The sequence below is a fragment of the Coraliomargarita sinensis genome, from assembly GCF_003185655.1.
In the GTDB taxonomy this organism is placed as follows: Bacteria; Verrucomicrobiota; Verrucomicrobiia; order Opitutales; family Coraliomargaritaceae; genus Coraliomargarita_B; species Coraliomargarita_B sinensis.
This window is the reverse complement of sequence record NZ_QHJQ01000001.1, coordinates 169,065-284,407: the sequence shown is the minus strand read 5'-3', so window position 1 is coordinate 284,407 and position 115,343 is coordinate 169,065. Positions and strand designations below refer to the sequence as shown.

Below are 115,343 nucleotides of genomic sequence, written 5' to 3'. Positions count from 1 at the left end.
CGCCAGATCCGACAAACGTCGACTGTGGTGGCTGAAGCACACCACTACGAGGGAAAAGCTCAACCAAGTGCCGTTCCCCCTATCCCAACAGTCCGAAGTGGCGGCAGCCTTCCAGCACGCCACTGCTGGCCGAAGTCCTGGCCGCATAAAGGCGCTCTTTCGGGATACCCCGCTCCTTCTGAAGGGTGGACACTTTTCCGACGAGACCCTCACTGGCATTGGCCACAACAATAGCGCGGAAGCCGGCAGCAAGGGCAGCGAGGTCATTGCCGGAGTCACCGGCATAGATGACATCGTCGGGCATAAAGTCAGCGTGTGTCGTGAGCCAGATCAACGCGTAGGCTTTGCTTACCCGCCCAGGCATGACATCGATCAAGCCGCAATTCCGGAAAGGATCGACACTTCCCATGCTGGTATAGGGCAGGTCGCGAACCCGGGCCGCGACTTCTTCCAGCGTCACTTCCAGCTGAGCACCTTCACATTCGTAGCTGATCTTGACTTCGGTCTGGTGCTCGGGGATCTGGAGGGAAAGCCCTTCGATACCATCGAGTGCTGCTTCCACATCTTTGCGCGAGACCCCCGCGGTGATCTCATTCAGGTGTTTATCATAGGCGGCCATCTCCTTCCATTCCCCGTTCTTATGGTGCATGATGCGGCTGCCGACATCACAGACGATCCAATCTGGTTCGGGAAGCGGGATCTCACGGATCGCTTCCATCACCGAGTCGAAGGGCCGTCCCGTGGCAAAGACCAAGGTCCGATCAGGACGCTCAAAGACTTTGGACAATTCTTCGAGCGCCTCACGATTGTCCTGCTCCCACTCAAGGGGAATGAGGGTGCCATCCAAATCGCTGGCCAGCACACTAGGCCCGATTCCTGCTTGAGGGTTGAAATATTCCATGACCCTGCCTTAATCGTTCATCGCGGTAGGTCAAACACAGCTTCACGCCTGCAATTGAAGTCTTTTTCTCCCAGAAACAACCTAACCAAAAAATACAATGGCTAAAGATAACGGAATCCGTATCGCCCTCATCAGTCTTCATGGATTGATCCGTGGCAAAAATCTCGAACTCGGCCGCGACGAGGATACTGGAGGACAGACCCGTTATGTTCTGGAACTGGCCAAGGCACTTGGCGAGCGCGACGACATCCATCAGGTTGATTTAATTACACGGCAGGTCGTCGACGAGCGCGTGTCCGAAGACTACGCCGTGCTGGAAGAAGCACTTTCTGACAAAGTCTCCATTATACGGATCCCGTTCGGTCCCAAGCGTTATCTGAGCAAGACAAAACTCTGGCCCTACATGGAGGTTTTTGTCGACCAGTGCCTGAATCATTTTCGCCGAACCGACACGGTGCCGGATGTGATTCACGGGCATTACGCGGATGCCGGCTACGGGGGCGGCCAGCTTGCCAGACTCCTGGGGGTGCCGTTTGTCTTTACGGGGCATTCGCTGGGCCGGATCAAACGGGAGCGGCTGATCGAGTCCGGCGTCAGCGAAGATAAGATTGAGTCCAACTATAACATCTCGGCGCGAATCGAGGGCGAGGAGTTTGCTCTCGAAAGCTGCTCCTTAATCTGCACCAGCACCCACCAGGAAGTACGTGAGCAATACGAACACTACGAACACTACGTCCCGGAGCGCATGGAAGTGATTCCGCCGGGGGTCGACCTCAGTTCGTTCCACACACCGAGAAAGGGCGATAAAGAGACCGACCTGGAAGTCTCGATCAAGAGCTTTTTGCACGAACCCGAGAAGCCGATGATCGCAGCCATGGCGCGACCGGACGAACGCAAGAATTTGGAGATGCTGGTACGCGCCTACGGCGAGTCGCCACGCCTGCAGCGTGAGGCCAACCTCGTCCTGATCATGGGGAGCCGGGACGACTTGCGGGACATGCCTCCGGGGCAGCGCAACGTCCTGCAGAACGTACTGACCCTGATCGACGTCTACGACCTCTACGGCAAGGTCGCTTATCCCAAGCGGCACAAATCCGAGGATGTGCCAGCGCTCTACCGGGCCGTGACCCGCTCGCGCGGGGTCTTTATCAACGCGGCCATGACCGAGCCATTCGGCCTGACCCTGCTGGAAGCGGCCGCCAGCGGCGCCCCCATCGTCGCGACCAACGACGGCGGCCCCAGCGATATCATTGCCAACTGTAAGAACGGCATGCTGGTCGATCCCTTCGATCCGAAAGCCATCGAAAAGGCGCTCCTCCATACCCTGATCGAACCGGGTCAGTGGGAAGAGTGGTCGGAGGCCGGTGTGGAAAACGTGCACAAGCACTACTCCTGGGAACGGCACTGTGATCGCTACATGCGGGATGTTGAGGAGATTCTCAAACAATCCGAGCCTCCAGTAGGCTTGCCCTCCAAGCGGACGCCGCGCCGACTGAAGAATATCGACCGCCTCATCATCGCCGATATCGACAACACCCTGACGGGTAACGACGACGCCATGCACGAGTTCTTCCAACTCATCACCGATGCGGAAGACAATATCGGCTTCGGCATCGCGACCGGCCGCCGCTTCGACGATGTCATGCAGTTGATGAAGGACTACGGCATGCCTCAACCGGAGGTGCTCATCTGCGCGGTTGGCACGGAAATTTATTACGGTAAGAACTTCACCCTGGACCGCCGCTGGCAGAAGCACATCGACTTCCGCTGGGAACCGGATCGTGTGCATGAGGTGCTCGATTTGATCGAGGGGCTTTACCCGCAGGAGGAGCACGAACAATCGGAGTACAAGATCAGCTACCGGGCCGACTTCAGTGTCGCGCCGAAGCTGCCCGCCATCAAGCGCCACCTCCGCGAGGCGGGACTGCGCGTCAAAGTGATCGTCTCGCTCGGGATGTTTCTTGATATCATCCCTTCCCGTGCAGGAAGTGGCTTGAGCATCCGTCAGATGGCCTACAAGTGGGGCTTCCCGCTGGAGAACATTCTCGTCGCGGGCGACTCCGGCAACGACGAGGGCATGCTCGCGGGCAACACGCTGGGGGTCGTTGTCGGCAACTACAGTGAAGAACTGGAAAAGTTGCGTCGCTACCCACGTGTTTACTTTGCCGAAGCCGGCCATGCGGCGGGCATCATCGAGGGAGTTCGCTACTACAACTTTCTCGACAAGATCACCATCCCGAACGACAAGCCGCCCGCCACCGATGCCTGAGATCGATTTCGCCTACGAGGCGGAACGGTCACTCAGGCGCATCCGCCCGAAAATACTCGACCGGATTGAGCGCTCCGAGAGCAGCCGTTTCAGCTTTGAAGAACGCGTCGAAGTCATCGACGCGCGGCTGGCCGAACACTGGGAGCGGCTCTTCATGCTCCTGCACCAGCTCTATGGCAATCATTACGATTTCTTTTTCTATCTGGAGAACATTCTCCTAACCGCCATCGACTGTTGGTTGAATCGCCCGGACGATCTATACGACCTCGATATCCGTCGTGAAAACGACCCCGGCTGGTATCTCTCCAACAACATGGCAGGCGGTTCGCTTTACGTCGACCTGTTCAGTGGTGACCTACCCAGGCTCCGGGAGAAGATCCCCTACTTTCAGGAATTGGGGCTCAGCTATGTGCATCTGATGCCACTGTATGCTTCCCGGGCCGGTAACAGCGATGGTGGTTACGCCATCAGTGACTATCGTGCGGTCGATCCGAAGCTGGGCACGCTGGAGGATTTACAACTCCTCGCTGCCGATTTTCGGGCGGCGGGTATTTCCCTGGTCCTCGACTTCGTATTCAACCATACGTCCGATGATCACGAGTGGGCCATACAAGCACGTGAAGGGGACCGGGAACACCTCGATTACTATCACACCTACCCGGACCGAACGATCCCCGATCAATACGAGCAGCATCTGCGTGAGATCTTTCCCACCGTGCGACGGGGCAACTTCACCTGGCACGAAGAATTGCAGCGCTGGGTCTGGACCACCTTCAACAGCTTCCAGTGGGACCTGAAATATGCCAATCCCGAGGTGTTCCGAGCCATGTCCGCCGAAATGCTCTTCCTGGCCAACACCGGCGTCGAAATTCTCCGGCTCGATGCGGTCGCTTTCATCTGGAAGCAAATGGGCACCAACTGCGAAAACCTCCCGCAGGCCCACACCCTGATCCAGGCCTTCAACAGCGTCTGCCGGATCGCGGCGCCGGGGCTTGCCTTCAAGTCAGAAGCGATCGTCCACCCCGACGAGGTGGCCAAATACATCCACCGCCAGGAATGCCAGATCTCCTACAACCCGACACTCATGGCCCTCCTCTGGGAAAGTATCGCCACTCGCCAGACCAAGCTTTTGAAGCAGTCACTCAGCCACCGCCACCAATTACCGCGCGGCACCTCATGGGTCAACTACCTGCGCGGGCACGACGACATCGGCTGGTCCTTTGACAATGGCGATGCTTGGGCCGTCGGGATCAATCCGGACGGCCACCGGAAATTCCTGAACGACTTTTACACCGGCGCATTTGAAGGCTCCTTTGCCCGGGGCGTGCCCTTCCAGCACAATACCGATACCGGGGACATGCGCGTCTCCGGGACCATGGCCTCTCTGGCCGGACTGGAGGAAGCCGCCGAGCAAGACGACAAAGAGCTGCGCGAAATGGCGCTGCGCAGAATTCGGATGCTGCAGGGCGTACTCGCCAGCATCGGCGGAATCCCTCTGATTTTCCTCGGCGAGGAATGGGGCCTGCTGAATGACTACGATTATTTGGAGGACCCGGAGAAGGCCGAAGATAGCCGCTGGGTGCACCGCCCGGCCATGGACTGGAACATCCCCAAAAAGCATCGCGGTAAAAAATCGACTCCCGGACGCCTTTTTCGTTCGCTTAAAGAGATTCTGGAAATGCGTAAAGCCCTCCCGGCATTGGTCGGCAACCAGTTTCAACTCCTGCCCGTCGATGATGAGCATGTGCTCGCTTACCTGCGCTGGCACGATGCGAGTAATCTGATTGTCATTGCCAACTTTTCGGAAAAGCCGAGATCAGTTGACCTGAGTTTTCTCAGGCAGGAAGGGATCGCCCACTTCCTGAAAGACGTCTTCTCCCAGCAGACGGTCTCGACGAAGAACGAATGTTCATTGGGCCCCTACGAACTGCTTTGGCTCGAGGAAGACTAAGACCGCTTTGGCTTGTCTTCTTCCGTGGACCCAGTAGCTCCACTGCATTGCTTAATTGTTTTGCAAAATCCCTCCTGTTTGCCGTCTGCCTCTGGCTGGCGGTCGGCCCGCTTGCGCTTCTGCAGCTCGGGGCTTGGACATGGATGGTGGCCAGTTATGCCCAGGACGGGTCTTTGGAGAAAGCCATCGAGGAGACTTTCAGCGACCAACGGCCTTGTCATATGTGCCGCCTGATCGATGCCGTCGAAGAAGAAAAAGATAGCGGTTCAACGCCCATACGCAGCAAAACCGACCAGAGCCTGAAACTGATGCTCGGACTTTCACGGGAGATTTGCGTACCCGAACCTCGTAGTGGTATATTGGATACAATTATCGAGTCCGGGCGATACGACTCCTTCAACGAACCCGTGCCGACACCCCCGCCACGAAGCCGGGCCTAGTCGGCCCCAGTCCGCCTCCGTGAGGCGGTGTCTTTAAACTTCCCATTTATCGCGCCGCCCGCGGTCGGTTGCTGCGCGTGTACACACGACAACTATGAAATTTAAAATCGCCTTATTATCTTTTATCACTGCCGCCTGCATGGCGGAAACACCGGCGCCACTCTTCCCGTGCTGCGCCGCCGACCTCAACAGTATCAGCCGTCCCGACGGGCACGCCCCCATTTCCGTAATGGGTGACCATACTCACGCCAAAGGAGGTTGGATGCTCTCCTACCGCTACATGCATATGGATATGGACGGCATGCGCAACGGCTCCACTCGGGCCTCGTCCACAGACGTCTTCGCTGCTGACGATGGCTACACCGTAACGCCCACGGAAATGTCGATGGACATGCATATGTTTGGACTGATGTACGCGCCCACGGAACAGTTAACCGTTATGCTGATGGCGAACTACCTCGAAACCGTGATGCACCATCGTATCAACCCGGCGGCCCCCGGGATGCTGTTAAACGTCGTCGGCGGTGATGACTTCACCACCGAGAGCTCTGGCTGGGGCGACATCAAGCTGAGCGCGCTTTATCGCTTTTACCTGGAAGGCAACCGCAAGGCTCATTTCGGCCTTGGCGTAAGCCTGCCCACGGGATCTATCGACGAAAAAGACAACACCCCTAGGCCCGGCATGCCGCCGACATTCAATTCGAACCAACTCCCCGCCTCGATGCAGCTCGGCTCCGGCACTTACGACCTGCTGCCTTCGCTCACTTACGTCCAGCAGTTTGAGGACTGGTCCTGGGGCGCGCAGGCCAACGGCACGCTTCGTCTTGAGAGTGAAAACGACAACGACTACCGCTCGGGCCATGTCTTCGAACTCCTCGGCTGGACCGGTTACAACCTCACGGACTGGCTGGCCGTAAACTCAGGGCTTAGCTACAAATACACCGGTAAGCTGAACGGAAGCCAGGACGACATCGGGCTCGTGGGGCCGAACGGTCGATCCGTGACCACCGCCTTTAAGGACAACTACGGCGGCGAACGTGTCGATGTGACCTTCGGCTTTAACCTACTGGGCCCCTCGGGCCGGATCAAAGGGCACCGGGTCTCGGCCGACTTGCGCCTTCCCTTATGGCAGGAGTTGAACGGTCACCAGCTCGAGACCGACTCGATCATCACCATAGGTTGGCAGAAGTCTTTTTAGGAGTACTTGATAAACTGGCCGTTGGCTTGGGGCGTTCGATACACCCGGGTCAACGGCTCCATCACTCATCCTCGTCCCAGAGCTTCTTGAGGTAACGCTCATAGGCGTACCAGGTCTCAATATAATCTTCCAGATGGAAGTAGCTCTCGGCATGCCAATAAAGCACATATAATGGTACCTCTCTTTGGGCGGAAATCATTGTCTGGGCCACCTCTCTAACCTTCTGAAAATTACCTTCAGCGATATACACGTGAAGCAAGGCCGTCCCCTTCATCACATCACCCGGAACGACGGAAAACTCCCGTTTCAGGCGCTCAAGGGGAACGCCTTTTACTTTAACTTCAGGTAACTCGGGCGGATTGAGTGCTCCGCGGATGTACTGCACGGCAGATTCGAATTTTGCCTGCTCTTTGTGCAGCAATGACCAAAGCCACCACGATTGGTTCAAGCCCGATGCATTTTCCTGGAGGAATTCCTTCGCCGCTTCACGATCACCCCGTCGTATCCAGTTTTTAAGAATCGAGGTGCGTTGTTCCCTCGTATACAGTGATAGACGTGGATCATTTTTCAAATCACGCGCCAGTTCTTGCATCAGGAAGTCCCCGGACTGGAAGTTGAGAAAATAAACCCGAAACTCAGGATACAGGTCCGACAATCGGGCCAACCCGTCCAGAAGCTTCTGATTCCGTTCGGCTGTATTTAAAATACGCCGGAAGACGGAATCCCTGTTTTCAAATTCCCGGGAAAAGAGTTCACGCCAGGCCGCAATCGTTCGCTCTGGGTCGTAGTCAAGCCAGGCATAGCCTTCCTCCAGCGCGACCACTCCAATATTTGGTTCGACAAATCGGGCGCGCCGAAAATCAGCAGCGGCACGCGCACGCGCACCGGATTCGGAGAGAGTCAGTGTGGCACGCTGAAAATATGCACGCCAATCGAGTGGGCGTTGCCCGATCCACTTATCGACATGGTCCAACCCGTTTGTGTAGTCGCCCAGTTCGATGCTTTCCTCTATTCTGGATTCCTTGCGCTCCACCGCGATTGAAGAATGCAATGGAAGCCCGGTGACGCCTCCCAGTCCCCACATCAACCCGACGAGGACGAGGAAAGCACCGCAGGCACGCCAGAACAGGGGGCGATAAGCCCGCAGCTGGGCTTTGTCATGCGGCAATGCCAGGGCGGCGATTAGAATCGCAAAATAAACGGTGCCGGGGCGGTGCCCGGAAACATCGACAAAAGAGTGGAGCAAGAAAACGAATAGTGCAGCCATCGCAACAATTCGGTAGCCACCACTCGGCCCGTGGCTCAGCCCTCGGCATCGAATCAGGTAAGCGACAAGGAAACCGAGAAAAAGAGCCGAACCAAGAAGCCCCGTTTCCGCGGTCAGCCAAAGCACATCACTCTCCGGATGCACCGCACGCTGATGGTTCGCGGAGAGCTCCCGGTACTGGGGGAATACTGCCGGGAAGCTCCCGAGCCCATGCCCGGCTAGCGGGGCACTCTTAATCATGGCCCAGGTATCTTTAGCCATCAGTACCCGGAACTCTTCAGACCAGCCTTCCGCAGATGCAGCGAAATCGACAATCCGCTCCGTGGTCCGGGAGTTGCTCACAATAAACACACTGAACGCCAACAGGAAAAGAGGGAAGCCGAGCTTGATTCCCCTGGGGATGCGCCCACAGGCCAGTTGCAGCACGTACCCAAGTACTATCCCGGTAAAAAAGAGCAGGACACCCGCACGTGAGATGCCCCATACAAGCGCAAGGAAACAAAGTCCCGAAACAATAACACCCAGAATCGGCGTTAACCTCCGGGAGCGTAAGGCGCACATGGCATAACCGAACGCCACCACACCGCCGACCGCTAGAAAATTGGCTGTCTGGTTACGGTTCGGGAAAAAGCTGAAAACGGTGGAGTCCTCTGCACTGGGATATTTTGCCCCGGACATGTTGCCCCATAGCACGACGAGTGACAGCAAGCCCAACACCAGAGAGAGCACGAGATAAAAGGACCGCCTGCCCTGATGATTGATCTTCCATGAACTCGCTGCATAAAACCAGGCAAACCCTGCCAGAGCAGAGACCCATGCTTCAAAGCTACCCCACGGTTGAACGGATAGACTTGCGGGAAGTTCGATCTGGAAAATATCCCGGGCAGCACTTCGCCACTCAGCCTCCGGCCAGTAGAACGAAGGGACAAAAGCCAACAGCAGAAAGGCGAGAAATGCAATCGCCGCACGGTCCAGCCATAGCCCCGGGCTCTGCTGGGGCGGATGAGCTAACAGCGCTACCCCCGGCAAAAGAAGCGAAAGCGCCAGGGCATAAACGTTGTGCCCGCCTCCAAGCAAAATCAGTAACGTCACACCGGCCAGACCCAACAGGTACCCAAGCCAAACCGGAGGTGGTTCTTTCTTTACCTCGACCGTTATTGGTGCGCTCGACGGTTGAATCGATGCGAATGAGGAAGTGGGCGCGACATCTTTGCGGCTGTGCCTTTTGGCGTATTCACCGGATATGTTTGCCTGGCCCTTCCGGCCACCGGGCGAATGTGAGCGGTGACGCTTTTGTTTACTGCGGCGCCTTTTCTTTTTCCAGGGATCTCCTTCCATGGTCAGTCTTAAGTCCAAGTCCGGGTTAGACCCCTCCCACAGATTTTACGCTGTCTTCCGGCTTCTGAGTACTCGTGTAATATTCCGAGTAACGATAGTAGTAATAACCGGGCTGCGCGGTATCGACATAATTCAGAATGATGCCGTCCACATTCGTGCTGCGCTCCTTCAGGCGCGCAATAGCCGGCTTGATTTGTCGCAGATGCGTGTACGAACAGCGAACGGTAAACAGGACCGCATCCACGAAGGGCGCAAAGCTAGTCGTGTCGTCTGTCGCGAGAATCGGGGCCGTATCAAATACAATGAAATCGTAGTGCTCCCTCGCATGTTTGATAAACTGCTCCATTGAGTCGCTCATTAACAATTCGGCCGGGTGGTCAGGGTGCCCGCCAATCGAGACAAAATCCAGATTGTCATAGGTGCTGCGCTGAATCACCTCTTCCATCTCTTTGCGGCCTTCGAGAACGTCCGTCAGCCCACCATCAAAATCCAAATTCATGAGCTTGTGCAGGCGGCCTCTCCGCAAATCCGCATCGACCAAAAGCACTTTGGAGTGGGAGAACGAAAGGGCCACCGCGAGATTTGCCGAAACCGTGGATTTTCCTTCAGAAGGCACCGCACTGGTCACGGCAAAAACTGACGGCTTCCATGACTCGTCCCCCATAAAGAAAACAGAGGTGCGCAAATTCCGGCATGCCTCCGCAAAGATATAGCGCTCATCGCTTTTCCGAAGAAGAACCATGGTATGATCCCCATCATGGTTTTTTTCGAAAGGAATCGCACCCAGGAGGGGCTCATCAAAATGATTCGTAATATCTGCGGCGGAAAAAATCCGGTTGTCCAGAAAAGAGATCAGGGCGAGTACGCCGATCGCCAGGACGATGCCATATGCCGCCCCCTCGGCGAGGCGGATGACGGTCCCCTGCCCGGCCGGATAGGCCGGGCTGGCGTCTTCCAGGACACTCACGGTCTCCTGGCTCAGGCTCTGGCCTGTGTCGATGGCACGAAGCGCTTCCTGGTTGCGTTCGTAGGCGGCCTTGGAACGTTCGAGGCGGGACTGCAGACGCTCAAATTCGGCAATCAGTCGTCCGTTCTCCAGTGCACTCTGCTCCCAAATCGCGATTTCATCATTCAGGTTGTCGATGCGGCGCTCGATCACGAGCTTGCGCTCTCCGATTCGCTCAAAGGCTTGTCTCCGCAGGATTTCCAGTTGGTTGGAAGTGCGCTCGATTTGATCCTTGAGGCCGATAATTTTCGGATGCTTGGGCTTAAGGTAAATTTCAAACTCCTCCAAATCAGCCTTCAGTTGATCGAGTTGATTTTTCGCTTCGGTGTATTTTTCGTTATCTTCCTTGGAGCCGATTGCGGAAACAATGGTCCCGTCCGAGGAGCCGTCGTCCGGCGTGGGAACATCCTTCAAGATAAGTTCCTCAACTTCACTACTGTCCGAGATCGATGATAGCGTCCGTGACTCCGTCTTCAATTCGGCGAGTCGCCGTTTAAGATCAGCAAGATAGGTGCCGGCTGCAGACCCCTGCTCCTGTATGAACACTATATTATTTTTGCGTTGGAAATCGACGATGGCATCTTCGTTTTGATTAATCTCGTCCTCGAGTGACTTGATTTTTGCAGCGATCGCGTCGTAGGTCTTTTCAGAGGTCTTGGCCCGCATTTCACTCCGCCGGTTGATGTATTCCGCCATGACCGCATCGAGGAATTCCTGCGAAAACTTTCGGTCCGGGGTGATGGCAGAGAGTGCGAAAATTGAGGTGTCATCCTTCACCTCGGCTGCAATTTTGAGACTACGCAGCCCCTCATTGAGAAACTCTTCTTTTTGCTCCAGACTCTCGTAGACTTCGGGTTCTGTCAGTTTCACCCGCTCGATCGCCCGGGATTTCACCTGGCTGCTTTCCATCAGCTCAATTTGTGTGCCGAAGAAATTGGCACGCTCCTCCGCATAAAGCTCATTCTCCGGGAGTGAGATCCGTCCGCTCAACATCATCTGGGCATTCGAGCGATAATTCGGCGCTTCTAAAAAGCTCTCGATGGCCTTGTAGGCGACACCCAACGACACCGCGACCGGCAAGACCCACCAGAAGCGCTTGAGCACGATCTTCGTCCGGTAAATGCTTTTATGCAGTATTTCCGCATAATCCACCTTCCCTGCCTGGTTGTCGTCATTGAATAGGTCACTCATTTATTCTACATAGATTAGGGGCCGATCCAAAAACTAACCAGTAAAACTAATCATCTTCTCATCAACAATTACCATATCGCCCGGCTTGATGACAGGATCTTTGGCACGGTCGCCGCCTTCAAGTATCTTTCCCACATCAATCTCACGCTCCACTTTTTCACCACTCTCGTCTTTGGAAACCAGGCGCACCTTGTTCTTGCGGGCAAAACGGGTAAAGCCTTTCGCCATCAATATCACCTGGCTCAAGGTAAAATTACTCCCGCGAATGGAATAAAGCCCGGGGGCATTGACCGCACCAAGGACATAGACCTGGTTCTTTGACTGATCGGTACGGGGCACGATGACTGAATCCCCGGGTTTGAGGATCGGATCCTGCGAGAGGTCGCCGCTTTCCAGCATGGCACCTAGATCTATTTCCAGGCGCGCCTGCTGCTCCCCTTGGCCGACCACGCTGACCTTCGAACGGTCTGCCTCGGCAGAAAAGCCGCCACTTTGCATGATCGCTTGGCTGAGAGTCAGCGGCGAATCCACGGGGATGATTTGTTCTCCCTGACGCCTTACTTCACCGATGACAGAAATACGCCCCCGGTTGCGGTCTTCCTCCCGCTGACTGATCACCACGGTGGCGCGGTGAAAAAATTCCTTCTCCAATTCTTTTTTTATTTCAAACGCCAGTTGTTTGCTCGTTTTGCCCTGCGCCTCCACACGACCAATGAGCGGGACACGGAGATCGCCGTTACCATTGACCACCAAAAGCATTGGCTCGTCCTCCCGTTCTTCCAGGACTTCGTAAACAACGCGATCGCCGGATTTCAACTCCCAGTCATCATCCAGCAGCGACATGTAATCCGGGTCTGTGTCGGCAGGTACAGTTTGAGTCCCGTTATCCGCCATCAGGGCAGTGCACATCCCCAAAGCCAGGAGAACGGGCACACAAACTTTCCGTAGGTAGACAAACATCGTTTCAGAGCATTTAATTAAAAGTCGTATTTTAAGAAAATGCGAAACTGATTTTGTTCATAACTTTGAAATGCGGCATCGGACTCTTTATCGATGTAACGATAGCCTATATCTGCAGTTAATTGCGGCCCCAATAAGACCTCGGTCGACAAACCCCATATCCAGCGGTCAAAGTCGTCATTGATCAGGCCACCTGAACTTTCGCTCTCTTCATACCCAACTGCCCCATCCAGGCGGATTCTGGGCATGATGTTATAGGCGAAGGAGTAGCGGATGCCGTCGAGTACGTTACTGTTGGCTGTGTTACTGACAGAGATGGCGCGATACCATTCGACTTGGTGGTTAAACACTTCGTTGGCGACGTGGCTCAGGCGCACCATCCAAGTGTAATCCTCGAGTTCGGAGTCGTCGCCAAAAACAGTGCCGTCTGTTAGGGCACCCGTTTCAAAATCATAGTCGTTGTACGCGACACCAGCGTAGAGACCGATGAATTCCGTAATTTTCCAATCGATCCACGGGCCGAAGGTAAACGTATCCGCGTCGTTGTTGACCGCCAGGTCAAAGTCGATCGTGGAGTAAGAAATACCCAGGCCGGTAGTGAAGTTAGCGGCCAGCGCGCGCTCGACGTTCAATGCCGCCTTGTGTTCGTAGCGGTTCACGTATTCGAAAATATCCTCCGGACTGTAAATATCCTCCCGGCTGAGCTGGGCGCTGAAGATCGTTTCGCCGATAAACCATTCGGTTTGAATCCCTAAAACGTTCCGGAAACGGGTAAACGCTTCGGGATCGCTATCGATAACGTTACCGGTGACCGGATCCACCACGACAGAGTCGGCTGAATCGAAGGAATATTGGATGCGGTCGTAAATCCGAAAGGTGATATCTTTAATCAACACCCGGAAGGAAAGCTCCGTATTGGGAGTGAGCCCGATCTGGTTGCTGAAGTCATTCAGCTCACTCTCGCTGAGGTAATGCCAGTATTCCAAGCCAAGATTCGCATCCAGTTCATTGTATTCGTTGATCTGCCACTTCAGGCCAAAGGAAATGCCCGGCTGAAGGATCACATCCTCGATCGGCGCGACTTCGGACGTGTTGATATTATCGTTATACTCAATTCCAAAGGAGCCGACCATATCGACCAGCATGGGACCCAGCCGAAAGTTGTAATCCTCGCGCTCGACACGTTTATCCAGAAGGAAAGGCGCGAAATCGGGTGTTTTATCAACTTGTGCGGAGACTGAGAGCGTCGAGGCACACGCAGCCAAAACGGCGACTCTTATATACTGCATGGGCAGTTTCATAGAGATTTTGCGGATTGTTGTTCGTAGGTAGGATAGGTGAAGGCGAACCAAGTAGCCTAACGATTGCAATACTACTCCGAATAAGCCTATCGTAAAGCTTAATTTAACACCTCCCTACGTAAAATTACAGGATTGCAATCGCGTAGACAGATCGCTACCTTTAGGGTAAATAATCCGCATCCGCTGTGTAATTTAACCTCAAATTATTATGAGCACACTCACCCTCCTACCGCGAGGCTCGCTTCGGGCACTCGCAATCACCTGTGCCGCCATCTACTCACAAGGGGTGCTCCCGGCACAGTCGTCTGCCACCGTTGATCTTTATCGTATTCCCGAGCCCACCACCGAGGAGCTTGAACGAATCCCGAAGAACCTGGCCCGCTGGCACATGGGCGCCACGCTCATCCTGGTCAAAGACGATCAGTTTCAGCGGATACAGGTGCCCGATGTCGGTTACTTTGAAGAGTCCATCTTTCTCAGCGACAACTCCGCCCTAACCTATACGATCGAGAATGGTCGACACGACTACATCATTGATCTGGGCCAGTTCATGCGGGTTTCTCGTTTCTTCCTGAACAATCAAAGTGCCTCCGGTGATTTCCAGCTTTTCAAATCGGACACTCTGGAGGATGTCGAGAGTGATGCCTGGATCGCGCTGACCAAAGAGATCGACTTTAAATCGGGCGAACTCCCCTCCGTGACATTCCCGGAAGTCGAGACCCGGTTTATTATGGTGCGCTTTGATATCAGCAAATCCGGTACGATTGGTAATTTCGGCGCGACCGGACCTCTGAAGATTACCCAAGCCGAGTTCACCCTTGGAAAGGGTGAAAGCGAAGAGGAGCTCATACAGGCGCAATCCCCGATCATTGATTATGATTTTGCGTCGGCCTACACGGGTACCCGCATCGCTTACGTGAGCGGAGGCCCGATCGACAAGATCCTGAACCTTCTGGATGAGGACCCCACGACAACCTATGAATTCCCGTCCAACGAGGAGTGCATCATCATTGTGGATATGAAGAAGGAAACTCAGGTTCGCACCTTTGCGGCCCAGTACAGTACGCAGACCAGCGGTCTGGTTCAAGTTTACTTCCTGGATCAACTCCCGAGCTACTTCGAGGACAGCCAGGGTGCCACCGGGGTCGCCACCTACGAGGATGATCAGGGTATGCTACAGCGCGCCGAACTCGCGGCCACCGGCGGGGCTTACACACCTTACCTCGCGGCTCAAAGCAGCCATGAAGTTGTCAGTGTCCCACTCGATTACTTCAAGGAAATCGAGGACTCCTACTCCGTCCGGGTGAGTGCGAATGAGGACCGTGCCCTGCAAATCTTCGATGACTTGGAGCGCCGGTATGCGATCTTCCGCTTCGTTCCTGAAGGTGCCGGCACCGAGTCTGTCATTCAGACCGCGCTGTACCGACCCGGCCAGCAGGACTTCCAAGTGCAGTCCGCCCAAGGGCGTCCGGGCATTACGTTCGGCCAAGTCGAAGTCGTAGGTAATGTCGAATTCGATGACATCATCTTCACGATGGAAACCGAGGACGGCGATCCCGGCGGTCCGCCTGAAGATCCTCCCGATGACCCACCGGTCATTTCCGAGTAATATTCGGTCTCTTTCCAAGCCCCTGCACTTTGCGGGGGCTTTTTCGTATCGACCTACGCACGGGCATATCTTGATTGGAGTAAAGCATGTCCGCTCCCCATCAGACAGACCAGAGCATCACCGGAGTCCTTGAAAGAATTATCTACTTCAACGAGGATTCGGCCTATTGCATTGCCGAGCTCCGCACGCCCGAGGGGAAAACGCCGGTCACGATCCTGGGGCAGCTACCCGGGGTGCAGTGTGGGGAAACCCTTCGGCTGAACGGTGAATGGACGCGACATCCACAACACGGAGACCAGTTCAAATTTGCCCGCTTTAAATCCCAGCTCCCGGCATCCGTGCACGGGATCCGCAAATACCTCGGCAGCGGTCTGATTCATGGCATCGGCAAGTCCTATGCGAAGAAGATCGTCGACTACTTCGGAGCGGATACCCTGCGCGTGATCAGCGAAGATTCGGGGCGCCTGCACGAAGTCCCGGGCATCGGCAAGCAGCGGGCCAAATCAATCAAACTGGCCTGGGATGAGCAGCGCGCGGTCCGGGACGTGATGATGTTCTTGCAGACCTATGGCGTCACGCCGGCCCAATGCGTCCGCCTCGTGAAAAAATACGGCAACGGCGCCAAACGCATTCTCCAGGACGAGCCCTACCGGCTGGCCGAGGACATCGAACGCATCGGCTTCAAAACCGCGGATAAAATCGCACTCAACCTGGGCTTCCCCACCAATTCGAAAGAACGCATCGAGGCGGGCATTCTCCACACCATGCGGCAACTTGAAGACGATGGTCACACACTGGGCACCGCTGAAATGATTTTGGAGCAAGCCACACGCTTACTCAATCTTGAGCCGGGCCTTGTCCAGCAGTACATCACCGCGCTGAACCGGGCAGAAAGGCTCTTCAAGGTCAATGCCGTCGATAGTGCCGGACAAAGTCTTGGCCCCGGCTACCAGCTCCCCAAGACAGCTGGCGCAGAAAAACGAATCGCCGAAGCACTGGCACAGATCAGTCAGACCAAGTCGATCCTCCCTTCGATCAAGGTCGATGCCGCGATCGATTGGGCCGAGCAACGCACCGGTTTTGAGATGGCTAGCCTACAACGCACGGCCCTACAGAATACGCTTCGGTCAAAAGTGTCCGCCATCACCGGCGGCCCGGGGACAGGAAAGACCACGATCCTCCGTGCTGTCGTCGACATCCTGCGGGCCAAGAAAGTGCGCATTGCCCTCGCCTCTCCGACCGGGCGTGCCGCCCAGCGATTGGCCGAAGCATCCGGGGCGCCGGCCAGTACCATTCACCGGCTGCTCAAGTTTGACGCCGCCAGCCGAAGCTTTCTACACAATGCAGACGAGCCACTGCCCTGCGACTTTCTGATACTTGACGAAACGAGTATGCTCGATACCCGACTGGCAGCACACCTCTTCGATGCCGTTCCGAGCGGAGCGCACCTGCTTCTGGTGGGCGATGCCGATCAGCTCCCCTCCGTCGGGGCCGGCAACATACTGGGCGATCTGCTGACCGCACCTCCCGCAAAAGTGACGCGCCTGGATACCATCTATCGACAGGGCAAAGAAAGCGGTATCGTGACCACCGCCCACGCGATTCTCCACGGCGAGACGCATCCGGGCATGACCTTTCGCAGTCTTCGGGAGCTCGACCCGGAAAAGGACTTTACCTTCATCGAGGCGGAAGATCCGGAGCAATGCGTCCTTGCGATAAAATATCTCGCCCGTGAGTACATCCCCAAAACGCATGGCATCGATCCGATCAAGGACTTGCAAATCATGTCGCCCATGCACCGGGGCAAGGGCGGGATCACGCTCTTAAACGCCGAACTGCAAGAAGTACTCAACTCGAAAGACCAGGCCGAGTCACGCATGCGCTCCGATCCGGATTATGCCGCCGCCAGGCAAACCCACTTTCGGGAAAAGACCCGCAAGCCGCTGCCGGCGGAGCTCGAATACGGTAGCACCACCTTCCGAATCGGCGACAAGGTCATCCAAAACCGCAACAACTACGACAAGAATGTCTTCAACGGTGATACCGGCATCATCCGGGCCATCGCTCCGGATCGCTCCGGACTGACCGTTGATTTTGGCGAGACCCAAGTCGAATACACCAAAGGCGAAATGGCCAATGTCCACCTCGCCTATGCCATCTCCATCCACAAGAGCCAGGGCAGCGAGTATCCGGTCGTCGTCATCCCCCTGCTCAAACAACACTTTTTGCTCCTGCAACGAAATCTGGTTTACACCGGCATCACCCGGGCAAAGTCGAAGGTCTACCTCGTCGGCTCGCTCGACGCCTATGCCATGGCGATCAAGAACAACGAGCAACAAGTGCGCCGCACTCACTTGCAAGCGCGACTGAGGAAGGCCTGCGGCGATCAGGCCGATGCGGCCAGCTCCTGAATCCCCCGCAAGTCGAGCTTTCCGGTGGCCAGCGTCGGGACCGACTCCACCCGTTTCATCTCTTTTGGAATCCAGAGATTGCTGAAACCGGCGGAGGCGAGCTTCTCCCGCACGTCGCTCAGTTCGAGATCGATGGCGGCAATCAGCACCAGCGCCTCGCCTTTTGCCTCGTCCGGGCGGGCGCCCACCGCCAGCATCGGCGCTTCCGCGTCGAGCAAATCAAAGGCCTCGATCAAGGCCTGCTCGACCGTGCCGTGGGGCACCATCTCGCCACCAATCTTGGAAAACCGGGAAAGGCGCCCCTCAATGTAGAGAAAGCCGTCCGCATCAAAACGCGCGAGATCTCCGGTAATGAACCACTCGCCCTCTTTCACTTCAGCAGTGCGCTCGGGATCCTCCAAATAACCTTCAAATATGTTGGGCCCCTTCAAAGCAAGCAACCCGGTGACATCGCAAGAAGCAGCCACACGCGTATCCGGATTCAGGATACGCGCGGCCAGGCCGGGAAACAACCGCCCCACAGACCCGCGCCGGCTCCCCTCATCCGACTCTCCGGGATAGTCGACCCCTTGCGGCTTGTCCGGTAGATTGACCGAGACGACCGGCGAGGTTTCGGTCAGCCCGTAGCCTTCAAAGTAAATGCTGCCGAAGCGCTGCTCCCAGGCATCGGCAAATCCGTCCGGCGTCTTCTCGGCGCCCGCAATCACGTATTTGAGCGAAGCCAACTGCTCCGGCTCCACCCGTTTCAGGTAGGGCTTAAAAAATGTGGGCGTGCCGATCAAAATCGTCGCCGACTCCGCATGGATCGCCTCCGCAATTTTTTTCACTTCCAGCGGGGACGGCAAGGTCACGACCGGGCAGCCCCGGAGCAGCGGATACCAGAGCGTCACCGTAAAGCCGAAGCTGTGAAAAATCGGGAGGTTCGCGAGCACTTTCTCCGAGGTCGGCAGCAAGCCGGCCGTGTCAATCTGGGCGCAGTTACTCAGAATATTCCGATGCGTCAGCGCCACTCCCTTCGGCTCGCCGGAGCTGCCACTGGTGAAGAGCAAGCCAGCCTCGTCCCGGTCGCCCGTCGAAGGCACCTTCAAACATTTTGCCAGAAATTTGCCCGGCAGCACATAGATCGCCGCAAGGAGCGCCAAGGTCTTCGGCTTCGAAAGGGTTTTCATCTCCTCGACCAGATCGACGATCCCTTCGTCCGGCCAGGGGAAGCCGGTCATCTTCTTTTGTACACGCTGGGTGGTGAGCAGGCAGTCAATATCTGCCCTGCGAATGCAGGACTCGACACTGGCCGGGCCTAGTGTGAAGTTTAGGTTGACCGGAACCTTCCCCGCCAGAGTGACCGCCAGATTGGCAATGTAGCCACCCAGACCGGGGGGAAAGACGATCCCCACCCGTTTCTTGTCCGTCCATGTTTTGATACGCCTGGACAGGCCCCAGGCAAGCGCGAGCAGGAAGCCGCTTTTCATCGCACGCCGCTGCATGGTGCAATCGACAATCAGTTCCCGGCCGGGCTTACGGGCCAGCGCGACAAAACTCTCCCATGCCAGGTGACTTTTCAGTTCAGCACGCTGCTGGAACGATGCTTCGTCGATATCGATTTGCTGTGTGCGGCTCACAATAGAAAGACTGAGAAGGACTTCTTCCTTCGTAAAGCAAAACAGAACACCCCTAAGTCCTCTGAGTTTCCGCCCTAGGTAAAGGTACCGGCGGAGGACAAGCGTCAACCGGAAGGCTTCAGATGCGCCTCACCCGTAGCCGAAGCCCTTAGGCTTTGGGGACAAGCTGAGAGCTTTCGAAACGCTGCGGCCAAAGGCGAAGGCCTTCGGCTACAGGCGGGTCCCTGAAGAAAAACCTTTCGGACTTCGTTCCTATTTTCTGAAACTGATGAGTTCGTAACGGGGAGCGTTTTCAATCTCCCGTTTCAACTCCGGCAGTTGTTCCGCGAGCTTATTGCCGCGGCCCTCCAAGACCGGCCACTGCTCGATCACTTCGATCACCGGCAAGGCATCCTGGCTGGCCCCCTGCTTCATTTTCCGTGGTTTTGGGAAAAGAGACTTCCAATCAGATTTTATTTTCCGTGTTTGCGCTTTTATTCCCCAATACCGATGTTGCCCGCTATGATTCGCTTTTCCATTTTAGGCATCCCCGTCTGCGTGCAACCCTGGTTCTGGCTGACAATGGTCTTTATCGGGGGTGGCTTGCACGCTTCCAACTCGCTCGAGATCATGCTGGTGGCGGTCTTCGCCTTCGCCGGCTTTCTTTCCATCATGATTCATGAGCTGGGCCATGCGCTGATGATCCGCAAATACGGTCTGCCGACATCGATCACCTTGCAGGCCTTTGGCGGATTTGCCTCTTACCCCTCGGGTCAACTCGACCGCAAACAGTCCTTTCTCGTCACGGCAGCGGGTCCAGGCCTCCAATTCGCATTTGGCATCCTTCTAATTGGTCTAGCCGGTCTTATTCAAATTCCTGAAGGCTCACTCTTCCGCCCTTTTCTGCGTGATTTGATTTTGGTCAGTATATTCTGGTCGATTCTGAATTGCCTCCCGGTCTACCCAATGGACGGGGGCCAAATGCTGGCCGCGATACTGGGACCCCGGAAGCAACGTTACGTGCATTTGATCAGCGCGATTGTCGCAGTGGCCATCGGCGTGGCCGGATACTTCTATCTCGGTACCATTTTGCTCCCTATTTTCATGGCCCTTTTTGCCTGGCACAATTGGCAATCTTTCCAGGCGACACCACGCTGAGGAAAGTTTGATCCCACAAAAAAGCCCGGGCATATGCCCGGGCTTTCGATAAAAAATTCAGTCGTCAGTCTGCTTGATTACTTCGCCGGAGCGACTCCCGCTCCCGGTTGTGGCTGTTGCTGCTGCTGTTGCAACTGCTGCTGGATTTGGCGCTGCATCTGTTGCTGACGCATTTGTTGCTGCATTTGCTGTTGCTGGCGCTGCATTTCTTCCAGCTGCTGACGCTGTTCCTCTGTAAATACAGCATCAACCTTGGACTGCAGAATGATTGACGACGCAGTCATCTCGCCCTCAAGGGTCCCCAGTTCGGAGGCCTTTTCGCGAATGGCGGCCTCGTCAAAGTCGGGTCCGGATAGTTCGACGAGCTCCGCTTGAACTGCTTGAGCCTCGGTCTGCAGGCGTTCGATCTTGGGCTCGATTTCGGCGACGATATCGCGAATCTCCTGCTCCTGGGTGTCACTTAAGCCCACAAGCTCGGCGAGCTGGGAAATTTGGTCCGGTTGCTGTGCGGGGGCCGCAGGAGCCTGTGCGAACGTTTGCAAGGACACGCCCATGCTGAGCGCTAGGATAGATAGAATTTGTCGGGTGAATTTCATACTTTAATAAGTTTATGGTTTTTTCCGGATGTTCCGGTGGGTGTAGGCTTTTTTTGCGACAAGCCTGTGAACCGTGCACGCTCACACGTGCACCCGAGCAGGGTCAAAGAGAAAAATCGCTGGGAGGGAGGCCTCGTTACCGGGTCAACAAGCTCAGAGACAAATTTATTAGTTGGCGTAGGAAGAACTGCTACCGCTGGATTTCAGCCTGCGCTTGAAGTCCTCGTCAAAGATCTGGCCTTTTTTGCAGCTGTATAAGTGCTTTGATTTGAGGAACTTATCTTTCGTAGCGTCTTCGTAGATGACTTCCCCTTTCGAGTTTTTCAGTGTCATCGCATAACCGCTGTATTTGTAACCGTACTCGTAATCGTAGTTAAAATAATTACTGTCATACTCGTAATGCCTGAGCCGAAAAGCGTCGGGTTCCAAAACGATTTCCTCGCGCTCTTTCAGATCCGTCTTAATGCTGCTGGCAGAAACCACTTTCATTTGCCCCTTGTAGCGCATGTCGTCTGCAAAAATCACCAGACGCAGTTCATTCCCCTTAAAAGTCTGGGATTCATTGTTTTCGATCGTCACTTCCGGATAAAAGATTTTTGTTTTATCGTCGGATTCCGAGTACCAACTGGAGTGCCCGCTGGAGCGTGTTTTGGTATCAATCTTAATCTCCACATCAATGCGCGCTTGCTTGTGCAGGATCTGTCTTTCAGCGACAACCTCACCCCACCACTTACGAATGTATTTTTGATCGGACTGGCTGAAGGCGGAAAGCTTCGCGTCGATTTTGCGCCCGTTCCTGAGCTGCATCCGGATAATGCTGTCTTCCTTTTTCAACTCGATCAGCTTGGCTTCAACCGAGTCCCCGAAATCGTTCGTAAACGTGCGAAATTCAGCATGCACAAAAGATATGCTGATGCTGAAAAGAAGCAAAAATGGAACGACACGGGACATAGTGTGTACGCGAACGTTACTAACGGCTTACCCCGGGGTCAATCCTCTTCACGTTCCGCACGGCGTATTTCCAGCACTTCCGCCAGAAGGGCCTGCTTCAATTCCTCGAACCCCTCGTCGGATACACAGGAAATTGGATAGACGGTCTCTTTCACCTTTTTTCGGAAGCTTGCCAGGTTATCCGGAGCGTCCGGTTCGTCCATTTTGTTCGCACAAACCAGCACCGGCTTACGAACCAGCCCCGGCATGTACAACTTGAGCTCCTTTTGCAGCACGCGGTAATCCGAAATCGGCTCACGCCCGTCGGTGCCCTGCATATCAATCATGACCAGAAGCACCTTGCAGCGTTCGACATGCTTGAGGAAGCGGTGCCCGAGCCCCTTGTTTTTACTGGCTCCTTCGATGAGGCCGGGAATATCGGCCAGCGTGATCCGCTCAAACTGATCGGGGTACTCCAGCACGCCCACCGTCGGAAACATGGTGGTGAAGGGGTATGCGCCCGTTTTCGGGTGCGCATTGGTCATCATGTTCAGCAAAGTGGACTTACCCGCATTGGGAAAGCCGATCAGACCGACATCGGCGATGGTCTTGATGATGAGACGAAACTCCCCTTCCTCGCCCGGTTTGCCGAGGGTAAATTGCCGTGGCGCCTGATTGGTGGAGGACTTGAACTGGGCGTTGCCTTTACCGCCATCGCCACCTTCGAGCAGGAGCACTTCTTCGCCATGTTCGGTCACCTCGGCGATCGGATCGCCCGTCTCCCGGTCCACCACGATGGTCCCGACGGGCAGCTTAAGCGTCAGGTGGCTGCCTTTGGCGCCGTGTTGATCACTGCCCCGGCCGGGCTCGCCGTTCTTGGCGCGCCACCCGGGCTTGAAGTGGAAATCCGTCAGATCCGCGACATTGGTATCGCCCACAATGTACACATTGCCACCGCGGCCACCATCGCCGCCATCGGGTCCGCCCTTGGGCTCATACTTGGCACGGCGGAAGCTGAAGCAGCCGTCGCCGCCCTTGCCCGCCTTTAAAGTCACGTTGACCTCGTCATAAAACATGCCCCGTTTTTGCCGCTGCGAGCAGACATAGCAAATCTAATTCGGCTAATCCTCAAAGAGGCCTTCGACCGCCTCCCGGATAATCCCGTTGGTCAAATTCTGCGGTAGCACCGAAACCTCGCCCTCCGGGCTATAGAGCAAATAGAGGGGCACGCCGGACCGCCCGAACTTTTCCAGTTCGGCCGTAATCGCGGCATCCCGGCGGGTCCAGTCGGCCGAAAGACTGACGACGTCGTACTCTTCAAACAACGCGTGGGTTTCATCCGTGCGCAGCGCCGTCTTTTTATTCACCTGGCAGATCAGGCACCAGGTGGCCGTAAAATCGACAAAGACCGGCTTCCCCTCGGCGATCGCCTGCTCGACAGCCTCCTTGCTCCAGGGGGCCCAGTGCCCGTCTTCAGTAGCCGCTCCGGCAACACCGCGGGTAAAGTTGTCGTAGGCCGCATCGATCGCACGCAAGCCCCAGAAAGCACCGGCTACAAGCAGTAGAATCGTTATGCTCCGGGCAATGATCCGCGACTTGAATGATTTCCCCGGTGCCGCCCAGCGCCCGTAGACCCAGGCCGCGATTGCAGAGACCAGCAGGACAACGAGCATCACCGTGATGGCGGCGCCCCCCCCCAGCTGTCCGAGTAGATAAAGTAGAAAGACCAGCGCAGCCAGGAGGAGGAAGCCCATCGATTGTTTGAAGGTTTCCATCCAGGGGCCCGGCTTGGGCAGGTACGCCACCAGCTTGGGAAAGATGGCCAGGAAAAGAAATGGCGAGGCCATACCGAAGCCGAGCATGGCAAAGATGAATAGCCCGGTGAAGGTATTGGTCTGAAGCGCGACCCCGCTGACGCCACCGACAAAGGGCCCTACACAGGGCGCCCCTACAACCGCAGCCAGGACTCCGACTCCGAAAGAGCCGAATAGGTCCTTACGCCCGGCAACTTTGGCATCGGCCCCGACCAGTCCGGAACCAATCTCAAAGACCCCCAGCAAGTTGAGCCCGAAGAGGAAAAAAACGAGTCCGAGTACCAGCACAAATCCCGGATTTTGCAGTTGAAAGCCCCAGCCGATACTTTCGCCCAGTGCCCGAAGGCTGAACAGCACCGCCGCCAGGAGAATGAAGCTGGCCACCACACCGAGCGTATAAGCGATCCCGTGCGCCAAAGCGTGGCTGCGGGACTGCCCGCTGTGATTCAGCAGCGAAAACACCTTGAGCGAGAGCACCGGCAGGACACAGGGCATGACATTGAGAATCAAGCCGCCGACGAAAGCGAGGAGGAGCCAGCCCAGGAGGCCGAAGTCCAACAGCTTTTGCTCCAGCCCCCCGGGGGAGGCGGCCACTGACACCTCTGCGGACTCGGCGGACGAGGCGGCCCGGCTGGACTGGGACTTGACCGGGACCACCGCATGCCAGCTTTGGTCCGGCGACCGCAGCACACCTTTGATTTTGCCGGGCTCTTGATCAAAAAAGGCAAAGTCAAGGGGAAGGCTCAGACGGCCGGTGCCGTCGGCGATGGTGTAAGGCTGGTCGGCGTTGGGATCGAGCATGCTCGCTTCCGCTGCGTAGAAATAAAGCGATTCCGGCAGGTCGGCACCGGAAATCTCCACCGTCAGTGTTTTCTCATCCATGGCGATGGGCGTCACCTCGAAGGGGACCTCCTCTCCGGGCTGAGCCTCACGTGCGCGTTCAAAGACCGCGGAATCGGCACTCGGTTTTTGAGTCGTACCACTGCGTAGCGTTAGCTCCAGGCTGGCATCACCCGGCAGGCAAATTTCTTTACAGATGAGAAAGCTGAGGTCGAGCCGGACCGGAATCTCGGCTCCGGGCTCAAGATCCGACGGGGCCACCACCGGCACGACCAGCGTGGCGGTATCCTTAAAACCGTAGCTGACCAGGCCTTCGAGGGAAATACGCTCGGGGGCGGGCCAGACGATTTCGCCGGCTTCAAAGCCGTCGGGCAGTTTCCAGTCCAACTCGGGCGGCAGGCCACTGGCCCCCGGGTTCTCCCAGTAGATGTGCCACTCCGGTTCCATGTCGAAGGTCACGGCCAGCTGGAAGGTCTGCCCCGGCACGATCTCGCTGCTGTCCGAAACCAGGTCGATCGTGGTATGGACCGATTGCACCGGCTCGGCCTGCAGCGACAAGGCCGCGAGACAAAAAAAGCTGACGGCGCGTGTGAATTCTTTGAAACGCATGCAGTCAAGATGCACCGCCGAAAGAATTATTCCAACCCTCAAGCGCATTCACCGCCTGTAAGGCAGAGACGCCGAAACATGATTCTTCCTCGTGAAATACTACTATCTGCTTATATTGATCAGTATGAGCCTACAAAGCACAACGCATGCGGATCAGCAGGCCTTCCCCCAAACGGAGGTGGGTGCGACGGAGTTGAAGACCATTCCCGCCAGCCGCATGATTGTCTCTGAGTGCAAGGATCATTATTTTTCCGAGAATAACGGACTCTTTCGCCCGCTCTTTCGCTACATCAGCCGGAATGATATCGCCATGACGACTCCGGTCGAAGCGGAAATGATGCCGGGCCGGATGTATTTTTATATCGGCGCGGATGCCAGTCACCGCGAGCTTTCCTCCACCGACGAGGTGAAAGTGGTCGATTTGCCCGAACGCTTGGTTGCCAGCATCGGCGTGCGCGGAGGCTACACCAGGGAGAATTTCAATGCAGCACGCAAACAACTGCAGGCTTGGCTGAACTCCCATCCCACCCATAAAGCCGACGGGGAGGCCCGGGGCGTATTCTGGAACGGGCCCTATGTCCCCTGGTTTTTGAAGCGTTTTGAAGTGCACCTGCCAGTGATCGAACGGAGTCAGAATGCCGACTGATTCGAAAATCAACACCGAGCCGAGCTACTCGGTCATCATTCCCGCGTTCAACGAAGCGCAGGAACTCCCAGCCACCCTGGCGGCGGTCCGCACGGCGATGTCCGCGCAGGCGGTTCCCGGAGAGATCGTCGTCGTGGACAACAATTCCACCGACGATACGGCGGATGTGGCCCGTGCCCATGGTGCCGACCACGTTGTCTTTGAACCGGTCAACCAGATCGCCCGCGCCCGGAACAGCGGGGCGAATCAAAGCCGGGGCCGCCATTTGATCTTTGTCGATGCCGACACCCGCATCTCCCCCGGCCTGTTGGCGGAGAGTCTGGACATGCTTGCTTCCGGGCGCTTTGTCGGCGGCGGCTCGATCATTCAGTTCGAGGGGCCGATCAGCGCGGTCGGTCGCTTCGGGATCGGCCTGTGGGAACGCATCTCCAAACTCACGCAAATCGCGGCCGGGAGCTACCTCTTCTGCCGGGCCGATGCGTTTCGCGAGGTCGATGGATTTGACGAACGACTCTACGCCAGCGAAGAAGTGCGACTCTCCCGCCTCCTCAAGAAATGGGGCCGGCGGAAAGGGCTCCGCTTCGAAATCATCCGTTCCTCCCCCGCCCGGACCTCGGCCCGCAAGCTGAACTGGTATTCCGGCCCGCAAATTCTGGGCTGGGTTTTCTTTATGATGCTTTTTCCCCTCGCCGTGCGCTGGCGAAAGCTCTGCGGCTTCTGGTATCGACGCCCGGAAGTGCATTCTTGATCTCTGCTAAATAATCCCCACACTTCCGCGCTCACTTTGAAACCGGCAGTGACCGTAACTGTCGTACACGACACACTATGAAAGACAAAGAGACCAAGGAAACCGAAGAATTTGAGGAGACCTCCGCCGCAGCCGAAGTGGAAGTTGAGCCGGAGGCTGCCGCCGAGGAAGCAAGCGCCGCCGAGCCTGAGCTCAGCGAGCTGGAAAAAGCGCAGGCGGAAGCCGCCGAGATGAAGGCACGCTACCTTCGCTCCGTGGCCGATCTGGAGAATTACCGCAAACGCATGGGCCGCGAGAAGCAGGACATCATTCGCAGTGCCGCCGCCGGCGTCATCGAGGAGCTGCTGCCTGTGCTCGACACCATGAAGCTCGGCCTCCAGGCCGCCGAGAACCATCCGGAGGCAAAGGATGTGACGATCGGCTTCAAAATGGTCGACGACCAACTCAAGAAAACGCTGGCCGAACAGGGCCTCGAAGAATTGATCCCCGACGGCGAGCGCTTCGATCCGAACCTGCACGAATGTGTGGCCCATCAGCCCTCCGACGAGGTGGAGGAAGACCATGTCATCGAGACCGCGCGCGCCGGCTATCGCCTGAACGATCGCCTGATCCGGGCGGCCAACGTGATCGTCTCCAGCGGTCCAGCGAAAGAAGAAAGCTAAAACATTATGGCATCCGGAGATTACTACGAACTCCTGGGCGTTTCACGCGACGCTTCGGCGGATGAACTGAAAAAGGCCTATCGCAAACTGGCGGTCAAATACCACCCGGACAAAAATCCCGGCGACGCCAAAGCGGAAGCTAAATTCAAAGAGATTTCCGAAGCCTACGACGTGCTGAAGGACGAGGATAAGCGTGCCGCCTACGACCGTTACGGCCACGCGGCCTTCACCCAGGGCGGTATGGGCCGCGCCGGCGGAGGTGGCGGCGGCGGATTCGCCGGGCACGATCCGTTCGATATCTTCCGCGAAGCCTTCGGTGGCGGCGGCGGTGGCGGCATCTTCGAAGAATTCTTCGGCGGTGGCGGCGGGCATGCCGGTGGCGGTGGAGCGGCCCACGGCGCGGACCTACGCTACGATCTGGAAATTACTTTGGAAGAGGCGGCCAAGGGCACCGAGAAGGAAATTCGTTACCGTCGTCCGGTGGCCTGCAAAAAGTGCAGCGGCAGTGGTGCGGAGCCCGGCTCGAAAAAGGTCACCTGCCAGACCTGTGGCGGGGCCGGACAGGTCACGTCCAACCGTGGTTTTATCAGTTTCCGTCAAGTCTGCCCCAGCTGTCAGGGCGCGGGCCAGACCATCGAAAAGCCCTGCACGGATTGCCGGGGTGAAGGCCGCGTCATGGACAGCAGCACGGTCAATGTGCGCATTCCTGCCGGTGTGGCCACGGGTTCCAAACTGCGCTCCAGCGGCAAAGGTGAGGCCGGACAAATGGGCGGCCAGGCAGGCGATCTTTACATCATCATCCACGTCAAAGAGCACGAGCTCTTCGAGCGCCGCGATAATGACCTTTTCTGTGAAGTGCCGATCAAATTCACACTCGCCGCACTGGGCGGCTCGATTGATGTGCCCACCCTCTTCGGGAAAGGAAACTTGAAAATCCCCCCCGGCACACAAAGCGGCACGACTTTCCGGCTGCGCGATCAGGGCATCCCCGCACTGCGCGGTGGCCGCAAGGGAGATCTGCTCATCCGTGTGCAGGTGGAAGTGCCCACCAAACTAAACAGCGAGCAAAAGGCGAAACTCGAGGAGTATGCCGAAGCTTGCGGGGATCCGGCCAATCCGGTCAGCGAATCGTTCGTCGAAAAAGCTAAAAACTTCTTCCAGTAAGGCCGCACGCGCCGTTCAACAGTTATCCGATTGCCGGTTTTCGTTCAAAGTCAGGGGAACCCGAAAATCCGATGCGCCCACTTTCACATTAACTTTCACTTCTCACTCAAATGGCCTATCCTATTGTCATTCTCGGATCCGGCAGGGGCTCCAATGCGGAAGCATTGCTCAAGGCCGAAGCTTCAAAAAAACTGGGAGCGGCCAAGATCGCTGCGGTCATCAGTGATGTGGAGGATGCCCGCATCCTTTCGCTCGGACAGAAGTTCAAAGTGCCCGCGATCTACCTGGATCCGGGCAAGTCCGGCCCGCGCCTGAGCCAGGACGCCGAGGACGCCTACATCGAGCGGATCGAGAGCTTCTCGCCCAAGCTCATCGTGCTGGCGGGCTTCATGCGCATCCTCCGGGCGAAATTCATCGAGGCCTTCGAGGGCCGTGTGATCAACCTGCACCCCAGCCTGCTCCCCAGCTTTAAGGGTTCCGACGGGATTCGGGATGCTCACGATTTCGGCGTTAAAATTACTGGTTGCACCGTCCACTGGGTGACCCCGGCGCTCGATGCCGGACCGATCATCGACCAAAAAGAAGTGCGGGTCGAGGATGCGGATACGGTCGATCTGCTGGCGAAAAAGATCCACATCGCCGAGCACCGCCTCCTCCCCGATGTGGTGGCGCGCTTGAGCAAAGGAAAGATCAAGCCGCCGAAGGGTTGATGCTTCAACACCGGCAGGACTCCCGCTCTTGTCCGGCGTGGCTCATTCGACGACAAAGACCCATTTTCATAATCCCTTCCTCCCTGCTCTAGCGCAGCGGTTGTGAATTAAATTAATTTCCTATGTCAGACTCTGCTGGGGAAGTCAGATTACAGAGCGCCGTCACCGTGGTTTCGCCCTGTGACCCCGCGGGGACTAGCGCAACCGTTTGCACGGACGGGCAGCCGGCTAAAGCGGGCTGCCTACGTTGACCGACCGTACATCCCGGTAAAGCAACTTTAGTTAGTGGCTCATCACCACGCGGTAGCGGGCCTGGCCATTTTCGAGATGCGCCAGGGCTTCGTTCACCTGATCGAATTTAAAGTGTTCCACCACCGGTTTGATTTCATGGGCCGCGGCAAACTCCAGCATTCGGGCAATGGTGGCGGGGCTGCCCACCGGTGAACCGGAGACCGAACGCTGGGCCATGATCAGGGAGAAAACACCCAATTTGATCGGCTCCAGAGTCGCCCCCACAAAGTGCAGGCGCCCTTTCGGTTTCAGCGTGTTGACATAAGCCTCCCAATCGAGTTTCACATTCACAGTCGACAGGACCAAGTCGAAGCTCCCGGCCGCCGCTTCGAGCTCGCCCGCATCACGGGAGTTAAGCGTCTTGTGCGCACCGAGCTCGAGCGCTTCCGTGCGCTTGGCCTCGCTGGAGGTGAAAGCCGTCACTTCGCAGCCCCAGGCATTGAGAAAGGCGAGCGCTAGATGGCCCAGCCCCCCGATCCCGATGACCGCGACCTTGGATGTCGGGCTGATCTCGTATTGCACCAGTGGATTGAAGACCGTGATCCCGCCACAAAAAAGCGGGCCTGCCGTCGCGGGGTCCACGCCGTCAGGCAGTGGAATAACACTGGTCGCCTCTGCGCGCACCTTGTCAGCAAAGCCACCGTGACGCCCCACGATCGTCTGGTCCGCCTGTGAACAGAGGTTATGATCCCCGGACAAACAGCTGGGGCAGGTTTCACAGTAGCCGGCATGCCAGCCCAGGCCAACCACCTGGCCGACCGAAAGATGCGTCACATCACTGCCGACTGCTGCGATCGTCCCCGCGACTTCGTGCCCCGGGACAAAAGGATAGGAGGTCAGGCCCCAGTCATTGTTCAACATGCTGAGATCGCTGTGGCAGAGCCCGCAATAATCGACTTTGATTTCCACCTCTTTCGCCCCGAGCGGGCCCGGGTCGTATTCAAAAGGTTCAAGTTTGGCTCCGGGTTCCTGTGCGGCGTAGGCATGAATCATTTTGAGTGGTCCTTTCGATGGTTGATTTCTGTTGGCAAGCACAACTGTGCCATCAACAGTACGAGACGCAACTTCGTGATTAAATAACGTGAGCACACAAACCGAACTCCGCGCCATTGTCCCGGCCGAACTGGCCGACCGACTGGAAGCCTATTTCTTTGAAACCGAAACCATCTATTGGGGTGTGATGCAACGCGAGCGCGACGACCCCTACGAAGTCTTCGGCTTCTTTCCGGACGAGCCTACCGCCGATGCCGAACTGGCGACGCTTCGGGAGGAATTTCCCGAACTGCCGGAGGACTTTGCCCTCAGCACCATCAACGATGCCGACTGGCAGAACGCCTACAAGGAGTTCGTCAAACCGTGGAGCGACCGCCAACTCCATTGGATTCCACTTTGGGAACGAGACAATATATCGCCGCCCGAGGGAGACGGCGTGGTCTACCTCGATGCCGGGATGGCCTTCGGTACGGGCGCTCACGAGACCACCCGCCTGTGCGCCCGCCGCCTGCTGGACTACAGGGAGGCTCATCCGGATCAAGTCGACACGATCGACCTGATCGATGCCGGCTGCGGCTCCGGGGTGCTTGCTCTCTCGGCCGCAGCACTCGGGTTTAAAAATATTTATGCCTTTGATTTCGACCCGGAAGCGATCCGCGTCTGTGAAGAAAACGTGGTGGAGAACAACCACATCACCACTCCGATCACGTTTGTGGTGGCGGATTTGGAAGCGGGCCTGAAGGCACGCCAGGCCGACCTGATTCTCGCCAATATTCAGACCGATGTCTTGATCCCCTATTCCGACCACCTCGTGCATGCCGTTGCCGCAGGCGGCACCCTCGCCCTGAGCGGGATCCTGGCCAAGGAGCTGGAACAGGTGTCGGCGCATTACCAATCGCGCTTCGAAGAGCTGGAGCTCGGCCCGGTCCAACTCGACTCACGTATCGATGGCGAATGGGCGGATTTGTTGATTCAGCGTGGCTAGAGAAGATTCATGCTTGCGGTTGCTGCTTACCAAGCTCAAATAGGTGACATTCATGCAAACTATCGGGGAACGACTGGAAGAAGCACGCAAGCGCAAGGGCATCTCTCTACGCGAGGCAGCCGAAGCGACCAAGATCCGCAGTGATTTCCTTTCGAGTATCGAACAAAACAAATTCGATTTCGATCTTCCGGATATTTACAAGCGCGGCTTTCTGAAAAACTACGCGCGCTACCTGAAGCTGGATGTCGAAAAGACCCTGACCGACTACAACGCGCAACAGCTAAGCAACACCCGATTGGGTAAAAAGTCCGGAGCCGAATGGTTCGGGCAAATGGAAGTCAAGAAGCCGGAACGGGCTGACGCACCAGAGGCCGAAGAAGAAAGCTCGCCTTCACTCGGACGTATCTCTCCAAGACCGGGCCCGGCCGTCGAGGAATCTGACGACGAGGATGAAGCACCCGAACGTGAGGACGAGAGCGATAAAACGTTTTACCTTAAAATCGGGCTGATTTTTGTGGGGACACTGGCCCTGGTCTTTGTCGTATTTGGTCTCATTTGGGCCATCCTCGGCAGTGGCGGCAGCGAGAGCTCGGAGCCGGTTGAACCCGAACTCCGCGAAACCTCCAGCGCCAGTGACATGTTGACCGGTGGCGGGGAGAATTCCGAGACCCCGGCCAGCAGTAACTCCGTCACCCTGCGTGCCAGCGGTAATGTTTATGTGCTCGTGCGCCAGAAAGAAGATGATACCGAGCTTTATCGGAAGACCATGAGCGAAGGCGAAAGCGTGACTTTGGAAAAAAGCGGCCCGGTGGATATTCTCTTTACCGCCGGTGAGTTTCTCACCATTGAACACGGCGGCGAGCGCATGCGCCCGAGTTCCTCGGGCACGGCGAAGATTACGATCCCGTAAGCGGCACTTCCGGCAGTAGAGGCTGCGCTTGCGCATGCCTGTATTCTACGTCCGTGCTCACCATACATAACTGAATGGTTTTAATCCCGACCTTTGCCTTCTGACCTCTGACGACTCTTTCTAGAGTAATAATTTATGGCATACTGGCATCTGCAAGCGGAGCCACTACCGGATCAGGCTCTTGAAGTCGTCGAACTGACCGGTAAAGCCACCCGGTACGCCTTTGTTGATCACGGCGACCGCATCGTGCGAGTGCAGGGATTCGAGGTGGGCGCAGGCCACTTGGAAATCCACGATCTTGGGCTCGGCGTCCAGTTGCTCGTAGAGCAGGCGTGCGGCATCCTCCACAAATTTGGTAAAGGCGCCGTTCATTTCGGCAAAGGCCTGCTCGTCTTCGCGCTTAACCATGACCTGTGTCTCCGTCTGCAGCGCCTCCAGGCAGATGGCCTGCAGCTCTTCGATGGAAAGGTGCTGCCCGTCGGCGATCTCCACGCTCACCCGTGCAGTGCTACGCTGCGAATGCGGGATTCCATAAACGTCGCGGCTTTCGCGGGCATGCTCGGAAAGCTCGGAGGAGCAGGGGCAGGCGGAAGAGTAAATAAAATCGAAGTGGATGTATTTACGGAAGCGGTTCAACTCGTCGATTTTACCTTCAAAACCGGAGCGGTAGTATTGCCAGCCCTGTAAGCCGCTGCGCAGGCTGGACTTCATGATGGGATATTCGAAGTCGAGCCGCAGCTGGGCCCGGTGGGCGTGAATCTGCTTTTTGTATTCCGTCAAGACCTCGCGCAGGAGGTCCGGCGTGAAAATACGGTCCTCAAAATCGTAGAAAACCCGCATGATCCGCGACATATTGATCCCCTTCTGATTGGCCTCCAATGAGACGGTACCCGTCACCGAGGTTTCCAGGGTATGGGTGTCCGAACTTGATGTGATGTAGCGCAGCGGTAGCCGGAAGTTGGAAATCCCGACCTTCAGAATGGGCACGTTGGCGCCGTAAATTTCCAGGGCGTCGGCATTCTGCATGTCAGGCAGCCCCGCGCGGTAGGCATCCGAAAGCACGAAGTTCTTGTCATAGAACTTGCTCGGCTGTGCACGCGGCTGATCCAACTGGTCCCGCGAAGACTGACTGTTATCGCTGCTCATGTCTAAAAATCGCTGTGGGCGGGCTGCCCTTACATCATAATACTCTGTCGGAAGAAGGCATCATGCGCAAGCCTCCGGCGCGAGATTCGGACCTGGGAGGAAAAAGACTCCCCCGCCCGCTGGCAAGCGCATAAGAGAGGTATCAGAAGACAGAGGCCGGAGGGCAGAAGCAGACGTGCAAAATCAATGACTCAAAATATCTTTGAACGCCCCGATTTAGTTGAAGCAGGCAATGTCGAAATAATTTGGCGTCATTCCCGGCCTACCTCTGCCCTCTCTCTTCTGATATTATTTTACAACCGCTGCGCTAGAGAGCCCTTCGGGCGAGGAAGGGAGGGAAGCTTTCAGTTACCATCAGCAACGATTGTTAAAAGTTCATTTCATGGACGAATACACTGAACTCACTGGGATCATTGTTGGCGCGGCCATGGAGGTGCATAGCCACTGGGGGCCTGGGCTTATTGAGAGTATTTACGAGAAAAGCCTCGCACATGAGCTTAAGCTGCGCGGTATCGAAGTGAGGCGGCAGGTGAAGCTTCAACTTAAATACAAAGACCTTGAATTGGATGAGGATTTCACTCTCGACCTGATCGCGGATGGGAAAGTCATTGTCGAACTGAAAGTCGTCAAAGAACTTGCGGCGATACACCAAGCGCAACTTATAACCTACATGAAGCGGACAGACTGCAAAGTCGGACTTTTGATCAACTTCAATGTCGTCATCTTAAAGAGGGTATTCGGCGTCTCTCGCTTCCCAAGTAAACAACTCCCTTCCTCCCCTCTCTAACGAAGCGGTTGTAAAAATCATTCTTTTCCCCGAGCGATATGGATGGGATGTTGCATCGACACTCCGGTCCGGAAACTGCCAATCTTATGAGTCGAACGCATTAATGCTTTACCGGCCGGGCCCGTCGCTTACAAATTCAGAGTTCATGTCGGTCAGCTTCAGGATACTCGGTTCAAGTAGCAGTGGCAACTGCGCGCTTCTCCAAACCGCGCATACCAAGGTCCTGCTCGACGCCGGTTTTTCGGCCAAACGGATCGAGCAAATGCTGGAAAGCATCGGCGAATCCATTGATTCGATCGATGCCGTCTTTCTCACTCACGAGCACGGCGACCATGCCCAGGGCCTGCGCGGGCTCGCCAAGCGCAGCGATTTGCCGGTCTATGCCAACCGCGATACCGCCGACGCCGTGCAGGCGAAATACTGCCGCAAGCGGGTGAACTGGCAGCATTTTCAAACCGGCACGGCCTTTCCGTTCCGCGATCTGCGTGTCCGTTCTTTTCGGCTGCCGCACGACGCCTTCGACCCGGTCGGGTTTACCTTTTCCTGGGGCGAGGAGGGCGACCTGTTTGCCCGCCCGGGCAGCCTGGCCTGGATTACCGACCTCGGCTACGTACCGGCCCATGTGCGGGAGCATATCCGGGAGGTGGACACTCTGGTGATCGAGGCGAACTACGACGAGGAACTCCTCGAACGCGACGAAAGACGCCCCTGGTCGATCAAACAGCGCATTCGTGGGCGGCACGGTCATCTTTCGAATTCGGCCACCTACGAGGCGCTGGAAGCCATCCTCCCACAAAGCCGCCTGCAAAAAGTCTATTTGGGGCACCTGAGTAAGGATTGTAATAACGTCGCCCTCGTACAGGAAAAGTTTGCCGGGCTCGGAGACAAATTGTCTGTTGAGGTCGTCGATCCCGAGATCGGCACCTCCCCTGCTATGCTCAAGCAAGCTATTTGAGGCAGAAACCACATGCAACGCGCACACCAGAAAACCAAAATCATTTTCACCATCGGTCCGGCCACGCAGGACGAGGCGACCCTTGAGAAACTCATTCTTGCGGGTGTCGACATCTGCCGGATCAATATGGCGCATGCCGACCATGACTGGTCGCGCGAGATTATCCGCCGCGTGCGCAAGGTGTGCGATCGCGTGGGCCGTCATATTGCCATCCTTATGGATGTAAAGGGGCCGGAAATCCGCACCGGCGATGTCCCGGAATCCTACCAACTGAAGGAAGGCGAGATCTTCGACTTCACCTTTGGCAAGGGGGTCGGCAGCACGGGCGAGGACGGTGTCCGCCGCGTGGATGTCAACTACCCGAGTTTTGCCAACGACATGAATGTGGGTGATACCGTGCTGGTCGACAGCGGCCTGATTCGTCTGGAAGTGCTGGAAATCGACGGGCAGCGGGTCCGCTGCAAAGTCCTCATCCCCGGCCCCATGGGGAACCGTCGCCACATCAACCTTCCCGGGATCCGGGTCAACCTGCCCGCATTGACGAAAAAAGATCAGGGCGATGTCGATGTCGGGATCGAGGAAGCCATCGACTTTTTCGCCCTCTCCTTCGTCCGGGAGGCCAAAGACCTCGAGGAGTTCCACGCCTATCTGGAAAAGCACGGTTCCAGTGCCAAGATTATCGCCAAAATCGAGGATCAACAGGCGATCAGTAATCTGGTCGATATCATTAAAGCTTCCGACGGTCTGATGGTGGCACGTGGCGACCTGGGGATCGAATGCCCCTTTGAAGACCTGCCCATTATCCAGACCGAGGCCATCAATTGCTGCATCCGCAATACCAAACCGGTCATCGTCGCCACCCACATGCTCGAGTCGATGATCGAGTCGCCCCTCCCCACCCGCGCGGAAGTCACCGATATCGCCAACGCCATTCGCGAACAGGCGGACTGTGTCATGCTCTCCGGGGAAACCACGGTCGGGAAATATCCGGTTGAATGCGTGGAAACCATTAAGCGTATCGCCCAGCGCATCGAGTCGGAAGAAGGAACGGACGTGATCCGCAAGGACATTCCGCTGCACCTGCCCCGCTCCATGATGCTGCGCTCCGCCGCCTACCTGGCCGCCGACCTGAACGGAGCCCTCATGGTGTTCACCCGCCGCGGGATCTTTGCCCAAAAGCTCTCTTCGCTCCGTTGCAGTGTGCCGATTTACGCGTTTACCGATAATCCGGTCCTTTTTAAGCAGCTTCTGATTATGCGCGGCGTCGAGCCCACCTTCATGGAGTTCGACCACGACCACGAAACCACCATCCAACGCGGCTTCGAGCGCCTCACCCATTCCGGCTGGTGCAAGCCCGGCGACCCCATGGTCGTGATCACCAAAATGTACGCCGGCGAGAAACTCATCGACAGCACCCAGATACGCGAAATCGAGTAAGCGGTCGAGACGTGATTCACATCACGTCACTACGATGGGAGGAACTCGTGCCGAAAATTGATTCACGTAGCGAACTGACGCCAGTCAGGTCGAAAAACCGAAATGTGCGGGATTGCGTCACCTTGGGGACGTGATCGGCATCACATCGCTGCGATGATTTCTCTTCCATGTAATATCTGATCCGCGCAACAAACCCGCCTTCCGACCCGAGCTTGTTGAGGTGGTGCCAGCGAGGTCGAGAAACAACATCGACAGCTGCGATGCGAGGTGCATTTAATGTCCCCAGTACCGGTTGCCAAAAATCAACCCACTCAGTTATGGATAAACTCAAGGCACTCCTTCTACCCCTGGCCATGGTCTTCGCAGCCATCGCCATATTTGAGTTCGGGGCCCGCTACGGGGCTTCCAACACACGGGCCATCGCCTTAACTGGTCAGCTGAACAACTTCGTCAATCTGTATGAACAGGTGGGGGCCAATGCCGACCCACAATCAAAAGCCAATCTGGAAGCGGTCATCGATAATCATCTCGTGACGGCTGCGTTGGAACGCAACGCCTGGTATCTCCGCTTTAAGCATGAGCCCAAAGCCAGTTTGGAAAAGGCACTTTCCCATGCCCTCGAAATTCGCGGGGATTCGGTTCTCGAACGCTTTGAGACCATGCATGCTTCAGCCGATAAAGAGGGCGCCAAATTAAGTGGGGCCCGTATGGATGAGATTCGTCAGGCCTTAAAAAAGGCACAAGCCGAACTCAGCGACCCGAAAACGGAACCCGCACAAGAGAGTGCGGAATAGTGTTCCTTCGACACAAAATTACGCCCGTACAAGTCAACGGCGTTCTGACGGATGTGAAAAAAGTAGTCGGCAGGATTCAGAATAGCCAAATCGGATCGAATCCGATAAGTATTTCTACTTTTCTTCGAAGTGTTTTTGTCCGACAGAGCCGGAGACCGCTAATATTCGCTAACTTTACGCTTATGTCGTAGATCCCGCCAGTGGAAACTCGCATGGTGAAGCGGGAGGGGCTGACTCTCTTTTTATTCACTTCCCAATAAGTTCATAAGCGGTGTCAAAATGCTACGCCATCTCCGGCAGGCCTCCATCTCTTCTACATCAAATTTCCTCTCGTCGTCCGCACGACCTAGTGGAAGTAATTCGCCATCACACAAGAGCCCTCCAGCACCCACGCGCATTGTATAGAGGGCTCAAACATCGCTCGGACGCTTGCTGTCTGCCATCGTTGATGGACAGATCTTGCCGATTGTTCCCCGGTGAAGATGCGGTCGATCCCGTTCTCCCTCTTGATCCGTATACTGCGGGCCATCAAAGAGGCTAATTTTACAAACGAACCAGGGTTAACTACAGGAGATACCACATGACTTCTTTTTGTTGGTTAACAAAAAAAGCCCCACACTAGGTGGGGCTTTGTAAAATCTATATGTCGTGCTTAGCTGCGACGGCGCACCATCACCCAAGCAAGACCGAAGCAGCCGGCAATTAAAGCAAATGCAGACGGTTCTGGAACTGCCTGTAGCGTCAATGAACCGAGTGAACCAAGATATTCAGTATCCCAGGAGTTACCGCCATTAAAATTAACTGTCAGAGTAGCAAGTTCAACTACTGTCGTCGTACTACCAACTAACCCAACTTGATCGCCACTGGTAAGGTTATCAAAACTACTTGAACTCGTAATCAATAGAAGAGGAGTGTCCCCGACAGTACCTTCTTTATCATTCAAACCATAATCATTGACCCCTGCAAGAATGCCGCTTGCTTGAGGAACCGCTGTCCATGCGATAGATCCGAGAGTTGTATTAAGGCCCTCTAGATCTGATGTACTGTTAAAATTAGATAGACCTGTTTCAAAATTCGTCAACGAAGCACCCTGAGCAAAGCCCGCCCAGACGGTAAAATTATCTCTAATATCAACGGAGTTGTCAGAGTTCCGAAATACATTACCTGAAGCCGTGAACAACTCACCCTTCTCGACGGTAAAGTTGATATTCTGGCCCAATAACGATGACGAAACTAAAAGTAATGCAAGAATTCCTGTTTTTATTTTCATAATGTTAAGTAGATATTTTATTAAAGACAGTGCTACATTTATTCTGCGCTGGTGTAAGCTGCTGGCAGCAGAACACCATCTGTGCCTGAAGGTGTAGCAATAACTAGTGCATCGTTGGCAGATACAAGATCGTCATCGCCATTATCTGTACCATCGCGAACAAATGTTTTACCAGTCCCCAATCCGAGCACTGCACTATCGAAAATTTCGTATCCTGCAGTTGTCGTGAGATTTCCATCGGATGATTTGACTGAAATCGTAGTACCAATCGGAAGATCACCAAATGCCTGCTTCATTGTAATTCCTTCTGATGGATTAAGCGTCCCTGCAATGGAAAACGTACCACCAAAAGGAACCTTAATAGAATCTGTGGACACAGCGCCAGTTACTACAAGCGATGTAGTAGGACCATTGTTTGATAATACAAATCCTTCGCCTGGAAGGATCGCGACCCCAGAAGCGTCTTCAGAGGCTGAATCTGCCCAAAGCCCATCAGGCAACCCCAACGTTGATGCCGAGAAGTAAGTAAATGATTCGCGATTACCTTCAGACGTAAAAACAACTAGTGAGGTGCCATCTGTGAATTCAGGTGAAGCTTTGACATCTGATAATGTTAAATGTGGTCGGACACACAAAATATCGCCAACAGCTAAGCCAGAAATTGCCGGAGAAACTTCTACAGTACCTTCTCCGACACTCGTAATGGTCGCAATTTCCCCCTCCGCGTTATCTGACTCAGTTACTTGTACGTACATAAAGTCTGTTCCTAAGTCAGGGAAAGCCGCGCTTATTGTGCCGCCATCCACTGCAGTTACAGCACCTTGAAAAATCTTAGATTTTTGCAGTGGCAATGAAATTAAGTTAGTACCTGATGGCGCATCTATAGTCACGTAACCGATCGGATCAGTTTCAGCTGCGCTCAGCGATGAAGTCGAAAAAAGAGCCGCCCCTGCGAGCAGCACGGAAAAAATGGTCGGGGTCTTCATAATTAAATAATTGTTGGGTTAATCTAGGAGCACAAGGTTAATGCGCAAGTTCAAATTCGTGTAAATGGTGTTCTAAGGTAAACAGTCTAATTAATATAAGATGTTTATGGCGTGATCGCAACACTCAGTTTTGCGAATTTCTTCGTATCCGGCGACTTGGGCACGGTGACCGTCACGGTGTCGAAGCCTACTTCGGGGTCATCCTTGCTCACCGAGACGCCCTCGTCGGATTCGGCAGTATCCGCTCCCACGGAGTAGGCATCCGGCCAGGTCGAAAGATCGGTCCCGACATCGACGGTCACGGCGGTGTTCGGGTGGATGGAGGCCTGGTCGCGCACAAAGGTAAAAATCAGGTTGGTTGCGTCCACGGTGCTGTTGGGGGCTTTCCCCGCATCGTCGGTGGCGTCGGTGGGGTCGCCGCCCAAAACATATTCCACCGCGGATTCCAGGCCGCCGTTATCGAAGTCGAGGTCCTCGGTGGTATCGGTGAAGCCCACGAAGTCGCCGGCCCAGGTGGCGTAGTCGGTACCACCCCCGAGAGAGGTAATGTTGATCACGAGGTCGTTGCCGACAATAGACGGGGCATCCGCACTCCAGCCACTGGGCAGGTTGACCGTGCCGGGGATGTTTGCATTGGCGAAACCACCGGCTGCGGTGAGCAGAGTGTAAGTCCCGGTAGTCGCGTCCTCGCTGCTGGCGGTGATGTTGAGCACACATCCGCTTGCGTTCTCGAAAGTCAATGTCCCCACGACATCCAGTTTATCGTGGCTCCCGGGAGCGGTGCTGATGTCAAAGCTGAGTCCACTGGTGTTTTCGACGGTCACATTGCCGCCGATGATGCCAGTGCCGCCGAGCAGCGAGCCGGACCGCACGTCAGTCAAGCCTGTCGCAGCAGTCTGATCACCATTAACGAGAAGGGTGCCTTCATAGATGTCGGTGTTCGTCGTATGTAGGTTGGTTGCGTCAAGAACCATGGTTCCGGCACCGTATTTGCGGAAGGGCTGGCCCATGTCGGCGGGCAGCACTTTATCCAAGGTGAAGGTATGATCGGCTTCGACGATGTTGAAACGGGCACCCTTATCCGGGGTGACGGCGAAGGGGCGTGCGCCAAAGTCGGTAAAGGTGTTCCCGGTGATGACGAGTGTGCCCTCGCCGTATTCCGTCGTGCCGCTGCCGAAGAGTAGCTCGCCGGTGATGTTCCCGAGTTGGGAATTGTCGCTTACCGTAAGATTGCCCCCCATGATACGCGTGCCACCGGTATGGGTTTGGGCGGCATCGATAATGAGTGCAGAGCTGCCGGAGCCGATGGCAAGGAAAGCCCCCGTGCCCAGTGCGAGGTCGGAGTCCACCGTGAATGCGAAGTTGCGGGGATCAAATCCGGCATTTTCGTCGGTGGTGAAGGTGAGGGGGTGAGCCGCATTGAACTCGCTCACGCTGGCATAGGGAAAGTCGGGCAGCAGTCGAAGCGATCCACCTGAGACAACCAGGGGCGTGCCGCTTCCGGAGCCATCATCGAAAGGCGTGCCAATTTCCGTGACGGTTTCACCATCGTTCGGTAAGCCATCGATCACTAGATTACCTTTGCCGGCGTGAATGTTCATCGCCGCGTGGTTCGTGACATCCTCGATAATAAGATTGTCGGCGTATTCATTCAGCCAGGTCATGCTGATAGTAGCGCCCGTCAGTTCAACAGTCGGAAGCCTGTGAGTGCCATTTGTCCCGTGGTAGTAGGAGCCTTCCGCCGAAAAATTGAGCACCGGATTTGTTCCGGCAACCCAGTTGGGTACGCTGCTAGCAAAGTAGATACTATTCGCACTGACTGTGCCATCGATCGTGATTACACCATCGAAGCCATCGACGAGAGGATCGGGGTCAGGATCGAGATCCACATTTGTGGAGGTACCGAAAAAGATATTGTCAGCCGTGGTGGTGGAGACGTCCGGGTTGCCGGAAATCGCGGTCGACCCAGTTGAATCCGTGCTGAAGCCACTGGTGGCGGTGCTGGGGGTCGGGGTCAGCCAGGTGCCATCGGCAGAACCGAACCCTGAGGTTCCATCGTTGCTGTCCCAGTAGTAATCGACAGCGGAGGCAGAGGTGAGGGCGAGCAGCGAGCCGCCCGCGATGATTGACAGGTAACGCACAGCGGTGCGGCAGGACTTCGTTCTGCGATTCATCATAGAGTTAGGGTTGTTAGGGTTATTTGTAGACTTCCAAGAATTTCAGGAAACTCAAAAAAATCTATGAAGCGTAAGGTGAACAAGTCCCTAATGATAAAAACTTACAATCCAACCATGCCCTTTTACGGCATAGCTGGGAGCTAGGAGAAGAACCGGCTGAACAAGCGCGCAAAAGGCATGCCCACAGCGCGTCATCACCTCATAGCGAGCGAATACCACAGGCGCACCGTCGGTGACTTCTCACACCCCTTGTATCAAGAATCCGCAGGTAACTCGCAGGTATACGGGAGCGTAAAGACGATCTGCGTCCCGCCGCTCTCGCTGCGCTGGGCCCGCACGGTGCCGCCGTGGAGCTGAATGATGTGCTTGACGATGCTCAGCCCCAGCCCGGTGCCACCCCGCTCGCGTGAGCGGCCTTTATCGACCCGGTAAAAGCGCTCAAACACGTGCGAGAGGTCTTTTTCGGGAATACCAGGGCCATCATCTTGGACCGAGCAAACCACCAGGTCCGCCGATTCGTCGAGTCTCACTTTCAGATCGATCCGGGTAAACTCCGGCGCGTAGCGAAAAACATTTTCGATTAGATTATCCAGCACCTGATTCACACGGAACCGGTCGAAGGCAAAGTCCCCCACCCGCTCATCGTAGTCCAGTTCGATGAGCTGAGTCCCGGACCCGATTCGGGCGCGGTAGTTCTCGATCGTGTCCTCCAGCAGGCTTTTGAGTGATTGCACGACCGGCTCGAGTTGATCCGGCTTCGACTCGAGCCGCGAGAGCGTGAGCAAATCCTCCACCAGAACGTTGAGGCGTTCGGCATTATCGACGATTTTTCCCAGAAAGCGTACCCGGGACTCGGGCGTGATGGATTTGTCATCCTCGACCAAAGTCTCGGCAAAGCCTTTGATGATCGTCAGCGGTGTACGCAACTCGTGGGAAACATTGGCCACGAAGTCGCGCCGCATCACCTCCAGCTTTTTGAGTTGGGTGATATCGTGCAGGACCAGGAGCGTGGAACTGCCCTTATGCCCTTCCACGCTGCGTACAGGGGCACAGGAGGCTTCAAACCACAGCGTCTCATTATCCTGTTCGAGATGGATCTGACGCGGCTTCCCGCCTTCGGATTCCTCCGGGTCATCCAGAAGTTCCAGCAAGGTGAGCGAGCGCATGACGCCGTCGAGCCGCAGCCCGTTGAGGGACTGCCCCCCACGAAAGAGAAACTCGGCCGCCCGGTTGGCAAACTCCACCTTGCGCTCCTCGTTGAAGACAATCACCACTTCCTGCACCGCCCGCAGCATGGCCTCCACTTGCTTCGAGTAGCCGGCATTCTGAGCCTCGTGGTGATTCGAACGATCAATCGCGGCATTGAGCTCACGCACCAGCGTGTCCACCCCCAGCGACTTCAGCTTGCGCTCGGACTCCTGCGGCAGCAGACGCCGCTTGGCCCGGGCCGCGTCCGCCAGCTCACGCACCAGCCGCCGCAAGTGCAGCATGCGCCGCAGAAGCAGCGCGAGCAAGACGAGGGCGGCGAATAGAAGAAACCAGGACATTATATAAGAGGCCGGAAGTCAGAAGACAGAAGACAGAGAAATTTTAAACCGTTAATTGACGTTAATTTGTGTGCGAGTGAAGGCATAGACGTCGACTAATCGAGCCTATGTCGTCGATCAGAAACACATGTAGGGGGTGCCGTTCGACCAGGTTAGACTGCCCATCGCTACAAAATTAGTGTGGAAGAGTGCAACTTTCAGCAAGCCGCTCGCTACATCTAGACCCAAGCCCCGCACTCTCTCCAATCCTTGCAACGGTTTCTCACTGAGTTCGTACTGCCCTCATCGAGTTGCCCTTGTTGTTCTTTCGATACAGACATCCCCATATCGACCTAACTGTAAGCCAGAACGCCACCCCTTGCATGACTAAACGATTCATATTCTCTGCATTCACGTCAATTAACGGTTAAAAAACCGCTTCGGACTCGTTACCACATGTGGGCGGATCACAGATCCACAGCCCGGTAGCCGACACCACGAACAGTTTCAATTAAATTGGCATAAGGGCCCAACTTTTCCCGCACGCGACGGACGTGGGTATCGACGGTTCTGGTTTCGATATCGGTATCGTAGTGCCAGACGTTCACCAGCAAGTGTTCCCGCGACTGCACCCTCCCCTTCCGCTCCATCAGGAGTTTGAGCAGGCGGAACTCGGTGGCAGTGAGCGGAACGTTCTCCCCGTCCACCGTCAGTTGGTGAATTTCCTCATCGATGACCACACCGGCAATCTCGATCCGGTTCACCTCGGCGACGGCACCGACCCGCTGCCCGCGATTGAGAATATTGCCTACTCTTAACAATAACTCTTTGGTATTGAATGGCTTAGAAATATAGTCGTCCGCGCCGGTTTCCAGCCCCTTGATCCGGTCTTCAGCTTCGCCCTTCGCGGTCAGGAAGATGATCGGGATATCCTTCATGGCCGGATCCGAACGGGCGATGCGGCAGAGCTGCAAGCCGTTCAGCTCAGGCATCATGATGTCGAGGATCATGAGGTCCGGCTCGAACTCACGCACCTTGGAAACAAAGGAAAGCGGATCATTCAGAACCGTCACTTTGTAATCCTCCTGCTCGAGTTTATACTCAAGCAGCTCGGTCACGTCCGGTTCATCATCCAGGACCAAAATACGCTTCAATTTAGAGGTGTTCATTTTCTCTCCAATAATTCTCGATATGTCATTTCAGACGTTCAGTGCCAGTCGAAAGCACGATTTTGTAACAATTCAGTTAGTAGCAAAGAGGGTTCAATCCGCGTCAATGCTATACAACTGCTTGAATGCTACATCGATACGGATTTTACCTGAATGACACACCCGTGTGACTTACCTGTAACATAGCCCCAAACAGCCACTCGGATAAGAAGGTTTTGGACAACCGCTGCACTAGAGGAGAGAGCTTTGAGGAGAGGACATTGGCTGCCTCCCTGTTCGATCAAAGCAACAGCCTATGGTCTGGCTTGACCTTTGGCTTCCAGATAGACCATGAGGATGCTGATATCCGCCGGATTCACCCCGCTGATGCGGCTGGCCTGCCCGAGGGTGCGCGGGGCGATCTCTTTGAGCTTCTGGGCGCTTTCATTGCGCAGGCCTTTCACCGCGGAGAAATCGAAGCCCTCCGGTAGCTTGATCTTGTCGATATGACGCATCTTCTCGATTTGCTTCTGCTCCCGCTCCAGATAGCCCTTGAAAACAATGCGGTAGTGCACCTCCTGCCGGACCTCAGGCGACTCTGCTTTCAGCGCTTCCGGGAAGTCGTCCTGCGAGCGGGAACGGCGCAATTTCAAAGCATAGGTCTCCCCCTCCGAACGCTCATTTTCCAATCGGTCGACCCAGGACGTCACTGCCTTCGCCTTGTCCGAAATGCGCTTAAGCCTTTCCTTATCAACTAGTTGCAAGCCCTCTGCGTGTCTTTGCAGGCGGAGTTCCGCACTCGGGTGATTGAACAACAGCCGGTGCTCCGCCCGACTGGAGAACATGCGGTATGGCTCCTGTGTGCCCTTGGTCACAAGGTCATCGATGAGGACGCCGAGGTAAGCTTCGTGACGCTGCAAAACCAGCGGCTCCTCTCCCCTCACCTTTTGCACCGCGTTGACGCCGGCGACCAATCCCTGGCCAGCGGCTTCTTCATACCCACTGGTACCATTGATCTGACCGGCGAAAAAGAGATTCTCCACCTTCTTCGATTCCAGGCTCGGATAAAGCTGCGTGGGCGGGGCAAAGTCATACTCCACCGCGTAAGCCGGCCGCAGCATGTGCACCCGCTCCAGACCATCGATACTGCGCAACATCTCCAGCTGCACCTCGAAGGGTAAACTGGTGGAGAGGCCATTGATGTACCATTCGTTGGTATTCCGCCCTTCCGGCTCCAAAAAGAGCATGTGCCGGTCCTTGTCGGCAAAACGGACAAACTTGTCCTCGATACTCGGACAATAGCGCGGGCCCGTGCCCTCAATCACCCCAGAATACATGGCCGAGAGATGCAAATTATCCTTCACCACCTTCTGTGTCGCCTCCCCCGTATAAGTCATCCAGCAGGACACTTGCTTCTCCCCCGGCAGCCAGCCGAGCTTCTCCTGGCCATAATGTTCCACGTGGAACATTTTCCGCAGGACCTTTTCGCGGGCTTCGGATTGTTCCACGTGGAACATTTCACTCAAACCGCGGGTATCGTAGAATGCAAAGAGCGTGGGCTCGGGGTCCCCCTTTTGCTCCTCGAGATGACTAAAATCGATACTGCTACCGAGAATGCGCGCCGGCGTGCCGGTCTTGAGACGCTCGAGCTCAATCCCGGCCTCCAAGAAGGACCCGGAAAGGCCCTTGGCGGAAAAATCGCCCATGCGCCCGCCTTCGTTCTTATTCTGCCCGACATGCATGAGCCCACGCAAAAAGGTGCCGGTCGTGACCACCACGGTCTTGGCGTAGAAATCCACATCGAGGTTGGTCCGGATACCCACAACACGATCCCCCTCAAAAATCAGCCCGTGTACCAGGGCCTGAAAGAGATCCAGATTATCCTGGAGCTCGATGACATGCTTCATGCGATATTGATAGGCCTTTTTATCGCACTGCGCCCGCGGCGCCTGCACCGCGGGCCCCTTGGACGCATTGAGCAAGCGAAACTGAATGGCGGTGGTATCCGTGTTGATGGCCATCTCCCCGCCCAAGGCATCGATCTCCCGCACCATGTGTCCCTTTGCCTGGCCACCGATTGCCGGATTGCAGCTCATCTGAGCAATGGTGTCGAGGTTGCCGGTGAGGAGTAGGGTATCGGCACCGAGCCGGGCGGACGCCAGCGCGGCCTCGACCCCGGCATGACCGGCGCCACAAACGATGACGTCGTAGGGTTGGTGCTTCCCGTGTTTTAATCCGCCACTCATTTCCCGATACAAAATTGTTTGAATAAACTGTCGAGCATGCGCTCGTTGTCCACCTTGCCGACAACCTTGCCGATCGAATCGACCGCATCCCGCAGGTCGGCGGCAATCAGCTCCGAAAGCTCGCCGTCGCGCAGCTTTTCTGATGCAAGCTCCAGACAGTCAACTGCTTCCGCAAGCGCCGCCGCATGACGGGCATTGACAATAACCCCGCCCATCTGGGGAAAGTTCAAGCTGGACTCGATCAGCTCCAGCCAGCTCTGACGCAGGGCAGTGACCCCATTATCTTGACGCAAAGATAAACGGATGTGACGGTAATCCGGGAGAAAGTTCGACATCTCCCTGGAATTTTCGAGATCGGTTTTATTTTCGACTACGAGTGTATTCTCCGGGCGCATTCGTTCCATCAGCGCAGGCGGCAGGGTAGGGGAGGGCGCCGCGCTGTCCAACACCAGAAGAAAGCTGTCGGCGGTCTCCGACTGTTCGATGGTGTGATTGATCCCGATCTGCTCGATCTTGTCGCCGGCCTCATGCAGTCCTGCTGTATCCAATATCTCGATACGCCATGCATCCAGCATGATAAAAGCCGAAACGTAATCACGCGTGGTGCCCGGCATCTCACTGACAATCGACCTCTCCGAGCCAACGAGTGCATTGATGAGACTGCTCTTTCCCACGTTGGGCTCCCCGACAATCAGCGCCTTGACACCATCGTGGAGCAACGTGTTGTAGTGCTGTGTTTCGATAAGGGCTTTGATCTCAAGGGTCAATGCACGCAGATCCGCCGCCGGGCCGGATTGGTCTTCCCCGGGCAAATCTTCCTCCGGGAAGTCGATGTACGCTTCCAGATGGGCCATCACCCCGAGCAGCTTTTCCGTTAACTCGCTCATTTTACGGCCTACGGAGCCGTGGAGCTGGCGTTGCGCGGCCTCGATGCCTCTTTCCGACCGGGCATGAATCAAATCCGCTACCGCCTCGGCCTGGCTGAGGTCCATCTTCCCGTTCAAAAATGCAGTCCGCGTGAATTCGCCCGGCTCGGCCGCACGGCAACCGCGCGCCAGCAGGTCCTCCAGAATATTTTGAATGATGAGCGGGTTACCGTGACAGGCAATCTCCAGGACATCCTCACCGGTGAAAGAGCGGCCGTCGCCAAAGTAGGTGAGCACCACCTCGTCAAGCAGCTTGTCTTTGGCTGATAGATACTTACAGAACTGCGCCTCCCGCGGACGCAGAGGGGACTTACGCCCGCTCATGGCCTGGCCGAGGGCCGAACAGTCCGGCCCGCTGAGCCGAATCAGTGCGATGGCTGATTCTCCCGGCGGCGTGGACAAGGCGACGATGGTCTCTCCATTCGGCATAAGGACCGGCTAAGTTCACATAAAGTGCGTCCGCGTCAAGTGAATGTGCGGGCAGGGATCTTAGTCGGATAGCTTCATCCGTAGAGGCTGGCTTGCGCATGCCGGGATACCGGTGCGGAACCAAGTGCAATAACATACGATTCCGTTGGTCCTCTATATCGGAAGTACACATAGCCAGTATGAGGCGTCCGGACTGGCATACGCATCCGTCTCTGTAAAGCTACGCCGGGACAAGAGCGTAGCCCCTACGGGTTGACTTTAAAAGCAGGGAGGCCGACGATCCGTCGAATGACAGCATTTCAAACAGGGCAGCGCTGGATCAGCGAGACCGAACCGGAACTCGGTTTGGGCATTCTCGAATCGGTCTCACGCCATCAGCTCGAAATTCATTTCCCGGCATCCAGCGAGAGACGGATCTATGCCACGGCCAGTGCCCCGATCAAACGGGTCGAATTCCGACAGGGGGACACCATCCACTCCCAGCGGGGTGAAACCATTATCATAGAAGAGGTCACGGAAGAGGAGGGGCGGTTGACTTACCACGGAGATGGCTGCGCTGTCGCGGAAATGGACCTGGCCGACACCATCAGCTTCAGCAAACCGGAGGACCGGCTGATCGGCGGCCAAATCGATCAGTCCGCTGCCTTCAGCCTGCGATACGAAGCCATCCGCCGCCAGAACCATGCCCTGCAATCGAGCGTGGCGGGCTTCATGGGCGGGCGGATCGACCTGATTCCGCACCAGCTCTACATCGCCTCGGAGGTGGCCAATCGCTACATGCCCCGGGTGCTTTTGGCCGACGAGGTTGGCCTGGGTAAGACCATCGAAGCCTGCCTCATCCTGCACCGCCTGAACCTGACCGGGCGCGCCGAGCGCATCCTGATCATCCTGCCGGAGTCCCTTGTTCATCAATGGTTTATCGAGCTGCTCCGGCGCTTTAACATGTGGTTCACCCTGATCGATGCCGATCATTGTGAATCCGCCACCGCGGTTGACGCGGACGTGAACCCTTTCAACGAAGACCAGCACGTCATCTGCAGCACCAAGACTTTGCTGGAGAACCCGCGCTGGGCAGAGGCTGCCCTGCAAACCAAGTGGGACATGCTGGTGGTCGACGAGGCCCATCACCTCGAATGGACCCCAGAGGCAGCCAGCCCCGAGTATAAGCTGGTGGAGGCGCTGAGTAAAAAGAGCCACGGCTTGCTCCTGCTGACGGCCACCCCCGAGCAGCTTGGCGCCGAGGGGCACTTTGCCCGGCTCCGCCTGCTCGACCCCGACCGCTATCCCGATCTGGAAAAATTCAGGGAAGAGCAGGCCGGCTATTCCCAGGTCGCTGGCGTGGCCAACAAGCTCGAGGCGGGCGAGGCACTGGATGCCGGGGAGATGGATTTCCTGCGGGAGGTCTTCAGCGAGTTCAGCGAGGCTGAATTAAGAAAAGAACTACAGGACACCACCGCCTTTCTCAACCAACTGGTGGACCGGCACGGGACGGGGCGGGTGATCTTCCGCAACACGCGGGATGCGCTGCAGGGCTTCCCCAAGCGCGAGGGCATCCCGGCCGAGCTCAAACCACGGGCGAAGCTTTCGAAGGCCGACCTGGAAGTGCGGCTCCTCCGTGAATTCGAAAAGGAAACCAATGGAGCGGGGGAGGGAGAAGACTACGACTTCCGCCACGGCCCACGCGTGCAATGGCTGGCCGAGCTGATTCAGAAGTTGGGCGAGCACGAAAAAGTCCTGCTCATTTGCAGCACCCGTGAAAAGGTCCAGGCCATCTACGATGCCCTGCAGGAAGAAATCAACGTCAAGGCCGCACTCTTTCATGAAGCGCTCACCCTGCTGCAGCGCGACCGGAACGCCGCCTGGTTCGCCGAACCGGACGGAGCCCGTATCCTGCTCTGTTCCGAAATCGGCAGTGAGGGCCGCAACTTCCAGTTTGCCCATCACCTCGTCCTGTTTGACCTCCCACTCAATCCCGAGCTGCTCGAGCAGCGCATCGGACGCCTCGACCGGATCGGGCAGTCGGAGACCATACGTATCCACATACCTTTCCTGCCCCACAGCTGGACGGAGCTCCTCATGCGTTGGCACCACGAAGGGCTGGACGGAATCGAACACTCGCTAAAGGGCGGGAATGCCTATCTCGAACGCTTTGGCGACAAACTGCGTAAGCTGGGCGGCGAGTTTCACCACGAATCCTCCAAGGTCGCAAAAGAAGCGGATGTACTGATCGAGGAAAGTCGCCGTTTCCGGGAAGACCTGGAGACCCGTCTGAGCCAGGGACAGGACCGCCTGATCGCCCTGAACTCGTTTCGCGAAGACGTCTCCAGCGAGTTGGTCAACCAGATCCAACAACAGGATGCCGACCGCACCTTGGACGGTTTTATGAACCGAATCTTCGACCACTTCGGGGTGACCGTGGACGATTTGGACAGCCGCAGCTTCCACCTGACACCCGGTCAGCTGTTTACCGACGCCTTTCCCGGGCTCCCGGAGGAGGGGACCACGGTCACTTGCGACCGGACCAAAGCACTCGGGCGCGAAGATATCGGCTTTCTCACCTGGGACCACCCGATGGTACGGGGCTCGATCGATTTGATGCTCAGCTCCGAGAAGGGCAACAGCAGCATCGTCGTCTGGAAAGATTCCCGAATGGAGGCCCCGCCCATCTTGATCGAGGCAATCTACGTACTGGAGAGCGTGGCCCCGGCCCGCCTGCATGTGGACCGCTTTCTCCCGCCCACGCCGGTACGTATTCTCGTGGACATGGAAGGCAAGGACCGCAGCGAGGAATTCCTGCATGATATCATCAACCGGAAAACCGCCGACGAAGAAGCCTTCCGCCTGAGACAAAATCCGGAACTTCTGCAATCACTTGTGCCGGAGATGCTGCGGGCCGCCCGCAGCTACGCCCGTGAGGAAAAGTCGACACGGCTCAAGGATGCCATGCGCGAAGCCCACACTCGACTGGACGGAGAAGCCAGCCGCCTGAAGGAGCTGCGAAAGGTCAATCCCAACGTCAGCGAAGAAGAAATCAAGATTGCCCAGAATGTCGTCGAAGACGTGACCCGCCACATTTCCAAGGCCCACTTGCGGCTGGATGCCGTGCGCCTCGTCCTGCGTCAGCCGGGCTGAGCTTGGAATAGCAGGGACATCGCCGAGCCGTCCGTTCGCCGGGTGGAGCCGATTGCCCGTGACTTTACCTATCTGGCACGCGCCACCACCTGCGGTTCGTATAAGCTCACCACCCTGAGCCAGACCGAAGAGCAAAACGGCGCGGCATTAGCGGTTCTCCCGCTCTGCCTGGATCGACTCCTTGGTTAGATAACTGTCGAGATCGGAAATGCCTGCCCCCTTCAGAGCATTCAATTTATCCCTAAGTTTGATTTCTCCCTGATGCATGAGGATGAACTGCTGAGCCATCGCTCTCATCGGGCTCAATTTCATTCCATTCTCTTGTGCGAAAATCAACGAATCAACCAGATCAGTGATGTCACCTTGTGCGAGATAGTGTGCTTCAAGCGCTGTACCATCCAATTCAAGATTATAGCGCTCCGCTTTCTTTAATTCACTTTTGATTTTTCCTACCGGAGAACCACGAAGCATCATGCACAATTGAGCCGGAATGGATAATCGGTACCTCATCACCTCGACTGGCATGGCGTTTAGAGAGCCAGGCTAGAAGCCTAGCGAGAGCAGACCCGCCAGAAGGCCAACCACAATGCCGAAGATAATGTGCCCCACGAGATGGAGCAGCCCTTCTTCCAGTGTGGCTTTCCGATATTCTTCGATCGGGTGCCGCATACTGGCGAAAATCATTAGGATGTAGCACATGATGAGACCGTGGAAAAAACCGAAGCCAATCCCGAGAAAGATCGGGTAGGGGAACGTCAGCGCGTCCATCTGATGCATGATCAGGAGATAGGTCGCACCAAAAATAAGTCCGGAAACCGCATGGATGATACGACCCAACCCGACCGCGCCTTCCAACCGGCCGGTAAAGTAACTCCCCAGCGCGCGCACCATATCCACGCGCTCGCTGAAAGCGCTACTGACTGCCGTCATAAAGGCAGTCATGGCAAAGGCACCCACCAAACCACAGAGGGCGCCGAGCAAGATGATCGACGGTATATCCATAAGCTTGCCTAAGTTTGCTTACAAGGCTTGCTAATGTCAACTGTCCCGCTCTGATCCAAACAGTTCCTTTTGCGGATCCGCTGCGTTCGATGCCGCCTCATTCGCTTCATCTTCATCGTGCAAATGCCGTGGAGCGCGGCTGATTTTCTTGGAGAGGTCGGTTTCACACTCCTCGACGATGGCATCGCAAATGCGCCGCACATGCATCCGGAGCCACTTGCTGGTCGTACTTTTTTCAGTGTAATCCGCCGGACCGTAGGAGTGAATCCGGCCGGCATGAAGGAGCGCGTCGTTCTGGGCGAACTCGGCCTCGCTATCGGGATTAAAGACGGCGTAGGTTTTCCCCCCGTTCCCTTTCACCACGGAAAACACCGGCACATCACTGGGGCCATCCGCGGTGTAGATCATGCGATCGATCGGGATACGGCGGTCCACCCGGTCCATCGATGCATTCACATCGATATTCGGGTTCTTGTTGCCACCCTTGTTGATCTCGAAGATGTAGCGTGTCTTGATCGTGTTATCGACAATCGTGCCGATCTGGCTGATTTCAAAATCCACCTGAAGAGGCAACTCGTTTTGTGAGGAGTAGTTTGGCGGGAGCGGGGCTTCGATAAACTCGCAACCGAAGATATCCTCCACGTAGGGCGCGATGGTACTGCCCCGAATCATTTCGGCCAATCCGGTGCTGATAATGTAGTGTTCCAGTGAAATGTTGTGTTTCACATATTCCGGCCGCGAACGAACCAGTTCCTGTAACTGCTCAAAGAGTGCCGGCAGTCCGGGATAAAACACAAGCTCCCGCCCGAGCTCGCGCAGGCGTTGATTGGTCAGTCCCTTCAAGCAACCGTTCTTCACGTAGCTCAGCAGGTGGTTGAGATAGATGGTATCGTGCGAGACCCGCGTGCCACGCTTGGCGTAAATATCGGGCAAGGCGTTGACCTCTTTCCAGAAATGCTCCTCGTCGATCCCGAATGCTTTGAAGATGGGGGCCTGCATGTACCCGGGAATCAGCGTCTTGTCGAAGTCCCAGACGCAGGCGACAATGTTTTGGCGATGGAGATTCTTTTTCGTCATGTCAGGCAGCACTCGACAGTTGTCGTCCAGCCCGTTTACTGCAACGCATATTTCAAACTCTATGTACAAGATACCCGATATCGCTCCATTTCGCGAAAAGCTGGCCGAGCTCGACGAGCAAATGGCGGAGCCCAATTTCTTTTCGGACCAACGACGGGCCGCCGATGTCTCGCGCGAGCACCAACGCCTGACCAGCCTGGTGGAAAAATTCGAAGCCTACCACAGCGCCGTTCAACAGATTGAAGAAAACCGCAGCATGGCGGAGGACGACTCCGTCGAAGAGGAACTTCGGGAAATGGCCGCCGAGGAAATCGAATCGCTGGAAGCGGAGCGCGACAAACTCTCCATGGATGTGCTGCGCGCCATGATCCCGCCCGATGCCACCGACAGCCGCAACTCGGTGATGGAAATCCGCGGCGGGGCCGGTGGTGACGAGGCCAACATTTTTGCCGGCGACCTCTTCCGCATGTACAGCAAGTACGCGGAGAGCCGGGGCTGGCGTGTCGAAGTGATCAGTTCCAGCCCGGCCGATGTCGGCGGGTTCAAGGAAATCATCTTCAGTCTGTCCGGCGAAGATGCCTACAAATATTTGAAGTTCGAAAGTGGCGTCCACCGGGTGCAACGCGTGCCGGCCACCGAAACCCAGGGGCGGATCCACACTTCCACCGCCACCGTGGCCGTACTGCCGGAAGCCGAGGAAGTGGATGTTGAGATCAATCCCAACGACCTCGAGATTTCCACCATGCGCGCCAGCGGGGCAGGGGGGCAACACGTCAACACGACCGACTCCGCCGTCATGATGGTGCACAAACCGACCGGCGTCACCGTCTACTGCGCCGACGAACGCTCCCAGATCAAGAACCGGGCCAAGGCCATGGCCGTCATGCGCTCGCGCTTGCTCCAGGCCAAAATCGACGAGGAAAATGCCAAGTATGCCGCGGAACGTAAGGGCCAGATCGGCACCGGCGACCGCTCCGAGCGTATTCGTACCTACAATTATCCCCAGGGGCGCCTGACCGACCACCGTATCGGGATGAACCTTTCATTGCCCCCCGTCATCGACGGCGACCTGAGCGAGCTGATTGATTCACTACAGAACTACGATTACGAAGCCCGCATCGATAACTTGCTGAGCAAGCAGAGCCAGAGCTAATGCTGAGCATCCGCGAAATTCAGGAAAAGACGGTCGGCTACTTCGCCGGTAAAGGCGTGCCCAACCCCAAGCTGGATGCCGACTTGCTCATTGCCCACGTGCTCAAGCTCAAGCGCCTGGAACTGTATCTGGATATCGACCGCCCACTCACCGAAGCAGAGCTCAATGCCCTGCGCCCACTCGTAAAGCGACGGGCGGAACGCGAGCCACTGCAATACATACTCGGATTCACCGAGTTTTACGGGATGAAGCTGAAGACCGATGCCCGCGCCCTCATCCCCCGCCCGGAAACGGAAGAACTGGTCGAACATGTAAGCGAACGGCTCAACAACCCGCCAAAACGCATTCTTGATCTGGGCACGGGCAGTGGCGCGATTGCCATCGCGTTGGCCACGCTATATCCGGAGGCCGAAGTCTGGGCGACCGATCAAAGCGAAGCCGCACTGGAGCTCGCACAGGAGAATGCCAATGCTTTTGTATCCAAAGGACGGATACATTTTCACCAAGGCAGCTGGTGGGAGCCGCTCCCCGAAAAGCTGGACTTCGATCTGATCGTCGCCAACCCGCCTTACTTAACCGAGACTGAAATGGGAACCGCCGAACCGGAGGTGGTGGCCCACGAACCGGCGGGGGCACTCGTTTCCGGCGAGGACGGGCTCGATGACCTGAAAAGAATTATCGCAGGCGCCAAACAACGGCTCGCCGCGGGCGGCATGCTCGCCCTGGAAACCGGCATCGCCCAGCACGACGCTCTCGACAAGCTGGTCAACGAAGCAGACCTGAAAGGGCAGGGCGAAAGCGACATGAGCGGGCGGCCGAGATTTTATTATATCGAGGCTTCGCCGGTTTCATCCCCCTCAGGGTTGGATGGAGAGACACGGACGGACCAATCCGCCCCCCAGACAGACTGGCATCCGCATCCGTCTCCGAAAAACTACCCCGTGACAAGAGCGGAGCCTCTGCGGGAAAAGCGCCGCACCGAGAAACCGGTCTCTCCCAACGAGGCCCGCTACTTCATCACCTGCTGCACCGGGGGCAAGGAAACCGGCCTGCAATCCGAACAATGCGCCTGCGCAATATTGACGATTTTAGGAGAACTCCACGCCGAAGCCTCCATCGACCTACTCGCCGCCACGGTCATGCCGGATCATGTCCACGTCCTGATGAAATTAGGCCACCGCCTGAACCTTTCTCAGGTCATCGGAAAATTCAAAGCGGCCACGCGATCCGCACTCGACGAGAACGGACTTGCCTGGCAGGAGAATTACCATGATCACCGCCTGCGGGCCGACGACGCCTTAGAGAAATTCAGCAAGTACCTTTTTCTCAATCCCTACCGGTCCCAATTGATCCAGATTGATGCGACATGGCCCTGGTGGGTGTTGAATGAAAATTACCATCCTGAATTTTTGGAGGTGCTGGAAGATCCGCCTTTACCGCCGGAAGAATGGCTGAAGGAATCGCCAAAATTACAGGAACTGCTGGAAGACGATGTTTAGAGGCTGCGCGCTTGGCATACCGTTTTACAAAAGGTTCGACCCTCATAAAGTTTCTTAATCGTAATCATACTCGTACTCTTAATCCTTTGATTCACTAAAGGTTCCGATTACGGGTAATGCCACTTTGCAAAAGTTTTGATCTTTTTGGAAACAGATTGTTCGTAGCGAACTTGCGCCAGCAAGGTCGAGGGTGGTCTCTAAGTGCGAATCGACGGCACTGGCGTGCCATCGCTACAACCATTAAGTATCAATTCTTTTTTAAATTGGTATAAGATTAAGATGATGCGTTGAAGCAATTCAGGCCCGACCTTTTTCGGCAAGCTATCAGATTGAAAGCAGCAGCCACAACCCGCGGCGGAACCTCCAAACAATATGAGTTCCCAAATGGGCCCGATCGGGAGAGAGACCTCTCGGCATGCGCATCCGTCTCCGAAAAACTACGCCATGACAAGAGCGCAGCCTCCACTGGGAAGAACTACTTCGCCCTCTGCGCCACCGGCCCGGGGCTGACCTCCATAATCCAGTCCGCCATGATCCGGGCGCTCTCACGCAGATAAATGTCATAGCTGGGCTCGTCATCCTCTTCAGAGTCTTCCGCCTCATTGTCGGATTCGTCCGCTTCTCCGTTAGAGCCGACAATAGGATCGGCACGGTTCTTCTCGGAAATCGCGTTCTGCTCTTTCGTCAATTCGAGGAGCACTTCTTGCATGGAATAATTATCCTCCTTCAACGCATCGTAGGTGTCATCAAGCTCTTCGATGTAGGCCTGCTCATTGATCTTACGTTCGATGCGTTTCTCCAGATTAACGGAAATCTCCTTTTGCTCGTACCGCTCGCGACGCCAATCGATTTGTCGATTCAGGAAGCGGAACTCCTCAAGATTTTCCTGCCGCTCCATGCTGGCTTCGGTCAGTTTTTTGATAAGCTCCGGGTCCTCCGGGCTCTCAACCTCAAGCTTGGCCCAGTCATTCATCCATTTGACTTTATCGATCTTGTCCCAGGGCAGGGCGTGCGGCAAGTCGTCCTCACCGATCGGGAGGAACTCGTTCACCGAGGGCAGGGAAATATCCGAGGGCACGCCTTTGACCTGCGTGGAGCTGCCTTCCGGCAGATAAAACTGCTTGATCGTGATCTTGGACGCCACCGGTCGAGCCTCCGGTTCGGCAGATTTAAACCAGGAGAACGGCATACGATTATTCATCTGATAGACTTCCTGCACTGTGCCCTTGCCGTGTGTCGAACTGTTCCCGACGATCAGAGCACGGTCGTGATCCTGTAATGCCCCCGCAACGATTTCCGAGGCCGAGGCGCTAAAGCGCGAGGTGAGAACAATCAACGGTCCCTCCCAGAGCATGCGGGGGTCGCGGTCGGCCAGGACCTCCGTCCGCCCATTGCTGTCGCGGACCTGCACGACGGGCCCGACCGGAATAAAGAGCCCGGTCAAACGAACCGCCTCGCTGAGGAGGCCGCCGCCGTTCATCCGCAAGTCGAGGATAATGCCCTGCGCGTTCAGCTTGCGCAACTTGTTGATCAGTTCGCTCACATCGTCGGTGGTCGTGGTCAAGGTGCCCCCGGCACCGATGTTTCCGTAGAAGGAAGGCAGTTCAATCACCCCGACCGGAATGGTCCGCCCCCCTTCTACAGGCACCGTGATCAAAGTCGCCTCTGCCAGATTGGCGGTGAGCTTGACCTCGTCACGGACGATGGAAACTTCCTTGCGCACGGAAGGATCGGCCGACTGTCCGGGTCGGATGAGCAACCTGACTGTGGTGCCTTTTTCGCCTTTGATCTTGCGCACGATGTAACGCAGCTCGAGATCCACCACATCCTCGAATTCGCCGTCCTTGCCCTGGGCAACACCGAGTATCTGGTCTTCCGGTTCGAGTTGACGCGATTCTTCGGCCGGACCGCCGGGGATCAGCTCTTTAATCACGCAGATGCCGTCATCGTTCTGGAGCAGGGCACCGATCCCGACAAAAGAGTTTTGTACCGAAGAATTAAAGCTCTCCAAAGTATCCGAGGACAAGAAGGTCGAATGCGGATCGAAGAGCTGGGTCATCGCATTAATGAAGGACTCCTGCACCTCTGCGGCCTGTCGCTCGACGGTATATTTCAGATTCCGGGCATAACGACGGCGGATTTTTTCGCGGGCCTCCTCCAGCTTCTCGGCATAGAAGTCCTCGTCGTTCAACAAACGCTGAATCTTGGAGGGGTCGAATGATTCGTCTTCCCCTTCCGGTTCCATGATGTCCGGGTTCTTCGGCTCCAGAGAAACGCTCTCGTCATTATCCGTCTCCGAGGCGAGGGAGAGGAGCTCGTTCAATAGCTCGTATTTGATCCGGCGCTCCCAGAGTGCGTCAGCTTCCTCCTTAGTGGCCGGCCAATCCATTTCGCGGCGGTCCGTCCGGAAAGTTTCGTCGACCGTAAAATCCCACGGCTTCTCGAGGCGCTCCAGGGCCCACTCTGTTCGTGCGGTCGCCACCTCTTTGAACGTTTCGTAGATTTCGAAGGCGGCATAGAGATTCCCTTTTTCCAGGAAGCCTTCCATCGAATCAGCGAAGCGGAAGTAAAACTCCTCCATTTCCGGCTTCAGGAAATACATGCGGCTGTAGTCGAACGATTCGATGTAGGCCTCCACCATTTCCTCACCATTGAGCTTGTCGATACTGTCGCGAAGGTAGTGCCGGGAGTTGATGGTATTGACGACCCAACGCGTCTGTGAGGCCATCTCCTTGGTGGGCTTGAGCTCATGATCACCACTGCTTGTGGCATTGAGTGAGAGCACGAGGAGCGCGGCCGCCATCAAGGGCAGGAGCAAGCGCGCGATGCGGCGTGTCGGGGCGGTGGTTTGACTAACGGAGGATATCTTTGGCATGGTCTAAAGTTTGTTTTTCAGAATCGCTCAACGAGCCGAAGCCGGTGGCGTTGATCTTATCGAGAATGCGGTCTACTTCTTTTTGTAACTCATCGCGGCTGCTGCTGCGGTTTACCGTGTAATTAATTTTGCGTACCGTGGGCTGGCCCTTCCGGCGCTTGAACCATTCGGGTAATTCGACCGACGGCTTGGCAGCACTGGGGCGGCTGAATGGCGATCCCCCACGAAGATAGATAACACGATAATAAAGAATTCCTGATAGCATCCCCCCTAGGTGAGCCGAGTGCGCGACCATCGCACCTTCGGCACCGGGCAGCTCGTAGAACAACAAGCACGCAATGGAGACAGCGAGGCTGACACGGAAGAGCCATTTGGGCTTAACCGTGATGGGCAGAATAAAAAACAGAAGCAGCGTAATCGGCTGCTCGGGGCGCAAAAAACAGAATACGGTCAGGATACCGAACACCGCTGCGGACGCACCCACGACCGGTTGATAGCCGCCGATGTGGAATGCCAGGTACGTCAGCCCCCCAATCAGCGTACTGCCCAGATAAAGAAGCAAGAATTGCTGACGCCCCAGGATCGGTTCCAGAATGCGGCCGATAAAGAAAAGCCCGAGCATATTGCCCAGGATATGGAAGAGGGTCTGCGTGCTGTGCAAAAACCCGTAGCTGAGGACGGTCCACACTTTCAGCTGGCGGAAATTCTCCCCGCTGAGCGCAAACCACTCGGAGAGTAATGATTTGCCGCGCCCGCCCAAACCGGGGAAGAAGACGTTCAGGATTTGCTGCAGGACAAACACCCCGACCGTGATGACCAATAGAGTGGTCACCATGCTGGCTTTGGCGCTCTCCGGCTCATTCCCGGGGGCCTGTCGCATGTAAGGTCGGTCGTATAACATTTTGTTTTCAGTCTGACGGGCAATACCCTGCCATAAAAAGACCCCGAATATGCTCTGCTGTTCCTAAGGAGCAAGTGCTGAGTGCAGTTCGCGACCCGGGAAAGCACTGGGCGACCACCGTCACGTACAGGAACTTATCTGCGTTCGAACCATTCGCTTGCTCTTGACTCACCCGCGAAAAAAAGGATTTTGCGACGTATGGCAGAAAAAGATGAAAAGTGGCCGGAAAACGTGAAGGGCAAATTCTACGTCGATGAACAATGCATCGACTGCGACCTTTGCCGCGAAACCGCTCCCGATTTCTTTACCCGCAACGAGGATGGAGGCTACTCCTTCGTATATAAGCAGCCGGAGACGCCGGAGGACGAAGAACTCTGCATGGAGGCGCTCGAAGGTTGCCCGGTCGAAGCGATCGGCGACGACGGCGAGGACTAGTCAGTCGTAGGGGCTGTGCTTGCACATGCCCGCATCGCCGTCCATGCGATGAGCCTACGTTTGTGAGTCTGGCAAGGCCCACGAAACATGCGAACCCGCCCCGCTTCTTCGCGAGCTTCCCTCGGCAAGTCCCTACCTGGAGCCCGCGCGGCGCGCCGCGACCGCCAGCCCCAACAGGGTGAGGTTTTCCACAAACTCACTCTTCTCCGCCCAGTCACGTGTCAAATTAGCGACGCTGCCCCCGGTGGACAGTACGATGGGATCACCCCCGCCACTTTTCCGCAACTGTTCCCGCACGCGTGTGAGCAGGGCATCGATCATTCCGGAAAAGCCGATCGCCACGCCTAGTTGCATGGCATGCACGGTGGATTTACCGATCGCGCCCTCCACCTTGACCAAATCCGCCTCGGAGAGCTCGGGCAGCAGCGCCGTCTGGTCATGTAGATACGTTCTCATGATCGCGAGGCCCGGTGCAATGATACCGCCCTCGTAGCCCTTATCGGAAATAATATCAAAGGTCACCGCCGTGCCCATGTCGATGACCACGGCAGGAGTGCCGTAATATTCCTGTGCCGCAATGGCGTTGGCAATCCGGTCCTGGCCGATTTCCTCCGGCTTGGGGTAGACGAGATCCAGCCCTTGGCAGCTCTCATGAGTCAGTTGAAAAATCGGCCGCCCGGCATCGGCCAAACTCGCCTTCAAATTCGCATTCACCGCCGGCACGACCGAGCAAAACGCGATGCTTGCGATATCTGCACTCAGCGGAGCCAGGATCTCGTAAAACTCCCGAGACGGGCCTTCCTGCAGACCCGCCGTCGGGAAATGGCCGACCTGGCTGACAGCGCGCCCGTTCACCACGCCGTAGTGGGTGCTGGTGTTCCCGACATCGATACAAAGCGTTTTCATTTCTTTAAAGTGACGTCGCCCGCCCGTATAGCTTTCTGACTTCCATCCGGCATGAGTAAAAGCAATGCTCCGCCCTCGTCGATGCCCGATGCGATCCCGGTAATTTCCACCCCTTGCTGAATGGCCGTCACCTGCTGGCCGGCGAGGGCATCCAGGGGCTCCCAGGCATCCGATAGCTTGTCAGTCGTATCCGTTTCTTGGATACACGTCTGATACGCCTCCTCAATCGCGCAAATCACGACAGCGGCCACATCATTCAAAGGCAGCGTTTCCCCGTGGATCGCATGCAGGCTTGTCGCGAGCGGGCGGACTTCGTCGGGAAAATCATTCGGGTTCCCGTTTACGTTCAGTCCCAAACCGAAAATGATACTGCGAATACGGTCCGCATCCAACTTCGCCTCGGTCAGCATCCCGGCAAACTTGCGGCCCATGCAGTGCAGGTCGTTGGGCCACTTGATTTTCAGCGGTGCCTTCGGCACAAACCCTTGCAGCTGCCGGCAGATGCAAATCCCCGCCCAGAGCGTGAAATGCTGCAGTTGCTGTGGCGGGATGTTGGGCTCGAAGCCCACGGAGAGGTAAAGGTTGTCCGCCGAATTGCTCTGCCAGACGCGGCCCAGCCGTCCGCGCCCGTTGGTCTGGCAACTCGAGACGATGGCAAATGGGCTGGATTCCCCGGAGGCAATGCGCCGCTCCGCTTCGCTGTTGGTGCTGTCGAGAACCGGGAAATAGCGGAGCCCGATCTTGCTCCCCCGGCCCTCAAGGGTGCAACGGAGCAGGGCAGGGTGGAGTACTTCCGGCAGTGTCTTAATCCGGTAGCCACGGTTCCGCACCGCATCCACTTCAAAACCTTCCTCGCGCAGCTTATCCAATTTACCATGGACGGCTGGGCGGGAGACCCCCAGCTGTTCCGCAAGTAAACTCCCGGAGACATAACGATCACCTGCCTCAAGTAAGGCCTTCAGGATGACCACACTATCCTCATCCACCTCACGGGGTGCGAATTGCAAATTTTCGTAGCTCATTCCCAGTCCAGCCCGATATCCTTCCAAGTGCTCTGATGCACCGGTGCCCCTGTTGAAATAAAATCCAGCCCCAGCTGTCCCAGCTCAGAGAGGGCCTCCAATTGGATGCCGCCACTGGCCTCGGTGCAGGCGGCACCATCGATCCGTTCGACAGCCGACTGAAGCTCCTCTGTGGTGAAATTATCCAGCAGGATGATGTCGGCGCCCGCTTCAAGGACAGGCTCGATTTGATCGATCCGGTCAACCTCCACTTCGATCGGCAAACCTTCACAAGTTTGACGAGCCAGGGCAACGGCTTCGACCAAACGCTTCCCGCCGGTTGCGCCCGCGACCGCCAGGTGGTTATCCTTCAGCATAACACGGTCGAACAGTCCAATGCGGTGATTGACGCCGCCGCCCGAAGCGAAGGCGAATTTTTGCAGGACGCGATAGCCGGGCAGCGTCTTGCGCGTGTCGAGCAAGACTGTCCCGCTCGTGCCAAGGGCGTCGACATATGCACGCGTCTCGGTGGCGATCCCGGAAAGGTGTTGCAGAAAATTTAACAGGACCCGTTCCGCCTGCAGCATCGCCGCCGCATCCCCCTGCATGGTGCCGATGACATCGCCCGACTCCAAGCAGTCGCCGTCACTGCAGGCGGCTTCGAACTGACAACCCTCCCCGTAGGCCTCCAGCGTCAGGCCAACCAAGCCGAGCCCGCAAATAACCAGGGGCCCGCGCGCCACCAGCCGGGCATGCCCCCGGACGTTTTCCGGCATAAGTGCCGTCGTCACATCGCCGAGCCGTTCCGGACGCTTGGCCAGACCTGCGCCGGCCAGATCCTCGATTTTGGCCAAACCGATGAGTTGACGGAGGTAGTCGGTATCCAAATCGGACCATTGCAAGCGGGTGCACAAGTCCTCCCGCGTATAGCGTGGCTGCGAGGTCATGGTTTTATTTATAAGACTCCACTTTGCTGACTTCGCCGGTCTGCCGGTCAAAGACAATACGCTTTAAAAGTTTAGTGCGGTTCGGGCTCACTCCCACGCCGGTCCCCACGCCCACGCCGCTCCCGCGCGTACCGATGCCACCACCGACAGACAGTCCCAGCGAGGGGCTCAACTCGCGGTATTCCCAGACGATGGCCTTGCCGGCCGCAGTATCCACGGTTGTCTCGCGGCTGGGGTCGCCCAGGGACATGCGCACCTGATCCTGGTCGAAGCCCACCGCAACCTCGCCCATCCGGATCAACTTACGCTCCGTTGGCGTGTAGGTGTTGAACAAGGCTTCATTTTGCGAAATGCGTTTGTTCTGTGTGGTGGCGCACCCGAGCAAGGCAAACAGGCACGCGACCAAAGTGACAGAGGACAGGATCTTCATGACACAAAGCTAGGATTAAAGCCGGCGATTATCCAGCACGGAAAATTGTCTTCATCTTCGTAGAAACTACGCTTGTGTCCCGGCGTAGTTTTCCGGCGACGGATACGGATGCCAGGATGTGAAGTCCAAATTGTGGCGTTCCTAGCACAGAAGAGCCGATAGTAGTATCTTCACCTTGATGCTCGAAGCTTTGGAAATAAGGCTACGGCTGAAAACGACGCCCACACATCAAGGATCCTGTCATGCGCAAGCGCAGCCTCTACGGAGTTATACCATCCACTGACTGTTACTGACAATATCATCGAATTTTAGCCAACAAACGGAGAATGGACATTCCTGTCCATTAGTAGCATCGCGAATAAAGATGCATTTCGAATTTAGAAAAGTTCTCCCTGAGCGATCAATCGGGACAAAAATGTTCCGACTCCGTATGCCACCCGATCCAACATCCCGGATACAACGCCGTAGTCTCGTAGAGGAAGGCGGGTATATACCGCCAGGTAAAGTCACACAGTGGAATTAAACCACCATTACTTTGGCAGATCGATCTCCGGGCCGTCCGTCATTTCCACATCGGTTTTCATGTTCTTCAGATTCACCTTCAACTCGAACAGGTCGGTGCGCCGGTCGAGGCGCGGTGTGACGGAACCGGCCGCCCGGGAGCGGTAGAGGTCCTCCGTATCAATATCGGTGACCAGAAGAGTTTCCACATTCGAGTCGGCGATGGCCTGTATCCCGTCGCGGGCGAATTCGAAATCGGACGGCGTAAATACCGCGGCCTGACCGTAGTGAATATCCATGGCCTGGACACTCGGCAGGTTGCCAATGATCCCTGCCGTCGCCACAAAGATCTGATTCTCGATGGCACGGGCTTCGGCGCACTTGCGCACACGGAACATGCCGTGCCGGTCATCGGTGCAATAGGGCACAAAGAGAATCTCCACCCCCTGGTCCGCCAGATACCGGCTGGCCTCGGGGAACTCCACATCGTAGCAGATCTGGACCGCAATACGCGCCTTGGGTGTCGGCAGCACAATCAATTCGTCGCCTCCGGAGATACCCCAGTAACGCTGCTCGGACGGGGTGATGTGCAACTTGGGCTGGCTGATGTAGCGTCCGGAGGGATCAAAGATCATGCACTCATTTTGCAGCTTCCCGTCGCGCTCAATCGGGTGGCTCCCGCCGATGATATAAAGGTTATACTTGTTCGCCATTCGGGACATCAGGTCCACGAAGGGCTTGGTAAACTCCTTCGAGAGATGCCGGATCCCATCGATCGCCGGGAGCGGCTCGATCACGGAGAGGAGCTGGACACTGAAAAATTCGGGAAACAGTACAAAGTCCGAACGATAGTCCGCCGCCGTCTCGACAAAATATTCCACCTGGCTGGCAAAGTCTTCAAAACTCTCGATCTTTCGCACCTGATATTGCACGCAGGCCACCCGCACCTTGGAGCTGGGCTCGTGCTCCACGTAGTCCGGATTGAGCCATTCGATCAGGCTGGCGTGGTTCAGACTCATTGGGTCGGTAATATAATTGCGCAAAATACCCCGGACCGAGAACCCTTCTTTCAACTGAAAGCTCAGCACCGGATCCTGCAGCTCACCCGACTTCACCTTTTCCACATATGCTTCGATCGTGAGGGAATCGGCATGCTCGGCATAATTCGCCAAGCGACCCCCGGCGAGAATACGCCGCAGATTCAGGTTCTGACAAAGCCGCCGCCGGGCCTCGTAGAGCGCGGCCCCCACGCCGCGGCCCTGCCAGTCCGGATCGACATAAACATCTGCCCCGTAGAGCGTGTCGCCGCTGGCATCGTGATTATGGAAATAACCACCATCCGTAATGCCCGCGTAAGTGTGGGCGCGATAAGGATCCCTGCCACTCGCTACGATCAGCGAGGCAACGGCCCCAACCAGTTCACCTCCGATCTCCGCCACGACCTGGCCTTCGGGAAAGAGTTTCAAATGGTTCGTCAACTGGCGCTCGCTCCAGACCACGTTCTCCTCTGCCATCAGGGGGAAGGCTCGTTTATTCAAATCGATCAGGCGCGGCAGGTCGGCGGGCTCCGCCCGGCGTAGATAAATCTCGGCGTTTTTGGTCGTAAAGGTAAACGGTAGCATGTTGACATAATGCCTGAATCCAAAGCACTTGCAAGGCTCCGCCTTACGGAAAGGGGGGTATAAGGGCACTTCGTAGATTCTTGTAGAATATCATTGCCGTCGTCGGGGTGATTCATCCCCCGACCGAGCGTGGCAGGGGCTAAGGATTGGCTGCGGAGTGGACCGTTCCTTCCGGCCGTGTCCTTTTTAAGCATGCCGAAAGCGAACCGGCCTTCGAGTCGGGGGATGAATCACCCCGACGACAGGTATCGGATAAGTTGCCTCTTCTTTGATATCAAGTCGCTTGTGCGCTCGCCCTTTCCACAAAATTTTACGAATAGCCCGAACGAAGCGCTATTCCCACTAGCGGACAGTTCCGAGCGACAAGACCACGCAATACCCGCGCTCCGCTTGCCCCGAATTAAACCGTGCACCCACTACCGCGCCGCTTCCCATTCTTTCCGGCGTTGGTCGGAGAAGCCGGGAATGCGCCCCTCATCAAAGTCGATCATATCGCAGACGCAGTCGATGGTGCCGATCATATCGGCACAGCCCATGTTGGTGAGCGACTCCGACAAAAACTCGCGGCCCGCCTCGGTCTGCCCCTTGTGAGTGACCTCGCGGTTCCATGCCGCCACGTTGAGCTCTTCCGGGAAAAATTCTCCCAGGAGGCGGTCCAACTCGATCTCGTCATCCCCGGCCTCGCGCACGGCCTCAACCACCTGCTGCGGGTCGATCCCGAGATGCATGCAAAGGAAGCGGTCAAAACCACGGCAGAAGTTTTTCTGGTAGGACTTCGGCAAGTCGTCGGCCAGGTGCTTGCGGATCTTGGCGATGAAACGCGGCAAATGCAGTAGCCCGCAGGGATGCGGCTCGTAGGGAGAGGGCAGGTCGAAGCAAATTTCGCCGGTCGGTCCGAGTTCGGTATCAGTCATGCCGCTAGACAATGTGGCGAAACGGAAAGGTCAAGCAGCCGGCACCCGTCTTCTGGAACTGAAGGCTCGCCCGGTAGAGGCTGCGCTCTTGTCTCAGCGTCGTTTTCCGGAGACGGATGCGCATTAAACCTAAAAGCATGAGTTGAACCGTTAATTAACGTCCATTAACGGTTCACAAAACTTCACTCACTCGAACCACCGATTTTAGGAGAAATTAAATCGTCGGCGTAAATGGGCATTCCTAATGCGGGCGAGTCCAACCAAAGGAAACACAGAGCAAGTGGTTGCGCGTAGCATAAAATAAAATGATGCTCCACGTCTTCCGGCATGCGCAAGCGCAGCCTCTACAACGAAACCACCGACAGAGTGAGCACTACTAACCGTCCTGCTTCGCTTCGATCACGGTGTAACGCGACTTGAAATTCACCGTGCGGTGCTCGGTGGTGATCGCCAGTTCGATCGCTTGGTCCTTTTCGGGCCGAATAACGCAAACGATGTCATTAATAGCACCTTCTTCCGTCTCGCTATGCGCCTTCCCTTTAAGCACTCCGCCTTTTGCACCAAGTACACTCACTTTGGACTTGAGTGGGAGCACGATCTTCCCCTTGTCGTTTTTCGAAGTCATCAGCGGCACGTTAATAGTATAGGTGCCGACGAGGTTGCCGTCCTTGGGCTTCAATTTACTGACGGAGAGGTAAACCGGAGCAAGTCCGACAAAACAGCGGCTGTCTTCGATACTGAAAGCCAGTCCGTCCCATGCCGGGTCGGTCGCCGCCTCCTTTTGCTTGGCCGACAAGGACACCTGCGATAAGAGCAGGCAGGCCAGGCAGGTATAAATTAATGAACGCATTATTGCGCAGAAGTGACGCGCTCCCATCATAATGTCAAACCCGCGCAATCACTAAGATAGAATCGGCTCCAGTCTGGGCGCCTTCGGATCTGGCGTGTCGGAGGCGGTCGCCACCAGCGGGTAGCTGTATTCCTCACCACTGAAGTTACGCATGATAATCGCCTCGTCCGTCACCTTCTTGACGTATTCCGGGTTGATCGGGACCTTGCCCCCGCCTCCGGGCGCATCGATGACAAACTGCGGGATGGAATACCCCGTCGTGTGGCCGCGCAGGGACTTGATAATTTCGATACCCTTGCGCGGATCCGCGCGGAGATGAGCGCTCCCGGTGATGAGATCGCACTGGTAGAGATAGTAAGGCCGCACCCGCATCATGAGGAGGCGGTGGATGAGCGACTTCATGGTGTCGCTGTCGTCATTGATCCCCTTCAGCAGGACCGACTGGTTGCCGATCGGTACCCCGGCAAAAGAAAGTCGTTCGCAGGCCTCGCGCAGCGCGTGGGTGCACTCACGCGGGTGATTGACATGAATGCTCATCCAGATGGGACCGTGTTTCTTGAAAATTTCGCATAGATCCTCGTCGATCCGCTGTGGCAGGAAGACCGGAATGCGCGAGCCGATCCGGACAAATTCAACGTGCGGGATTTTGCGCAGCTCCCCGAGCAGGTAATCCAGTTTGCGGTTGGAGAGCAGTAGAGGATCCCCACCACTGAGTAGCACGTCCCGGATCTGCGGGGTGTTACGAATATATTCGAGCCCGCTCTCGAACTCGGGATGAAAATTATAGTCCTGCGCATTGGAGACCAAGCGGCTGCGGGTGCAATAGCGGCAGTAGGCGGCACAACGGTCGGTGACCAGAAAGAGCACCCGGTCCGGATAGCGGTGGACGATACCGTCGACCGGCTTGGTATTTTCTTCACCCACGGGGTCGAGCAATTCCTCCGGCGAAGTCTTCATCTCGCCGCTGCGGGGAATCACCTGCCGGCGGATCGGGCAATCCGGGTCCTCGCGATCAATCAGGTTGAAAAAGTAGGGCGTGATCGCCAGCGCGAGCTTCTTGTTGGCAAAAAGACAACCGGCCCGCTCGTCCGGCGTCAGCTCCAAGTGTGCTTCAATCTCCTCGACGCTTTTAATCCGGTTTTTCAGCTGCCACTTCCAATTGTTCCAGTCTTCGGGCGCTACATCGGACCAGAGTCCCTGGCCTTTGTACCAATTTTCAAGAGAGTCGTTCGGATACATATAAAGAGAAGGTAGAATGTGAGAAAGTCGCCGAGCGGATCGTGTCGTCTCCCAAAAGTATGGAGTACTTTTGAAAATCTGTACGTCCGCGGTTGACGCATAGAACTATTCATATACTTAAATATGTCAATGGCTCCTGCGGAAACTAATTTGGACCTGGATACGCTCGCCCGTCAGCTTTGGGCGATCGGGGATCCGACGCGCCTGGAAATTCTCCGTATTCTGCCGACCGAGCCCACCTGTGAAAATGCCTGCAATGTCTCGAAAATCGCCGAGCAAATCGGCCTCTCGCAACCGACGACATCGCACCACCTCCGTATTCTCCGACAGGCTGGCATCGTCACCAACCGGAAAATGTGCCGCGACATGATCTACTGGATCGATCTGGAGGCCAGTTCCGCGGTCAGTGAAAGCCTGCGCAACGTTCTCGGCGGGAATGTCTGGGATTAGAAATGCTTTTCCCATTGCATGTCGTAAATTTCCCGCTTTTCTCCTCCGCTAATCATGGGACATAGCACGGCGGGAATCATTGCATTTGAAGACGGAACAGTGTTTCGCGGGCGCGCCTTTGGTGCGGCGGCGACAAACGTGGGCGAGGCCTGTTTCAACACCAGCCTGACGGGCTATCAGGAAATCCTGACCGATCCGTCGTATTTCTCACAGATCGTCACCATGACGGCCGTGCAGATTGGCAACTACGGGATCAACCCGGAGGACGTCGAATCGGACGGTCCCAAGGTAAAGGGGTTTGTCGTGCGGGAAATCAGCCCCGTCACCAGCAACTGGCGCAGCCGCCAGTCGGTGCAGGACTATCTCGCGGATGCCGGAATCCCCGGCATCGAGGGCGTGGACACACGTGCCATCACCAAAAAACTGCGTGTCACCGGTGCGATGAATGCCTGTATCAGCACCGAAAATATTTCAGAGTCGGAAGCGGTGGAGCGGGCCAAGAACTTCGGCGGGCTACTCGGCGTGGACTTTGTCAAAGAAGTCACGGCGAAGGAAGCTTACCACTGGGATCCCGAACAGACCCAGTCCAAGCCTTTCACGGTTGTCGGCACGGAGCTCAAAGGGCCGGTCGATCCGGAGAAGCGTTACAAGATCGCCGCAATGGACTTTGGGGCCAAGCAATCCATCTACCGCAAGCTGCAGCACCACGGCTTCGACGTGCATGTTTTCCCGGCAACCACCTCAGCCGAGGAGATCCGCGAGTTTAATCCCGAAGGCGTTTTTCTCTCCAACGGCCCCGGTGATCCCTCGGCCGTCAAGTACGCCCACAAGACGGTGAAGAACCTGATCGAACACTATCCGACTTTCGGCATTTGCCTGGGCCACCAGATCATCACCCATGCTTTGGGTGCGGAAACATTTAAGCTCAAGTTCGGCCACCGCGGCGGCAACCAGCCGGTGAAAAATCTCGAAACCGGAAAAGTCTCGATCACCGCCCAGAACCACGGCTTTGCCTCGACCCGGGAAGCACTGGAAAAAGTCGGCGCAGTCGTCACCGAGGTCAATCTAAACGACGATACCGTGGAAGGCCTGCGCCTGAAAGACCGCCCGGTCTTTTGCGTGCAGTATCACCCGGAAGCCGCTCCCGGCCCCAACGACGCCGACCCGCTCTTTATCGACTTCTACAAGATGGTCGCCGAGCACGCCTGAGGCAGTGTTCCCACGTAAAACAGGCGTCCTGCCTGTCGTTTATTTCGTAAAGGCTCCGGGTGCGGATGCCAGAATACGCTTCAGTGGTTCTCTATTCCTGGCAGTCTGGTGCCCGGCATTGACTGAACGGGGCATCAAAAAATTTCTTTGCAGGCTTTTCCCATGCGCAGACTGGCGTGTACAAGCGCAGCCTCTACCTTCGCCTGATTCCGGCGGAAATTTCGTCGACAGTCTTTGCAGTCACTCAAACCCCCTGACTTGGTGCCTCGCTTTCCGGCGCAGCCGGCAAATTCTCTTCGAACCAATTGAGAAAGATCTTCGTCGACGCGCGCACCGTCTGCACGGCATAACCGCCGGCCTCTTCCACGAAAGCGACTTCTTCCGGCTCAAAGGTCCGCACCAGAACCTTGGCTTGCGTGCCTTTGAGATAGAGCAGCGCCTCTTCCGCGTCCCGCAAACGACGCATGGAACACACCACCACGCGGGCATCGCGGCAATGGGCCTGCTTGAGCGTCCGGATATCCGAACCATCCCCCTGAATACAGGGAATGCCCCGGGCGATCAGCCTGCGGATGACCGCCGCGTCGTCGTCCACCACGATCATGGGAATTTTGTTGGCCTGAAAGTATTTGACCAGGCGCGCCCCGGCACGTCCGTAGCCGAGCAAGACCGCGTGTTGACTCAGCGCCTCACAATCCTGCTCCCCTCTACGGTATCTAGGGTGCAGTTTCATGAGGCTCCAAGCAACTTGGTCGCGGGAGATGAAGGGCGTCAGGGTCATCGTGCTGACCGTAATCAGCGCAATCATGGAGAAGAGCTCGGGGCCGATCTGCCCCGAAGCCACCCCAATCAGGGCCAGCAGCAGGGAAAACTCGCTGGTCTGGGAGAGCAGGACTCCGGTTTCGATGGCGGCGCGGGTGGAGTAGCCGACCGCCTCCGCGATAATGGATACCAGCACCACCGTGACCAGGATCAGTACCAGAATAAAAATCAGGCAGTGCCCGACCATCGTCCAGGTCGGCATGACCAGAAAAGCGCCGACACTGATAAAGAAAAGCGCGAGGAAAAAACCGGAGAGCGAGCCCAGCATACCCCGAACCAAGCCGTTCATGGGAAAAGCGGAGAGGGCAAAGCCCGCGAAGAGGGCCCCGACCAGAAAGGGCAGCTCCAGCAGGTAAGCCATGCCGGAAAAAGCAAAGAGCATACTGAGCGAGCCCAGCATCAGTTCTTCGTCGTCCAGTTTCACCCGCTTGGTCAACCAGGGCACACACCAACGGTGCAGGCCGAGCGCAAGAACACCCAGTCCCGCCGCTTTCATTACGCTTAGCGCACTGACCACCGGACCCTCGGGTGACTTGAGCAGCGCCACCATAATCAGAATGATAAACAGGTCCTGCAGCAGTAGGACGCCCAGCACGAGACGGCCGTAAGGCTCAAACATCTGCCGCCGCGTCTGTAGGTGTCGTACCACCACAAGTGTCGAACTCGCCGACAAGGCACAGCCCAGATAGAAGGCCACGGTCAAATCGTAGCCCAGCGCCAGTGCCGTCAACACGCCCGCACAACCCAGCAGGACAAACTGCGAAATGGCCACGATCATGATGGGGCGAGTACGGCCACGCATCCGGCGCGGGCTCAACTCCGCCCCGGCCGTGAAGACCAACACGGCCAGACCCAGCTCCACCATTTCGCTGAGCAGGTCCGGGGGCACCTCCACGCCACCCGCATCCGCCAGCATACGCAGGCCGACACCCGAAAGCATGAGCAGAGGAATCACCGGCAGACGTGCCCACTTGGACAGCCCAAAGGCAATCGCTGCCGCCAGCAGGAGTATGGCAAAGCTTGTCATGACCCGTATCTAAAACTCCCCCTCATTCAAAATTAACTGTTCCCCGCTCTCACGATGCCTTCGCGCTCCATAATTTCTCGTTGCTCGACCACGCCGTCCACATTCGGCATCAGCAGATAGGCTGTGTCCAAATCGAGCAGGTCTTCCACCACCGACACATCAAAGGCGTGTATCGCGCAAGGCACCCGCATGGTCCGGCAACGGTAGGCCAGCAGGTGATTGGTATCCTCGATCTGCAGGGCGGAGATAACGAGCTTGGCCCGGCGCAATCCGATTTCCTCGATCACGGTTTCGTATTCCACACTACCGATCACCGTGTCGGCCGCGCCGAGACCTTCGAGCTTCTTTGGGTCGGTGTCGATCGCCATGACCCGTTCGGCCCGCAGGGAAAGTTGTTTCACAAGCTCACGCCCCAGCGCATTCATGCCCACCACAATGATATGCCCCTCGTTCTTGCGAATCACTTCATGGTCCGGCTCCTGTTTGGCCCGGAAAAGCGCCAACAGCCTGAAGCGCCGGAAAAACGCGTAGAGCGCTTCGCTGTAAATGATCAGGTAGGAAGAAATACCAATCGTGATCAGGCCGGTCAGTCCGCCCAGCGAGGCCACCGTGCCTTCGACCAGGCCACTGGCCACCCCCAAAGCCAGGAGGATAAAGGCAAATTCACTGACCTGGCCCGTCGCCACCGCAGTCTGAAATGCGGTGTACTCACTGAAGCGCATTCGGGACAGAATGAAAAAGACAATCACAGGTTTGATGAGCAGTACAAAAGCACTCAGCGCCAGCGCATACGGCAGAATAGCCCCGAGGCCGGACAGGTCCATTTTGATACCGAGGGTGACAAGAAAGACCGCGATGAAGAGGGACATCAAGGGGTGCAGGCGGCGATGCAGATCTTCGTGAATGGGCAGCTGGGCAATCGCAATCCCGGCAAGGAAAGCGCCGATCTCCACCGAGAGGTGGAAAACATGCGCCAGCAACACCACAAGGAAACACCAGCAAAGCGCCCAGATGAAAACCGTATCGGGGGAACGCGCCGCCCAGGCAAAGGGCTTGGGCAGGGCATAACGTGCGGCCAGCAGGGAAACCAACAGGAGGACCAACATCCCGCCGAAAGCGAGCCCGAGGTTTTTCGCAACCGACATGAGCTCCAGATCGCCGCCTCCACCCAGCCCACTGAGGATGGTGAGCGCCACAATCACCACGATGTCCTGCGCCAGAAAGAGCGCGACCGAGATCCTGGCATAGAGGCGACTCATCGCTCCCTTCTGGTCAAGCAGCTTGATCACCACCACCGTACTGCTGAAGGTCACCGTCGCCGCCAGAAACACCGCTTCCACCGGAGCGAAGCCCAGGAGAGTGGCGACGGCAAACCCACCCAGAGCGGTGAAGGTGACTTGTAACCCGCCAAGGGCCAGACCAACTCCGCCCAGGTCCTTGATCTTTTGCAAGCTGAGCTCAAGCCCCACCAAAAAGAGGAGCAGGGCGATGCCTAACTCGGAAATCAGCTCCAGAGAGTGGTCGATTTCCACCAGTCCCAGTACCGGGCCCAGAAAAATACCCGCCAGAATGTAAGCCACAATGGAGGGCATCCGTACCAGCTTACCCAGAAAAGCAAAGGCCGCCGCCCCGACTACGATGAAACCTAGATCTAAGAGGAGCGTATATTCGGAGCCGTGCATCGTATTCCCAACGAATAGAGCAAGCTCAGCAAGCAAGGCAACGCCGAAGCGTTATGCCGCGCTATTCGATCAAACCTTATCTTGCAAGCCGCTGCCGTTTTGTGCCTTGCCCTCCAACCGCTCCAGCACTTCACCGATCAGGTAGATCGAACCGGTGACCACGATCGTGTCGCCGGGCTGGCCGATCGTAGAGGCTCCGCTCTTGTCACGGCGTAGTTTTCCGGAGACGGATGCGGATGCCGGTCTAAGCGCGGAGTGCTGCGGTTCAATCAAACCGGCATCCGCAAGCGGAGCCTCTACGGACGGTGCCGTAAATAGCTGGTCGAGTGTGCTATGAACCACTTTGTAATCCCGCACCTTGGGCAGGCAGTTTTCCAGGAATACGGTCGGCGTCGCCCGGTCCTGCTTGGGCACCACCAGATAAAGCTCGCGGGCATAGGGCGCGACCGACTTCATCAGGCTACGTCCGCGCTCTTCTCCCAGCGTGCCGGCCACGATGATCGGCTTCTGCCCGTTGGCTGCGGTCAATTCCTTTAAGTTCTCTGCCAGGGCCGCAGCACCTTCCGGATTATGCGTGGCATCGAGAATCAAGGTTTGGTCCGCGAGAACCAGTTTTTGCCAACGCCCGGCCCAGTCGACCTCCTGCAGGCCACGCGTCGACCTTGCGGGGAAACGCTCCGCGAGCAGCTCCGTCGCGTACACCGCCAAGCCGGCATTCCAGCGCTGGAATTGTCCGGCGAGATTCGTTTCCGGTAACTCGTCTTCACAAAAGCGGTCGCGCACCGAATACAACGGACAACCCCGTTCCTCGGCTACGCTGCGAATAGCGAGCTCGGCTTCCTCGGGCAGGCGTCCGATGAGCACCGGCTTGCCGGGCTTAATGATGCCGGCTTTCTCCGTCGCGATCTTGGTCAGAGTATCCCCCAGCATCTCCATGTGGTCGAAGCTGATCGAGGTGATAATGCTCAGCTCCGGATCGACCACATTGGTGGCGTCCAAGCGGCCGCCGAGACCGGTTTCTATCATGGCAATACCGACCTGCTCCGAGGCGAATCGAAGAAAGGCCATGGCGGCCACGAATTCAAAAAAGGTCGGATGCAGCTCGTCATCTTCTTCGCCGAGCTTGGCCGCCACCGGGCGCAGCTCTTCCACGTAGCGAACGATCCCGGGCTCATCCAATATCATCCGGTTGACCTGGGCACGTTCTCCCAAATGTACCAAATGGGGGGAGGTGAAGAGTCCTGTCTTGTATCCATTCGACCGATACAATGCTTCCAGCATGGCGCAGACGGAGCCTTTGCCGTTGGTCCCGGCGACGTGGATGACTGGGAACTGGTGTTCCGGATGCCCAAGCGCATCCACCAGTCGCACCATACGCTCGATCCCGTATTTCGAACCGCGGTTTCTGAGTGCGTAGAGGTAATCTGTCGTTTGATTGTAAGTCTGCACTGTAGAGGGATCGAAGTAAAATCTTTGAACGGTTTAACCTGACATTCCGATCATCCGTAGGGGGCTGCTTGCGGCCCCTGCGAACGCGGTCGATGCCCCGAGTCTTCCAAAACAATGCCCTTTCGCGGGCTTCGCAAGCGAGAGCCCTTAGGCCGTCTTGGCGGTATTTTTGCCAAAAGCCTTGAGCAGACTGATCAAACGGTCACGCATCTCGCCGCGCGAGACAATCATGTCGATCAAGCCGCGGTCGAGGAGGAACTCGGAAGTCTGGAAACCCGCGGGGAGATCCTGTTGCGTCGTTTCCTTGATCACTCGTGGGCCGGCAAAACCGATCAGGGCTTCCGGCTCCGCGATAATGACATCACCCAAGGAAGCGAAACTGGCCATCACCCCCGCCATGGTCGGGTTGGTCAAAATCGCGATGTAGGGGAGCCCCGCCTCACTTAAACGGGCCAGCGCCTGGCTGGTTTTGGCCATCTGCATCAGGCTGAGAATTCCTTCCTGCATACGGGCACCCCCGGACGCACACACGATAACCACCGGACACTTCTTCTCCAGCCCGCGCTCGATCGCTCGCGTCAGCTTCTCGCCGGCAGCGGACCCGAGGCTGGCTGCCATGAAGCGAAAATCCATGACCGCGATGCTGACCGGCATGCCGCCCATGGTGCCCATCCCCGAAATAACCGTGTCGGTCTCCTTGGTCTTGGCCTGACTGGCCTTGAGCTTTTCGGGATAGGATGCGGTGGCGTTGAACTCCAGCGGGTCCAGCGAGCTGACACCCTTATCCATCTCCTCGAAACTGCCTTCATCCAGCAACGAGGCAATGCGCGTACGCCCGTCGAGCGGGAAGTGGTAGCCGCTGCTGGGTACGACCATGAGGTTTTCCTTCAGGACGCGATTATAGATAATCTCCCCGGTCTTCGGACATTTCGTCCAAAGATCCTTCGGGATGTCTTTCTTTTTTACCGTGACGGTCGAATATTGAGGTTTTCCAAAAAGTGCCATGTTAGAGTGTCCGCCTTCGCCCGCTGGGACTACGGCGTGATGTAAAAGGTTAAAAGTTTGAAGGTGGGAACGTCCATCGCTCTTCGAGCTGTGAAGGTCAAGATGTTAGAGGTGAAACATAACTGGAGAACTGTTAACTGCAAACTGCGGCCCGGCGGGCCGCCTATCCGTGACCGAGGGTGGCCACTTTGATGTGCTCGGCACCTGCTTTGCGCAGAGCTTCGGCACAGGCGTTGAGCGTCGACCCCGTGGTGAACACGTCGTCGACGAGGATGTATTGTTGGTCGGGGATTACAACTGCATCCTCGACCAAGGCAAAGGCATTTTTTACGTTCCGGTGACGGTCCTCCCGGTTGAGCCGGGTCTGCGTCAGGGTATATTTTATGCGTTGGAGCAGCCTCTCACAAGGGCTGTGCCCTCCCGTCGCCCGGCTCAGGGCGTCTGCGATTCGCTCACTTTGGTTGTAACCGCGCTCACGCAGCTTATCCGGGTGCAGCGGCACCGGGACCAGCACCGCATCCGCCAGGTAGTCGAGATAGTTCTGCGCGTCTCGGGCCATGCGCTCGATATCACGCAGAATGTAGAATCCACTCTGATACTTCAACTCGTGCACCAGCGCACGGCCCGGCCCTTTGGCCAGAAACAAGGTTTTTCCCTCGTCGAATACAGGGTCCAGTTCGGCGCAATGCGGGCAGGCCTGCGGTCCGGCCAGAATACCGTGAAAGGGATAGCCGCAGACCCTGCAGTTGGGCGGGGCCACCAGAAAGAGCTCGCGGGAGCAGTTTCGGCAGAGGTGTTCGTGAGCGGAATCTTCCACCGCATCGCCACAGCCGACACAACTTCGTGGAAAAAAGACCTCAAGAAAGGGCGCTACCAATTGCCTGCCAAGCGTGCCGAACATACAGTTACCGTAGAGGCTGCGCTTGCGCAGGCCAGACTTGATTCGGATAATCGCCTATTCGTCGTCGCGGTGATTCATCGCCCGACCGTGCGTGGTTTTAGCTTCGATAGCCCACGCGCTCGCCCTATTCCTTGCGGCTCCGCCAGCGCCTACGAAATGTCATTCGCCCATCCAGTCGGAGGATGAATCACCCCGACGACTGGAGCTGAAACGCCGTAGGTTCTTGTTCGTTGACTGGCATGCGCATCCGTCTCCGGAAAACTACGCCGAGACAAGAGCGCAGCTTCTACGGGCACATATCCGTAACACAGCGAATTCTTTACATGCGCCTGCCAGCCGTTAGAAAAGAAAACATGAAACCTCTCACCGTCCTCGTTGCCACAGGCCTCAGCCTCTTTGCTCTTCTTTATTCCGGCTGCCAGACCGCACCCTCCGCGGTCACTTCAGCGGATACCGGCTACACCACGCCGGCCCAGCCACAGTCCACACCGACGCAATGGCGCCCGGCCAACGAAGTCACACGACCGGTTCAAGCCACGAAAGCGGACCGCTCCGGTAGCTCGGATGTCATTTTCAAGAGCAACCAGATTAAAGTCACCAAGACGGTTCTGCAGGAAGCTTCCGTCGGCGGCGACCTGATCTACCAGATCCGCATTGAGGCTCTGGACGATGTAAACAATGTCCGGGTGGTCGAAGCGATCCCCGCCGGCGTGCAATTCAGTTCGGCCAATCCCCCGGCCTCGCTGTCCGGCGGCAACGCCAGCTGGAATTTCCCCAGCATGAAAAAGGGCGACAGCCAGAATATCCGGGTCAGCGTAAAACCGACCCGGGAAGGCGACCACACGATCTGCTCCACCGTGACCGTGGATAATGCCTTCTGCCTGAATTTCTTCTCCGGCCAGCCCAAACTGGAAGTCGTCAAGAAAGGCCCGGCCTCTATCGAGCTGGGTGAGGAAGCCACCTGGACCGTCACCGTGACCAATAGCGGCTCGGCCGTGGCCAGTAATGTGGTCGTGACCGATACGCTTCCGGATGCGTTTACCCCGACCAGCAATCTTCGCCAGTCCATCGGCGACCTCGCCCCCGGACAGACAGAAACGGTTACCTACACCGCGAAGGCCGTCAAACAGGGGAGCTTCCAGAACCGTGCCGTGGCCAGCTATGATGGCAGTGGCCCGGACGGTGGCGGCAGTGCCGGGTCCAGCCCGGCGGCCAGCTCGCCGATCGCCGTGGTGCAGTCCGGCATCCGCGTGCGTAAGTCCGGTCCGGCCGAAGCCTACGTCTTCAAACCGGAAACCTTCCAGATCACGATCGAAAATACCGGCGACACCGATCTTCAGAATGTGCGTATTACCGATATTCTGCCCAAGGGAGCCACCGTTGCTGAAAAGGGCGGGGGACGTGTTTCCGGAAATGCCATCGGTTGGATGATTCCAAAACTGCCCGCCGGTTCGAGTCAGCTCATCACCACCAAGGTTGCGGCCACCCGCAAGGGCAAGTCCACCAATACGGTTAAACTTCTTACCGCCAGCGGGCTCGAAGCCAGCGATTCCGTCACCACCGATTGGTTGGCTGTGCCGGGTGTCACGGTCTCCATTACCGACAGCAAGGACCCCGTCCGTGAAAATGAAGCTGTCACCTACACCCTGCAGGTGAAGAACCAGGGCGACTTTGAGCCGGTCAGCGGAACCGTGACCGTCACCTTCAGCCAAGGGATCAAGCCCACTGCTGTGGCCGGCGATGCCCGTGGCAAGATTAACGGACAGACCGTCACCTTCCCGCGTACCACACTCGAGCCCGGCAAGGATACCAATCTGAGCATCACCGCCGAAGGTGCCGCCATTGGTGCCGGTCGTGCCGTCATGGAGTTCAGCGCCGACTTCCTGACCGATCCGGTGATCAGCCAGGAAGCGACCAACGTTTACTAAATTCAAAAGCCTCCCCGAAACGGGAGGCTTTTTTGAATCATGGGCTTCGCGAAGGGGTCTTTGTGGTCAACGCCGCAAACCCCGATTCACTTCGCGTTCATTCCCCTCTGGCGGGACTGTGAGCGGGCGTAGTCTAAACGAAACGCCTTCACCCGGCGGCCCGCCAGGGCGAACGATACCGGTAGCCTTTGCGCTGTCACGGGGCTAAAGCGCTGTGACTAAGTTAGATAAGCTTAAGTTACACGTCGGTCCCGACAGAACGGATATTAATCTCTCTCCCGAAATCAAGTGGACAGGCATGTCCACTCTACATGCGATCGCTTCCGGGCCTGTATTTTCATTTCAGAAAATAGAGATTCCCGTGGAGTCCGACCTTGCACTTATGTGACCTGATTATTTGATGCCCGTTTAATCTGTTAACTATTATGTCCGAAGCATCCTCAGAAATCGGCCTTATCGGCCTCGCAGTGATGGGCCAGAACCTGGCTCTGAATATCGCCGACCACGGCTTCAAGATCTCGGTTTACAACCGGACCACTTCCAAAATGGAAGAATTCGTGGCGGAAAATCCGGATACGCCCGGCGGCCTCGTCGGTTGCGAAACTCTGGAAGAGTTCGTCCAGTCGCTCAAGCGCCCGCGCAAGGTGATCATTCTCGTGCAAGCGGGCTGGGCCACCGACAAGGTGATTGAAGGCCTTGTCCCTCTGATGGAAGAGGGCGACATCATTATCGACGGGGGCAATGCCAAGTGGGACGACACCATCCGCCGCGAGAAGGAACTGACCGAAAAGGGTCTGCGCTTTATCGGCTCCGGTGTTTCCGGCGGTGAGGAAGGTGCCCGCTTCGGCCCCTCCCTGATGCCCGGAGGCACGCCGGAGGCTTGGAAGTATCTCGAGCCCGTCTGGAAGGCGATCGCGGCCAAGGTCGATCCGGAGACAGGCAAGCCTCTCGAAGGCGCCGCACCGGGCAAGCCGGTCGAAGGTGGCGTCCCCTGCACCACATATATCGGTCCCGACGGTGCCGGCCACTACGTCAAGATGGTGCACAACGGCATCGAATACGGCGACATGCAGATGATCTGCGAAGCCTACGACCTGATGCAAAATGTGCTGGGCCTGAGCCCCGCCGAAATGGGTGATATCTTCAGCGAGTGGAACACCGGCGATTTGGACTCCTTCCTCATCGAGATCACGGCCGACATCCTGAAGCAGGCCGATCCGGTGACCGGAAAACCCTTCGTCGACATCGTGCTCGACACCGCCGGCCAGAAAGGCACCGGCAAGTGGACCTCCGTGAACGCGCTCGATATGGGCACACCGGCACCGACAGTGGCGGAAGCTGTCTTTGCCCGCTGCCTCTCCGCGGTTAAGGAAGAGCGCGTCGCCGCCGAAAAGATCCTCAAGGGTCCGGAAGCTCCGGCCTTCGAAGGCGACAAAGCCGAGATGGTCGAAGCCATCCGCGAGGCCCTCTACGCCTCCAAAATTTGCTCCTACGCCCAGGGCTTCCAGCTCATGCGCTACGCGCAGGAGGAATACGGATGGAAGCTCAACTTCGGCGAGATCGCCCAGATCTTCCGCGGCGGTTGCATCATTCGTGCGAAGTTCCTGCAGAAGATCACCGAAGCCTTCGACCGCGATCCGGATCTGGCCAACCTGCTGCTCGATCCTTATTTCAGCGGTGCCATTCATAAGGCCCAGAAGAGCTGGCGCAAAGTCGTGGCCCTCGCCGCCGAGCACGGGGTATCCATCCCGACCTTCAGTTCCGCGCTGTCTTACTACGACGGTTACCGCACGTCACGCCTGCCGCAGAATCTCCTGCAGGCCCAGCGCGACTACTTCGGTGCCCACACCTACGAGCGCGTCGACCAGCCCCGTGGCCAGTTCTACCACATCGACTGGCCCGAGCCCGACCGGCCGCAGCTGGAGATGTAAGGTCTCACAGGTGATCATGACTCATTACGAGCGACTCGAATCGATGACGGAGACCGAGATCGCTCGTCTCGCGAGGCTTCTTCCCGCGGATGTGCGTCAGGCACTGCGTGAGGTGCCGGTGCATCTGCGGGCGAAGCCGGAGGCCGAAACAGCGAATGATCTCGGTGATGATCTGCTGGGCCTCTTCACCGGCGAGCCCCGGCACGCCCGCGGTGAATCGCTGCTGCCCGCGCCTCCGCAAATCCACCTCTATCTGGAAAATATCTGGGAGTTTGCCGACCGGCAAATCGATCGCTACATGGAAGAGGTGCGCGTCACACTGCTGCACGAACTTGGACACTACCTCGGTTGGGGCGAAGAAGAGATGGAGCAATACGGGATCGCCTGAACCCCCTTAGCCGTTTAGGGTGGATAGCTTCCACCTGTTGCGTTTCAAGCGTAACGAAAAGTTCGCTTGTCGGTTTCGTCAGCGGAAAGCAATCTAAGGACATGCTCCTCTTACGAAGCCGCATCGTCAGTTGCATCACCGGAATCTGCTTCCTGGCCCTCGCGGTAAGCAGCGTTTCGAGCGGCTTACACGGAGAAACGGCGCAGGACTCGGAAAAGATTGAGGAGCAGATCCAATCCCTGGAGGCCGAACTCGCCCGGCTTCCGAAGGAAAGTCTGAACCTGACTCCGTGGACGCTCGGCTATCGCTCTCAGGCCTATGAACAGCCGAAAACGGATATTCGTATCGAGATGCATTTCGGGAGCGCTTTTTCCGTCGATCTCATCGCGCTGATGCCAGCGGTTTACACGGAAGACGGAGAGCAGTTACGCCCCTTTTGCTTCCCGAAGCGATTCACGATTGAGCGTATCACTGCGGATCATGAATACGAGATCGTTGTCGACTACAGCGAGGAAGACTATCCGATCGAAGGAATCGAACCTCAGCTTTTCTCGATCAAAGATGTCAAAGCAGCCACGGGGCTGAGGCTGAGAATCTACGAGCTTCGCGGGAACAGGACCTGGTTGACCGGAAAATATCGAGCCGCATTGGCCGAGCTTATGGCCTTTGCCGGGCCGAACAACGTCGCGCTCAACCAGACAGTGGGCACCAATTCCGGAGCGCCGTATTCCTACATTTGGACCGCCCGCGCGCTTACCGATGGATTCTCCCTGCACTCAAATGTCGACCGCGATCCACAGGACCCCAACCGTGTGCCACTCCGCATCAGAAACATTGACCGGGCGGTCATGGAGTTCGACCTCGGGCGTGAACATACCATCGACGAGCTCAGGCTCTGGCCGCTCGCCCACACCATTCAGTTCAACTATACGTCCTCCAGCGGGATCGGATTTCCCAGAGGCTTGGAGATCACTGCTGCGAGGGAGCCCGGATTCGATGAGGCCATCACTTTGCTGGATAAGGCAGAGATTTATCCGAGAACCGGTTCCAATCCCTTAATGCTGCGGGTCCAGCCGACCCGGGCACGCTACCTTCGTATCGCCATGGATAATATCGTGCCCGACTACCGGATCGGCATCACCGAACTGGCGATTGATGAGATCGAGCTGTTCTCCGCAGGTCGATTGATCTCAGAAGGTATTATCCCCGAGCTTCAAGGCCTTCCCCCCGACAGTTATGCCATGGAAGCCCTGACCGACGGCGTCACGGCGGAGGGTAAGATACTTCCATTGCGACGGTGGGTGGAGGACTTCAGCCGGCGGGCACAGGTCGAGCGCAATCTATCCAGTTTGCGACAGGACCTCCTCGTCGCTCATGAAGTGGAAAGAGCACAGGCCATTTATCTAACCATCGCCGCTATCGGTTTGATCGTTTTGCTCCTGCTCGTGTTTTGGCTGATCTATCTGATGCTGCAGCGTCGCTGGACGAACATTCGAGAAAAGATCGCCTGCGACATCCACGATCACCTCGGGGCCAACATGATGAGTGTCGCCCATACCCTGGAACTTTTACAACACTCCCAGGAGGAAATGAGCCAAAAGCAGGCCCGGCTCTACAAGGGTGCGATTCGAACCGCTCGCCAAAGCGCTCAGGACGCCCGGCAAATCGTGCAGTTCCTGGAACAAGAGGAGAGCGGCCACAGCTGGGTCGAACAGCTCCGGGAGAGTGCGCTCCTGATCATGGGCGAAATCGATCTGGAATTCGATTTTCAAGAAACCAAACGTTTCAACCAAATGAACTTGTCCCGCCAGTGGGACCTCATGCTCTTTATCAAGGAAGCACTCAACAATTGCAGCAAATATTCCGAGGCTACTCATGCGCGCCTGTCGCTCTTATCCAAGTCCGGTCGACTGTGCGTGATCGTCGAGGATAATGGTCTCGGTATCCCCGATGATCGATTGCCCTTGAAGCATTTGGAAATGAGAGCCCGGCGCTTGAAATCGAACCTTGAATTGAAAACCGCTCCCGGCGAGGGCACCCGCATTCGCTTGCAGCTTTAGCCGAGATCATCAGTTTACCTTCTTGTGCAACAGGTTATCCGAGTCCTTACGATCGAAGACAATACCGCCTACCGGCAGTCGCTGCAGGATACGATTGAAGCCGCGCCCGATATGGTTCTGGCCGGTAGCTTCGGACGTGGCGAAGATGCCGTCGAAGCCCTCAAAGAAGACTGCAGTTCACTGCGCCCACGAGTCATTCTTCTCGACCTTCATCTACCGGGACGTGATGGCATCAGTTTTATCCCGGTCATCAAACAACTGGTGCCTCATGCCGAAATTATCGTGCTCACGCAGGATGACAACTACCTCAAGACTCTCGAAGCCATTCGACTCGGCGTGTCCGGCTACCTTCTGAAAACAGTTTCCATCAATGAAATTTGGAACGCGATCCGTGAAGTGGAGCAGGGCGGTAACGTGATTGATCCGAGACTGTCACGGCTCGTGCTGAATGTTTTGACATCCGGTGAAGCCCCCGACGATAACCCGCTTAGCGAACGGGAGCGACAGGTGCTGGAACAACTTGCCATGGGCTATGCCAAAAAAGAGATCGCTGACAATCTACAGCTGAGCTTCCACACAGTAAACCGCTACTCCGAAAATCTGTATAAGAAACTTCAGGTCAGTAACGTAGCCGCAGCCGTCGCGACAGCCATTCGCAAAGGTCTGATCTAGAGGATTCCATAACGTGTTGGGGCCAAACGCAAAGGCCTCCGGCTACCTTCAATGTTCAGTAATCACGCATTCCTGGCTAGTTATTGATCCAACGTGTCGCGTGGAAAAAGGTACGAGCTCGGAACGTAGGGACATTCGTCCGATACACCCGCAGATAAAGCGTAGGGATAAACGTCCCTATCGCTCTGTTAAACAAAGATAAGTAATAGGTCATTTCGTCCTATATCCTTATATTTTTATTTCTATAATACTCTCTGCATCATTATCTTGTGTATTGTCTATCGTTTATTTGATGATCTACATAAGGCGCTATTTTGGTTGATGGATAGGGGTGGATTGGAGATCTTTATATCGGTCTAAAAAACATCCAATACAAACCCCATTAATATGAACCAATCCACGACACACACAGTCCCCGTTCCACTGAAAACCGATCCCCTGGCCGCCACTTGTGCCATTCTCATGCTGCGCATCTGGCTGGGTCTGCGTTGCCTGCAAGCCGGTATCGAAAAATATGCCGGCACCGTTTACATCTCAGAACCGACCCAGGTCAATGGCGTCCCTGATCCCAACGGAACAGAAACAGTAATTGAATTGAAGGAATATGCCTTGCTGAACTACAGCGGCCTCCCCTCGTCTCTGGCCGACAAGTTCCAAAACGAACCTTTCATTAGTGAGTTTCTGCTTGGAATATACAGCCAATGGCTCGGGCCATTACTCATCGCGGTGGGGCTTTGCGTGCTGCTGGGGCTGGCTACCCGTATTTCGCTGTTAGCCATGGGACTGATCTACACGAGTCTGACCTATGGCCTCATCCTACTCAACCAAGCCTCGGGCATCGCCTGGCTCGGTACGCATATGGTCCTCATCGCGCTCGCTCTTCTTCTTGCCAGCTACAATCGACTGGAGCTCGGGAATCTTCTGGCAGATCGAGCCGGACTGAACTGGCTCCGCAATAAATAACGCCCAACCAAGGACTCGTAAAATGAACGACCCCATCCACATCAATCGCAGGAGCTTCCTGAAGAGCTCTGCCACGGCCGGGCTCACACTGGGTATGCCGACCATCCTCAAATCCAATCCCCTCAAAACAGCGTCCGACGAGATACGCATTGGTTTAATCGGCTGTGGCGCGCAGCAAGAGGTCCTCTACGATACCATGAAAAACATACCGGGCATCCGTTTTGTCGCCGCCTGTGATATCATGATGGAGGGACGGTTGAAAAAGATGGTTGGCCGTATCCGCAGTGCCTTCGGTTATCGTATTAATCACTACTCGGACGCCGAGACCATGCTGGAAAAGGAGGGCAAGCATATGGACGCTGTCTTTGTTGCCACACCCGACTTCTGGCATGCGCCTCACACTGTCATGGCGCTGGAGGCCGGCTGCCATGTCTATTGTGAAAAGATGATGTCCGATACCCTTGAGGGTGCCCGCAGCATGGTAGCCGCAATGGATCGGACCGGTCAACTCTGCCAGATTGGTCACCAACGGAGGAGCAATCCCCGCTATCTTTACGTGCTTAACGAACTCATCCGGAAGCAACAGATTTGCGGGCAGATCGTGAATGTCAACGGGCAGTGGAATCGTTCTCTGGGATCGTCCAGCGAGAAGACCTATCCTGAGAAGAACATCCACCACTTACCCGATGCGGCCACCCTGCGCCAATACGGCTTCAACCGGAACATCAGTCGCCTACTGGATGAGACTGAGCTCCGTAAACGCTTCTTGAATTGGCGTTTCTACAAGGCTCTTTCCGGAGGACCCATTTCCGACCTCGGGGCACACCAGATCGACATCTTCAACTGGTTTCTGGATGCCAGACCCAAGTCGGTCCAGGCATCGGGAGGCCGCAGCTACTTCGATGATCGCGAGCATTTTGATAACGTGATGTGTCTGTTCGACTACGACACCCCGCAAGGCAACGCCCGAGCCTTCTACCAGGTGCTAACCACGACGAGTGCCGGTGGGGGGTACTACGAGTCGTTTATGGGCACTCAAGGAACGATTAACATCTCCGAGCGTGAGGCTTATACGAAGATCTACAAAGAATCCTGGGTGCCTTCGGCAGAGTGGAGGCGACTGGTGGACAAGGGCTTTTTGAAAAAAGTATCCGCAGGTCGACCTTCGGGCAGTCCGGATGCGATAGCTTCCTACGAGTCTGCTCCACCCGACGAATACGCCATTCCCGGCGGGATCGGGCTGAATTCCCCGTACCATCACCATATCCAAAACTTCTTCCAGGCGATCCGGGGCCAAGCGAAACTGAACTGCGACGCATGCCATGCCCTGGAGTCCGAGGCCCCGATTTACTGGGTCAATCAAGCCGCGGAAACGAACGAGACAATCACCTTCACCGATGAACACCTACGCACCTGAATCGACCATGAATCCACTCCGACTTATTATACTCGCCATGAGCACACATCTCTTTGCCGCTTGTGGTCAAAAAGATGATTCTGCTGTTGAGCCTTCCCCCCAAAGCGCAGCTTCTGATCGATCAGAGCAAGAAATTGCCCTGACCACAGAAATTCCGAGAGAACATAGAGAAGGCACGCCCCAACCGATCAAGATGCACAATCTGGAAAAAGTGGCCACCGACGCGCCTGTTCTCATCGTTCCAAAAGAAACCGCGCTCTTGTCAGCTGGGAAGAACGTGACCGGATCGGACGACTTCCCGATCATCGGCGAACTCTCCTACATTACAGACGGAGATAAAGAGGCAGGTGAAGGTTATTTCGTCGAGTTATTGGATGGCCTTCAATGGGTGCAGATCGATCTGGATAAAGCGGCACGTATCGGCGCCGTCTGGATCTGGCACTACCATTTGGAAGCGCGTGCCTACCACGATGTCATTGTGCAGCTGTCCAACGATCCTGAATTCAAGGAAGGAGTGACCACCATCTTTAACAACGATTATGACAATTCCGCCCGGACGGGTAAAGGTTCCGATAGGCCTTATGTGGAAACCCGGTTCGGCAAACTAATCGACGCAAAAAACACTGAAGCACGTTATGTTCGCCTCTACAGCAATGGGAATACTTCAGGCGACATGAACCATTACATCGAAGTCGAGGTGTTTGGGATAGTAAGATAGTAAGAACGATTACCTTTCAAAAGCCTCCCGGAAACGGGGGGCTTTTTTCTGCTTTTCATCAGAAGGAAAAATCCTAAAACAAATTTTTTACAACCTACTACGATACAACCAATGCAAAACCAAACACGACTCCCCGCTCTTGCGGTTCTCCTCGTTTCACTCATTGCCTTTACCGGCTGTAACACCACCGGGGGTTCCGCGGGGGCTCCGATCCAAGTCAACAAGATCGGAGACGGTCAAATGACCTGCGAACAGATCGTCGCCGAAATCAACGAGATGAATGAAATCCTCGGCATCGCTGAAGGTGAAATGCGAAATGCTCAGGTGATCGGCCTGACACAGGATGTCGCCATCAACGCGGCGCTTTACTCCGGTGCTGCCGGTGCTGCCGGCTCTTCGCTCCCTTATGTTGGCAGTGCGATCAACGTGGCCGGTTCCCTGAACCATATGAACAAGCAAAAAGCCGAAGAGCGCGCTGAAGCCGCCTTCAACCGTCGCTCGGTGCTGACCGGCATGTACGCCGCCAAAGGTTGCGGCCAGTAAGGCAAGCTGCTTTCTTTATCCAAAGGGCGACTCAATCCGGGTCGCCCTTTTTTTAATCCTTCGGGCCGGATGTTTGAACCGCAGTCAACTTGCCCTCTTTCTCCAGCCAGGCTTCAAAACAGCGCAAGGCATAGATGAGCACGAAGCTGAGCTGCATGAGCAAAAACCATGCGGTCCATTTTTCGACTCCGATCCACTGCCAACCATTCGCTTGATGCGGATAGATCCAGGCTTTCGCGTATGTCCCCAGATTTTCCGCAATCCAGATAAAAAGCGAAACCAGAGCGAAACCAAACAGCAGGGGCATGCGCCGGTGCATCTTATCCGGCCGGAAAAGCACCTGCGTCCGTGCGAAAGCCAAAAGAATCCCCGCAATCAGGAACCAGCGGATATCGGGGACAAAGTGGTGGGTAAAGAAATTAATATAAGAAAGACCGGCCAGCAGGCCGGCCACCCACAAGGACGGGAAATTCTCAAATTTGAACTCGAAACCCCGCCAAACCCGCGCCAGATAGCTGCCCACTGCCGAATACATAAACCCGGCAAAAAGGGGTACATTGCCGATTCGGACAAAAGCTTCGCCGGGGTAGGACCAACTGCCGATGGCATCGTGCGTTTTAAAAAGCTCCATGGCCGTAGCCATGAGATGAAATAAAAAGATCACGCCGACCTCTCTCAAACTCTCCAAACGAAAGATGAGCAGCAGCAGCTGAATCGATACCGCATAACAAAAGAGAAAATCATAGCGGTGTAGGCCGATGTCCGGGTACCAAAACTTTGTGCCGATGATACCGACCAGAAGTGCCGCACCGAAGACACAGGCCCAAGCCTGCTTCAACCCGAAGAGCAGCAGCTCTTCAGCCCAGGGGATTCCCAATCGATGGACGACCCTTCGGAAAAAGATCCTTAGCTGGTCGACCGGGCTCACGAGATATTAACCTAGGTGACGGATTTACCCAGGTAAGCGAGCAGCCACATTTCCTTCCAGAGGCGGTAGCGCCCGTCCGAAGTGATCTTTCCTTCTTCTTCCTGCTGCGGCCGCGGCACAAGAAAACCGATCTCCGTATTCAAGCGTTCGAGAATACGCTGTTGTTCATTGATATCTTCCAGAGCGCTGCTGTCGATGGGAACCGGCTGGATCTTACTCTTGGTCACACGCTTTTTGTGCAGCATGAGCAAGCGCTTGAGCGAGCCGATGAGCGGCTTGCGCGCAAGCTGCCAGTCATCCGGATAGTAACCTCCGTAAGGCAGAAACTGATTATCCGTGATCAGACGCTCCCCTTCGCTACCGCGAGTTTGAATTGTGTAGCAGGCATTGGAACCACCCTGACGCTTCGGTAAAAACAGAATCTGGATACGGGTGAGCTCGTCGGTACTCTCGTAAATGGAAGCCCGCAGATAGGTGCCTTCAAAAAGCTCGGCCTTGAGTGCCCCACTGCGCTTGAAACCCTCGGACTTGAGCCAATCCTTGAGATCAATGTACTGCTTATCCGCCGGCCATTCATCCCCGTCGTTGTTTTCACGGAAAGTGGGGAAGAGCGGCAGTTCGCTCCGGCTGAGCGCCTTGATCGCCAGCCAGTTGTAACCGGTCTCCAGAACAAACCACACCGCTAAACCCGTGAGAAAATGAACCCAGGGCGGGCGAAAAGAGAGCTCGAAGACATGCAGGAAAAAAGCGAATAAGGCCGCAAATAAAAACCAGCGGAGCCAGCGGCTGAAAACATGCAGAATGGGTAGATCCATACGTCCCGCCAGCAGCGGTAGTAGGACGGAAACCACGGCCAGACTGAAAAGAATATATTCGGCTGAAAACTCAGATAACATAAATACTTAAAGAAAAGGGTGACCCTGCGGCCACCCTGTTTGGTAAGATGATATGGATGGAATGTTCCAAAGGCGAGTGGAGCGTGCCATCAGTCTTTTAAACAAATTTATTCCACCTGCTTTTAAAGACCGTAGCGATGTCAGGCGAGTGCCGTCGATTCGGAAAGTCCTTGGCCAGTCCAAAGACCTTGCTCGCGCAAGTTCTCTACAAAGATTAAAACTTACGGGATCAAACACTAGTTCAGCCGCAACGGCATGATCACACAGATGAAGTTATCCAGCGTCTTGAATAGACCCGGGCTGAGCTCGTCCTTGAACTCAAAGAAGACTTCGTCCTTGGTTAGCGCCTTAAGCGGCTCCATCAGAAACTGCGGATTGAAGGCAACCTGTACTTCCGGGCCGTCGTAAGCGATCGCCATCGACTCGTGGGATTCACCGTATTCGCTGGAGGAACCGGAGATTTCCAAAAGGTTTTTGCTGACCTTGAGCTTGACCGAATTGTTCTTTTCCGAAGTCACCAACGCAGCACGGTGCACGCACTCGAGCATGAGCTCACGCTCGATTTTCACGCGGTGCTCGGTCTCCTTGGGAATCACCTGACGGTAGTTCGGGTAATTGCCCTCCACGACCTTGGAGACGAGGTAGAGATGATCGGTGAGCCCGGAATCGCCCGTGTCATCGATGGCAATTTCAAATGCGGCCTGACGGTCGTTAAAGGCCACCTTCACCTTCTCACCCTTCCCGAGCAGGCGCTCGAGCTCGGCGACGGTTTTGGCCGGAAGGATGAGGCTGCCCGCGTTGTCCTCGCTGATTTCGGTTTCCAGGGCGGTCAGACCAAGACGACGGCCGTCGGTGGCCACCAGTGTCAGCTTTTCGTCCGCAAAATTGAAATAAACCCCGTTCAGGATGTAGCGGTTCTCATCCGTGGACTGGGCGTAGGAAACACTCTTCAGCATGCTGACGATTTCCTCCTGGGAGAGCTCAAAGACCTTGCGGTTCTCGAAGCTCGGCAGCGGAGGAAACTCCTCGGCGCTGATGCCCATGATTTTGAAGTGCGAACCGCCGGAAGTGATCTTGGTCTGGTTGTTGTCGCCGGATTCGACGAAGACGTCGGATTGGGGCAACTCCCGAACGATGGTGGCGAGCTTGCGGACGGGTAGGGTGATGCTGCCCGCATCGCTGACTTCGGCCTTGATGCGGCAGCGGATGCCCAGATCGAGGTTGGTGGTGGTCAGCGAAATGTGCCCTTCGGATGCCTCGATCAGCACGTTGCTGAGGATCGGCATGGTGGAGCGGGTGGCGACGACGTTGAGAACCTGTTGGAGGCCGTTACTAAAGTGATCCTGGTTGATCTGAAATTTCATGGTGAATTTGTCAGGTTTTTCAGACTTACTGGCAATGCTTATGTAAGAGTTCTTTTTATATATATAAATCTCTTCATAACAGTAAGTAGTGTGTGCAGTGAGAAAAACTCATCAACTTACTGCGGGCAAGCAATTTACGTTCAATTTTATCGGTGAAGAATGATGCGGGTAAATTTTCAATAGAGTGAACAAAGTGAAAAAGTTTTTTCGACTTCACAAGGCGTCCACAGTTATTCGCAGTTTATTCACCGGAACTTTCCGAGCTGCGTGACAGCCGTTTTCGGGCACGATAGATCCGGAAAAGATGCCGTGCCGGACCGTAAACAATGTAAGCGAAAAAGATGATGGCGAAAAAGAACTCTTTAAAGAAGAAGGCGGTGCCGACACCCAGGACCAAACAGATGAAGCTGCGAAACTTCGTTTGTGTCTGCCAGTCGATGTCTTTGAAACTCGGGTAAGGGATGTTGCTGACCATGAGGTAGGCGATGGCCAGCATGAAGGGGGGAATGACCAGAGCCAGACTACGCGAATCGAAGGTGGGTGTTTCCAAACTGGTGATGACGAGCACCAATGAGGCAATCATCCCGGCAGCCGCGGGCACGGGTAGCCCGAGAAAATCCTTGGTCCCCTTGAGTTGTTCCGCCGGGGGGAGCATCGGGTGGGTGAGCACATTGAATCGTGCCAGCCGGACGCCGGCGCAAAGCAGATAAACAAAACCGATCAACCAGCTGATCTGTAGAAAGACCGGATAAGTTTCCACCGTCGGCGTCAGTACGAGGAAAATCATCATCAGGGCCGGTGCCAGGCCGAAGGAAATCACATCCGCGATGGAGTCGAACTCCTTACCAAACAGGGACTCCCTTCCCCCCAGCCGGGCCACACGTCCGTCCAGCGCGTCACAAATCACACCGAAAAGAATAAACCAGACGGCGTGGGTGTAATATTCCGAAACGACGGTCTGGTCGGTCTCATAATTCGCCTGAATGCACTTCAGAATCGCCAGAAAACCAAAAAACAGATTACCGGCAGTCAGACTGTTCGGTAGAAGATAGATGTGGCTGGCCTCGCCCGAATCGGCGTATTGATGCGGGTTGTGCTCTTTATCGGTCGGTTCTGTCATATAATGACGTTCGCCTAAGCGAACCTAGTCTTCCGTGGTATCTTTTTCGCGGAGCGATTCGAGATACTTCCAAAAGGAGTCGTGCTGCTCGGCGAGAAATTCTTCGGAAACCGGAAGCCGCGACCGGAAGATGAAGTCGCTCAGCGTATTTTTATGCAGGATGTAGTGGGCATAAAGTGCATCGCCATCCTGTTCGAAATAAATCCGAAACTCTCCCGCCCGGACCCGGTAGAGGGTTTTCCCCCCGCGGTGGAACCGGCCGAGCTCCTCGCTCGGATGGTCCAACTGATGCTGCGTCAAGGTGCTCACCACCTCGACCAGCATCATTTGTGATCGGGTGTCGAGCTGGTTGAGCTCATGCATGCTTTGCTCGCTGAAATTGACTTGGAACATGTATCTATGCTTTGAAGTATGTTTAACCTAAGTTGCCTTGTTGGTTGTGCAACTTAAGAATGTCCCCCGATGAGTCAGCTTAGAACAGACCTAATTTTCGATCACCAGCACCGTTTGCTGGTGGATTCTCCCGACGGCGAAGCCACCCGGCTTATGGGGGTGGATCTACCCGAGGAGGCTTTCACGGAATGGTTGTCCGATGGAGATCACCTGATCCGTGTCGCTGAGATGGATGGCCCCGTCGACGGGAAGGGGGAATTTAAGGCTCTGGAAGATCTCTTATCCGCAAACTGTGAGGCGGAACTTTCCTCCCTGCTTGAGCGGATCGAACCGCATGTGCACGAGTTACCTTATCTCGGGCAGGGTGAGAACGAATACATTTACCGCTTCCGGACCGCCAGGGAGCGCAACCAGTCGGTCTACATCGATGATCAGTCGGAGGCGCTCTACCAGAGTAAGCTTTGTGCCGCAATCAAAGCGGCGCGGCGGACCAAAGAGAAAAAATCCGGCGAGCCCGCCGAACTGGACTTTGGTGCGGTGCGCTACGTTATTCCCAGTCATTTCGGGTTTTGCCTCGGTGTGCAGAATGCGATTGAGCGCGCTTACGAAACGGTGGCGGCAAACCCCGGAAAGCGGGTTTTCATGCTCAGCGAGCTGATCCACAATCCCTATGTGAACGAGGATCTGCTGGCCCGCGGTCTTCGTTACCTGCAGACGGATAAAGGGCTTCCGCTGCGGGCAGACGGTAGTCCGGCCAACGGTGCCGACGATCCCGATGCGCTGTGGAACAAGGTTTCGGGTGACGATTTAGTCATCATACCCGCTTTTGGGGCGACGAATGAGGACAAGGCCAGGCTGGTGAAACGCGGCGTATCGATCCGTGAAAATGACGCGACCTGCATGCTGGTGGAGAAAGTCTGGAAGGCAGCCCGTCGGTATGCCGAAGAAGGCTTTACCGTCTTGATTCACGGCAAGTCCGAACATGAGGAGACCAAGGCGACTTTTTCCAATGCCTCCAGCTACGGTCCTGCCCTGATGTTGCGAAATCTGGCCCATGCGGAAAAATTGGCAGCGGTTTTGAGAACCAGCGGGGCGGAACGGCGTGAATTATTCGAAAATGCTTTTGCCGGTCTCTACTCCCGTGGATTCGATCCGGAGGTCGATCTCGACCGTATTGCAGTGGTCAACCAGACCACCTTGTTGCGCAATGAAACCCTGCGCATTATCGATTATCTACGCGGCGTTATCGTCGAGCAATACGGCGAGGATCATGCCAGCGAGCATATCTGGTCGAAAGGTAAGGGCGATACACTCTGCTACGCCACACAAGTGAACCAGGATGCGCTGCAAAAAGCGGTCGAAATGCCTGTGGATATCGCGCTGGTCGTCGGCGGAAAAAACAGCTCCAACACTTTCCAACTCTACCGCGTCTGCGAAGAACGCTTCGGTAAACGGGCGCATTACATCCAGTCGGAAAAAAACATCCTCTCGCACGACCGGATCCGGCATTATGTCTTTCCCTACAACCTCGATAAATTGCCGGAAAAATCGGAAGAGGAACGCCCGTTCTTGAGTCAGGCCGGAGCGCCGCCCCGTATTTTACTGACTGGAGGCGCGTCCTGCCCGGACGGGATCATCCAGCAGGTGATCCACAGGATCAACAGCTTCTACCCAAGTGATGCCTTGAGGCCTGTTGAGGAAATTTTGGAGGCTTTTCCTCCGGAGAGTTGAGGAATGCTTATTTGCTGCTAATGTTGGTATCGTGCTCATCGCTTTTACAGATTTGGAAGGCAACGCGCGTGTGACGCTTCGTTTTGAACCGGGTGACCTTGTGCATCATCGACTCTATGGTTACCGCGGTGTTGTGGTGTCGCACGACCCTTACTGCATGGCAGGAGAGACCTGGTACCAGTCGAACAAAACCCAGCCTGTCAAAGAACAGCCCTGGTATCACGTTTTGGTCCATGACAGCGGCGGTTTGAGCACCTACGTCGCACAGTCCAATCTCGAACCCGATGAAAGCGGCGTGCCCATAAATCACCCGCGCATAGGGTGCTATTTTGCCGCTTTCAAGGATGGTCGTTACATTTTAAACGATCATCACTCCGGCAGTTGTTCCATTTAACCGGCAGAGCCGTTCGACATAGCCGAAGGCCTTAGCCTTTGGCCGCAACGTCTCGGCGTAGTTTTGCGAAGTCGGGTCCTTTGCGATCCACATTCCTAGCCAGGAATGAGAGCCAGAGGACTGGCTCTGCGACATGAATCCGAGTAAGCTATATTTAAATCGAATTAGCGTAAGCGGTCGGGGCAGGTTCGACACCTTCCAGCATGAGCTCACCCATCAGCGTACTGGCGGTGGCACTATTGATCCGGACCGGAACAAGTTCACCCACCAGGCGTTCACTCGCCGGCACGATCACTTTTCGGTGGCCGCGTGTGCGGCCCATGAACATTCCTTCACCGCGTTTGGCCGGACCTTCCAGCAGGACCTCTTCAATGTGACCGACCAGCGATTCGTTTCGGGTCAGTGAGCGCTTGCCCAGAATATCGAGTAATTTTTGATTTCTTTCCTCTTTCACTTCAGTGGCCACGGGGTCGCCCAGCGGCTCGGCCGTGGTGCCCGGTCGCACGCTATATTTGAAGAGATAGGCCATATCAAAGCCGATTTCTTCGAAATGCTTTCGGGTGAGTTCAAAATCCTCTTCCGTTTCGCCGGGGAAACCGACGATGATATCGGTGGAAATATAGATATCAGGCCGTACTTCGCGCAGCTGTTCGATAATGCTGCGGAACTTCTCGATCGTGTAGGGGCGGCGCATGGCCTTCAGAATGCGGTTACTCCCGCTTTGCATGGGGAAGTGGATGTACTCGCAAAGCTTGGGGAGACGGGCGTAACAATCGATCAGGTCCTTCCGGAAGCCGACAGGATGGGGGCTGGTAAAGCGGATACGCTCGATCCCGTCGATTTCGTTGACCTGCTCCAGCAACTGCACGAAGGGGCTTTTCTTTTCGACAAAAGGAAACTCGCGCACGCCGTATTGGTTGACGATTTGCCCGAGCAGGGTGACTTCACGCGTGCCTTTCGCGGCCAACTCGCGCACTTCTTCGAGAATCGATTCCATGGGACGTCCGCGTTCTTCGCCGCGGGTCTTCGGCACGATACAATAGGAACACTTCATGTTACAGCCCTGCATGATGCTGACAAAGGCCGAAACCTGCCGCTTATCTTCCACGTGCGAGCGAATGGTATTTTGCGAGCCCGCCTCTTCCTCCAGGTCGACAATGCTTTCAGGGCGTGGCCCTTGCCCCTGCATGGTGGCGATCATGGCATCGAGGTGCTCCGGAACACGGTGAAATTTCTGCGTGCCCACCACCAGATCGAGGTCCGGTAGTCGGTCGATCAACTCGTCGCCCCGGTTCTGGGCCATACAGCCCATAATCCCCACGATCAGGTTCGGGTTCTTTCTCTTCCGTGCGGTGACGTGTCCGGCTTTACCGATCGCTTTTTGTTCGGCCTGGTCGCGCACACTGCAGGTATTGAGCAGGATGACATCGGCCTCGCTCTCGTTTTCGACCATAGAGTAGCCCTTGCCGCGCAGCATTGCCGCGACGGCTTCGGAGTCCCGTTCGTTCATCTGGCACCCGTAAGTCTTTATGTAAACCCGGTTCATGAGGTTCGCGGAGGATGCGATTTCATACGTTCATGTAAATGTTGAAAATCGTGCGAACCTCGATCGGCGCTGTAATAAAAATCTAAAAAAGCCCGCTGGCGGGCGCGGTGCTTGCCTCTCCGCACGGGATGGTATGTTATCATCGATAAAATGGCTGAGCGTACGAAAAACGAACGCATTCTTGCTGCCGCAGGTGAGTTGTTCCACAAGCGTGGCTATGCTGCGGTGTCACTGGACGAAGTCATCACGGCCAGCGGCCTGTCGCGTGCGGAGTTTTATCGACACTTTTCCAATAAGTCCGCACTGGGCTGCGCCTGGCTGCAACGCCTCGCTAAGGGCATGTCGGTGATGCATGACAATTTCATGGAGCGCCTCCCGGACAAAGACCGTCGCCTGCGGAAGTATTTTTATGCCATGCGCAATTGGGTGGAGAGCAACGGCTATCGCTCCTGCCAATTTGCCAACACGGCCGCGGGAATTGATGTGGAGGAAGAACCGGATCTGGCCGAACTGATCGACCAGTATAAACGACAGCAGAGAGCGTTCTTCATCAAGCTCGTTGGAACTCTGGTTGACGAGGATCAAGCCAAACGCCTGGGGACGGCCGTCTTTCTCCTTTTCTCCGGAGCAATGACGGAAGCCCAGAATCTGAAGGCGACCTGGCCGCTGGATGACGCACTGGCCGCAGCAGAGCGGCTCTGTGCACTCAGTTCCCAGGCCTAATCCCCTGTTCTACGGATTGACTGGCTGCGGTTAATAGGTTGTGGATGCCAGTCATGGAAAAAACCTCAGCACTACTTGAGCGCCTTCCCGAGGAGGCGATTGACCTGAATGTCAACGCCCAGCGGGTGCTTGGCGGCGAATCGCTCAACACGATTCAAACCTGGGGCAGTGCTCTGGCTTCAGCCTATTTTATCCGTTACCCGGAACTGACCGCTGCGATCCTGGCCGACGCCAAGGCCGCGGGCCTCAGTGCGGCGCACCTCTCCGATGCGAAAGGGGCGGCCGCCGTCATGGGGATGAATACGGTTTATTTCCGTTTTCGCCACATTATGCACACGGATGCCTATACCCAGAAAGCTTTCAACCTGCGAATGACACGCATGAAACAGGTGGCGACCGACCAGACGCATTTCGAGCTCTACTCCATCGGGCCGGCGGCACTGGCCGGTTGCGAGCTCTGCCTGAAGGCGCATGAAGCAGCGGTGAAAAAGGGCGGGCTCAACGAGGATAACGTGCACGATGCCGTGCGTATTGCCTCGGTCCTCAACGGGGTCGCGGTAGCCCTGGAGATGGTTTAAACGACATTTATATGAAAAAAGTATTCATATCCGGCTGCTACGATATCCTTCATGGCGGGCATATCCAGTTCTTCAAAGAGGCTCGCGCTCTGGGGGACCATTTAACCGTCTGTTTTGCTTCGGACAAAGTCCTCTGGGAGCACAAAAAGCGCCGAACCTCGATCCCGCAGGATCACAAGCTGGCGCTGATCACCGCTCTCGATATCGTGGATCAGGTCGTGATTGGCGACTGCGATGAACTGGGTCTGGACTTCAAAGAGCACTTTTTGACTATTAAGCCGGACATTTTAGCAGTTACCGAAGACGACCAGTATGAAGCGCAAAAGCGCGAGCTTTGCGCCCATGTCGGTGCGGAATACGTCAAGCTGCCGAAGACTCCGCCGCAGTTCACTCCGGTCTCCACCAGTTCGATCGTGCGCAACATCCGTACGCCGGCTTATGCGCCTCTGCGCGTCGATTTCGGCGGTGGCTGGCTCGATGTGCCCCGTTACGCCCGCGAGGGTGCCTTCATCGTCAATTGTGCAATTTCACCGATGGTCTCATTGACGAACTGGGACTACGAAAAGAAATCAGGCCTCGGCGGGAGTGGTGCCTACGCTCTCCTCAACGGGAATGACGGCATCGAAAGCGAGCTCGCGCTCGGGGTTGGCTGGCAGGATCCGGCAATCATACGCGAAACCGGGCTCTGCGTCTGGCGCAGTGGGGATAAACCGGTGCTGCATTTCAAGCGAAACGGGGACTTTCTTCGCGGGCACATGGCCCTGCACTACACGGATATCCCGCACGATACACCGGCCAATGCGGATAACCAGCGCGATTACAATCTTGTCGAGAAGGCCGGGCAACTGGCCAAAGAAGCGGTTTTTGAGGCATCACTGGTCAAGCTCGGCGAAGCCGTACGAACCAGCTATGAAGCCCAGATCAAAGAAGGTATGCAGGAACTCCCGGAGGCGGAGGGCTGCATCGGCCGGAAATACGCCGGCGGCGGATGGGGCGGCTATGCGCTTTATCTTTTCGAAAACACCGAGGACCGCGACGCCTTTGTCTGCTCGGCCAACAACAACCGGCCGATCGAACCCTACATTACGATTCGTTAAACCGGACGATCTCATCGCCGACCAATCCTGTCTTGCGCTCTCCGCATTCTGACTTCTGTCTTCTGGCTACTGAACTCTGAAAATATGAGCTTGATCGAAACCATCCGCACGAACACTGACACCATCATCGGCGATGCCGAGCTGGAAGACCGCATGCACGGGAACCGCCCCCTGCGCGTCAAACTCGGCGTCGATCCCACGCGGCCCGACCTGACTTTCGGCCACCTCGTGGTTTTCAACAAGCTGCGCCAGTTTCAGGACCTCGGTCACGAGGCCATTCTCATCATCGGTGACTTCACCACGCTCATCGGCGACCCTTCCGGCCGGTCCAGCACACGTCCCGCATTGACGAAGGAAGAGATCGTCGAGAACGCCCAGACCTATCTCGAGCAGGCCTTCATGGTGCTCGACGAGAACAAGACTACGGTGGTTTACAACAGTGAGTGGTTTAACGACATGGGCTTCGAAGACTGCCTCAAGCTCGCCCGCAAGATGACCGTCGCCCGCATGCTCGAGCGCGATGATTTTGCCAAGCGTTACGCCAGCAACGCCCCCATTTCCATTATCGAGTTTCTGTATCCCCTCATCCAGGGCTATGACTCCCTCGTCCTGAACGCCGACGTCGAAATCGGTGGCACCGACCAGCTTTTCAACATGCTCGTCGGCCGTGCCCTGCAGAAAGATGCCGGCAAGCAGGAGCAAGCCGTCATTACCATGCCACTGCTCATCGGCCTGGACGGTGTGAAAAAGATGTCGAAAAGTCAGGACAACTACATCGCCTTCACTGACAGCGCGAAGGATATGTTCGGCAAAATCATGTCGATCAGCGATGATACCATGTGGGATTACTACCGCCTCTTGCTTGAAGCCGACGACGAACGCATCGAAAAGCTCAAGGCCGGCCACCCGATGGAAGCCAAGAAGCACCTCGCTTCCTCCCTTGTCGGCCAGTTCCACTCCATGAAGGCGGCCAAGCACGAACTGGAGCAATTTGAGCAGGTCTTTTCCCGGAATAAACTCCCCGATGATATGCCGACCTTTACCTGGAATGATTTGGTCGGCGATGCCGCTACGGCCCCGCTTTTCGAAGTAATGGCGCAGTCGGACCTTTTCGAAAGCAAGGGGGCGATTCGCCGCCTCGTGAAACAGGGGGGCGTAAAAGTCGACGGCGAAAAACAAAGCGATCCCAACCTCGAAATGACGCCGCCGAACGGGGAACAGATCTTCCAGGCCGGAAAACGTATCTTCTTCAAGATCACCGGATAGGCTTCAGCGCATGCTTAGCCGATGCTAATTAATTGACATTCAAAACCTTTGACTAAAAAAACTCTCTGTGCTCGGACTTCTTTCTAACGACATCGGTATCGACCTAGGGACCGCAAACACGCTCGTGTTCGCGAAAGAAAAAGGTATTGTTCTTCGTGAGCCCAGTGTGGTGGCGATTTATACCTCGACCAAGAAAGTCTGCGCGGTGGGTTCTGAAGCCAAGAAGATGTTGGGCCGCACGCCCGGTAACATCACCGCGATCCGTCCAATGAAGGACGGCGTGATCGCCGACTTTGAAATTACCGAGGCGATGCTTCGCTATTTCATCAACAAGGTGAACCGCAAGAAGACTTTTGTGGCCCCGCGCATCGTGGTCGCTGTACCTTCCGGCATTACCGAAGTGGAACGCCGGGCCGTGAAAGACTCCGCCATCCGTGCGGGTGCCCGCGATGTGGTGCTGCTTGAGGAGCCCATGGCGGCGGCAATCGGCGTCGGCCTACCGATCGATGAGCCTGCGGCCAACATGATTGTCGATATCGGCGGCGGTACCACCGAGGTGGCCATCATCTCGCTGGCCGGTGTGGTTTACACCAAGAGCATTCGTGTGGGCGGCGACGAAATCGATACTGCGATCGTGAACTACATGAAGCGCGCCTACAATTTAATGATCGGGGAACGCACGGCTGAAGAAATCAAGATTCGCGTCGGCTCCGCTTTTCCCATGGAGGAAGAAATTTCCATGGAAGTACGCGGCCGCGACTCGGTTGCCGGCTTGCCCAAGACGATTACCATCACCTCCCAGGAAATTCGCGAAGCGCTTTCCGATACGATTCAGGCGATTGGCGATCTGGTGCGTAATGCTCTGGAGCGCTGCCCGCCGGAACTTTCGGCCGATTTGGTGGACCGAGGCTTTTTCCTCGCCGGAGGTGGTGCGATGATCAAAGGCCTTGACCAGATGCTCAGTGATGCGACCGGTCTGCCTGTTATTATTGCGGACGACCCGCTCAGTGCGGTGGCAAATGGAACTGGTATGGTGCTGCATGAGTTGGCCTTCCTTCTGAAGGACCTGACCGGGGCTCCTAAAAACTAAGCTCAGGACGTGGCGAACAGACGCCTCGATAAGTTTAAACCTTTAGTCGCCCTCGGCGTCTTTCTTGTGGCGTGGTGGGTCGTGCCGATCGGGGTGAAGGCTTTTCTCAAAGCGAGCTTCAGCGAGTTTCAAGCACCGGCCTGGGTCGCGAGTTCCTATCTGGAAGACCTGGAAGGCTTTTGGGCCCGACGCATGCACTCGAAACGAGAGCTCGAGCTGGCCGGACAGGAGATCGCCCGTGCGAAATCCTACTATCAGTTCAACGCTCAACGGGCAGAGACGCTGCAGGCGGAAATCCGACGACTCGAGGCAATCCTCGACCTGCCCAGTCGCCGGGAATACCGCTACGAAGTCGCCCGTGTGATCCGTCGTGATTTGAGCGCCTGGTGGCAGCATCTCATCCTTCGCAAGGGGCGGGATTATGATATACCGAACGGGGCCGCAGTGGTTTTTTCCGGCGGGGTGGTCGGTCGTGTGGTCGAAGTGAATGCCTTCACCAGCCGGGTCGAACTGATTTCGAGTCCGAATTTCAGAATGGCGGCCCAATTCGAGGGTGACCCGCGCCCCGTCGTCTACGAAGGAGTGCCCCAGTCCGGTTTCGGTGATCCTGTTGGACGAGTGAGTGACGCCCCGCAGGACTTGATGGCCAATTCCAACGATCCGCTCCAACTGGTATCCACCCATCTGGGGGGCACCTTTCCCCCCGGTCTATCGATCGGGGAAGTGGTCTGGCTCGAACCCGGCAGCACGGGTATTTTTCAGGCGGGCGAAGTTGCCCTTGATCCGGATCTGCTCAGTTTGCATGAGGTGGCCGTCCTAATACCGCTCAACCCCATTGAGATCGAAAGTGATGCTCCTTGATCCCCGTGCCTTGATCATGTTCGGCGCGAACGCGCTGCTGCTCTACCTGACCCAACTGGTGAATTCGGGTATGGCCGGGTGGCCGGTCTACCTCTTCCTGCTTGGTCCGATGATTGTGTTGCCCGCACTCTATTTACGGCACCAGTCCTATTTTATTTGCACCCTGCTTACGGGCCTTTGGGTGGATGCCTCGTTGAGTGTGCCCTTCGGATTTTTCACGATTCTTTTCCTGATCGCCGGAGCGATGATTTTCTCGGTCCGGATACGCTTTCGCGCGGAGCACAACTACCATCCCATCCTTTTGGCGCACGGCATTAACTTCTTCCTCCTCGTTGCGCTTACTGTTGCGACGGGGCGTGAATATTTTGGTGTCGCAAGTTTTTGGATACAAGTGGTGACAACTTCATTGTCGTCGCATCTGGCACTGCTCATTATCGCGCCGTGGTTTTATAATTTGGAGCGGCAGTTGTTTGAAATTTGCCATCTGGAAACCGAGCCGGAGGACTTGCCCTTGTTATGAGTCAGGTTGATGTGCATCGGGGGGAAAACCCGCGCATCCTTTTTTTCTTTTGGATCATCATCGCAGCGACGCTGGTGCTTCTTGTCGGGCTTGGCTGGCGTCAACTTGTCGCGAGCAGGAAATATGAAGAGATCGAGAAGCGGCAAACAGAACGCCGTATTCTCAATCCCGGGCCGCGCGGCGATATCTATGACCGGAAAGGAAATCTCCTTGTGGGCAACCGCGCGCACTATTCCGCGGTGGTTTATCTGGACGACCTTCGGCCCGAGTTCCGGCGTGAGTATGCCAACATTATCCGGGCGGAGCGAACACGCCTGCAGGAAGAATACCAAAGCACGCCTCAGGCGGACCAGCCGCAGGAACCGCCGATCCCGGATTATTACCAGTTACAGTGGACGGCCCGGGAAAATGTAATTCAACGTTACATTGACGAGATCAACCGTATCACCGGACGGGATGATTCGTTGTCGATGAATAAAATCATCCGGCACTTCAACGAGCAGCTGCTTTTGCCCCTGCCTCTGGTGGAAGATTTGAATCCCGATCAGTATGCGCGCCTGGTGGAACAAGTGCCTGTCGATTCACCGATCAAAGTGCATACCGGCACGGCCCGTTACTATCCTTACGGAACAGCGGCGGCACATACCCTGGGCTATGTGCAAAACGTCACGCCCGATCCCAGTGAGTTCCCCGATGATGGGATTAAGACTTTCACCTTTAAGAAAAAAGTGGGCAAGACCGGGCTGGAGCGCTCCTTTAACGAGCTGCTTTCCGGGATTGCGGGAACGGAATTGTGGCGGGTCGATCCGCTCGGGTTTCAGGATACCCGCCTCGAGATGGTGGCCCCGCAACAAGGCGGTGATCTGATCACCAGTATTGATATCGACCTGCAACTTGCCGCGGAGACCGCTCTCGGGGAACGCAAAGGGGCCGCCGTGGCCATCGACATTAAGACCGGGGAGGTGCTGACGATGGCGAGTCATCCCAGTTTCGACCTCAATGACCTCAGCCCCTATATCCCGCGAGCGACCTTCGACGATATCAACGAACGTGGCGCCTGGTTGAACCGCGCGGTGCAACTTTCCTACCCGCCCGGTTCGACGTTCAAGCTGCTAACGACGATTGCCGGCATGCGGGCCAATACGATCGGGCCCGAAACACAGCACGATTGCCAGGGGGTCTATCGCGTGGGCAACCGGATCTTTCGCTGCCATGCGCGCTATGGACACGGGGTGGTTGATACGGCCGCAGCCATCGAGGGGAGTTGTAATGTTTACTATTATGCGGAAGGGCTTCGGATGGGAATCGACGTGCTCAGTGCGGAGGCCATGCGTTTCGGCCTGGACCAAAAGACAGGCATCGAGTTGCCCTATGAAACCAGCCGGATCGTGGTACCGACAAAATCATGGAAACGCGAGCAAGTCGGCGCGGGCTGGGTCCCGGGCGATACGGCCAATACCGCGATCGGTCAGGGCTTTCTTCTGGTGACCCCGTTGCAAATGGCATCATTTATGGCCTCTCTGGCACGAGGAGAAACACGCACCCAGCCGACCCTGCTTGCACTTTCCCCGGAAGAAGCGGGCAAGGTTGCTCATGGCGGCGAACCGATTGGGTTGAGCCGTGAGAACTGGCTGGCGATTTGGGAGGGCATGCAGCGGGTCGTCGGAACCGACGGAACCGGGCGCCTGGTGCAAATCGACGGCTTGCGAATTGCCGGGAAAACCGGCACGGCGGATTTTCGGGCACATGGTGAAGAAGTGAATCTGGCATGGTTCATCGGTTGCGCCCCGGTCGAGGATCCGCAGATTGCGGTGGCTGTGATGGTCGAGGGATCCAGCGCAGCGGATAGCTACCACGGCGGTTCCACCGCCGGGCCGGTGGCAAAGGATATTTTCCTCCAGTTTATCGAAGAATACCCCGAGCGGGCCGGATTCCCCAGTGCGGAATGACGCAGGCCGGGCACAACAGTTCACCTTGGTGGGGCTTGCTGGCGGGTGTCACCACCGCGCTGCTTTGGGTGCTTTCCATTCCGCCCTTCGACTTTGCCGAGGCCGCTTACATCGCCTTCGTGCCGCTTTTGCTCTGGCTTTATACCGTGCCGAGGGGGAAAGTCTTTTGGTTCCTGGCTTTCGCCACTGGATGGGCGAGTTGGTTTTCGATCCTGATTTGGCTCCGCCACGTGACATGGGTTGGCACTATATTGCTCAGTGCCATCCTGGCTTTGCTTTTTGTGCTATGGGTCGGGTTGGCCCGGTTTTTGATCCCAAGGCTCGCGGAGCGCAGTTTTGGGGCTCGGGTGCTGGGCTTCGCCGGGCTGGCGGGGTTTTGGGTCTTCATTGAATGGATGCGCACCTGGCTCTTCTGGGGCTTCCCCTGGGCGCCTCTGGCGCTCAGTCAGTGGGAGCGGCCCGTCGTCCTGCAAATCTCCGCCTGGAGTGGGGCTTATGGCGTCTCCTTTCTTTTGATTTTTTTCAACTGCTGCGTGGCCCAGACCTTGCGGCACCGCTTCGTTCGCCGCGAGCGCAAGATGTGGACAGGGTGGTTCAGCCCCGACCTCTACATGGGCATGGCTTGCCTGGGTCTGTGCCTCTATGTTTTCTTTTATTCTCTGCCAAAGCCGGATTCGTCGCAGGAATGGTTCACCGCCGGGGTGGTTCAACCTTACATCGCCCCGGAATTGAAATGGGACAGTGATCGTGAAAAAGAGAATCTCCAGGTCCTCGAGAAGCAGACCCGATTTGTCGCCAGCCTGAACAACGACGTCCTCTTATGGCCTGAAGCCGCGGCTCCCTGGCCGGTCATCGGGTATCCGGAAATGAATGCGCGGGTGCTCCGCCTGACAAAGGAAATTGATAAACCAATCCTAATGGGTGGCCTCACTTACGAGAAGGAAGGGGACTTGTGGCATAATGGAGTGACTCTGGCTTATCCTTCGCCCGCGATGTCGGAGGACGTTTACAGGAAACGGGAACTGGTGCCCTTTGGTGAATATGTGCCCAAGCCGTTTCATTTTATCGTCGAGAAATTCGTCCCCCTGGAGGGCAATTTCTCGCCGGGAAGTGGGCCGGCCCTGATTGCACTGGAGCTAAAAGAGCAGACTTTTAAAATCGGCTCACTGGTCTGTTACGAGGATGTCTTTCCTGCTCTGGCTCGCGAGAGTGCCAGGGCCGGGGCGCAGGTCTTTTTTGTGGCGACGAACAATGCCTGGTATGGAGAAGAAGGGGGCGCGGAGCAGCATGCGGCGCATTCTGTCCTCAGGGCGGTGGAAAACCGGCGGCCGGTGATGCGTTGCGGGAATGGTGGTTGGAGTGGCTGGATTGATGCCTACGGCACGATACGTGACGTACTTTATGATGAGAACGGGAGTATCTACTTTCGGGGAGGAGGCAGCTACACGGTCTCTCAGTACTCTGATTGGGCGCGCCAGCAGAGCTTTTACACTCGCCATGGAGATTGGTTTGTCGGTCTGGGTGGCGTTTTCGCCTTCGTGGCCCTGCTGCCCGGATTCCGGCCAAGAAAAAGCCCCCCGGCGTTTCCACCGGAGGGCATATCCTAACAAACAACAGTCTACAAAACACTATGATTCATCTGCCGCGTTTTCGGCGAAGAACTCCTGAAGCACTTCCATCTTCTTTTGTTCGATGTTTTCCTGATGCACTTCTTCTTTCGTTCTTTGACGCTCGTTCTCCGTCATAATGCGGCGCATTTTGTGTAAAGCTATATTCTGAATCTGGCGGACCCGCTCACGCGTGATATCGAAGCGTTCACCCACTTCCTCAAGAGTCAGCGGGTGGTTGCCATCCAGTCCAAAGCGCAAGTGGATGATTTCCGCTTCGCGGTCTTCCAGTTGACTGATGACCGACTTGATATCATTGCTGACCGACTTTTCCTGAAGGTTTTCCAGCGGACTGGCTTCATTTTCGTCGCCGACCAATTCGCCGAAAGTCGTATCTCCATCTTCACCCACAGGCGCGTCCAGAGAGGAGGGGCGAACACTGACAGACTTCAAATGTGCCACCTTGTTGATGGGGAGGTCCATCGCGTAGGCAATTTCCTCGTCGGTCGGTTCACGGTCCAGTTCTTCAGCAAGTTCGCCGGTTATCTTGCGCATCTTGGCAATACGATCAACGAGATGCACCGGCAGGCGGATGGTTTTGCTCTGATTGGCGAGTGCGCGCTTGATGGATTGCTTAATCCACCAGGCTGCGTATGTGCTGAGCTTACCCCCCTTGGAAGGATCAAAACGCTCGACGGCTTTAACCAGTCCAATGTTACCTTCGCTGATTAGGTCGAGTAGAGGGAGCCCGAAATTATTGTAATCATGCGCAATTTTTACAACCAAGCGCAGGTTGGCCGAAATCATGTGATCCCGTGCGGATTTATCCCCTTTCTTTATGCGTGCAGCCAGCTCGATTTCTTCTTCTTTGGATAACAGAGGCGTCTTACCGATTTCCTGCATGTAAGTACGCATAACATTCCGATCAGAAGAAGGGAGCTCACGAACATCAGAAACAACTTCGGCGTTGTCAGTTTGTGAGCGAGGAACGCCGCTCAAGCGGTTTTTGTAACGGGGAGCTGCTTGTGCTTGTGCCATAGTAGAAATAATGTCGATGTTACAACCGTCTGTGATGTGAGAGACGTGGGAACGTAAATTGTTCCCGTGTTGTAAGAAGATATCGACGATTATTCTACAGGCTTACAGTAAAGGGCTAAATTTTGAACATTTCTTCAGCTGTTGCGACGGCCTTCAGCATGGCCTTGGCCTTATTCACCGTTTCCATGTACTCGCTTTCAGGCTCCGAATCGGCCACGACACCTGCTCCGGACTGGATGTAGATCTTTCCGTCCTTGACCACTGCAGTGCGAATCCCGATGGCAGAATCGTGATTTCCTTCGAACCCAAAATAACCGATGGCACCGCCGTAGACGCCGCGCTGGGACTGTTCGAGTTCCGAAATGATCTGTAGCGCCCGGACTTTCGGGGCTCCACTTAGTGTGCCGGCCGGGAAAGTGGCCCGCATCAGGTCATACGCGGTGCAGTCGGGCCGGATCGTCCCCCCGACCTGCGAAACAATGTGCATAACATGTGAATATCTTTCGATTACCATGTAATCGGGCACGTGAATGGAGCCGTATTTGCAGACCCGCCCGATGTCATTACGGGCCAAATCGACGAGCATGAGGTGTTCAGCCCGTTCTTTGGCGTCGCCAAGGAGATCTTTTTCCAGTGCCAGATCCTCGTTTTCGTTCGCCCCACGGTGCCTCGTGCCAGCAATGGGGCGGATTTCCACCTCATCGCCTGTCAGGCGGACGTGCACCTCGGGAGACGCACCCACGACAGAAAAATCCCCGTCTTCCAGCAAAAACATGTAGGGAGAGGGATTAACCATGCGCAGGGCACGGTAGAGATCGACGGCAGTCGGCTCAAAAGGTTTCTCAAATCTTTGGGAAAGAACGGTTTGTATCACATCCCCTGCGCGGACATAATCCTTCACTTTCTCCACGGCAGCCTCAAAATCCGGCTGGGTATAGTTTCCGGGAGGAACGGTGACTTCACCCGGCTCGCAGAGTTCGCGGTGCCCCAGTTTCTGCTGTGTTTCAAGTTGTTCACATATTTTGTGAATTTCTTCACAGGCAAGGTCATATGCCGCGCCCGGATCACCGTCGATCTTGGCGTTGACGCAGATTCGCAGTACCTGATGGGCGTGATCGAAAATCAGCACCGAATCGGTGATCATGTAGTAAAGAATCGGCAGTTCCAGGGGGTTTTTGGCAGGCTTATGAATCGTCGGCTCAACGTAGTGAATGTACTCGTGTCCCACGTAGCCGACCGCGCCGCCGTTGAAGGGGGGCATGCCCGGGGTCTTCACCGGCTGGTATTGCGCCATTTCCGCCTCAATGACCTTCAGGGGATCCTCCGGCGTGGGGCAGCACTCGGTCCGGCCATCCTTGTGCGTGATTTTGACCTCGTCTTCGTAAATCCGGAAAACCTTTCGCGGATTCGCCCCGAGGAATGAGTAGCGGCTGATCCGCTCGCCCCCGACGATGGATTCAAAAAGAAAGGCCGGACCTTCCGAGCGGATCTTCGAATAGGCGCCGAGCGGCGTCTCGCAGTCCGCCGTCATGTCCAGATACACCGGCACCGTGTTGCCCTTGGCGGCAAATGCTTCGAAGTCGGATCTGGATGGCTGGATGTGCATGGGTGCAAAGGTATGAGGTCAGGGATTGTTCCGAGGAGCGCAGTAACGACAAGACCGGATTTCACTGTGTGAAAGTCCGGAACACGCTCAATATCGAATATCCCGAATCAGGCGGGAAACAATTCCGAGAAGTGGCGGTTCGCGCGTTTCAGAGTCTCTTCGATCTCATCGCCCATAACCGTAAAGTGTCCCATCTTCCGGCCGGGCCGCGCTTCACCTTTATCGTAGAGGTGAAGTTTGCAACGCGGGTCATTCAACAGTGCGGACCAATCGGGCTCACCTTTTTCCCATACGTCTCCGAGTAAGTTGATCATGACGGTCGGCCCGTGCAGCTCAGTCGACCCGAAAGGCAAGTCCGTAACGGCGCGGATGTGCTGCTCAAACTGACTGGTGAAGCAGCCCTCAATGGTGTAATGCCCGGAATTATGCGGGCGGGGAGCCATCTCGTTGACGATCAGTTGACCGCTTTCATCGAGAAAGAGCTCGACCGCAATCAGGCCGACGACATCGAGCAAATCAGCAATCTTGCAGGCGAGCGCTTCGCCCGCCCGGCGAGTGGCGCCGGTCACACGTGCGGGCACGATTGAAGCGTGCAGGATGTGGTCGACGTGTACGTTTTCCGCCATCGGCAGGGTGGACTTGCTTCCGTCCGCCTTGCGGGCGCAAACCACGGAGAACTCCCCGATATGGTGTATCCACTTTTCCACGACAACGCGCGGCGGCTTGCCCAGAAAGTCCCAGAGGTAGTCGCAGTCCTCTGACTCGTGTTCGGCGTTCAGCTTGATTTGCCCCTTTCCGTCGTAGCCGAAAGCAGCGGTTTTGATCACACAGGGGAAACCGATGGCGGTAACGGCGGCCTTAAGGCTTTCGGCGGAGTCCGCATATTCAAAAGGCACGCAGGGTAGGCCGCTCGATTTGAGAAAATCCTTCTCCCGCTGGCGGTGCTGGCAGATATGGAGTGCCTGCTTGCCCGGCATGACAGGTTTGATTGCGCTCAGTGTGTCGATAACTTCGGCAGGAATGTTTTCAAATTCGAGGGTAATGATATCGACGGATTCGGCAAAGCGCGTCAGTGCGGCCTCGTCGGAGTATTCCGCATTCACCTCACGGTCGGCGACCATGCCTGCCGCACAGGGCCCTTTGGGTTCAAAGACGACGAAGCGGTAGCCGAGCGCTCTTCCGGCGAGGATGAGCATCCGACCCAGTTGGCCGCCTCCGAGGATACCGATGGTGCTGCCCGGGCCGATCATGCTTCTGTATTCACCGCCTCGACCACATTTTCAGTCTGTGCCTGACGATAGGTTTTGAGGTGAGCACTGACGCTTTCGTCGCTCAGGGCCAGAATGGACGCTGCGGAGAGGGCGGCATTTTTCGCGCCGGCCACACCAATCGCCAAGGTCATGACGGGCACGCCGGCCGGCATCTGTACGATCGAAAGCAGGGAGTCCTGGCCACTGAGGGCTTTGGACTGTACCGGGACTCCAAGCACCGGCAGCTGTGTGATGGCCGCCGTCATTCCAGGAAGGTGGGCGGCACCGCCAGCGCCGGCAATAATCACTTTGATCCCGCGGTCTGCCGCCGTCTCGGCATATTCGTAGAGACGTTTCGGCGTGCGGTGCGCACTGACGATTTTCGTCTCGTAGGGAATCCCGAGCTGCTCAAGCAGCGTGGCTGCTTCCTTCATGGTGCTCCAGTCGGACTGGCTGCCCATGATGATGCCGACAACGGCTTGTTTCTCATTCGCGTCCATGTGAGCAGAGAAGCAGTTTCCCGCCACGAATCAATCTTTGTTCTATGGGTATACGGCAAACTGCAGAACGATTGTATGTGTGCAGATCGGGAGATCTGCGTTCCCGGGTGCGCAAATCTCCGGATTTGCAAGGATTGTGTGCGGCAAAGAGCTCTCGGGACCGCGACTAGTCATCCTTCAAATAAGTTTTTCATTCGAACCTCCCGTAGCGATGGTGCGCGAGTACCGTCTTTCGCAATGAGAAATAGCATGCGCGTTGGACTTGGCTAGCGCCAGTTCGCTACAGTGAATGAAAATACTTACTTATTTGAAGCGTTACTACTTATCCTTGTCGTCTGCTTTTTTGTCCTCTTCTTCGCCTTTTCCGGTCAGTGATTCGCCGACTTTCGGGTGAACTTTATCCATGATGAGCTGCTTGAGCTCTTTGGCAAAATCGTCGTTTTCCGCAATGTACTGCTTCGCGGCTTCGCGGCCCTGGCCGATCATCTCGCCGTTGTAGGAAATCCATGAACCCTTCTTTTCGAGGAGCTTGTGCTCGACACCAAGGTCGACGAGGGAACCGCTTAAGGAGATGCCCTCGTTATACATGATATCGAATTCACAATCGGTAAACGGCGGAGCGACTTTGTTCTTCACGACCTTCAGTCGGGTGCGGTTGCCCACCACTTTGCCGGCGGCTTCTTTGATCTGGCCGATCCGGCGGATGTCCATGCGGACCGAGGAGAAGAACTTGAGGGCACGGCCGCCGGGTTGGGTTTCCGGACTACCGAACATCACCCCGATCTTTTCACGGATCTGATTGGTAAAGAGCACCACGCATTGCGTCTTGCTGATGGCGGCGGTGAGGCGGCGCATGGCCTGACTCATCATGCGGGCCTGAAGACCGACGGTGGTATCGCCCATCTGCCCGTCGAGTTCGTTCTTGGAAACGAGAGCGGCGACGGAGTCGATCACGATGATATCCACCGCGCCCGAACGAATAAGCGTCTCGGTGATGTTGAGGGCGTCTTCACCGCTTTCCGGCTGCGAGACCATGAGGTTGTCCAGGTCGACACCGACCACTTTGGCATAACGGGGATCCAGCGCGTGCTCAACGTCGATAAAGACCGCGTTGCCCCCTTCTTTTTGAGCCTGAGCAATGGCGCTGAGACAGAAAGTCGTCTTACCCGAGCTTTCCGGACCGTAGATCTCGCAGATTCGCCCCCGGGGCAGGCCGCCCGTGCCGAGGGCCAGGTCGATGGCAATCGAACCGGTGGAAATGACATCGACCTCCATCTTGGTGGCCTCGCCGAGCCGCATAAGGGCTCCGGGGCCGAATTGTTTGTTGATCCCGGAAATCGCAAGGTCGAGATTCTTACGATCGCCTTCAGGGGTACGTTCGGATTTTTGGACAGCTGTTTTCGTGGGCATGATTTAATGTTTTTGGTGAAAAATTCTGATTTGCAAATCAGATTGATGCGGGATTACGGCTTAGCAAGGGTAAATGTAAATTTGTTCACTAATAATCCAATTGACCCAATCGAACAATTGGGACAGTTAGGAGAATTGATGGATTCGGTCAAAGCATCTTATTTCAAAAATCATTTCGGTGCCGTTTTGGATCGTGCAGGGCAGCGGGCGATCCGCATTGAGAGGCGGGGACGAGCTCCTGCTATTTTGATATCAGAGGCGGAATACCGGGCCATGCAGCAACGGAGCTTGTCATCGGCTGACCAAAATGCCGCCATGGAGGGTCTTAGGGCACTGGCCAAGCAGGCTGGTGTTGCAGACCTGACCCAGATGAGCGTGGATCCGAGAGCTAAGGCGATTTTGAAGAAGCATGCCAAGCATGAGGCACCGTGATGCGGCTCGTTTTTGATACGAACGTTTTATTGGACATCGCTTTAGGGAGGCAGCCCTTTGCAGCATCGTCATTGGAAGCTTACGAAAAAGTGCGAGCCTCCGGCGATTTGCCACTGGTAGCGCCGCATTCATTGGCCACCTTCTACTATATCGTAGCACAGGCTTACGACAGAGTCCGTGCGAACAAAGCAATTAAGGATTTGTTGACGACTTGCGAGGTGACCGCCTTTAACGACGACAGCGCGCTTCGGAGTTGTGAGTTCGGTCTGGCTGACTTTGAGGATGCCATGGTGGTTTCTGCTGCGGTACTCAGCGAAGCGGATCTGATTTTAACGCGTAACGAAGCGGACTTTGCCAATTCGCCAATTCCGGTTCAGAGTCCGGATGCCTACAATGAATCAATTTAAGCATATCATCTGGGACTGGAACGGAACACTGCTCGACGACACCTGGCTGTGCGTGGAGGTGTTGAACGGTCTTTTGAAGAAGCGCGGCCGTGAGCCGATCAGCGGTGAGGTTTACCGGCAGAATTTCGGCTTTCCGGTCATTCAATTTTACAACTACCTCGGTTTTGATACGGACGTGGACAGTTTTGAGAAAGTCAGCCACGAATTTATCGGTGACTACGAAGCGCGATGGCTGGAGGAGTGCACGCTGCATCCGGAGGCGCATGATGTGCTATCGAGGATGGCTGCTGCGGGGGCGACGCATTCAGTGCTCTCTGCGGCGAAGCAGGAGGCGCTGGAGGCGGGCATCCGGCACTTTGGGATCCGCGAACACTTTACCGGACTCTGCGGGACGGATAATATTTATGCCCACGGTAAAGTCGACCGGGGCCGTGACTGGATCGAGCAGCTGCATTGGGATCCGGCCGAGATTGTGCTGATCGGGGATACCCTGCACGACTTCGAGGTGGCCGAGGCCATGGGCACAGACTGCATCCTGCTCGCTCACGGCCACCATACGCCGGAACGACTTGCGGCCACCGGCAAGCCGGTGGCGCATTCACTACGGGAGTTGGTGGCGATGGTGTAGGGCTGTTGCTTCGTCCAAGGCCATGAGCTGAGTCGAATGGCGGTACCTGCGAGTCTTGCCGGGTGTTTCCGAAAGACGTAGTGCTTGGTCGGAGCGGGCCTGTAGGACGCTCGGGTCCGGGGGTTGAATCACCCGGACAACGAAGGGAGCACTAACGCTAGTAAGGCAGCGGATACTTCCCGGTCAGCGCAGCCACTCGGCCTTTAACTTCTTCAATGGCGTCATCGAGACCGTCGGTATCGATGGCTTTGAGCACGGTATCGATGCAGGCGGCAATCTCTTTCATATCTTCCTCAACAAAACCACGACTGGTCACGGCCGGGGTGCCGAGGCGAATGCCGGAGGCTTTGAAAGGTGACCGCGTCTCGAAAGGAACCGCGTTTTTGTTGCAGGTAATGTGGGCCTTATCGAGCGTCTCCTGGGCCGACTTGGCTGTGAGATCGGGCAGATTTTCACGGAGGTCGACAAGGAAGAGGTGGTTGTCGGATCCGCCGGAGATGAGCTTGTAGCCGAGCGCTATCATGGCGGCGGCCAGCGCTTGTGAATTCTTCACAATTTGTGCGGCGTAATCCTTGAACTCGGGCTGGAGGGCTTCGCCGAAGCAGACGGCCTTGGCTGCGATGACATGCATGAGCGGGCCACCCTGTCCGCCCGGGAACATGGCCGAGTCGATCTTTTTGGCGTGCTCGGCCTTGCAAAGGATAAGCCCCCCGCGTGGGCCGCGCAAAGTCTTGTGGGTGGTGGTGGTCACGAAATCGGCGTGCGGCACCGGGGAAGGGTGCACGCCTGCGGCAACCAGTCCGGCGATGTGAGCGATATCGGCAAACAGGTAGGCCCCCACCGAGCGCGCGATTTCGCCCATGCGCTCGAAGTCGATGATGCGTGAGTAGGCGGATGCGCCCACCGTAATCATCTTGGGCTTTTCCTTTTCCGCAACGGCGGCCAGTTCGTCGTAATCAATGAGTCCGGTGTCTTCGCGAACCCCGTACTGGACAAACTCGTAAAGCTTACCGGAGAAGTTGACCGGATTGCCGTGTGTCAGGTGACCGCCGTGGGCCAGATTCATGCCCAGCACTTTATCGCCCGGTTTCAGGACGGAGGTGTAAACCGCGAAATTCGCCTGCGAACCCGAGTGGGGCTGCACGTTGGCATGATCCGCCCCGAAAAGTTCTTTCGCACGCTCGATGGCGAGGCGCTCGATGACATCCACGTGCTCGCAGCCCCCATACCATCGCTTGCCAGGGTAGCCTTCGGCGTACTTGTTCGTCAGAACGCTACCCTGAGCCTCCATCACGGCGGGGTAGGTGAAGTTTTCCGAAGCGATCAACTCGATATGATCTTCCTGGCGCTTACGCTCGGCGGCGATGGCGGCAGAGACTTCCGGATCGATTTGATCGAGGGGAGTGGCGTTGAGTGCAGTTGGAACGGTTGCAGTGGTCATTTCGTATACTGGTGCAGAAAAATTACTTGGGTCAAATTAGAAGGGCCAGAGCCAGTCTTTTGCGCTGGAGTTTTTTGATTCGGCCGGTGCGTCAGGCGCGTTCGTTTCCTGGTCGGAGTCCACGGATTCCTGAGCGCTTTCCGCTTCTTCAATTTCGACGAGCTCAACCGGAGCCGCAGATGCTTCTGCTTCTTCCGTCTCGGGAGCCTCGGTATGATCAGATGCAGGGGCGTTCTCGGCGGACGTATCGGTCGTCACTTCCGCGGCGTTCGCCTCGCTGCTAACCTCGGATTCGGGCTTCTCGCTCCAGAAGGGCCACCACCATGGGTCGCTGGATGCCTCGGGTTCAAATTCCTCGGCCAGCATTTCTTCGGTCGTCACACCGCCCTCTTCATTGCCAAAAGGCCAGGCCCAGCGTGCGAACGTGCGGCCCCAGCCGGCATCTTCCTGTGTGGTGGGATCGATCCCGGCGGCTTCCGCCATCTGCCGCATTTGTTGGGCGACATCCTTACGCCCCTCCAAGTGCTCGGCCAGCTTGGCCGTATCCTCCGGCGCAGCGGCAAGAATACGTGTCGGCACGCCGTCGAGCGGGCGTC

General features: G+C 56.2%; 98 protein-coding genes (1 of these 98 only partly in view). 47 read left to right on the top strand and 51 right to left on the bottom strand.

The genetic code is table 11. From position 1 onward, the window contains the following. Positions 1–79 precede the first annotated feature (79 nt). Positions 80–901, bottom strand: a complete 822-nt coding sequence (locus DDZ13_RS01275) for an HAD-IIB family hydrolase (protein WP_110129611.1) — start codon at positions 899–901, stop codon at positions 80–82. A gap of 97 nt (positions 902–998) precedes the next feature. Here DDZ13_RS01275 and DDZ13_RS01270 point away from each other — a divergent pair, with 97 nt between their 5' ends. From DDZ13_RS01270 to DDZ13_RS01255, 4 genes are all read left to right on the top strand, one after another. After that, positions 999–3,170: an HAD-IIB family hydrolase gene (locus DDZ13_RS01270; protein ID WP_110129610.1), complete on the top strand. Its 2,172-nt coding sequence runs from the start codon at positions 999–1,001 to the stop codon at positions 3,168–3,170. Then, the gene (locus DDZ13_RS01265) at positions 3,163–5,121 is read left to right on the top strand and encodes an alpha-amylase family glycosyl hydrolase (protein WP_110129609.1); all 1,959 of its coding nucleotides are present in this window, start codon (positions 3,163–3,165) and stop codon (positions 5,119–5,121) included. Before DDZ13_RS01270 ends, DDZ13_RS01265 begins: the two co-directional genes overlap by 8 nt. Positions 5,122–5,168: 47 nt before the next feature. Next, on the top strand, positions 5,169–5,561 hold the full coding sequence (locus tag DDZ13_RS01260) for a hypothetical protein (protein ID WP_110129608.1): 393 nt from the start codon (positions 5,169–5,171) through the stop codon (positions 5,559–5,561). 94 nt (positions 5,562–5,655) lie between these two features. Beyond that, positions 5,656–6,759: a transporter gene (locus DDZ13_RS01255; protein ID WP_110129607.1), complete on the top strand. Its 1,104-nt coding sequence runs from the start codon at positions 5,656–5,658 to the stop codon at positions 6,757–6,759. Positions 6,760–6,820: 61 nt separating this feature from the next. On the opposite strand, the gene DDZ13_RS01250 is transcribed toward DDZ13_RS01255, so the two are convergent. Genes DDZ13_RS01250 through DDZ13_RS01235 form a run of 4 tightly spaced genes read right to left on the bottom strand, consistent with a single transcriptional unit; the run spans position 6,821 to position 13,810 of the window. Beyond that, positions 6,821–9,364 (bottom strand): O-antigen ligase family protein, encoded by a 2,544-nt coding sequence (locus DDZ13_RS01250; protein ID WP_110129606.1) that lies wholly within the window; start codon positions 9,362–9,364, stop codon positions 6,821–6,823. A gap of 25 nt (positions 9,365–9,389) precedes the next feature. Then, positions 9,390–11,561 carry a GumC family protein gene (locus DDZ13_RS01245; protein ID WP_110129605.1) on the bottom strand — a complete coding sequence of 724 codons (2,172 nt, stop codon included), beginning with the start codon at positions 11,559–11,561 and terminating at the stop codon, positions 9,390–9,392. Between the two features lie 33 nt (positions 11,562–11,594). Beyond that, complete coding sequence (locus tag DDZ13_RS01240; protein ID WP_110129604.1) at positions 11,595–12,521, bottom strand: polysaccharide biosynthesis/export family protein; 927 nt, start codon at positions 12,519–12,521, stop codon at positions 11,595–11,597. A gap of 17 nt (positions 12,522–12,538) precedes the next feature. Then, on the bottom strand, positions 12,539–13,810 hold the full coding sequence (locus DDZ13_RS01235; protein ID WP_158279727.1) for a porin family protein: 1,272 nt from the start codon (positions 13,808–13,810) through the stop codon (positions 12,539–12,541). A 220-nt stretch (positions 13,811–14,030) separates the two neighbouring features. Here DDZ13_RS01235 and DDZ13_RS01230 point away from each other — a divergent pair, with 220 nt between their 5' ends. Together DDZ13_RS01230 and recD2 are read left to right on the top strand one after the other, a co-directional pair. Next, on the top strand, positions 14,031–15,431 hold the full coding sequence (locus DDZ13_RS01230; protein WP_110129602.1) for a hypothetical protein: 1,401 nt from the start codon (positions 14,031–14,033) through the stop codon (positions 15,429–15,431). Between the two features lie 86 nt (positions 15,432–15,517). Beyond that, the gene (gene recD2, locus DDZ13_RS01225; protein WP_110129601.1) at positions 15,518–17,842 is read left to right on the top strand and encodes an SF1B family DNA helicase RecD2; all 2,325 of its coding nucleotides are present in this window, start codon (positions 15,518–15,520) and stop codon (positions 17,840–17,842) included. Here recD2 and DDZ13_RS01220 read toward each other — a convergent pair. Next, positions 17,818–19,461 (bottom strand): AMP-binding protein, encoded by a 1,644-nt coding sequence (locus DDZ13_RS01220; protein ID WP_110129600.1) that lies wholly within the window; start codon positions 19,459–19,461, stop codon positions 17,818–17,820. The two genes, recD2 and DDZ13_RS01220, sit on opposite strands and share 25 nt — an antisense overlap. A 252-nt stretch (positions 19,462–19,713) precedes the next feature. Further along, positions 19,714–19,875 (bottom strand): hypothetical protein, encoded by a 162-nt coding sequence (locus DDZ13_RS15405; RefSeq protein ID WP_158279726.1) that lies wholly within the window; start codon positions 19,873–19,875, stop codon positions 19,714–19,716. A gap of 87 nt (positions 19,876–19,962) precedes the next feature. Here DDZ13_RS15405 and DDZ13_RS01215 point away from each other — a divergent pair, with 87 nt between their 5' ends. Next, a complete protein-coding gene (locus tag DDZ13_RS01215) occupies positions 19,963–20,598 on the top strand; it encodes a metalloprotease (RefSeq protein WP_110129599.1) in 636 nt (211 codons plus the stop codon). Positions 20,599–20,675: 77 nt separating this feature from the next. Here DDZ13_RS01215 and DDZ13_RS01210 read toward each other — a convergent pair whose 3' ends face one another. The 4 genes from DDZ13_RS01210 to DDZ13_RS01195 form a co-directional block, all read right to left on the bottom strand. Continuing rightward, the gene (locus DDZ13_RS01210; protein ID WP_110129598.1) at positions 20,676–21,194 is read right to left on the bottom strand and encodes a Spy/CpxP family protein refolding chaperone; all 519 of its coding nucleotides are present in this window, start codon (positions 21,192–21,194) and stop codon (positions 20,676–20,678) included. 168 nt (positions 21,195–21,362) lie between these two features. Beyond that, entirely contained in the window at positions 21,363–22,145 is a 783-nt protein-coding gene (locus tag DDZ13_RS01205; protein ID WP_158279725.1) for a hypothetical protein, read from the bottom strand. Between the two features lie 38 nt (positions 22,146–22,183). Beyond that, complete coding sequence (obgE, locus tag DDZ13_RS01200; protein ID WP_110129596.1) at positions 22,184–23,200, bottom strand: GTPase ObgE; 1,017 nt, start codon at positions 23,198–23,200, stop codon at positions 22,184–22,186. 45 nt (positions 23,201–23,245) lie between these two features. Beyond that, positions 23,246–25,387: a protein-disulfide reductase DsbD family protein gene (locus DDZ13_RS01195; protein WP_158279724.1), complete on the bottom strand. Its 2,142-nt coding sequence runs from the start codon at positions 25,385–25,387 to the stop codon at positions 23,246–23,248. Positions 25,388–25,511: 124 nt separating this feature from the next. Between DDZ13_RS01195 and DDZ13_RS01190 the strand changes: the two genes are divergently transcribed. From DDZ13_RS01190 to purN, 5 genes are all read left to right on the top strand, one after another. Next, positions 25,512–26,033 carry a heme-binding protein gene (locus tag DDZ13_RS01190; protein ID WP_146209190.1) on the top strand — a complete coding sequence of 174 codons (522 nt, stop codon included), beginning with the start codon at positions 25,512–25,514 and terminating at the stop codon, positions 26,031–26,033. Continuing rightward, positions 26,023–26,781, top strand: a complete 759-nt coding sequence (locus DDZ13_RS01185) for a glycosyltransferase (protein WP_110129593.1) — start codon at positions 26,023–26,025, stop codon at positions 26,779–26,781. Before DDZ13_RS01190 ends, DDZ13_RS01185 begins: the two co-directional genes overlap by 11 nt. 77 nt (positions 26,782–26,858) lie before the next feature. Then, positions 26,859–27,443, top strand: a complete 585-nt coding sequence (locus DDZ13_RS01180; protein WP_110129592.1) for a nucleotide exchange factor GrpE — start codon at positions 26,859–26,861, stop codon at positions 27,441–27,443. 6 nt (positions 27,444–27,449) lie between these two features. Beyond that, positions 27,450–28,607: a molecular chaperone DnaJ gene (dnaJ, locus tag DDZ13_RS01175; protein ID WP_199221022.1), complete on the top strand. Its 1,158-nt coding sequence runs from the start codon at positions 27,450–27,452 to the stop codon at positions 28,605–28,607. A 110-nt stretch (positions 28,608–28,717) separates the two neighbouring features. After that, positions 28,718–29,317, top strand: coding sequence for a phosphoribosylglycinamide formyltransferase (purN, locus tag DDZ13_RS01170; protein ID WP_110129590.1), 600 nt, complete (start codon positions 28,718–28,720; stop codon positions 29,315–29,317). A 282-nt stretch (positions 29,318–29,599) separates the two neighbouring features. On the opposite strand, the gene ahr is transcribed toward purN, so the two are convergent. Continuing rightward, positions 29,600–30,601, bottom strand: coding sequence for an NADPH-dependent aldehyde reductase Ahr (gene ahr, locus DDZ13_RS01165; RefSeq protein ID WP_110129589.1), 1,002 nt, complete (start codon positions 30,599–30,601; stop codon positions 29,600–29,602). Between the two features lie 88 nt (positions 30,602–30,689). On the opposite strand from ahr, the gene DDZ13_RS01160 reads away from it, so the two are divergent. Beyond that, on the top strand, positions 30,690–31,586 hold the full coding sequence (locus DDZ13_RS01160) for a 50S ribosomal protein L11 methyltransferase (RefSeq protein WP_110129588.1): 897 nt from the start codon (positions 30,690–30,692) through the stop codon (positions 31,584–31,586). A 52-nt stretch (positions 31,587–31,638) separates the two neighbouring features. Then, the gene (locus DDZ13_RS01155) at positions 31,639–32,496 is read left to right on the top strand and encodes a helix-turn-helix domain-containing protein (protein WP_110129587.1); all 858 of its coding nucleotides are present in this window, start codon (positions 31,639–31,641) and stop codon (positions 32,494–32,496) included. Positions 32,497–32,661: 165 nt separating this feature from the next. On the opposite strand, the gene folE2 is transcribed toward DDZ13_RS01155, so the two are convergent. Then, positions 32,662–33,642: a GTP cyclohydrolase FolE2 gene (folE2, locus tag DDZ13_RS01150; RefSeq protein WP_110129586.1), complete on the bottom strand. Its 981-nt coding sequence runs from the start codon at positions 33,640–33,642 to the stop codon at positions 32,662–32,664. A 382-nt stretch (positions 33,643–34,024) separates the two neighbouring features. On the opposite strand from folE2, the gene DDZ13_RS01145 reads away from it, so the two are divergent. From DDZ13_RS01145 to DDZ13_RS01130, 4 genes are all read left to right on the top strand, one after another. Beyond that, complete coding sequence (locus tag DDZ13_RS01145; RefSeq protein WP_110129585.1) at positions 34,025–34,429, top strand: GxxExxY protein; 405 nt, start codon at positions 34,025–34,027, stop codon at positions 34,427–34,429. 145 nt (positions 34,430–34,574) lie between these two features. Next, positions 34,575–35,384, top strand: a complete 810-nt coding sequence (locus DDZ13_RS01140; protein WP_110129584.1) for an MBL fold metallo-hydrolase — start codon at positions 34,575–34,577, stop codon at positions 35,382–35,384. Positions 35,385–35,396: 12 nt separating this feature from the next. Next, positions 35,397–36,821 carry a pyruvate kinase gene (gene pyk / locus DDZ13_RS01135; RefSeq protein ID WP_110129583.1) on the top strand — a complete coding sequence of 475 codons (1,425 nt, stop codon included), beginning with the start codon at positions 35,397–35,399 and terminating at the stop codon, positions 36,819–36,821. A 317-nt stretch (positions 36,822–37,138) separates the two neighbouring features. Beyond that, complete coding sequence (locus tag DDZ13_RS01130) at positions 37,139–37,615, top strand: hypothetical protein (protein ID WP_110129582.1); 477 nt, start codon at positions 37,139–37,141, stop codon at positions 37,613–37,615. A gap of 652 nt (positions 37,616–38,267) precedes the next feature. Here DDZ13_RS01130 and DDZ13_RS01125 read toward each other — a convergent pair. The 7 genes from DDZ13_RS01125 to mnmE form a co-directional block, all read right to left on the bottom strand. Next, positions 38,268–38,885 (bottom strand): hypothetical protein, encoded by a 618-nt coding sequence (locus tag DDZ13_RS01125; RefSeq protein WP_146209189.1) that lies wholly within the window; start codon positions 38,883–38,885, stop codon positions 38,268–38,270. 38 nt (positions 38,886–38,923) lie between these two features. Further along, the gene (locus DDZ13_RS15290) at positions 38,924–39,871 is read right to left on the bottom strand and encodes a hypothetical protein (protein WP_146209188.1); all 948 of its coding nucleotides are present in this window, start codon (positions 39,869–39,871) and stop codon (positions 38,924–38,926) included. Positions 39,872–39,975: 104 nt separating this feature from the next. Beyond that, positions 39,976–42,048 (bottom strand): hypothetical protein, encoded by a 2,073-nt coding sequence (locus tag DDZ13_RS01120; protein WP_110129580.1) that lies wholly within the window; start codon positions 42,046–42,048, stop codon positions 39,976–39,978. Between the two features lie 254 nt (positions 42,049–42,302). After that, entirely contained in the window at positions 42,303–43,595 is a 1,293-nt protein-coding gene (locus DDZ13_RS01115; RefSeq protein WP_110129579.1) for a sensor histidine kinase, read from the bottom strand. 446 nt (positions 43,596–44,041) lie between these two features. Beyond that, a complete protein-coding gene (locus DDZ13_RS01110; protein WP_110129578.1) occupies positions 44,042–44,743 on the bottom strand; it encodes a response regulator in 702 nt (233 codons plus the stop codon). A 293-nt stretch (positions 44,744–45,036) separates the two neighbouring features. After that, complete coding sequence (locus tag DDZ13_RS01105) at positions 45,037–46,968, bottom strand: tRNA uridine-5-carboxymethylaminomethyl modification enzyme MnmG/GidA (RefSeq protein WP_110129577.1); 1,932 nt, start codon at positions 46,966–46,968, stop codon at positions 45,037–45,039. Continuing rightward, the gene (gene mnmE, locus DDZ13_RS01100) at positions 46,965–48,323 is read right to left on the bottom strand and encodes a tRNA uridine-5-carboxymethylaminomethyl(34) synthesis GTPase MnmE (protein ID WP_110129576.1); all 1,359 of its coding nucleotides are present in this window, start codon (positions 48,321–48,323) and stop codon (positions 46,965–46,967) included. The genes DDZ13_RS01105 and mnmE overlap by 4 nt, the downstream gene beginning before the upstream one ends. A gap of 288 nt (positions 48,324–48,611) precedes the next feature. On the opposite strand from mnmE, the gene rapA reads away from it, so the two are divergent. Further along, entirely contained in the window at positions 48,612–51,455 is a 2,844-nt protein-coding gene (gene rapA, locus DDZ13_RS01095) for an RNA polymerase-associated protein RapA (protein ID WP_110129575.1), read from the top strand. Positions 51,456–51,602: 147 nt separating this feature from the next. On the opposite strand, the gene DDZ13_RS01090 is transcribed toward rapA, so the two are convergent. The 3 genes from DDZ13_RS01090 to DDZ13_RS01080 are packed head-to-tail and all read right to left on the bottom strand — an operon-like array spanning position 51,603 to position 53,534. Then, positions 51,603–51,980 carry a flotillin-like FloA family protein gene (locus DDZ13_RS01090; protein WP_110129574.1) on the bottom strand — a complete coding sequence of 126 codons (378 nt, stop codon included), beginning with the start codon at positions 51,978–51,980 and terminating at the stop codon, positions 51,603–51,605. A gap of 18 nt (positions 51,981–51,998) precedes the next feature. Continuing rightward, positions 51,999–52,457: a hypothetical protein gene (locus DDZ13_RS01085; RefSeq protein WP_110129573.1), complete on the bottom strand. Its 459-nt coding sequence runs from the start codon at positions 52,455–52,457 to the stop codon at positions 51,999–52,001. 36 nt (positions 52,458–52,493) lie between these two features. Further along, positions 52,494–53,534: an HAD family hydrolase gene (locus DDZ13_RS01080; RefSeq protein ID WP_110129572.1), complete on the bottom strand. Its 1,041-nt coding sequence runs from the start codon at positions 53,532–53,534 to the stop codon at positions 52,494–52,496. A gap of 61 nt (positions 53,535–53,595) precedes the next feature. Here DDZ13_RS01080 and prfA point away from each other — a divergent pair, with 61 nt between their 5' ends. Together prfA and prmC are read left to right on the top strand one after the other, a co-directional pair. Further along, complete coding sequence (prfA, locus tag DDZ13_RS01075; protein WP_110129571.1) at positions 53,596–54,687, top strand: peptide chain release factor 1; 1,092 nt, start codon at positions 53,596–53,598, stop codon at positions 54,685–54,687. Further along, a complete protein-coding gene (gene prmC, locus DDZ13_RS01070; protein ID WP_110129570.1) occupies positions 54,687–56,186 on the top strand; it encodes a peptide chain release factor N(5)-glutamine methyltransferase in 1,500 nt (499 codons plus the stop codon). The genes prfA and prmC overlap by 1 nt, the downstream gene beginning before the upstream one ends. 475 nt (positions 56,187–56,661) lie before the next feature. On the opposite strand, the gene DDZ13_RS01065 is transcribed toward prmC, so the two are convergent. Together DDZ13_RS01065 and DDZ13_RS01060 are read right to left on the bottom strand one after the other, a co-directional pair. Then, entirely contained in the window at positions 56,662–59,061 is a 2,400-nt protein-coding gene (locus DDZ13_RS01065; protein WP_110129569.1) for a carboxy terminal-processing peptidase, read from the bottom strand. Next, positions 59,039–59,962, bottom strand: a complete 924-nt coding sequence (locus DDZ13_RS01060; RefSeq protein ID WP_110129568.1) for a rhomboid family intramembrane serine protease — start codon at positions 59,960–59,962, stop codon at positions 59,039–59,041. Before DDZ13_RS01060 ends, DDZ13_RS01065 begins: the two co-directional genes overlap by 23 nt. 198 nt (positions 59,963–60,160) lie before the next feature. Here DDZ13_RS01060 and DDZ13_RS01055 point away from each other — a divergent pair, with 198 nt between their 5' ends. Then, positions 60,161–60,397, top strand: coding sequence for a ferredoxin (locus DDZ13_RS01055; protein WP_110129567.1), 237 nt, complete (start codon positions 60,161–60,163; stop codon positions 60,395–60,397). A gap of 132 nt (positions 60,398–60,529) precedes the next feature. On the opposite strand, the gene DDZ13_RS01050 is transcribed toward DDZ13_RS01055, so the two are convergent. The 8 genes from DDZ13_RS01050 to DDZ13_RS01015 all read right to left on the bottom strand — a co-directional run bounded on the left by DDZ13_RS01050 (position 60,530) and on the right by DDZ13_RS01015 (position 68,807). Further along, the gene (locus DDZ13_RS01050; RefSeq protein WP_110129566.1) at positions 60,530–61,303 is read right to left on the bottom strand and encodes a type III pantothenate kinase; all 774 of its coding nucleotides are present in this window, start codon (positions 61,301–61,303) and stop codon (positions 60,530–60,532) included. Further along, a complete protein-coding gene (locus tag DDZ13_RS01045; protein WP_110129565.1) occupies positions 61,300–62,325 on the bottom strand; it encodes a biotin--[acetyl-CoA-carboxylase] ligase in 1,026 nt (341 codons plus the stop codon). Before DDZ13_RS01045 ends, DDZ13_RS01050 begins: the two co-directional genes overlap by 4 nt. Further along, the gene (nadC, locus tag DDZ13_RS01040; protein ID WP_110129564.1) at positions 62,322–63,251 is read right to left on the bottom strand and encodes a carboxylating nicotinate-nucleotide diphosphorylase; all 930 of its coding nucleotides are present in this window, start codon (positions 63,249–63,251) and stop codon (positions 62,322–62,324) included. The genes DDZ13_RS01045 and nadC overlap by 4 nt, the downstream gene beginning before the upstream one ends. Before the next feature lie 4 nt (positions 63,252–63,255). Then, positions 63,256–63,681 (bottom strand): hypothetical protein, encoded by a 426-nt coding sequence (locus tag DDZ13_RS01035; protein ID WP_110129563.1) that lies wholly within the window; start codon positions 63,679–63,681, stop codon positions 63,256–63,258. A gap of 530 nt (positions 63,682–64,211) precedes the next feature. Continuing rightward, the gene (locus tag DDZ13_RS01030; protein ID WP_110129562.1) at positions 64,212–65,804 is read right to left on the bottom strand and encodes a bifunctional GNAT family N-acetyltransferase/carbon-nitrogen hydrolase family protein; all 1,593 of its coding nucleotides are present in this window, start codon (positions 65,802–65,804) and stop codon (positions 64,212–64,214) included. A 416-nt stretch (positions 65,805–66,220) separates the two neighbouring features. Continuing rightward, positions 66,221–66,718 (bottom strand): DUF5069 domain-containing protein, encoded by a 498-nt coding sequence (locus DDZ13_RS01025; RefSeq protein ID WP_110129561.1) that lies wholly within the window; start codon positions 66,716–66,718, stop codon positions 66,221–66,223. Positions 66,719–67,094: 376 nt separating this feature from the next. Beyond that, entirely contained in the window at positions 67,095–67,568 is a 474-nt protein-coding gene (locus DDZ13_RS01020; protein ID WP_110129560.1) for a hypothetical protein, read from the bottom strand. Between the two features lie 51 nt (positions 67,569–67,619). Next, positions 67,620–68,807: a KamA family radical SAM protein gene (locus DDZ13_RS01015; RefSeq protein WP_110129559.1), complete on the bottom strand. Its 1,188-nt coding sequence runs from the start codon at positions 68,805–68,807 to the stop codon at positions 67,620–67,622. Positions 68,808–68,936: 129 nt separating this feature from the next. On the opposite strand from DDZ13_RS01015, the gene DDZ13_RS01010 reads away from it, so the two are divergent. Then, complete coding sequence (locus DDZ13_RS01010; RefSeq protein ID WP_158279722.1) at positions 68,937–69,257, top strand: ArsR/SmtB family transcription factor; 321 nt, start codon at positions 68,937–68,939, stop codon at positions 69,255–69,257. Between the two features lie 54 nt (positions 69,258–69,311). After that, the gene (carA, locus tag DDZ13_RS01005) at positions 69,312–70,466 is read left to right on the top strand and encodes a glutamine-hydrolyzing carbamoyl-phosphate synthase small subunit (RefSeq protein WP_110129557.1); all 1,155 of its coding nucleotides are present in this window, start codon (positions 69,312–69,314) and stop codon (positions 70,464–70,466) included. 244 nt (positions 70,467–70,710) lie between these two features. Here the strand turns inward: carA and DDZ13_RS01000 are convergent, their stop codons facing one another. The 5 genes from DDZ13_RS01000 to DDZ13_RS00980 form a co-directional block, all read right to left on the bottom strand. Next, positions 70,711–72,315: a cation:proton antiporter gene (locus DDZ13_RS01000; protein ID WP_110129556.1), complete on the bottom strand. Its 1,605-nt coding sequence runs from the start codon at positions 72,313–72,315 to the stop codon at positions 70,711–70,713. Between the two features lie 32 nt (positions 72,316–72,347). Continuing rightward, positions 72,348–73,997, bottom strand: coding sequence for a cation:proton antiporter (locus DDZ13_RS00995; protein WP_110129555.1), 1,650 nt, complete (start codon positions 73,995–73,997; stop codon positions 72,348–72,350). Between the two features lie 69 nt (positions 73,998–74,066). Next, a complete protein-coding gene (locus DDZ13_RS00990) occupies positions 74,067–75,446 on the bottom strand; it encodes a bifunctional folylpolyglutamate synthase/dihydrofolate synthase (protein WP_110129554.1) in 1,380 nt (459 codons plus the stop codon). 147 nt (positions 75,447–75,593) lie between these two features. Continuing rightward, entirely contained in the window at positions 75,594–76,451 is an 858-nt protein-coding gene (gene accD / locus DDZ13_RS00985; RefSeq protein WP_110129553.1) for an acetyl-CoA carboxylase, carboxyltransferase subunit beta, read from the bottom strand. Between the two features lie 163 nt (positions 76,452–76,614). Next, positions 76,615–77,352: a ComFC family protein gene (locus DDZ13_RS00980; RefSeq protein WP_110129552.1), complete on the bottom strand. Its 738-nt coding sequence runs from the start codon at positions 77,350–77,352 to the stop codon at positions 76,615–76,617. A 353-nt stretch (positions 77,353–77,705) separates the two neighbouring features. Here DDZ13_RS00980 and DDZ13_RS00975 point away from each other — a divergent pair, with 353 nt between their 5' ends. The 9 genes from DDZ13_RS00975 to DDZ13_RS00935 all read left to right on the top strand — a co-directional run bounded on the left by DDZ13_RS00975 (position 77,706) and on the right by DDZ13_RS00935 (position 87,972). Next, the gene (locus DDZ13_RS00975; RefSeq protein WP_158279721.1) at positions 77,706–79,280 is read left to right on the top strand and encodes a CARDB domain-containing protein; all 1,575 of its coding nucleotides are present in this window, start codon (positions 77,706–77,708) and stop codon (positions 79,278–79,280) included. 425 nt (positions 79,281–79,705) lie between these two features. Then, the gene (gene gndA / locus DDZ13_RS00970) at positions 79,706–81,211 is read left to right on the top strand and encodes an NADP-dependent phosphogluconate dehydrogenase (protein WP_110129550.1); all 1,506 of its coding nucleotides are present in this window, start codon (positions 79,706–79,708) and stop codon (positions 81,209–81,211) included. 16 nt (positions 81,212–81,227) lie between these two features. Then, the gene (locus tag DDZ13_RS00965) at positions 81,228–81,599 is read left to right on the top strand and encodes a metallopeptidase family protein (RefSeq protein WP_110129549.1); all 372 of its coding nucleotides are present in this window, start codon (positions 81,228–81,230) and stop codon (positions 81,597–81,599) included. A 101-nt stretch (positions 81,600–81,700) separates the two neighbouring features. Beyond that, positions 81,701–83,659: a sensor histidine kinase gene (locus DDZ13_RS00960; protein WP_110129548.1), complete on the top strand. Its 1,959-nt coding sequence runs from the start codon at positions 81,701–81,703 to the stop codon at positions 83,657–83,659. Positions 83,660–83,683: 24 nt separating this feature from the next. Continuing rightward, complete coding sequence (locus DDZ13_RS00955; protein WP_110129547.1) at positions 83,684–84,331, top strand: response regulator; 648 nt, start codon at positions 83,684–83,686, stop codon at positions 84,329–84,331. Between the two features lie 387 nt (positions 84,332–84,718). Then, positions 84,719–85,294 (top strand): hypothetical protein, encoded by a 576-nt coding sequence (locus DDZ13_RS00950; RefSeq protein ID WP_110129546.1) that lies wholly within the window; start codon positions 84,719–84,721, stop codon positions 85,292–85,294. Between the two features lie 22 nt (positions 85,295–85,316). Continuing rightward, positions 85,317–86,711 (top strand): Gfo/Idh/MocA family protein, encoded by a 1,395-nt coding sequence (locus DDZ13_RS00945; protein ID WP_110129545.1) that lies wholly within the window; start codon positions 85,317–85,319, stop codon positions 86,709–86,711. Positions 86,712–86,748: 37 nt separating this feature from the next. After that, complete coding sequence (locus DDZ13_RS00940; protein WP_199221021.1) at positions 86,749–87,429, top strand: hypothetical protein; 681 nt, start codon at positions 86,749–86,751, stop codon at positions 87,427–87,429. Between the two features lie 111 nt (positions 87,430–87,540). Further along, a complete protein-coding gene (locus DDZ13_RS00935; protein WP_110129544.1) occupies positions 87,541–87,972 on the top strand; it encodes a hypothetical protein in 432 nt (143 codons plus the stop codon). Positions 87,973–88,024: 52 nt separating this feature from the next. On the opposite strand, the gene DDZ13_RS00930 is transcribed toward DDZ13_RS00935, so the two are convergent. From DDZ13_RS00930 to DDZ13_RS00910, 5 genes are all read right to left on the bottom strand, one after another. Next, positions 88,025–88,849 (bottom strand): DUF817 domain-containing protein, encoded by an 825-nt coding sequence (locus tag DDZ13_RS00930; RefSeq protein WP_110129543.1) that lies wholly within the window; start codon positions 88,847–88,849, stop codon positions 88,025–88,027. 62 nt (positions 88,850–88,911) lie between these two features. After that, complete coding sequence (locus DDZ13_RS00925; protein WP_110129542.1) at positions 88,912–89,796, bottom strand: hypothetical protein; 885 nt, start codon at positions 89,794–89,796, stop codon at positions 88,912–88,914. A gap of 236 nt (positions 89,797–90,032) precedes the next feature. Next, a complete protein-coding gene (gene dnaN, locus DDZ13_RS00920) occupies positions 90,033–91,160 on the bottom strand; it encodes a DNA polymerase III subunit beta (RefSeq protein ID WP_110129541.1) in 1,128 nt (375 codons plus the stop codon). 241 nt (positions 91,161–91,401) lie between these two features. After that, positions 91,402–92,280, bottom strand: coding sequence for a CDP-diacylglycerol--serine O-phosphatidyltransferase (pssA, locus tag DDZ13_RS00915; protein WP_110129540.1), 879 nt, complete (start codon positions 92,278–92,280; stop codon positions 91,402–91,404). Between the two features lie 24 nt (positions 92,281–92,304). Next, complete coding sequence (locus tag DDZ13_RS00910) at positions 92,305–92,673, bottom strand: type II toxin-antitoxin system RelE family toxin (protein ID WP_110129539.1); 369 nt, start codon at positions 92,671–92,673, stop codon at positions 92,305–92,307. Positions 92,674–92,742: 69 nt separating this feature from the next. Here DDZ13_RS00910 and ispH point away from each other — a divergent pair, with 69 nt between their 5' ends. Together ispH and hspQ are read left to right on the top strand one after the other, a co-directional pair. Further along, on the top strand, positions 92,743–94,404 hold the full coding sequence (gene ispH, locus DDZ13_RS00905) for a 4-hydroxy-3-methylbut-2-enyl diphosphate reductase (protein ID WP_110129538.1): 1,662 nt from the start codon (positions 92,743–92,745) through the stop codon (positions 94,402–94,404). 31 nt (positions 94,405–94,435) lie between these two features. Continuing rightward, a complete protein-coding gene (gene hspQ / locus DDZ13_RS00900; RefSeq protein ID WP_199221020.1) occupies positions 94,436–94,798 on the top strand; it encodes a heat shock protein HspQ in 363 nt (120 codons plus the stop codon). 154 nt (positions 94,799–94,952) lie between these two features. Here hspQ and miaB read toward each other — a convergent pair whose 3' ends face one another. Next, on the bottom strand, positions 94,953–96,344 hold the full coding sequence (miaB, locus tag DDZ13_RS00895) for a tRNA (N6-isopentenyl adenosine(37)-C2)-methylthiotransferase MiaB (protein WP_110129537.1): 1,392 nt from the start codon (positions 96,342–96,344) through the stop codon (positions 94,953–94,955). Positions 96,345–96,494: 150 nt separating this feature from the next. Between miaB and DDZ13_RS00890 the strand changes: the two genes are divergently transcribed. The 9 genes from DDZ13_RS00890 (at position 96,495) to lnt (ending at position 106,035) form a co-directional block, all read left to right on the top strand. Next, the gene (locus DDZ13_RS00890; RefSeq protein WP_110129536.1) at positions 96,495–97,067 is read left to right on the top strand and encodes a TetR/AcrR family transcriptional regulator; all 573 of its coding nucleotides are present in this window, start codon (positions 96,495–96,497) and stop codon (positions 97,065–97,067) included. Positions 97,068–97,120: 53 nt separating this feature from the next. Then, on the top strand, positions 97,121–97,645 hold the full coding sequence (locus DDZ13_RS00885) for a carboxymuconolactone decarboxylase family protein (protein WP_158279720.1): 525 nt from the start codon (positions 97,121–97,123) through the stop codon (positions 97,643–97,645). Positions 97,646–97,656: 11 nt separating this feature from the next. Continuing rightward, on the top strand, positions 97,657–98,742 hold the full coding sequence (locus tag DDZ13_RS00880; protein WP_110129534.1) for an adenylyltransferase/cytidyltransferase family protein: 1,086 nt from the start codon (positions 97,657–97,659) through the stop codon (positions 98,740–98,742). A gap of 84 nt (positions 98,743–98,826) precedes the next feature. Next, the gene (gene tyrS, locus DDZ13_RS00875; RefSeq protein WP_110129533.1) at positions 98,827–100,008 is read left to right on the top strand and encodes a tyrosine--tRNA ligase; all 1,182 of its coding nucleotides are present in this window, start codon (positions 98,827–98,829) and stop codon (positions 100,006–100,008) included. Between the two features lie 67 nt (positions 100,009–100,075). Continuing rightward, entirely contained in the window at positions 100,076–101,098 is a 1,023-nt protein-coding gene (locus DDZ13_RS00870) for a rod shape-determining protein (RefSeq protein WP_110129532.1), read from the top strand. Between the two features lie 9 nt (positions 101,099–101,107). Next, positions 101,108–101,959: a rod shape-determining protein MreC gene (gene mreC, locus DDZ13_RS00865; protein ID WP_199221019.1), complete on the top strand. Its 852-nt coding sequence runs from the start codon at positions 101,108–101,110 to the stop codon at positions 101,957–101,959. Continuing rightward, positions 101,949–102,479, top strand: a complete 531-nt coding sequence (locus DDZ13_RS00860) for a hypothetical protein (protein WP_146209187.1) — start codon at positions 101,949–101,951, stop codon at positions 102,477–102,479. Before mreC ends, DDZ13_RS00860 begins: the two co-directional genes overlap by 11 nt. After that, entirely contained in the window at positions 102,476–104,428 is a 1,953-nt protein-coding gene (gene mrdA, locus DDZ13_RS00855; RefSeq protein WP_110129530.1) for a penicillin-binding protein 2, read from the top strand. The genes DDZ13_RS00860 and mrdA overlap by 4 nt, the downstream gene beginning before the upstream one ends. Then, on the top strand, positions 104,425–106,035 hold the full coding sequence (gene lnt / locus DDZ13_RS00850; protein ID WP_110129529.1) for an apolipoprotein N-acyltransferase: 1,611 nt from the start codon (positions 104,425–104,427) through the stop codon (positions 106,033–106,035). The genes mrdA and lnt overlap by 4 nt, the downstream gene beginning before the upstream one ends. Before the next feature lie 21 nt (positions 106,036–106,056). Here the strand turns inward: lnt and DDZ13_RS00845 are convergent, their stop codons facing one another. The 5 genes from DDZ13_RS00845 to recA all read right to left on the bottom strand — a co-directional run bounded on the left by DDZ13_RS00845 (position 106,057) and on the right by recA (position 111,839). Further along, on the bottom strand, positions 106,057–107,073 hold the full coding sequence (locus DDZ13_RS00845) for a sigma-70 family RNA polymerase sigma factor (RefSeq protein ID WP_110129528.1): 1,017 nt from the start codon (positions 107,071–107,073) through the stop codon (positions 106,057–106,059). A 115-nt stretch (positions 107,074–107,188) separates the two neighbouring features. Next, the gene (trpE, locus tag DDZ13_RS00840) at positions 107,189–108,679 is read right to left on the bottom strand and encodes an anthranilate synthase component I (protein ID WP_110129527.1); all 1,491 of its coding nucleotides are present in this window, start codon (positions 108,677–108,679) and stop codon (positions 107,189–107,191) included. Between the two features lie 107 nt (positions 108,680–108,786). Next, complete coding sequence (locus DDZ13_RS00835; RefSeq protein ID WP_110129526.1) at positions 108,787–109,929, bottom strand: 5-(carboxyamino)imidazole ribonucleotide synthase; 1,143 nt, start codon at positions 109,927–109,929, stop codon at positions 108,787–108,789. Continuing rightward, a complete protein-coding gene (gene purE, locus DDZ13_RS00830) occupies positions 109,926–110,429 on the bottom strand; it encodes a 5-(carboxyamino)imidazole ribonucleotide mutase (protein ID WP_110129525.1) in 504 nt (167 codons plus the stop codon). The genes DDZ13_RS00835 and purE overlap by 4 nt, the downstream gene beginning before the upstream one ends. 318 nt (positions 110,430–110,747) lie before the next feature. After that, positions 110,748–111,839, bottom strand: a complete 1,092-nt coding sequence (gene recA, locus DDZ13_RS00825; RefSeq protein WP_110129524.1) for a recombinase RecA — start codon at positions 111,837–111,839, stop codon at positions 110,748–110,750. A gap of 15 nt (positions 111,840–111,854) precedes the next feature. Here recA and DDZ13_RS00820 point away from each other — a divergent pair, with 15 nt between their 5' ends. Genes DDZ13_RS00820 through DDZ13_RS00810 form a run of 3 tightly spaced genes read left to right on the top strand, consistent with a single transcriptional unit; the run spans position 111,855 to position 113,306 of the window. After that, the gene (locus tag DDZ13_RS00820; RefSeq protein WP_233246047.1) at positions 111,855–112,271 is read left to right on the top strand and encodes a type II toxin-antitoxin system Phd/YefM family antitoxin; all 417 of its coding nucleotides are present in this window, start codon (positions 111,855–111,857) and stop codon (positions 112,269–112,271) included. Then, positions 112,271–112,678 (top strand): PIN domain-containing protein, encoded by a 408-nt coding sequence (locus DDZ13_RS00815; protein ID WP_110129522.1) that lies wholly within the window; start codon positions 112,271–112,273, stop codon positions 112,676–112,678. Before DDZ13_RS00820 ends, DDZ13_RS00815 begins: the two co-directional genes overlap by 1 nt. After that, on the top strand, positions 112,665–113,306 hold the full coding sequence (locus tag DDZ13_RS00810) for an HAD family hydrolase (protein ID WP_158279719.1): 642 nt from the start codon (positions 112,665–112,667) through the stop codon (positions 113,304–113,306). Before DDZ13_RS00815 ends, DDZ13_RS00810 begins: the two co-directional genes overlap by 14 nt. A 157-nt stretch (positions 113,307–113,463) precedes the next feature. Here the strand turns inward: DDZ13_RS00810 and DDZ13_RS00805 are convergent, their stop codons facing one another. After that, positions 113,464–114,747 (bottom strand): serine hydroxymethyltransferase, encoded by a 1,284-nt coding sequence (locus DDZ13_RS00805; RefSeq protein ID WP_110129520.1) that lies wholly within the window; start codon positions 114,745–114,747, stop codon positions 113,464–113,466. Positions 114,748–114,783: 36 nt separating this feature from the next. Continuing rightward, positions 114,784–115,343, bottom strand: partial view of a hypothetical protein gene (locus tag DDZ13_RS00800; RefSeq protein WP_110129519.1) — the 3' portion only. Its footprint extends 1,045 nt past the window's final position; only the last 560 of its 1,605 coding nucleotides appear in the window; its start codon lies off the right edge, out of view; it ends in the stop codon at positions 114,784–114,786.

Bases quoted from the DNA above. Each gene is read 5' to 3' on its own strand.
- DDZ13_RS00890 (WP_110129536.1), top strand. From the start codon at position 96,495: ATGGCTGAGCGTACGAAAAACGAACGCATTCTTGCTGCCGCAGGTGAG.
- folE2 (WP_110129586.1), bottom strand. From the start codon at position 33,642: ATGAGCAGCGATAACAGTCAGTCTTCGCGGGACCAGTTGGATCAGCCG.
- nadC (WP_110129564.1), bottom strand. From the start codon at position 63,251: ATGACCTCGCAGCCACGCTATACGCGGGAGGACTTGTGCACCCGCTTG.
- recD2 (WP_110129601.1), top strand. From the start codon at position 15,518: ATGTCCGCTCCCCATCAGACAGACCAGAGCATCACCGGAGTCCTTGAA.
- pssA (WP_110129540.1), bottom strand. From the start codon at position 92,280: ATGACAGAACCGACCGATAAAGAGCACAACCCGCATCAATACGCCGAT.
- DDZ13_RS00815 (WP_110129522.1), top strand. From the start codon at position 112,271: ATGCGGCTCGTTTTTGATACGAACGTTTTATTGGACATCGCTTTAGGG.
- tyrS (WP_110129533.1), top strand. From the start codon at position 98,827: ATGAGCTTGATCGAAACCATCCGCACGAACACTGACACCATCATCGGC.
- DDZ13_RS01050 (WP_110129566.1), bottom strand. From the start codon at position 61,303: ATGAAAACGCTTTGTATCGATGTCGGGAACACCAGCACCCACTACGGC.
- ispH (WP_110129538.1), top strand. From the start codon at position 92,743: ATGAGTCAGCTTAGAACAGACCTAATTTTCGATCACCAGCACCGTTTG.
- mrdA (WP_110129530.1), top strand. From the start codon at position 102,476: ATGAGTCAGGTTGATGTGCATCGGGGGGAAAACCCGCGCATCCTTTTT.
- miaB (WP_110129537.1), bottom strand. From the start codon at position 96,344: ATGAACCGGGTTTACATAAAGACTTACGGGTGCCAGATGAACGAACGG.
- DDZ13_RS01235 (WP_158279727.1), bottom strand. From the start codon at position 13,810: ATGCAGTATATAAGAGTCGCCGTTTTGGCTGCGTGTGCCTCGACGCTC.
- DDZ13_RS00945 (WP_110129545.1), top strand. From the start codon at position 85,317: ATGAACGACCCCATCCACATCAATCGCAGGAGCTTCCTGAAGAGCTCT.
- DDZ13_RS01035 (WP_110129563.1), bottom strand. From the start codon at position 63,681: ATGAAGATCCTGTCCTCTGTCACTTTGGTCGCGTGCCTGTTTGCCTTG.
- DDZ13_RS01190 (WP_146209190.1), top strand. From the start codon at position 25,512: ATGAGCCTACAAAGCACAACGCATGCGGATCAGCAGGCCTTCCCCCAA.
- DDZ13_RS00975 (WP_158279721.1), top strand. From the start codon at position 77,706: ATGAAACCTCTCACCGTCCTCGTTGCCACAGGCCTCAGCCTCTTTGCT.
- rapA (WP_110129575.1), top strand. From the start codon at position 48,612: ATGACAGCATTTCAAACAGGGCAGCGCTGGATCAGCGAGACCGAACCG.
- DDZ13_RS01215 (WP_110129599.1), top strand. From the start codon at position 19,963: ATGATTCGCTTTTCCATTTTAGGCATCCCCGTCTGCGTGCAACCCTGG.
- DDZ13_RS01115 (WP_110129579.1), bottom strand. From the start codon at position 43,595: ATGTCCTGGTTTCTTCTATTCGCCGCCCTCGTCTTGCTCGCGCTGCTT.
- lnt (WP_110129529.1), top strand. From the start codon at position 104,425: ATGACGCAGGCCGGGCACAACAGTTCACCTTGGTGGGGCTTGCTGGCG.
- DDZ13_RS01155 (WP_110129587.1), top strand. From the start codon at position 31,639: ATGCAAACTATCGGGGAACGACTGGAAGAAGCACGCAAGCGCAAGGGC.
- DDZ13_RS00940 (WP_199221021.1), top strand. From the start codon at position 86,749: ATGAGCACACATCTCTTTGCCGCTTGTGGTCAAAAAGATGATTCTGCT.
- DDZ13_RS01130 (WP_110129582.1), top strand. From the start codon at position 37,139: ATGGATAAACTCAAGGCACTCCTTCTACCCCTGGCCATGGTCTTCGCA.
- DDZ13_RS01180 (WP_110129592.1), top strand. From the start codon at position 26,859: ATGAAAGACAAAGAGACCAAGGAAACCGAAGAATTTGAGGAGACCTCC.
- DDZ13_RS00925 (WP_110129542.1), bottom strand. From the start codon at position 89,796: ATGTTATCTGAGTTTTCAGCCGAATATATTCTTTTCAGTCTGGCCGTG.
- DDZ13_RS01110 (WP_110129578.1), bottom strand. From the start codon at position 44,743: ATGAACACCTCTAAATTGAAGCGTATTTTGGTCCTGGATGATGAACCG.
- DDZ13_RS01045 (WP_110129565.1), bottom strand. From the start codon at position 62,325: ATGAGCTACGAAAATTTGCAATTCGCACCCCGTGAGGTGGATGAGGAT.
- DDZ13_RS01230 (WP_110129602.1), top strand. From the start codon at position 14,031: ATGAGCACACTCACCCTCCTACCGCGAGGCTCGCTTCGGGCACTCGCA.
- prmC (WP_110129570.1), top strand. From the start codon at position 54,687: ATGCTGAGCATCCGCGAAATTCAGGAAAAGACGGTCGGCTACTTCGCC.
- DDZ13_RS01010 (WP_158279722.1), top strand. From the start codon at position 68,937: ATGGCTCCTGCGGAAACTAATTTGGACCTGGATACGCTCGCCCGTCAG.
- DDZ13_RS00835 (WP_110129526.1), bottom strand. From the start codon at position 109,929: ATGATCGGCCCGGGCAGCACCATCGGTATCCTCGGAGGCGGCCAACTG.
- dnaJ (WP_199221022.1), top strand. From the start codon at position 27,450: ATGGCATCCGGAGATTACTACGAACTCCTGGGCGTTTCACGCGACGCT.
- DDZ13_RS00885 (WP_158279720.1), top strand. From the start codon at position 97,121: ATGGAAAAAACCTCAGCACTACTTGAGCGCCTTCCCGAGGAGGCGATT.
- DDZ13_RS01065 (WP_110129569.1), bottom strand. From the start codon at position 59,061: ATGCCAAAGATATCCTCCGTTAGTCAAACCACCGCCCCGACACGCCGC.
- gndA (WP_110129550.1), top strand. From the start codon at position 79,706: ATGTCCGAAGCATCCTCAGAAATCGGCCTTATCGGCCTCGCAGTGATG.
- DDZ13_RS01240 (WP_110129604.1), bottom strand. From the start codon at position 12,521: ATGTTTGTCTACCTACGGAAAGTTTGTGTGCCCGTTCTCCTGGCTTTG.
- DDZ13_RS01140 (WP_110129584.1), top strand. From the start codon at position 34,575: ATGTCGGTCAGCTTCAGGATACTCGGTTCAAGTAGCAGTGGCAACTGC.
- prfA (WP_110129571.1), top strand. From the start codon at position 53,596: ATGTACAAGATACCCGATATCGCTCCATTTCGCGAAAAGCTGGCCGAG.
- DDZ13_RS01205 (WP_158279725.1), bottom strand. From the start codon at position 22,145: ATGTCCCGTGTCGTTCCATTTTTGCTTCTTTTCAGCATCAGCATATCT.
- DDZ13_RS00810 (WP_158279719.1), top strand. From the start codon at position 112,665: ATGAATCAATTTAAGCATATCATCTGGGACTGGAACGGAACACTGCTC.
- DDZ13_RS00950 (WP_110129546.1), top strand. From the start codon at position 84,719: ATGAACCAATCCACGACACACACAGTCCCCGTTCCACTGAAAACCGAT.
- DDZ13_RS00980 (WP_110129552.1), bottom strand. From the start codon at position 77,352: ATGTTCGGCACGCTTGGCAGGCAATTGGTAGCGCCCTTTCTTGAGGTC.
- DDZ13_RS01275 (WP_110129611.1), bottom strand. From the start codon at position 901: ATGGAATATTTCAACCCTCAAGCAGGAATCGGGCCTAGTGTGCTGGCC.
- DDZ13_RS01265 (WP_110129609.1), top strand. From the start codon at position 3,163: ATGCCTGAGATCGATTTCGCCTACGAGGCGGAACGGTCACTCAGGCGC.
- DDZ13_RS01210 (WP_110129598.1), bottom strand. From the start codon at position 21,194: ATGAAATTCACCCGACAAATTCTATCTATCCTAGCGCTCAGCATGGGC.
- DDZ13_RS00965 (WP_110129549.1), top strand. From the start codon at position 81,228: ATGACTCATTACGAGCGACTCGAATCGATGACGGAGACCGAGATCGCT.
- dnaN (WP_110129541.1), bottom strand. From the start codon at position 91,160: ATGAAATTTCAGATCAACCAGGATCACTTTAGTAACGGCCTCCAACAG.
- pyk (WP_110129583.1), top strand. From the start codon at position 35,397: ATGCAACGCGCACACCAGAAAACCAAAATCATTTTCACCATCGGTCCG.
- DDZ13_RS01015 (WP_110129559.1), bottom strand. From the start codon at position 68,807: ATGTATCCGAACGACTCTCTTGAAAATTGGTACAAAGGCCAGGGACTC.
- purE (WP_110129525.1), bottom strand. From the start codon at position 110,429: ATGGACGCGAATGAGAAACAAGCCGTTGTCGGCATCATCATGGGCAGC.
- DDZ13_RS00935 (WP_110129544.1), top strand. From the start codon at position 87,541: ATGCAAAACCAAACACGACTCCCCGCTCTTGCGGTTCTCCTCGTTTCA.
- ahr (WP_110129589.1), bottom strand. From the start codon at position 30,601: ATGATTCATGCCTACGCCGCACAGGAACCCGGAGCCAAACTTGAACCT.
- DDZ13_RS00995 (WP_110129555.1), bottom strand. From the start codon at position 73,997: ATGCACGGCTCCGAATATACGCTCCTCTTAGATCTAGGTTTCATCGTA.
- DDZ13_RS15405 (WP_158279726.1), bottom strand. From the start codon at position 19,875: ATGAAGCAGGGGGCCAGCCAGGATGCCTTGCCGGTGATCGAAGTGATC.
- DDZ13_RS00910 (WP_110129539.1), bottom strand. From the start codon at position 92,673: ATGTTCCAAGTCAATTTCAGCGAGCAAAGCATGCATGAGCTCAACCAG.
- DDZ13_RS01255 (WP_110129607.1), top strand. From the start codon at position 5,656: ATGAAATTTAAAATCGCCTTATTATCTTTTATCACTGCCGCCTGCATG.
- DDZ13_RS01125 (WP_146209189.1), bottom strand. From the start codon at position 38,885: ATGAAAATAAAAACAGGAATTCTTGCATTACTTTTAGTTTCGTCATCG.
- DDZ13_RS00880 (WP_110129534.1), top strand. From the start codon at position 97,657: ATGAAAAAAGTATTCATATCCGGCTGCTACGATATCCTTCATGGCGGG.
- DDZ13_RS00860 (WP_146209187.1), top strand. From the start codon at position 101,949: ATGCTCCTTGATCCCCGTGCCTTGATCATGTTCGGCGCGAACGCGCTG.
- DDZ13_RS01020 (WP_110129560.1), bottom strand. From the start codon at position 67,568: ATGCGTTCATTAATTTATACCTGCCTGGCCTGCCTGCTCTTATCGCAG.
- mnmE (WP_110129576.1), bottom strand. From the start codon at position 48,323: ATGCCGAATGGAGAGACCATCGTCGCCTTGTCCACGCCGCCGGGAGAA.
- obgE (WP_110129596.1), bottom strand. From the start codon at position 23,200: ATGTTTTATGACGAGGTCAACGTGACTTTAAAGGCGGGCAAGGGCGGC.
- DDZ13_RS00960 (WP_110129548.1), top strand. From the start codon at position 81,701: ATGCTCCTCTTACGAAGCCGCATCGTCAGTTGCATCACCGGAATCTGC.
- DDZ13_RS00845 (WP_110129528.1), bottom strand. From the start codon at position 107,073: ATGGCACAAGCACAAGCAGCTCCCCGTTACAAAAACCGCTTGAGCGGC.
- DDZ13_RS00805 (WP_110129520.1), bottom strand. From the start codon at position 114,747: ATGACCACTGCAACCGTTCCAACTGCACTCAACGCCACTCCCCTCGAT.
- DDZ13_RS01145 (WP_110129585.1), top strand. From the start codon at position 34,025: ATGGACGAATACACTGAACTCACTGGGATCATTGTTGGCGCGGCCATG.
- DDZ13_RS01120 (WP_110129580.1), bottom strand. From the start codon at position 42,048: ATGATGAATCGCAGAACGAAGTCCTGCCGCACCGCTGTGCGTTACCTG.
- trpE (WP_110129527.1), bottom strand. From the start codon at position 108,679: ATGCACATCCAGCCATCCAGATCCGACTTCGAAGCATTTGCCGCCAAG.
- DDZ13_RS01060 (WP_110129568.1), bottom strand. From the start codon at position 59,962: ATGTTATACGACCGACCTTACATGCGACAGGCCCCCGGGAATGAGCCG.
- DDZ13_RS01085 (WP_110129573.1), bottom strand. From the start codon at position 52,457: ATGGATATACCGTCGATCATCTTGCTCGGCGCCCTCTGTGGTTTGGTG.
- DDZ13_RS01090 (WP_110129574.1), bottom strand. From the start codon at position 51,980: ATGCCAGTCGAGGTGATGAGGTACCGATTATCCATTCCGGCTCAATTG.
- purN (WP_110129590.1), top strand. From the start codon at position 28,718: ATGGCCTATCCTATTGTCATTCTCGGATCCGGCAGGGGCTCCAATGCG.
- carA (WP_110129557.1), top strand. From the start codon at position 69,312: ATGGGACATAGCACGGCGGGAATCATTGCATTTGAAGACGGAACAGTG.
- DDZ13_RS01195 (WP_158279724.1), bottom strand. From the start codon at position 25,387: ATGCGTTTCAAAGAATTCACACGCGCCGTCAGCTTTTTTTGTCTCGCG.
- DDZ13_RS01025 (WP_110129561.1), bottom strand. From the start codon at position 66,718: ATGACTGATACCGAACTCGGACCGACCGGCGAAATTTGCTTCGACCTG.
- DDZ13_RS01245 (WP_110129605.1), bottom strand. From the start codon at position 11,561: ATGAGTGACCTATTCAATGACGACAACCAGGCAGGGAAGGTGGATTAT.
- accD (WP_110129553.1), bottom strand. From the start codon at position 76,451: ATGGCACTTTTTGGAAAACCTCAATATTCGACCGTCACGGTAAAAAAG.
- DDZ13_RS01000 (WP_110129556.1), bottom strand. From the start codon at position 72,315: ATGACAAGCTTTGCCATACTCCTGCTGGCGGCAGCGATTGCCTTTGGG.
- DDZ13_RS01185 (WP_110129593.1), top strand. From the start codon at position 26,023: ATGCCGACTGATTCGAAAATCAACACCGAGCCGAGCTACTCGGTCATC.
- recA (WP_110129524.1), bottom strand. From the start codon at position 111,839: ATGCCCACGAAAACAGCTGTCCAAAAATCCGAACGTACCCCTGAAGGC.
- DDZ13_RS01080 (WP_110129572.1), bottom strand. From the start codon at position 53,534: ATGACGAAAAAGAATCTCCATCGCCAAAACATTGTCGCCTGCGTCTGG.
- DDZ13_RS01250 (WP_110129606.1), bottom strand. From the start codon at position 9,364: ATGGAAGGAGATCCCTGGAAAAAGAAAAGGCGCCGCAGTAAACAAAAG.
- DDZ13_RS15290 (WP_146209188.1), bottom strand. From the start codon at position 39,871: ATGAAGACCCCGACCATTTTTTCCGTGCTGCTCGCAGGGGCGGCTCTT.
- DDZ13_RS01055 (WP_110129567.1), top strand. From the start codon at position 60,161: ATGGCAGAAAAAGATGAAAAGTGGCCGGAAAACGTGAAGGGCAAATTC.
- DDZ13_RS01030 (WP_110129562.1), bottom strand. From the start codon at position 65,804: ATGCTACCGTTTACCTTTACGACCAAAAACGCCGAGATTTATCTACGC.
- DDZ13_RS01270 (WP_110129610.1), top strand. From the start codon at position 999: ATGGCTAAAGATAACGGAATCCGTATCGCCCTCATCAGTCTTCATGGA.
- DDZ13_RS01105 (WP_110129577.1), bottom strand. From the start codon at position 46,968: ATGAGTGGCGGATTAAAACACGGGAAGCACCAACCCTACGACGTCATC.